Annotated in this window: 112 protein-coding genes, 1 tRNA gene and 1 pseudogene (1 of these 114 running past the window's edge); 49 read left to right on the plus strand and 65 right to left on the minus strand. The window is 45.4% G+C overall.

The window, feature by feature from the left end; genetic code table 11:
* Positions 1-114 precede the first annotated feature (114 nt).
* From BC343_RS04285 to BC343_RS04305, 5 genes and pseudogenes are all read right to left on the minus strand, one after another.
* Complete coding sequence (locus BC343_RS04285) at positions 115-1,149, minus strand: IS110 family RNA-guided transposase (protein ID WP_078346504.1); 1,035 nt, start codon at positions 1,147-1,149, stop codon at positions 115-117.
* A 603-nt stretch (positions 1,150-1,752) separates the two neighbouring features.
* A pseudogene (locus BC343_RS04290) lies at positions 1,753-2,406 on the minus strand (phosphatidylserine decarboxylase family protein); the annotation flags it as partial.
* Positions 2,407-2,442: 36 nt separating this feature from the next.
* Complete coding sequence (locus BC343_RS04295) at positions 2,443-3,300, minus strand: phosphatidate cytidylyltransferase (protein WP_078346505.1); 858 nt, start codon at positions 3,298-3,300, stop codon at positions 2,443-2,445.
* On the minus strand, positions 3,297-3,509 hold the full coding sequence (locus BC343_RS04300; protein ID WP_078346506.1) for a putative signal transducing protein: 213 nt from the start codon (positions 3,507-3,509) through the stop codon (positions 3,297-3,299). Before BC343_RS04300 ends, BC343_RS04295 begins: the two co-directional genes overlap by 4 nt.
* Positions 3,490-4,434: a CPBP family intramembrane glutamic endopeptidase gene (locus BC343_RS04305; protein WP_078346507.1), complete on the minus strand. Its 945-nt coding sequence runs from the start codon at positions 4,432-4,434 to the stop codon at positions 3,490-3,492. Before BC343_RS04305 ends, BC343_RS04300 begins: the two co-directional genes overlap by 20 nt.
* 38 nt (positions 4,435-4,472) lie before the next feature.
* Between BC343_RS04305 and dusB the strand changes: the two genes are divergently transcribed.
* Together dusB and apaG are read left to right on the plus strand one after the other, a co-directional pair.
* Complete coding sequence (gene dusB / locus BC343_RS04310) at positions 4,473-5,465, plus strand: tRNA dihydrouridine synthase DusB (RefSeq protein WP_078346508.1); 993 nt, start codon at positions 4,473-4,475, stop codon at positions 5,463-5,465.
* Between the two features lie 46 nt (positions 5,466-5,511).
* A complete protein-coding gene (gene apaG / locus BC343_RS04315; RefSeq protein ID WP_078346509.1) occupies positions 5,512-5,898 on the plus strand; it encodes a Co2+/Mg2+ efflux protein ApaG in 387 nt (128 codons plus the stop codon).
* A 236-nt stretch (positions 5,899-6,134) separates the two neighbouring features.
* On the opposite strand, the gene BC343_RS04320 is transcribed toward apaG, so the two are convergent.
* The 12 genes from BC343_RS04320 to pdxA form a co-directional block, all read right to left on the minus strand.
* Positions 6,135-6,725: a hypothetical protein gene (locus tag BC343_RS04320; RefSeq protein WP_078346510.1), complete on the minus strand. Its 591-nt coding sequence runs from the start codon at positions 6,723-6,725 to the stop codon at positions 6,135-6,137.
* Between the two features lie 169 nt (positions 6,726-6,894).
* On the minus strand, positions 6,895-8,466 hold the full coding sequence (locus BC343_RS04325) for a M28 family peptidase (RefSeq protein ID WP_078346511.1): 1,572 nt from the start codon (positions 8,464-8,466) through the stop codon (positions 6,895-6,897).
* A gap of 31 nt (positions 8,467-8,497) precedes the next feature.
* A complete protein-coding gene (locus BC343_RS04330; protein ID WP_078346512.1) occupies positions 8,498-8,932 on the minus strand; it encodes an RpiB/LacA/LacB family sugar-phosphate isomerase in 435 nt (144 codons plus the stop codon).
* 256 nt (positions 8,933-9,188) lie between these two features.
* On the minus strand, positions 9,189-10,046 hold the full coding sequence (gene tatC / locus BC343_RS04335) for a twin-arginine translocase subunit TatC (protein WP_078346513.1): 858 nt from the start codon (positions 10,044-10,046) through the stop codon (positions 9,189-9,191).
* A gap of 77 nt (positions 10,047-10,123) precedes the next feature.
* Positions 10,124-11,458: an acetyl-CoA carboxylase biotin carboxylase subunit gene (accC, locus tag BC343_RS04340; RefSeq protein WP_078346514.1), complete on the minus strand. Its 1,335-nt coding sequence runs from the start codon at positions 11,456-11,458 to the stop codon at positions 10,124-10,126.
* Positions 11,459-11,549: 91 nt separating this feature from the next.
* The gene (accB, locus tag BC343_RS04345; RefSeq protein WP_078346515.1) at positions 11,550-12,029 is read right to left on the minus strand and encodes an acetyl-CoA carboxylase biotin carboxyl carrier protein; all 480 of its coding nucleotides are present in this window, start codon (positions 12,027-12,029) and stop codon (positions 11,550-11,552) included.
* 194 nt (positions 12,030-12,223) lie between these two features.
* Entirely contained in the window at positions 12,224-13,219 is a 996-nt protein-coding gene (locus BC343_RS04350) for a beta-ketoacyl-ACP synthase III (RefSeq protein ID WP_078346516.1), read from the minus strand.
* Between the two features lie 6 nt (positions 13,220-13,225).
* Entirely contained in the window at positions 13,226-14,164 is a 939-nt protein-coding gene (plsX, locus tag BC343_RS04355) for a phosphate acyltransferase PlsX (RefSeq protein ID WP_078346517.1), read from the minus strand.
* 14 nt (positions 14,165-14,178) lie between these two features.
* The gene (gene rpmF / locus BC343_RS04360) at positions 14,179-14,370 is read right to left on the minus strand and encodes a 50S ribosomal protein L32 (protein WP_078346518.1); all 192 of its coding nucleotides are present in this window, start codon (positions 14,368-14,370) and stop codon (positions 14,179-14,181) included.
* Between the two features lie 16 nt (positions 14,371-14,386).
* Positions 14,387-14,911, minus strand: coding sequence for a YceD family protein (locus BC343_RS04365; RefSeq protein WP_078346519.1), 525 nt, complete (start codon positions 14,909-14,911; stop codon positions 14,387-14,389).
* A gap of 243 nt (positions 14,912-15,154) precedes the next feature.
* The gene (locus BC343_RS04370; protein WP_078346520.1) at positions 15,155-16,339 is read right to left on the minus strand and encodes a DUF5009 domain-containing protein; all 1,185 of its coding nucleotides are present in this window, start codon (positions 16,337-16,339) and stop codon (positions 15,155-15,157) included.
* A gap of 80 nt (positions 16,340-16,419) precedes the next feature.
* The gene (gene pdxA / locus BC343_RS04375; RefSeq protein WP_078346521.1) at positions 16,420-17,475 is read right to left on the minus strand and encodes a 4-hydroxythreonine-4-phosphate dehydrogenase PdxA; all 1,056 of its coding nucleotides are present in this window, start codon (positions 17,473-17,475) and stop codon (positions 16,420-16,422) included.
* 270 nt (positions 17,476-17,745) lie between these two features.
* Here pdxA and rsmA point away from each other — a divergent pair, with 270 nt between their 5' ends.
* Both rsmA and BC343_RS04385 read left to right on the plus strand, forming a co-directional pair.
* Positions 17,746-18,525, plus strand: coding sequence for a 16S rRNA (adenine(1518)-N(6)/adenine(1519)-N(6))-dimethyltransferase RsmA (gene rsmA, locus BC343_RS04380; protein ID WP_078346522.1), 780 nt, complete (start codon positions 17,746-17,748; stop codon positions 18,523-18,525).
* Positions 18,526-18,570: 45 nt separating this feature from the next.
* Positions 18,571-20,991 carry an ABC transporter permease gene (locus BC343_RS04385; RefSeq protein ID WP_078346523.1) on the plus strand — a complete coding sequence of 807 codons (2,421 nt, stop codon included), beginning with the start codon at positions 18,571-18,573 and terminating at the stop codon, positions 20,989-20,991.
* Between the two features lie 3 nt (positions 20,992-20,994).
* Here the strand turns inward: BC343_RS04385 and BC343_RS04390 are convergent, their stop codons facing one another.
* Positions 20,995-21,558, minus strand: a complete 564-nt coding sequence (locus BC343_RS04390; protein ID WP_078346524.1) for a hypothetical protein — start codon at positions 21,556-21,558, stop codon at positions 20,995-20,997.
* Positions 21,559-21,778: 220 nt separating this feature from the next.
* Between BC343_RS04390 and BC343_RS04395 the strand changes: the two genes are divergently transcribed.
* The 3 genes from BC343_RS04395 (at position 21,779) to BC343_RS04405 (ending at position 23,954) form a co-directional block, all read left to right on the plus strand.
* On the plus strand, positions 21,779-22,717 hold the full coding sequence (locus tag BC343_RS04395) for a 2-hydroxyacid dehydrogenase (RefSeq protein WP_078346525.1): 939 nt from the start codon (positions 21,779-21,781) through the stop codon (positions 22,715-22,717).
* Between the two features lie 269 nt (positions 22,718-22,986).
* A complete protein-coding gene (gene greA / locus BC343_RS04400; RefSeq protein WP_078346526.1) occupies positions 22,987-23,460 on the plus strand; it encodes a transcription elongation factor GreA in 474 nt (157 codons plus the stop codon).
* Between the two features lie 86 nt (positions 23,461-23,546).
* Positions 23,547-23,954 carry an HIT family protein gene (locus tag BC343_RS04405; protein WP_078346527.1) on the plus strand — a complete coding sequence of 136 codons (408 nt, stop codon included), beginning with the start codon at positions 23,547-23,549 and terminating at the stop codon, positions 23,952-23,954.
* A 122-nt stretch (positions 23,955-24,076) separates the two neighbouring features.
* Here the strand turns inward: BC343_RS04405 and BC343_RS04410 are convergent, their stop codons facing one another.
* From BC343_RS04410 to BC343_RS04425, 4 genes are all read right to left on the minus strand, one after another.
* Positions 24,077-25,012 (minus strand): hydrogen peroxide-inducible genes activator, encoded by a 936-nt coding sequence (locus BC343_RS04410; RefSeq protein ID WP_078346528.1) that lies wholly within the window; start codon positions 25,010-25,012, stop codon positions 24,077-24,079.
* Between the two features lie 200 nt (positions 25,013-25,212).
* On the minus strand, positions 25,213-27,048 hold the full coding sequence (gene glmS, locus BC343_RS04415; protein ID WP_078346529.1) for a glutamine--fructose-6-phosphate transaminase (isomerizing): 1,836 nt from the start codon (positions 27,046-27,048) through the stop codon (positions 25,213-25,215).
* 102 nt (positions 27,049-27,150) lie between these two features.
* Positions 27,151-28,527 carry a DUF4270 domain-containing protein gene (locus BC343_RS04420; protein ID WP_162276814.1) on the minus strand — a complete coding sequence of 459 codons (1,377 nt, stop codon included), beginning with the start codon at positions 28,525-28,527 and terminating at the stop codon, positions 27,151-27,153.
* A gap of 13 nt (positions 28,528-28,540) precedes the next feature.
* Entirely contained in the window at positions 28,541-29,365 is an 825-nt protein-coding gene (locus BC343_RS04425) for a glycogen/starch synthase (protein WP_078346531.1), read from the minus strand.
* Between the two features lie 154 nt (positions 29,366-29,519).
* Between BC343_RS04425 and panC the strand changes: the two genes are divergently transcribed.
* From panC to BC343_RS04440, 3 genes are all read left to right on the plus strand, one after another.
* Positions 29,520-30,350 (plus strand): pantoate--beta-alanine ligase, encoded by an 831-nt coding sequence (panC, locus tag BC343_RS04430; RefSeq protein WP_078346532.1) that lies wholly within the window; start codon positions 29,520-29,522, stop codon positions 30,348-30,350.
* A gap of 193 nt (positions 30,351-30,543) precedes the next feature.
* On the plus strand, positions 30,544-30,894 hold the full coding sequence (gene panD / locus BC343_RS04435; RefSeq protein WP_078346533.1) for an aspartate 1-decarboxylase: 351 nt from the start codon (positions 30,544-30,546) through the stop codon (positions 30,892-30,894).
* A 32-nt stretch (positions 30,895-30,926) separates the two neighbouring features.
* Positions 30,927-31,895, plus strand: coding sequence for an energy transducer TonB (locus BC343_RS04440; protein WP_078346534.1), 969 nt, complete (start codon positions 30,927-30,929; stop codon positions 31,893-31,895).
* A gap of 3 nt (positions 31,896-31,898) precedes the next feature.
* On the opposite strand, the gene BC343_RS04445 is transcribed toward BC343_RS04440, so the two are convergent.
* On the minus strand, positions 31,899-32,420 hold the full coding sequence (locus BC343_RS04445) for a hypothetical protein (RefSeq protein WP_078346535.1): 522 nt from the start codon (positions 32,418-32,420) through the stop codon (positions 31,899-31,901).
* Positions 32,421-32,791: 371 nt separating this feature from the next.
* On the opposite strand from BC343_RS04445, the gene carB reads away from it, so the two are divergent.
* Entirely contained in the window at positions 32,792-35,608 is a 2,817-nt protein-coding gene (carB, locus tag BC343_RS04450; protein ID WP_078346536.1) for a carbamoyl-phosphate synthase large subunit, read from the plus strand.
* Between the two features lie 89 nt (positions 35,609-35,697).
* Positions 35,698-36,396, plus strand: a complete 699-nt coding sequence (locus tag BC343_RS04455) for a hypothetical protein (RefSeq protein ID WP_078346537.1) — start codon at positions 35,698-35,700, stop codon at positions 36,394-36,396.
* Between the two features lie 105 nt (positions 36,397-36,501).
* Here the strand turns inward: BC343_RS04455 and BC343_RS04460 are convergent, their stop codons facing one another.
* A complete protein-coding gene (locus BC343_RS04460; protein WP_078346538.1) occupies positions 36,502-36,975 on the minus strand; it encodes a DUF4920 domain-containing protein in 474 nt (157 codons plus the stop codon).
* 67 nt (positions 36,976-37,042) lie between these two features.
* Here BC343_RS04460 and BC343_RS04465 point away from each other — a divergent pair, with 67 nt between their 5' ends.
* Genes BC343_RS04465 through BC343_RS04480 form a run of 4 tightly spaced genes read left to right on the plus strand, consistent with a single transcriptional unit; the run spans position 37,043 to position 40,873 of the window.
* Positions 37,043-37,666, plus strand: a complete 624-nt coding sequence (locus BC343_RS04465; protein WP_238381698.1) for a ribonuclease HII — start codon at positions 37,043-37,045, stop codon at positions 37,664-37,666.
* A 36-nt stretch (positions 37,667-37,702) separates the two neighbouring features.
* Entirely contained in the window at positions 37,703-38,923 is a 1,221-nt protein-coding gene (locus BC343_RS04470) for a glycosyltransferase family 4 protein (protein ID WP_162276815.1), read from the plus strand.
* Between the two features lie 53 nt (positions 38,924-38,976).
* A complete protein-coding gene (gene gcvT / locus BC343_RS04475; protein ID WP_078346540.1) occupies positions 38,977-40,056 on the plus strand; it encodes a glycine cleavage system aminomethyltransferase GcvT in 1,080 nt (359 codons plus the stop codon).
* Between the two features lie 52 nt (positions 40,057-40,108).
* On the plus strand, positions 40,109-40,873 hold the full coding sequence (locus BC343_RS04480) for a 2-phosphosulfolactate phosphatase (RefSeq protein WP_078346541.1): 765 nt from the start codon (positions 40,109-40,111) through the stop codon (positions 40,871-40,873).
* On the opposite strand, the gene BC343_RS04485 is transcribed toward BC343_RS04480, so the two are convergent.
* The 5 genes from BC343_RS04485 to rsgA form a co-directional block, all read right to left on the minus strand.
* Entirely contained in the window at positions 40,870-41,823 is a 954-nt protein-coding gene (locus BC343_RS04485) for a DUF4349 domain-containing protein (RefSeq protein WP_078346542.1), read from the minus strand. The genes BC343_RS04480 and BC343_RS04485 overlap by 4 nt on opposite strands.
* Positions 41,824-41,937: 114 nt before the next feature.
* Positions 41,938-42,264, minus strand: a complete 327-nt coding sequence (locus BC343_RS04490) for a nucleotide pyrophosphohydrolase (RefSeq protein ID WP_078346543.1) — start codon at positions 42,262-42,264, stop codon at positions 41,938-41,940.
* Between the two features lie 111 nt (positions 42,265-42,375).
* On the minus strand, positions 42,376-42,750 hold the full coding sequence (locus tag BC343_RS04495) for a GxxExxY protein (protein WP_078346544.1): 375 nt from the start codon (positions 42,748-42,750) through the stop codon (positions 42,376-42,378).
* A gap of 114 nt (positions 42,751-42,864) precedes the next feature.
* Positions 42,865-43,323, minus strand: coding sequence for a D-aminoacyl-tRNA deacylase (gene dtd, locus BC343_RS04500; protein WP_078346545.1), 459 nt, complete (start codon positions 43,321-43,323; stop codon positions 42,865-42,867).
* A gap of 102 nt (positions 43,324-43,425) precedes the next feature.
* Positions 43,426-44,343 (minus strand): ribosome small subunit-dependent GTPase A, encoded by a 918-nt coding sequence (rsgA, locus tag BC343_RS04505; RefSeq protein WP_078346546.1) that lies wholly within the window; start codon positions 44,341-44,343, stop codon positions 43,426-43,428.
* Between the two features lie 247 nt (positions 44,344-44,590).
* Here rsgA and thrA point away from each other — a divergent pair, with 247 nt between their 5' ends.
* The 4 genes from thrA to BC343_RS04525 all read left to right on the plus strand — a co-directional run bounded on the left by thrA (position 44,591) and on the right by BC343_RS04525 (position 49,918).
* Positions 44,591-47,041, plus strand: a complete 2,451-nt coding sequence (thrA, locus tag BC343_RS04510) for a bifunctional aspartate kinase/homoserine dehydrogenase I (protein ID WP_078346547.1) — start codon at positions 44,591-44,593, stop codon at positions 47,039-47,041.
* Positions 47,042-47,128: 87 nt separating this feature from the next.
* On the plus strand, positions 47,129-48,136 hold the full coding sequence (locus BC343_RS04515) for a homoserine kinase (protein WP_078346548.1): 1,008 nt from the start codon (positions 47,129-47,131) through the stop codon (positions 48,134-48,136).
* A 91-nt stretch (positions 48,137-48,227) separates the two neighbouring features.
* Positions 48,228-49,538, plus strand: a complete 1,311-nt coding sequence (gene thrC / locus BC343_RS04520) for a threonine synthase (RefSeq protein WP_078346549.1) — start codon at positions 48,228-48,230, stop codon at positions 49,536-49,538.
* A 2-nt stretch (positions 49,539-49,540) separates the two neighbouring features.
* Positions 49,541-49,918 (plus strand): hypothetical protein, encoded by a 378-nt coding sequence (locus tag BC343_RS04525; protein WP_078346550.1) that lies wholly within the window; start codon positions 49,541-49,543, stop codon positions 49,916-49,918.
* A 7-nt stretch (positions 49,919-49,925) separates the two neighbouring features.
* On the opposite strand, the gene BC343_RS04530 is transcribed toward BC343_RS04525, so the two are convergent.
* Positions 49,926-50,228, minus strand: a complete 303-nt coding sequence (locus tag BC343_RS04530) for a type II toxin-antitoxin system RelE/ParE family toxin (RefSeq protein WP_078346551.1) — start codon at positions 50,226-50,228, stop codon at positions 49,926-49,928.
* Positions 50,216-50,398: a hypothetical protein gene (locus BC343_RS04535; RefSeq protein WP_078346552.1), complete on the minus strand. Its 183-nt coding sequence runs from the start codon at positions 50,396-50,398 to the stop codon at positions 50,216-50,218. The genes BC343_RS04530 and BC343_RS04535 overlap by 13 nt, the downstream gene beginning before the upstream one ends.
* Before the next feature lie 73 nt (positions 50,399-50,471).
* On the opposite strand from BC343_RS04535, the gene BC343_RS04540 reads away from it, so the two are divergent.
* Complete coding sequence (locus BC343_RS04540; protein ID WP_078346553.1) at positions 50,472-51,077, plus strand: HAD family hydrolase; 606 nt, start codon at positions 50,472-50,474, stop codon at positions 51,075-51,077.
* Positions 51,078-51,340: 263 nt separating this feature from the next.
* Here BC343_RS04540 and BC343_RS04545 read toward each other — a convergent pair whose 3' ends face one another.
* Together BC343_RS04545 and BC343_RS04550 are read right to left on the minus strand one after the other, a co-directional pair.
* Positions 51,341-53,644: a TonB-dependent receptor gene (locus BC343_RS04545; RefSeq protein ID WP_078346554.1), complete on the minus strand. Its 2,304-nt coding sequence runs from the start codon at positions 53,642-53,644 to the stop codon at positions 51,341-51,343.
* 64 nt (positions 53,645-53,708) lie between these two features.
* Positions 53,709-54,044, minus strand: coding sequence for a hypothetical protein (locus BC343_RS04550; RefSeq protein WP_078346555.1), 336 nt, complete (start codon positions 54,042-54,044; stop codon positions 53,709-53,711).
* 139 nt (positions 54,045-54,183) lie between these two features.
* Between BC343_RS04550 and BC343_RS04555 the strand changes: the two genes are divergently transcribed.
* The 4 genes from BC343_RS04555 (at position 54,184) to BC343_RS04570 (ending at position 57,915) form a co-directional block, all read left to right on the plus strand.
* Positions 54,184-54,528: a hypothetical protein gene (locus BC343_RS04555; RefSeq protein WP_078346556.1), complete on the plus strand. Its 345-nt coding sequence runs from the start codon at positions 54,184-54,186 to the stop codon at positions 54,526-54,528.
* 120 nt (positions 54,529-54,648) lie between these two features.
* Positions 54,649-55,350 carry a peptidylprolyl isomerase gene (locus BC343_RS04560; RefSeq protein ID WP_078346557.1) on the plus strand — a complete coding sequence of 234 codons (702 nt, stop codon included), beginning with the start codon at positions 54,649-54,651 and terminating at the stop codon, positions 55,348-55,350.
* A 129-nt stretch (positions 55,351-55,479) separates the two neighbouring features.
* The gene (locus BC343_RS04565) at positions 55,480-56,247 is read left to right on the plus strand and encodes an exodeoxyribonuclease III (protein ID WP_078346558.1); all 768 of its coding nucleotides are present in this window, start codon (positions 55,480-55,482) and stop codon (positions 56,245-56,247) included.
* Positions 56,248-56,292: 45 nt separating this feature from the next.
* Positions 56,293-57,915, plus strand: coding sequence for a M1 family metallopeptidase (locus BC343_RS04570; RefSeq protein WP_078346559.1), 1,623 nt, complete (start codon positions 56,293-56,295; stop codon positions 57,913-57,915).
* Between the two features lie 58 nt (positions 57,916-57,973).
* Here BC343_RS04570 and efp read toward each other — a convergent pair whose 3' ends face one another.
* The 6 genes from efp to BC343_RS04600 all read right to left on the minus strand — a co-directional run bounded on the left by efp (position 57,974) and on the right by BC343_RS04600 (position 64,097).
* The gene (efp, locus tag BC343_RS04575) at positions 57,974-58,537 is read right to left on the minus strand and encodes an elongation factor P (RefSeq protein ID WP_078346560.1); all 564 of its coding nucleotides are present in this window, start codon (positions 58,535-58,537) and stop codon (positions 57,974-57,976) included.
* Positions 58,538-58,685: 148 nt separating this feature from the next.
* Positions 58,686-59,306, minus strand: a complete 621-nt coding sequence (locus BC343_RS04580; protein WP_078346561.1) for an ABC transporter ATP-binding protein — start codon at positions 59,304-59,306, stop codon at positions 58,686-58,688.
* Positions 59,307-59,391: 85 nt separating this feature from the next.
* A complete protein-coding gene (gene lpxA, locus BC343_RS04585; RefSeq protein ID WP_078346562.1) occupies positions 59,392-60,177 on the minus strand; it encodes an acyl-ACP--UDP-N-acetylglucosamine O-acyltransferase in 786 nt (261 codons plus the stop codon).
* A gap of 2 nt (positions 60,178-60,179) precedes the next feature.
* On the minus strand, positions 60,180-61,577 hold the full coding sequence (locus BC343_RS04590; protein ID WP_078346563.1) for a bifunctional UDP-3-O-[3-hydroxymyristoyl] N-acetylglucosamine deacetylase/3-hydroxyacyl-ACP dehydratase: 1,398 nt from the start codon (positions 61,575-61,577) through the stop codon (positions 60,180-60,182).
* Between the two features lie 88 nt (positions 61,578-61,665).
* Entirely contained in the window at positions 61,666-62,706 is a 1,041-nt protein-coding gene (gene lpxD, locus BC343_RS04595; protein ID WP_078346564.1) for a UDP-3-O-(3-hydroxymyristoyl)glucosamine N-acyltransferase, read from the minus strand.
* A 164-nt stretch (positions 62,707-62,870) separates the two neighbouring features.
* Positions 62,871-64,097, minus strand: coding sequence for an HD domain-containing protein (locus tag BC343_RS04600; RefSeq protein WP_078346565.1), 1,227 nt, complete (start codon positions 64,095-64,097; stop codon positions 62,871-62,873).
* A gap of 138 nt (positions 64,098-64,235) precedes the next feature.
* Here BC343_RS04600 and porX point away from each other — a divergent pair, with 138 nt between their 5' ends.
* The 4 genes from porX to BC343_RS04615 all read left to right on the plus strand — a co-directional run bounded on the left by porX (position 64,236) and on the right by BC343_RS04615 (position 67,683).
* Entirely contained in the window at positions 64,236-65,789 is a 1,554-nt protein-coding gene (porX, locus tag BC343_RS04605; RefSeq protein WP_078346566.1) for a T9SS response regulator signal transducer PorX, read from the plus strand.
* 68 nt (positions 65,790-65,857) lie between these two features.
* On the plus strand, positions 65,858-66,022 hold the full coding sequence (locus tag BC343_RS31195) for a hypothetical protein (RefSeq protein ID WP_162276816.1): 165 nt from the start codon (positions 65,858-65,860) through the stop codon (positions 66,020-66,022).
* On the plus strand, positions 65,989-66,405 hold the full coding sequence (gene tsaE / locus BC343_RS04610; RefSeq protein WP_078346567.1) for a tRNA (adenosine(37)-N6)-threonylcarbamoyltransferase complex ATPase subunit type 1 TsaE: 417 nt from the start codon (positions 65,989-65,991) through the stop codon (positions 66,403-66,405). The genes BC343_RS31195 and tsaE overlap by 34 nt, the downstream gene beginning before the upstream one ends.
* A 51-nt stretch (positions 66,406-66,456) precedes the next feature.
* Positions 66,457-67,683: an alanine dehydrogenase gene (locus BC343_RS04615; protein ID WP_078346568.1), complete on the plus strand. Its 1,227-nt coding sequence runs from the start codon at positions 66,457-66,459 to the stop codon at positions 67,681-67,683.
* On the opposite strand, the gene BC343_RS04620 is transcribed toward BC343_RS04615, so the two are convergent.
* On the minus strand, positions 67,680-68,291 hold the full coding sequence (locus tag BC343_RS04620) for a SixA phosphatase family protein (protein WP_078346569.1): 612 nt from the start codon (positions 68,289-68,291) through the stop codon (positions 67,680-67,682). The two genes, BC343_RS04615 and BC343_RS04620, sit on opposite strands and share 4 nt — an antisense overlap.
* A 47-nt stretch (positions 68,292-68,338) precedes the next feature.
* Between BC343_RS04620 and BC343_RS04625 the strand changes: the two genes are divergently transcribed.
* The 3 genes from BC343_RS04625 to BC343_RS04635 all read left to right on the plus strand — a co-directional run bounded on the left by BC343_RS04625 (position 68,339) and on the right by BC343_RS04635 (position 73,369).
* On the plus strand, positions 68,339-69,328 hold the full coding sequence (locus BC343_RS04625) for a YihY/virulence factor BrkB family protein (RefSeq protein WP_078346570.1): 990 nt from the start codon (positions 68,339-68,341) through the stop codon (positions 69,326-69,328).
* Between the two features lie 99 nt (positions 69,329-69,427).
* Positions 69,428-70,666 (plus strand): aspartyl protease family protein, encoded by a 1,239-nt coding sequence (locus BC343_RS04630; protein WP_078346571.1) that lies wholly within the window; start codon positions 69,428-69,430, stop codon positions 70,664-70,666.
* Between the two features lie 102 nt (positions 70,667-70,768).
* Positions 70,769-73,369: a zinc-dependent metalloprotease gene (locus tag BC343_RS04635; RefSeq protein ID WP_078346572.1), complete on the plus strand. Its 2,601-nt coding sequence runs from the start codon at positions 70,769-70,771 to the stop codon at positions 73,367-73,369.
* A 79-nt stretch (positions 73,370-73,448) separates the two neighbouring features.
* Here BC343_RS04635 and BC343_RS04640 read toward each other — a convergent pair whose 3' ends face one another.
* Positions 73,449-73,721 carry a hypothetical protein gene (locus tag BC343_RS04640; RefSeq protein WP_143822059.1) on the minus strand — a complete coding sequence of 91 codons (273 nt, stop codon included), beginning with the start codon at positions 73,719-73,721 and terminating at the stop codon, positions 73,449-73,451.
* A gap of 208 nt (positions 73,722-73,929) precedes the next feature.
* Here BC343_RS04640 and BC343_RS31310 point away from each other — a divergent pair, with 208 nt between their 5' ends.
* Complete coding sequence (locus BC343_RS31310) at positions 73,930-74,763, plus strand: hypothetical protein (protein WP_202909730.1); 834 nt, start codon at positions 73,930-73,932, stop codon at positions 74,761-74,763.
* A 213-nt stretch (positions 74,764-74,976) separates the two neighbouring features.
* Positions 74,977-77,943 carry an outer membrane beta-barrel protein gene (locus BC343_RS04650; protein WP_162276817.1) on the plus strand — a complete coding sequence of 989 codons (2,967 nt, stop codon included), beginning with the start codon at positions 74,977-74,979 and terminating at the stop codon, positions 77,941-77,943.
* A gap of 66 nt (positions 77,944-78,009) precedes the next feature.
* Here the strand turns inward: BC343_RS04650 and BC343_RS04655 are convergent, their stop codons facing one another.
* The 3 genes from BC343_RS04655 to BC343_RS04665 all read right to left on the minus strand — a co-directional run bounded on the left by BC343_RS04655 (position 78,010) and on the right by BC343_RS04665 (position 81,064).
* Positions 78,010-78,384 carry a response regulator gene (locus BC343_RS04655; protein ID WP_078346575.1) on the minus strand — a complete coding sequence of 125 codons (375 nt, stop codon included), beginning with the start codon at positions 78,382-78,384 and terminating at the stop codon, positions 78,010-78,012.
* Between the two features lie 107 nt (positions 78,385-78,491).
* A complete protein-coding gene (locus BC343_RS04660) occupies positions 78,492-79,526 on the minus strand; it encodes an acyltransferase family protein (protein WP_078346576.1) in 1,035 nt (344 codons plus the stop codon).
* Entirely contained in the window at positions 79,526-81,064 is a 1,539-nt protein-coding gene (locus BC343_RS04665; RefSeq protein ID WP_078346577.1) for a YifB family Mg chelatase-like AAA ATPase, read from the minus strand. Before BC343_RS04665 ends, BC343_RS04660 begins: the two co-directional genes overlap by 1 nt.
* Before the next feature lie 147 nt (positions 81,065-81,211).
* On the opposite strand from BC343_RS04665, the gene BC343_RS04670 reads away from it, so the two are divergent.
* On the plus strand, positions 81,212-81,811 hold the full coding sequence (locus tag BC343_RS04670; protein WP_078346578.1) for an HPP family protein: 600 nt from the start codon (positions 81,212-81,214) through the stop codon (positions 81,809-81,811).
* An 81-nt stretch (positions 81,812-81,892) separates the two neighbouring features.
* The gene (locus BC343_RS04675) at positions 81,893-82,651 is read left to right on the plus strand and encodes a class I SAM-dependent methyltransferase (protein WP_078346579.1); all 759 of its coding nucleotides are present in this window, start codon (positions 81,893-81,895) and stop codon (positions 82,649-82,651) included.
* 1 nt (position 82,652) lies between these two features.
* Here the strand turns inward: BC343_RS04675 and BC343_RS04680 are convergent, their stop codons facing one another.
* Positions 82,653-83,681, minus strand: coding sequence for an acyltransferase family protein (locus BC343_RS04680; RefSeq protein WP_078346580.1), 1,029 nt, complete (start codon positions 83,679-83,681; stop codon positions 82,653-82,655).
* Between the two features lie 189 nt (positions 83,682-83,870).
* On the opposite strand from BC343_RS04680, the gene BC343_RS04685 reads away from it, so the two are divergent.
* Positions 83,871-84,305 (plus strand): cupin domain-containing protein, encoded by a 435-nt coding sequence (locus BC343_RS04685; RefSeq protein WP_162276818.1) that lies wholly within the window; start codon positions 83,871-83,873, stop codon positions 84,303-84,305.
* 25 nt (positions 84,306-84,330) lie between these two features.
* On the opposite strand, the gene BC343_RS04690 is transcribed toward BC343_RS04685, so the two are convergent.
* The 4 genes from BC343_RS04690 to BC343_RS04705 all read right to left on the minus strand — a co-directional run bounded on the left by BC343_RS04690 (position 84,331) and on the right by BC343_RS04705 (position 88,294).
* A complete protein-coding gene (locus BC343_RS04690) occupies positions 84,331-84,711 on the minus strand; it encodes a hypothetical protein (protein WP_078346582.1) in 381 nt (126 codons plus the stop codon).
* Positions 84,712-85,003: 292 nt separating this feature from the next.
* On the minus strand, positions 85,004-87,160 hold the full coding sequence (locus BC343_RS04695; protein WP_143822060.1) for a S9 family peptidase: 2,157 nt from the start codon (positions 87,158-87,160) through the stop codon (positions 85,004-85,006).
* A 71-nt stretch (positions 87,161-87,231) separates the two neighbouring features.
* The gene (locus tag BC343_RS04700) at positions 87,232-87,654 is read right to left on the minus strand and encodes a DoxX family protein (RefSeq protein WP_078346583.1); all 423 of its coding nucleotides are present in this window, start codon (positions 87,652-87,654) and stop codon (positions 87,232-87,234) included.
* A gap of 1 nt (position 87,655) precedes the next feature.
* Positions 87,656-88,294 carry a dioxygenase family protein gene (locus tag BC343_RS04705; protein WP_078346584.1) on the minus strand — a complete coding sequence of 213 codons (639 nt, stop codon included), beginning with the start codon at positions 88,292-88,294 and terminating at the stop codon, positions 87,656-87,658.
* Positions 88,295-88,437: 143 nt separating this feature from the next.
* Here BC343_RS04705 and BC343_RS04710 point away from each other — a divergent pair, with 143 nt between their 5' ends.
* Positions 88,438-89,223, plus strand: coding sequence for a LytR/AlgR family response regulator transcription factor (locus tag BC343_RS04710; RefSeq protein ID WP_078346585.1), 786 nt, complete (start codon positions 88,438-88,440; stop codon positions 89,221-89,223).
* Here BC343_RS04710 and BC343_RS04715 read toward each other — a convergent pair whose 3' ends face one another.
* From BC343_RS04715 to BC343_RS04730, 4 genes are all read right to left on the minus strand, one after another.
* Positions 89,224-89,967, minus strand: a complete 744-nt coding sequence (locus BC343_RS04715) for an energy transducer TonB (RefSeq protein ID WP_078346586.1) — start codon at positions 89,965-89,967, stop codon at positions 89,224-89,226. It lies immediately after the preceding gene.
* A 96-nt stretch (positions 89,968-90,063) separates the two neighbouring features.
* Positions 90,064-90,855, minus strand: coding sequence for an energy transducer TonB (locus tag BC343_RS04720; protein WP_162276819.1), 792 nt, complete (start codon positions 90,853-90,855; stop codon positions 90,064-90,066).
* A gap of 96 nt (positions 90,856-90,951) precedes the next feature.
* Positions 90,952-92,280, minus strand: coding sequence for a signal recognition particle protein (ffh, locus tag BC343_RS04725; protein WP_078346588.1), 1,329 nt, complete (start codon positions 92,278-92,280; stop codon positions 90,952-90,954).
* A 69-nt stretch (positions 92,281-92,349) separates the two neighbouring features.
* On the minus strand, positions 92,350-93,519 hold the full coding sequence (locus BC343_RS04730) for a hypothetical protein (protein WP_078346589.1): 1,170 nt from the start codon (positions 93,517-93,519) through the stop codon (positions 92,350-92,352).
* Positions 93,520-93,714: 195 nt separating this feature from the next.
* Here BC343_RS04730 and BC343_RS04735 point away from each other — a divergent pair, with 195 nt between their 5' ends.
* On the plus strand, positions 93,715-96,165 hold the full coding sequence (locus BC343_RS04735) for a DUF5916 domain-containing protein (protein ID WP_078346590.1): 2,451 nt from the start codon (positions 93,715-93,717) through the stop codon (positions 96,163-96,165).
* An 86-nt stretch (positions 96,166-96,251) separates the two neighbouring features.
* On the opposite strand, the gene BC343_RS04740 is transcribed toward BC343_RS04735, so the two are convergent.
* The 7 genes from BC343_RS04740 to ruvX all read right to left on the minus strand — a co-directional run bounded on the left by BC343_RS04740 (position 96,252) and on the right by ruvX (position 101,020).
* Complete coding sequence (locus BC343_RS04740) at positions 96,252-97,280, minus strand: DUF3078 domain-containing protein (RefSeq protein ID WP_078346591.1); 1,029 nt, start codon at positions 97,278-97,280, stop codon at positions 96,252-96,254.
* A 63-nt stretch (positions 97,281-97,343) separates the two neighbouring features.
* Positions 97,344-97,643, minus strand: coding sequence for a hypothetical protein (locus BC343_RS04745; RefSeq protein ID WP_238381699.1), 300 nt, complete (start codon positions 97,641-97,643; stop codon positions 97,344-97,346).
* Between the two features lie 26 nt (positions 97,644-97,669).
* Complete coding sequence (locus tag BC343_RS04750; RefSeq protein ID WP_143822061.1) at positions 97,670-98,419, minus strand: peptidase associated/transthyretin-like domain-containing protein; 750 nt, start codon at positions 98,417-98,419, stop codon at positions 97,670-97,672.
* 62 nt (positions 98,420-98,481) lie between these two features.
* Positions 98,482-99,312: a glucosaminidase domain-containing protein gene (locus BC343_RS04755; protein WP_078346767.1), complete on the minus strand. Its 831-nt coding sequence runs from the start codon at positions 99,310-99,312 to the stop codon at positions 98,482-98,484.
* 53 nt (positions 99,313-99,365) lie between these two features.
* Positions 99,366-99,923, minus strand: coding sequence for a glucosaminidase domain-containing protein (locus tag BC343_RS04760; protein ID WP_078346594.1), 558 nt, complete (start codon positions 99,921-99,923; stop codon positions 99,366-99,368).
* Between the two features lie 2 nt (positions 99,924-99,925).
* The gene (locus BC343_RS04765) at positions 99,926-100,564 is read right to left on the minus strand and encodes an O-methyltransferase (RefSeq protein WP_078346595.1); all 639 of its coding nucleotides are present in this window, start codon (positions 100,562-100,564) and stop codon (positions 99,926-99,928) included.
* Between the two features lie 45 nt (positions 100,565-100,609).
* Positions 100,610-101,020, minus strand: a complete 411-nt coding sequence (gene ruvX / locus BC343_RS04770) for a Holliday junction resolvase RuvX (RefSeq protein WP_078346596.1) — start codon at positions 101,018-101,020, stop codon at positions 100,610-100,612.
* 151 nt (positions 101,021-101,171) lie between these two features.
* Between ruvX and BC343_RS04775 the strand changes: the two genes are divergently transcribed.
* From BC343_RS04775 to BC343_RS04785, 3 genes are read left to right on the plus strand one after another with little or no spacing between them, the layout of a single operon-like run.
* On the plus strand, positions 101,172-102,314 hold the full coding sequence (locus BC343_RS04775; RefSeq protein ID WP_078346597.1) for a DNA polymerase III subunit: 1,143 nt from the start codon (positions 101,172-101,174) through the stop codon (positions 102,312-102,314).
* Between the two features lie 2 nt (positions 102,315-102,316).
* Positions 102,317-103,768: a PSP1 domain-containing protein gene (ricT, locus tag BC343_RS04780; RefSeq protein WP_078346598.1), complete on the plus strand. Its 1,452-nt coding sequence runs from the start codon at positions 102,317-102,319 to the stop codon at positions 103,766-103,768.
* Entirely contained in the window at positions 103,768-104,244 is a 477-nt protein-coding gene (locus tag BC343_RS04785) for a gliding motility lipoprotein GldH (RefSeq protein WP_078346599.1), read from the plus strand. The genes ricT and BC343_RS04785 overlap by 1 nt, the downstream gene beginning before the upstream one ends.
* On the opposite strand, the gene BC343_RS04790 is transcribed toward BC343_RS04785, so the two are convergent.
* Entirely contained in the window at positions 104,245-104,625 is a 381-nt protein-coding gene (locus BC343_RS04790; RefSeq protein ID WP_143822062.1) for a hypothetical protein, read from the minus strand. It abuts the gene before it with no gap.
* A gap of 76 nt (positions 104,626-104,701) precedes the next feature.
* Here BC343_RS04790 and BC343_RS04795 point away from each other — a divergent pair, with 76 nt between their 5' ends.
* Positions 104,702-104,944 (plus strand): hypothetical protein, encoded by a 243-nt coding sequence (locus BC343_RS04795; protein ID WP_078346601.1) that lies wholly within the window; start codon positions 104,702-104,704, stop codon positions 104,942-104,944.
* 127 nt (positions 104,945-105,071) lie between these two features.
* Positions 105,072-106,379 carry a DNA recombination protein RmuC gene (locus BC343_RS04800; protein WP_317043636.1) on the plus strand — a complete coding sequence of 436 codons (1,308 nt, stop codon included), beginning with the start codon at positions 105,072-105,074 and terminating at the stop codon, positions 106,377-106,379.
* A 97-nt stretch (positions 106,380-106,476) separates the two neighbouring features.
* Here BC343_RS04800 and thiL read toward each other — a convergent pair whose 3' ends face one another.
* The gene (thiL, locus tag BC343_RS04805) at positions 106,477-107,526 is read right to left on the minus strand and encodes a thiamine-phosphate kinase (RefSeq protein ID WP_078346603.1); all 1,050 of its coding nucleotides are present in this window, start codon (positions 107,524-107,526) and stop codon (positions 106,477-106,479) included.
* Positions 107,527-107,736: 210 nt separating this feature from the next.
* Between thiL and BC343_RS04810 the strand changes: the two genes are divergently transcribed.
* Entirely contained in the window at positions 107,737-109,176 is a 1,440-nt protein-coding gene (locus BC343_RS04810; protein WP_078346604.1) for a DNA/RNA non-specific endonuclease, read from the plus strand.
* An 89-nt stretch (positions 109,177-109,265) separates the two neighbouring features.
* Here the strand turns inward: BC343_RS04810 and nadA are convergent, their stop codons facing one another.
* Positions 109,266-110,258, minus strand: coding sequence for a quinolinate synthase NadA (nadA, locus tag BC343_RS04815; RefSeq protein WP_078346605.1), 993 nt, complete (start codon positions 110,256-110,258; stop codon positions 109,266-109,268).
* A 408-nt stretch (positions 110,259-110,666) separates the two neighbouring features.
* Between nadA and nadB the strand changes: the two genes are divergently transcribed.
* Together nadB and BC343_RS04825 are read left to right on the plus strand one after the other, a co-directional pair.
* Entirely contained in the window at positions 110,667-112,259 is a 1,593-nt protein-coding gene (nadB, locus tag BC343_RS04820) for an L-aspartate oxidase (protein WP_078346606.1), read from the plus strand.
* 11 nt (positions 112,260-112,270) lie between these two features.
* On the plus strand, positions 112,271-112,657 hold the full coding sequence (locus tag BC343_RS04825) for a hypothetical protein (RefSeq protein WP_078346607.1): 387 nt from the start codon (positions 112,271-112,273) through the stop codon (positions 112,655-112,657).
* Position 112,658: 1 nt separating this feature from the next.
* On the opposite strand, the gene BC343_RS04830 is transcribed toward BC343_RS04825, so the two are convergent.
* A tRNA-Gly gene (locus BC343_RS04830) sits at positions 112,659-112,731 on the minus strand.
* A gap of 32 nt (positions 112,732-112,763) precedes the next feature.
* Here BC343_RS04830 and BC343_RS04835 point away from each other — a divergent pair.
* Both BC343_RS04835 and BC343_RS04840 read left to right on the plus strand, forming a co-directional pair.
* Complete coding sequence (locus tag BC343_RS04835; protein ID WP_078346608.1) at positions 112,764-113,300, plus strand: hypothetical protein; 537 nt, start codon at positions 112,764-112,766, stop codon at positions 113,298-113,300.
* Between the two features lie 4 nt (positions 113,301-113,304).
* Positions 113,305-113,817 carry a gamma carbonic anhydrase family protein gene (locus tag BC343_RS04840; protein WP_078346609.1) on the plus strand — a complete coding sequence of 171 codons (513 nt, stop codon included), beginning with the start codon at positions 113,305-113,307 and terminating at the stop codon, positions 113,815-113,817.
* Here the strand turns inward: BC343_RS04840 and BC343_RS04845 are convergent.
* A protein-coding gene (locus BC343_RS04845; protein WP_162276820.1) for an Ig-like domain-containing protein crosses the window boundary here: on the minus strand, positions 113,807-115,343 show its 3' portion. 26 nt of this gene lie beyond the right edge of the window; the window shows 1,537 of its 1,563 coding nt (coding positions 27-1,563); its start codon lies off the right edge, out of view; it ends in the stop codon at positions 113,807-113,809. The two genes, BC343_RS04840 and BC343_RS04845, sit on opposite strands and share 11 nt — an antisense overlap.

A 115,343-nucleotide genomic window follows, 5' to 3' on the forward strand; every position in this document is an offset into this window, starting at 1 on the left:
AACCGCAAAGATTCTGTGTTGATTACCAAATGATTTTTTACTTTTGTTGTCTAAGGCGGCTTTATGCCAGCCTGTTTAGGGTGGTTGGCTTTAGCTTTAACCACCCTAACTATTTTATGAGGTTGCTTCCTCGCTTTGTACTTGCAGGTAGCGGCTGTCGTACCTCTCGCCTGTTTTCCAAAGGGTGTAAACCAGTTCTAATAACTTCCTCTGCACCGCTACCGCCGCTTTCATTTTAATTCCATGTTTAGATACTAACCTCACAAACACTGCTTTGAAATGCTTGTCGCTACGTATAGCGGCTAATGCAGGCATATACATTGCCTTCCGTAAATAACGGTTCCCTCGTTTGGATATACGAGGCTTACTTTTTACCGAAGTGCCCGAGTCTTTAACTTTTACATCCAACCCGCTATACCCTACCAGTTGCCTTTTATTGCGGATCAGGTTGAAGCCATTCGTTTCTGCAAGGATGGTAACTGCCGTAAGCCACCCTACGCCGGGGATAGATGTAATAGTACGTACTCTTTTAGTCAATTCGGCATCTTGCTTTATCAGGGCATCGATCTCTTCTTTAACTTCTTTTTCCTGGCTGTTGAACAGCCCGATACGATCTTTGAGCCTGGCTACGCTCCTTTCGTTAGGGTATGCTTCTGCCTGCTCGGCGTGCAGCTGGTTCTTAGCCACCGTACGTTCTGCTATCAATTGCCCCCTTTCCCGGGTTAACTGCCTTAATGTTTTGAACCCCTTCTCCGGTTGCTGCCAGTCCTCCAGTTTTGTACCAAGCCCGAAATCGCAAATGCCTCTTGAAGCAGTTTTATCAGTAATGGTTTTGATATCCAGCGACCTTATATGGTTGCTGATCTTATTGGGTAGTACTATGCTAACCTCGTAACCGTTGTCGGACAGGTAGTACGCCAGCTTCTCATGGTAAACGCCGGTGGCTTCCATCACATACCTTACGCTGGTAGTGTTTACGCTATGCTTGCTTACCCAAACCAGCATAGCCTTAAAGCCCGATTCTTTATTGGCGAACGATTTACAAGCGTAAATATCCTTCTCAAGGGAGCTGCCTATCCTGCCTAACGATACTACTAATTCCTTTTGTGCCACATCAATGCCGGCAACTTGCTTTAAAACACTTGTCATCACCTGTTAATATCTATTTTAATAAGTGAATAACCCATCTTCGTTTTGTCTCCTGGTTGGATATCCAAGCTATACCGCTATGCAGTATGCCTTACATTCTGTTCAAACTCCAATGGGCAAAAGAGCATGAGGCCGTATCTTTGCGAGAACATACTTCATGAGTTGTTTGAGCACAAATCGGCTCTCATACTCCTTCACTCAATACAAAATTATTAGCTATATTAATTGGTAACAAACATAGGAGAGCGCAAAGTTTTCGCAAAGAGCACAAAGGCTTAGCGTACTGTACCCATAAAAACGCAGAGGGCGCAAAATAAAAACTTTGCGCCCTCTGCGTTCTTTCTCTGTGTCATTTGCGGTTAAATAGCAACCTCGCTATGCAAACTGCAAACTGAATAACTAAGCTTTAGGCTTCCCAAATTTCTCTTTAGGGGCTGTTTTAGCCTGGCGGTTGGCGCGACGTTTTGGTTTCTCTTCATGTTCTACCACCATAGTTGGCTCGCCATGCTCGTCAGATAGTTTTGCTTCAGATGGTTTGGTAAAATCGGGGATCTCCATTTCATCCGGCACTTCGTCAATATCAACAAAGGTACCTACGCTTGGCAGTTCGGCCAATACAGTGCGCCCGCCTTTTACCACTTCGCCTATCTCCACATTTATTTTGGTGTTCAACGGCAAAAATATATCCACCCTCGAGCCAAACTTAATAAAGCCGAACTGATGGCCTTGCAATACCTGGTCGCCCTCTTTAACGTACCATACTATACGGCGGGCCAATGCACCGGCTATCTGGCGGAACAATATGGCAACGCCTTCGCTGTTCTCGGTAACTACGGTGGTACGCTCGTTCTCGGTGGATGATTTCGGGTGCCATGCCACCAAATATTTGCCCGGGTGGTATTTAAAATACTTCACTATACCGCTAATAGGGTTACGGTTAATGTGTACGTTAATGGGCGACATAAACACCGATAACTGGATGCGTTTGTCTTTAAAAAACTCGGTTTCTACGGTTTCTTCAATTACCACAACTTTACCATCTGCAGGGCAAAGCACCTGGGTTTCTTCGGCATTAAGGGTTAGAACCGGGCTGCGGAAGAATTGCAGGATAATGAAAAACAGCAATGCCGACAGGATGTATACTATCCATTTCAGCGTGTTTGCCTCGGGCATGTAAAATTGTATCAGCGCGTTCACTACAAATATGAACAGGATGCACAAGGCAATAGAGGTATATCCTTCTTTATGGATAGTCATATATATTATATATTGGTTAACAAACTCATTACAAAATTAAACATTTGCCACAAAGTAAAGGTAAGTATACACTAAAGGTGCGGCAACTAAAAAACCATCGAACCTATCAAGCAAGCCACCATGTCCGGGCAATATGCCGCCCGAATCTTTAATATTGATGCTTCGCTTGAACATCGATTCTACCAGATCGCCCAGGGTGCCAAAGCAACCGATGATAATGGCTATAGATACCCATTGGTTCCAGGGAAGTTCGGTAAAGTAAAGGCTGATGATAAAGCCAACCAATGCGGCTATTAAAACACCGCCAATGAAGCCTTCCCAAGTTTTCTTTGGCGAATGGCGTTCGAATAGCTTTGTACGGCCCAAAAAGCGACCTACCAGGTAAGCACCGGTATCGTTACTCCACAGCATCAGCAAAAAGCCAAGCGGAATGTGCAGGTTATGCCCCGTCTCAGCATTTGCAGGCAGCACATAAGCCAAAGCCACAAAAAAGCTAAAAGGTATACACACCATCACTACACCTAAAATAGTGTAAGCGATATTGGTAAACGGTTCCGATTCTATCTTAAAAAGTTCCTGTATTAAAATGGCGCTTGCCGATACCGGCAACAAGAACAACAGGCGATGGCCCCAAACCGAGGCTTGTTCCGCAGCAGGTGTAGCCGACATGCTTGCATAGTTAATAAGTGCAAAACCCGTAAAAGCCAATGCTGCGGTAATAAAACCGGCAGCACGGTTTGGTTTTATACCACTTTTAATGTTCAGCCCGTAAAACTCGTGCAGGCAAAGTAAGCATAGCAGCAGGTAAAAAGCCCCGAAAACGTAGTCGCCCGCATTAACCGAGCCCAGCATTACGATGATAAAAAAGAAGCCTGTTATGGCGCGTGTTTTCATGTGTTCAATTGGTTCAATATCATAATTTCGAGCGCGGTGCTGAAGTCCTCCTGGTGGATGTAAACCTCTATATCGCCAAAATCGTGATGGGATGATGCCTGCTTATTCAGCAAAACGGCGTCGATATGATGCCCGGTAAGCATTTGCTTAACAATTTCTGATCGGTAAAAATTGGTTGAAGTATAAATTTTAACCCAGTTCTTCTCCATTAATGTTTGCCGCCTGCTTTTTGCCCGAAGCAATGTTTTTATAAACTAACAGCAAAATTATAATAATTATCGTGCTAAATACATAGCCGCCGGCAGTAAAAGTGTGGCTATCGTCGGGGTTTATCTTAATTTTCTTCTGCTGAAACAAATATGTTACCAAAACAGCGGTACCGTTGTTCAAAAAATGCCCCCATATTGCCGGCCATATGCTGCCGCTCCAAGCTGCAAAATAGCCAAACAAAGCGCCCAGCAGTAGCCTTGGCAAAAAGCCGTAAAACTCCATATGGAAAGCACTGAACAGGGCTGCAGTTATCCACACCGCGGCATGTGTGTTTTTGGTAAGCTTTTGCATAATGGTTTGCAATACGCCGCGGAACATCAGTTCCTCTACAATTGCGGTAAGCAGGCCCACCAGGAACAGGTTTTTCAACATATCCCAAACGGTATCCATTTTCAGTATAGCTTTGGTTATCAGTTGGGCTTGCTCCTCGCTACGTTTCATCCAGTTTTCCAAACCGCTAAGCCAATGGGGCAATACCATCTTTTGGTTGATATTGGCCAGTAACTCTATCAACGCTGTGGACGACATCATTATAAAAAAAGCAATTACCAGCAACAACGGGTTAAAACGAAACGTTGGTTTTAAGTACTCGGCCGGTTGTTTTAGTATAAAACGTGCATATATAAAAGGGGCAAGAAATATAGGGAGTGTTGTGCTAATAAGCTGCAGCGTATACAAGGCCTGCGGCATTTGCGGGTTGGAGAGATCCATTCGCGAGAGCTGCTCCACAAAGCCAAGCCCGTAAACCGCAATGCAAACGCCGAGCCCGATAAGGTTGAACAGGACGATAATACCTACCGAGAGGATGCTAAAAATGAAAAATTGATACCCCGGTGACGGCTGATTTACAGGCTGTTTTACCATGTAGCTTAATTTTTGTAAATTTGCAACTAATATAAACTATGGCGGTACAAATAGGAAATATAGATCTGGGAGAGTTCCCGCTTTTGCTGGCACCAATGGAAGACGTGAGCGATCCGCCTTTCCGTTATGTGTGTAAGCAAAACGGCGCGGACATGATGTATACGGAGTTTATTTCTTCGGAGGGATTGATACGCGATGCGGCCAAAAGCATCCAGAAGCTGGATATCTTTGAATACGAGCGCCCCATAGGTATACAAATATTCGGTAGCGATATTGAACATATGCGTGAAGCTACCGAGATAGCCACCAAAGCAGGCCCCGACCTGATGGATATTAACTACGGCTGCCCCGTAAAACAGGTGGCATGCCGCGGTGCAGGTGCGAGTTTGCTGCAGGATATAGACAAAATGGTAGCCATGACCAAAGCCGTTGTGGAAGCCACGCATTTGCCCGTTACCGTAAAAACCCGCCTCGGCTGGGACGATAATACCAAAAACGTTTACGAAGTGGCCGAGCGACTGCAGGATGTGGGTATCAAAGCCCTCACCATACACGGCCGTACCCGCTCACAAATGTACAAAGGCGTTGCCGATTGGACGCTGATACACCAGATAAAGAAGAACCCACGCATCCAGATACCCATCTTTGGTAACGGAGATATCGATTCGCCGGAGAAAGCTGCCGAATGGCGCTTACAATACGAGGTGGATGGAATGATGATAGGCCGCGCTGCTATTGGTTACCCCTGGATATTCCGCGAGATAAAACACTACTTTGCCACCGGCGAGCATTTGGAGAAACCAACCATAGCCGAACGTATTGATGTTTGCAAAACCCACCTGCAAAAAAGTATGGAATGGAAAGGCACACGCACCGGTATTTTTGAGATGCGCCGCCACTACAGCAACTACTTTAAAGGCGTGCCCGATTTTAAAGAGTTCAGGATGAAACTTGTTACGGCAGCTACCGTAGAAGAGATCATGGATATTTTGGAGCAGGTTGACAAAAAATATGCCCTTGAGATGGCGTAATATTTGTTGCTAAGCCATATATTTGAAATAAGGAGATTTACTGATCATGGCTACTACTATAACAGAAGGCGTAAAAGTTTCGGTTGAAACGTTTTACCAGCCCGAGTATTCGAACCCGGCGAACGACCATTTTATGTTTGCTTACCGCGTTGTTATAGAGAATTTGGGCAATTACGCCGTGCGTTTGCTTAGCCGCCACTGGTACATCTTCGATAGCAATGGTGCCAAGCGCGAAGTTGAAGGCGAAGGCGTAGTAGGCCAGCAACCCGTAATAGAACCCGGAAACTCTCACGAATACATATCAGGCTGCAACCTAAAAACCGATATGGGTAGCATGAAAGGCGAATACCAAATGGAACGCCTGGCAGATAATTCCCTGTTTAACGTACAGATTCCTGAATTTTACTTAGTTGCTCCGTATAGGTATAATTAATACTATTTCTTTTACGGCTTTGCAGATCCGCCTATCGCTCGTCTAAGTTTTCTCCTCACGCCCCACACGTGCAAGCCCTCTGTTCGTCGAAATGACATATTTTTTTGTCATATCGAGGAAAGCGAAGCGAGGAGATATCTTGTTAAGTTAGTATTGCCGCTTTGTATCGCTTCGAAGATTTCTCCTCACGCCTTTCACTAACCCGCCCGTTGTTTGTTCGAAATGACATGGACGCATTACATCTGCCCCGCAGCAGCGCCGCCTCTCGCAAAACTCACGCTCACGTTAGCCGTTTTTCCTTTTACAGCTTTCACCCTGCCCATTCTTCTTTCGCCATCGAAAGTGTCGTAATAGGCTATGTTGATGCTGCCGATAGATTTTAGCTTGCCTCGCAACTCATCCCTGTCGAACACATCATAGTATTTAAGCGCTATGCCGCCTACCGATTTAAGCTTACCACGCAGTTCATCTCTATCGAAAATATCATAGTAGGTGAATGTAATATCGCCTATAGATTTTACTTTGCCGCGCAGCTCGTCGCGGTCAAAAACATCGTAATATTTAACCGGGATGCCATTGATGGATTTTATTTTCCCCTGCAGCTCATCCCTGTCAAACCGGCCGTAATACTCATAGTCTGGGCCATTATAATCATCGGGAAGGATATTGCCCCGACGGTCGAGGAATACCAGTTCATCATTTATAGTAACAGCATCAACAGTAGCAGAGCGTTCGCCAATGCGGAGGCTCACATTAAAATCCTGCGCGCAGCAGGTAAAGGATAGTGAAAAAAATAAAGCCGCAAGTAGTATTTGTTTGATTTTCATGTGTAAAGCAGGGTTGATGTTAAAACAGCCCGCGCACTATTTTGCCGGGTTATTGGTATGACGCGAAAACAGGGCAAAAGGTTAAACCGGGATCAATAATATTTCACACAGTAGTAAAACAAAAAAGCGCCCTTTTGAGGCGCTTTCTGTAATATGTTCATTAAAACCCTTAGCGAGTACCGCCTGCTGGTTTTTTATCTACCACAGGGCGGGCATCGCGGTTAGCCAACTCCCAGCCGGTGTAGAATGCTAATTGCGCGCGTTTAGCCAACAGCGGGAAGTTTATTTTGCTTACCTCATCACCCGGTTGGTGGTAATCGGCGTGTACACCGTTGAAGTAGAAAATAATTGGCACGTTGTAACGGGCAAAGTTGTAATGGTCGCTACGGTAGTAGAAACGGTTAGGGTCGTTAGGATCATCGTATTTGTAATCCAATTTCATTTTGGTGTAGGTCTCGTTAGCAGCCTCGCCAATTTTGTGCAAATCGGTGCTTAGCATGTTCGAACCTATCGAATACACATAGTTAGCTGAATCTGGTTTGCCAATGTATTCTTCCCCAACGCGGCCAATCATATCAATGTTCAAATCGGCAATAGTATTAGCCAACGGGAACACCGGATGATCGGTATAGTACTCAGAACCCAATAAGCCTTTTTCTTCGCCTACGTTACCTAAGAATAGCACACTACGGCGCGGGCCTTTACCGTCTTTTTTGGCTTTAGCAAATGCTTGTGCAATTTCCAATATACCTGTAGTACCGCTGCCATCGTCATCGGCACCGTTGTTTACTTTATCAGTTGCGCCGGGGCGGGTATTTAAACCAATATGATCGTAGTGTGCCGAAAATACCAGCACTTCGTCTTTCAGCTTAGGGTCTGAACCGGGCATAAAGCCTAAAACATCAACCGCTTTAACATCGGTAGAAGTAGTAGCATAAGCTACCGACATATCTGCCTTTATAGTTTGTGTTTGTTTAGCAGTAGCGGCAGCAGTTTTAAGTTGCTCGTAAGTTTTACCTGTCGATTTTACAATGGCTTCAGCAACGGCAGTAGATACGTTAAATACCGGTGCAGCGGCGTTAGCATCAGCAGCTTTTTTTATTGCCAAAGCGCCACCGCTTGGGTTTCTGCCACCAAAGCGTTTTAGCAAAGTACCTATTTCGCCGTTAGCGCCCAATATAACAGCCGGGTTTTGCGCACGGATAGCGCTCAAAATTGCCTGGCGTGCAGAGGTTGCGCGGTAGCTGGTGTTTGTTTTTTGGCCTTCAACCGGTTTATCTTCGTTTATCAGCAATACTATTTTACCGCTCAGGTCGGTGCCTGCAATTTCGTCTGCTGTACCGTAGCCTACAAATACCACATCAGCATTGTTCAGGGTTTTATCTGCAAAGGTACCGCGTACAAAAAAGTCGGTCCAGTCGGCAAATGCCTGCCCGCCTACCGAAAATTTGCTGATGGTAAGCTTGGTTTCTGCCAATGGCACATCTAAAAAGTACGAGCCGTTTACCGGGGCTTGCAAGCCTAATTTTTTAAAATGGTCGGCTATGTAATTGGCGGCTTTTTCGGCACCTGGTTTACCGGTTTCGCGGCCTTCAAACTCGTCTGATGCTATAATGCTCAAGTGCTTTTTGGCATCTTCGGCGGTAATTAACTTACCGTACTTTAGTGCAGTGGCGTTTTGCTGTGCGCAAGCGGTTGCGCTTATGGCCAGTGCAGCTACCATGATGGATACTTTTTTCATCTATTCTCTTTTTCGTTGGTTGGTTTATATATCAGCAGCTTATTTTGCCTACGCGCCTGGCGTGGCGGCCGCCTTCAAATTCTTCGGTTAAAAAGCGCACTATAATAGCCTTTGCATCTTCAATACTTACATGACGGGCGGGTATGCACAATACGTTTGCATCGTTATGTGTACGTGCAGGTATAGCAACCTCTTCCTTCCAGCAAAGCGCTGCGCGGATGCCCTGGTGCTTATTGGCCGTCATGGCTACACCGTTTGCGCTGCCGCAAAGCAAAATACCGAAGTCAACCTTGCCGGCTTCAACATCAGATGCTACGGCGTGGGCAAAATCGGGGTAGTCGGCAGATTCGGGCGAATCGGTACCATGGTCGGTAAAAGTAATATCATCAAACATGCCTAAAATGGCTTGTTTATACTCGTAGCCGGCATGGTCGGCACCTATGGCTATTTTAAGGCCTACTTTCATTGTTCAAATTTAAATGTTTTATAAATGGGGTAACGTAAATTTTTTGATAGAGAGTATTGGGTTTGTGGCTATTTAACCGCAGAGGACGCAGAGGTAACGCGGAGGTTCACAGAGCATTGCATGCTTGCTAATGAGTTTTTAGAAATATCCATTTAATCAGATTTGCAGAAACCTATTAAAAGAGGCTACACAGAAATTCTCTGCGAACCTCTGTGTAAAACTCCGTGCTCTCTGTGGTTAATCGACACTAAAAACTCTATAAAGCCGCTTCCCTCGCTAATTTGCGCCTTTCTACTACGCCGGCCACTACTATACCTACTTCGTAAAGTACAAATAGCGGGATGCTCACAATAGTCATGGTCATCATATCGGGTGTTGGAGTAATTACTGCCGATATAATTAATATCACAATAACCGCATAGCGCCTGCCCGAACGCATAAACTTAGGTGTAAGTATACCCAGGCTTGATAGTATGTAAACCAAGATAGGAAGTTCGAACACGATACCGGTAGCCAGGGTTAAGGTGGCTACGGATGATAAATAAGAATCGATATCGAACAGGTTTTGTATCTGGTTACTTACCGTAAAGCCCGACAAGAAATTGATAGATTCGGGAGTAATTACATAGTACCCGAACATAATGCCGAGGATGAACAGGAAAGTTGCATAAAACACAAAACCTGTTGCAGCTTTGCGCTCGTTATCGTGCAGCGCGGGTTTAACGAACAACCATATCTCGTACAATAAGTAAGGAAAACCAAGCATCACCCCAATTAGCAAACAAGAATTTATTTGCAGGGTAAATTGCCCGGCCATTTCGGTATTGATCAGATTGATGTTGATCTTGGTGATGCAAAAACCATCAGAGTGAAGCAGGTCGCCCAGCTTGCACAGCATGCGGTAAGTCCAAAAATCGGGCTTGCTGGGCCCCATTATAATGGTGTTGAATATAAAATCGTAAAAATAAAAAGCGCCTATCGTGAAAATAACAATTGCTATAGCCGCCCTGATAAGGTGCCAGCGCAGAGCTTCCAAATGGTCGAAGAACGACATCTCGGCTTCCATGGTCTGGCCTTTTTCTTTAATGGCCTTTATCAGTTTATTATCGCTCATTATCTTTAATTAAAATAGCATTCCTTTAACGGGGAATGCTATTTACGTTATATCTTATACTGAAAGTTTTTTGTCAATTAATATTCGAAGGTTTCCATAAACTTCGTGGTGAAGTTACCCGCTCTAAAGTTAGGGTCTTTCAGCAATTTCAGGTGGAAAGGTATGGTAGTTTTTATACCTTCTATCACAAACTCGCTCAGGGCGCGCTCCATGGTGGCTAACGCTTCTTCACGGGTTTGAGCCATGCAAATTACCTTGGCTATCATCGAGTCGTAATTTGGCGGGATGCTGTAGCCGCTGTAAACATGCGTATCAACCCTTACCCCATGGCCACCCGGCGAGTGGAAGTTGGTAATTTTACCCGGCGAAGGGCGGAAGTTGTTAGCAGGGTCTTCGGCGTTTATGCGGCACTCAATGGCGCACATAGTTGGCTCGTAGTTTTTACCCGAAATAGGTATACCCGCAGCAACTTTTATCTGCTCTTTTATCAGGTCGAAGTTAATTACCTCTTCGGTAACCGGGTGCTCTACCTGTATACGGGTATTCATCTCCATAAAGTAGAAGTTGCGGTCTTTATCAACCAAAAACTCTACCGTACCGGCACCTTCGTATTTAACAGCTTTGGCGCCTTTAATAGCGGCCTCGCCCATTTTTTTACGCAGTTTCTCGGTCATGAAAGGCGATGGTGCCTCTTCAACCAGTTTTTGGTGACGGCGTTGGATAGAGCAATCGCGTTCAGATAAATGGCAAACTTTACCGTATTGGTCGCCTACCACCTGTATCTCAATGTGGCGTGGGTCCTGTACATATTTTTCCATATACAAACCATCGTTACCGAAGGCCGCACCAGATTCAGCTTTAGCCGAATCCCAGGCGTGTTCAAAATCTTCGTCTTTCCAAACGATGCGCATACCGCGGCCACCACCACCGGCCGTAGCTTTAAGTATAACAGGGTAGCCAATTTTGTTGGCAATGGTAATACCTTGTTTTACATCGGTAAGCAAACCTTCCGAACCGGGAACGATTGGTACGCCGGCTTTCTTCATGGTATCTTTAGCCGAAGCTTTATCGCCCATGGAGTTGATTTGCTCGGCAGTAGCGCCGATGAATTTGATACCGTATTCGGCGCAAATGGCCGAGAATTTTGCATTCTCCGAAAGGAAACCGTAGCCTGGGTGTATAGCGTCGGCATTGGTTAACTCGGCTGCAGAAATTATATTGGGGATATTTAAGTACGAATCGCGGCTGGCAGGGGGGCCAATACATACGGCCTCGTCGGCAAAGCGTACGTGCAGGCTGTCCCTATCGGCGGTAGAGTATACCGCTACGGTTTTAATGCCCATTTCCTTACAGGTGCGTATTACACGCAAGGCAATTTCGCCACGGTTGGCTATCAGGATCTTTTTAAACATGACAGTGTTGGTTAGTAGTTGATTGAGTTAAGTGGTTGATTGAGTTAAAAAACCACTCACCAATAACCATTCAACTTAATCAACTAAACAATTATTTAGGTTCAACCAAAAACAGTGGCTGGTCGTATTCTACCGGCGATGCGTTATCAACCAATATTTTTACGATACGGCCTGATACTTCCGATTCTATCTCGTTGAACAGCTTCATAGCCTCGATGATGCAAAGCACCGAACCGCTGTTTATCTCGTCGCCAACGTTCACGAACATTGGTTTCTCCGGAGATGCCGAACGGTAGAAAGTACCGATCATTGGCGATTTTATGGTTATGTAGTTGCTGGTATCGGCAATTGGCGCTGCTGCCTCAGCGGCTGGTGCAGCTGCAACAGGGGCTGCTGCGGGTAAAGCTGCAGGTGCTACAGGCGCAGGTGCCGGTATAGTAGCATGATAAACCGCGGGGGCAGCTTCGTTGGTCTTAATGGTGATCTTGAAATTTTCTTGTTCGATAGAAACTTCGTTTACACCCGATTTGGAAACAAAGCGTATAAGATCCTGAATTTGTTTAATATCCATGTTGGAGCTAATTGGTTTCGGATAAAAGTATGCGTTAATGTGCAGAAGTGCAAATATGCAGATGTACACATTAACGCGGTTAATTTTTTAACAATATTTTTAAAACAATGTTCGAATATGCTTAAAAATCTACAGTTGACGGGTGCAGCACTTTTTCATCTGCACAACCGCACATCTGCATACGTGTGCATCTATTACGAGTTATAGGCCCATTTAAGGTAAATAGAACCCCAGGTAAACCCGCCGCCGAAGGCAGCTAAAATCAGGTTATCGCCTTTTTTAAATTTGCTTTCCCACTCCCACAGGCACAATGGTATAGTGCCATTGGTAGTGTTGCCGTAGCGTTGAATATTCACAATTACCTTATCGGCACTTACACCCGTACGGTTAGCAGTAGCATCAATAATACGCTTGTTTGCCTGGTGTGGTACCAGCCATGCAATATCATCAGCAGTAAGGCTGTTGCGTTCCATTACTTCGGCAGCAACATCGGCCATATTGGTAACGGCAAATTTAAATACCGCCTGGCCCTCCTGGTAAGCGTAGTGCTCTTTATTGGCAACGGTTTCGTGCGATGCAGGGCGAACCGAACCACCGGCTTTTTGGTATAAGAGCTGTGCGCCCGAGCCATCGCTCTTCAGCACCGAATCCATAATACCGTAGCCATCTTCGTTTGGTTCGAGCAGGGCGCAGCCGCAGCCATCGCCAAAAATAATGCAGGTAGCGCGGTCTTCGTAGTTGATGATTGACGACATTTTATCGCCACCAACTACCAATACTTTTTTATGCTTACCGCTCTCTATGAACTGCGCGCCGGTAGCTAAACCGAATACAAAGCCCGAGCAAGCGGCCTGCAGATCGTACCCCCAGGCATTTTTGGCACCAATTTTATGAGCAAGGATGTTAGCAGTAGCGGGGAAAGTTAAGTCGGGCGTAACGGTGCAAAAAATAATCAGGTCGATCTCTTCTGCACTGATGCCTCTTTTTTTCAGCAAGCCCTCTACGGCCGGTACGGCCATATCAGAGGTGCCCAAGCCTTCGCCTTTTAACAACCGGCGTTCTTTGATACCGGTGCGGGTGGTTATCCACTCGTCGTTGGTTTCCACCATTGTTTCCAGTTCCTGGTTGGTGAGGATATAATCGGGCACGTAACCATTTACAGCGGTAATAGCCGCATGGATCTTACTCATATATTATTACTGAAAAGCCTTTTTAATTTTATCGATGAGGTTGGTCTCGATCATGTTCTTTGATAAAAGCACCATGTTTTTTATCGCTTCGGGGCTGGATATACCGTGGCCTACCACAACAGGCGCATTTACGCCCAAAACCGGGCTGCCACCATATTGCTCGTAATTAAAGCGGTCGAAAAACTCGTCTTTCAATCTTTTTTTCAGGGTAATTACATAAAACGATTCGGCAAGCTTCAGTATTACGTTACCCGTAAAACCGTCGCATACTATCACATCGTTATTGTCCTCAAACAGGTCGCGCCCCTCTACGTTGCCCACAAAGTTAAACAACTTGGTGTCGCGCATTAAAGGGTAGGTGGCCTGGCTGAGTAAATTACCTTTTTCTTCCTCCTCCCCAATGTTCATCAGAGCGATGCGGGGGTTAGGGATACCATAAACCGATTCGGCAAGCAGGCTGCCCAATACGCCAAACTGCAAAAGCACGTCGGGCTTGCAATCGGCATTGGCACCTACATCCAAAATAATACCCAAACCGCCTTTCAGTTTGGGTACAATGGTTGTCATGGCCGGGCGTATAACACCCGGTATGGTTTTAACACTAAACATTGAACCTACCAGCATAGCGCCTGTATTGCCTGCCGACGAAAAAGCTTGTATGCTATTTTCTTTCAGCATTTTAAAGCCCACAGCAATGCTGGAGTCGGGCTTTTGCATAATGGCCTTGGTAGGGTGTTCGCCCATAGTAATAACCTCGGTAGTGTGAACAAACTCGAAGTTATCCGGGCTAAAATTATTTTCCTGAAGAATACTAACAGCGGCGTCTTTATCGCCTATCAGCACCAGTTTTTGGCCTTCGGAGAGTGTTTTACACGCTTCTATGGCTCCCAAAACAGCTGCCTTGGGGGCGTAATCGCCACCCATTATATCTAAGCCAATCTTCATTTCAGAAAATTAACTTAAACTGCTACTGCTTTCTCGATAAGGATCTTTCCGTTGAAGTATACGTTACCATCAACAGTGTAAGCACGGTGAGGCAAGTGTACTGCGCCGGTAGTTGGGCAAGTAGTTAAGGTTGGAGCAGTAGCTTTATCGTGCGTACGACGTTTATCTCTTCTCGATTTTGAAATTTTTCTTTTTGGATGTGGCATGATCCTGTTATTTAATTTACTTTAATTTTTTCAGAGCCTCCCAACGCGGGTCGGTTTTCTCTGTTTCTTCGTCATCATTTACCGATAACTTATTTAAGTTATCAAGCATTTCTTCGTCGCATTGTTTACCGCCTTCCTGGTTATCGCAATAAGCAACAAAGGGCAGGGCAACATTCACGTATTCGTATATCAACCCGGTAATATTGATCTCGTGATCGTTTTTACCGAGGGTTATTATTTCATCATCCTCGCCCATATCCTCTTCGGTAAAGCGATAGATCTGCTGCTCTTTTACATCAACCGGCTGCTGGTACTCTGCCAGGCAGGTATCGCAAGTAGCGGTAACAGCACCTGTAATATCAAAGTTCAGGATAAGCATTGTTTCTTGTTTATCCAGTTCAACCTTGCATTGCAGGCTTGCTTTTTTAACCAGCGAATACTCAAATTCGCTGAAGAACTCGTCACCTATTTCGTATTCAAACAGGTGTTTACCCAGTTTTAAGCCGGTAAATGGTATTGAATATGTTTTTAACGATTTCAATGAGCAACAATTAGCCCGCAAATGTAGGTAAAATTCTGAAAACAGGAAACTGTTTTTTTTAATTAGAAACGAGGTTGTTAACAACGGCACATTATACTGCCATTTACAGCAATAATGGCGCCGCGGGATTTAAGTTTAATGGTGAGTAGAGCATGGTGAATAGTTAAAAAGCAGATAGTATAGCGCGTGTGTGTGTGTTCCCGAAAAACACAACTACTCACCAATAAACTATTTACCACTCACCTATATCTTCAGCTTAATATTTATCGTTTTTAACAATCCCGCCAGCCAAACTATCACCAACGCGAACAACAACGAGCGTATCAGCCCGCCCGTACCCTGGTCGAAGTATTCGGGGTAGTTAAAATCGCTCATTTGGTATAGCGGGTAAAACAAAAATGGCAGCAAATAACAGGTAAAGGTGTTGGTGCCCGCGGGTTCTACTATCTTAAACCAATGGTATTTTTGCCACCTATCAACCACCAAAACAAACACCGAATACACAATCAGGCTTATCCCGGTGCATATTAACACCCACGAGGGGGTATCACGCGCTTTTGATATACCGCCGCTAAAGTAGCGCACGATGAAGCCCAGGTTAAACAATATCACCGCGATAAGGAACATGGCCACCCATAGCATTTTCAGTTCGCCGTTCTGAACAAGGCGCATGTAAAGTACCGACACAAATATACCTGCCATGGTAAAAGCCTGCATAGCCCCATTGCCCGATAGCCAAACGTAGCGCTGCACCGGTGCCAAAAAGTTGAGCAGCCCGAAGTGGTAATCGATATTGAAGAACATGAAGAATAGCCATGCCGCGGCCTGCACCCACAACACTCCGTTGGAATAGTGGTATATCAGAGCGCAGATAAGGTACGACCAGCCGATGAGCCCCAATATGCCCCACCACGTGAGGTGCAGCCATGGGTGCGCAGGGTCGGTACTTTTGTACACGGCGCATACGGCAACCAGCAGCGCCACGCCAAAGCCCTGGCACAGGTAGCGTTTGTAGGGCGCTGCGTTTTTACTATAATCGAGAAATATAAAAAAGAAGCTGAAGGTTGATAGGCTATCCCAAACGGGGCGGGGCAATATGGCGTTCACCTCGTCGTAGGTTTCCATATTGGCGTGGAAAAAACCCATAAATATCAGCGCGAACGAACGCGTAATAATGCGCATGGGTATGCGGGCATCCTCGCGTTTCGAGCGGTGCGCAAAAGCGTAGGGGATGGCCAGCCCAACAATAAATAAAAATGCGGGAAAAATTGTATCGGCAAGCCCTAATCCGTCGTCCATTACGGCCGTGTGTTTGAGCCATTCGGGTGTGTTGGGTACACCATCCAGGTCGTTCACAAAGATCATCAGGAACATAGTAACCGCACGAAACGCATCGATAGACCGAATGCGGTTAATTAAATTACTCATTAAACACCCAAATGAAATTTAGAGATAAATGTTTTAGATAAACGGTAATTTATTAAAAACAGTATCGCTTTAGCCGCAATTTAGTCCCTGTCGCGGCTCAATTTGGTAAACAATAGCGGGTTTTCGTTAAGCTTGGCAGTCTCGCGGCGGTGCTTAATAATGTGTATAGCGGTAAACAATGCCTCGCGGAACGACACTTCCGAAGCCTGGTTTTTACCGGCAATGTCGTAAGCGGTACCATGGTCGGGCGAGGTACGCACAAAGCTTAATCCAGCGGTATAATTCACGCCCGATTCGAAAGCTATTTGTTTAAAAGGAATAAGCCCCTGGTCGTGGTACATGGCCAACACGGCATCAAACTGAAGGTACGTGCCATTGGCAAAAAAGCCGTCGGCAGAGTACGGGCCAAAGGCCAGCACGCCGTTATTGCGCGCCTCTTCTATAGCGGGTATAATCACTTCCTTTTCTTCTGAACCTATCAGCCCGTTATCGCCGGCATGCGGGTTAAGGCCCAGTACGGCGATCTTGGGTTTGCGGATCCAAAAATCGTTCTTCAGGCTGCTGTGCATCAGTTTCAGTTTGCCGATTATCTTTTCTGTTGTAATGCTTTGTGCAATTTTTGATACCGGGATATGGCCCGTAACTACGCCAACGCGCAGGGTATCGCTCACCAAAAACATCAGCGATTCGCCCGCATTATCGCGTGCCTGCAAATACTCGGTATGCCCGGGAAAGTTAAACTCCTCGTTTTGGATGTTATCTTTATTGATAGGCGCGGTAACCAAGCCATCTATCATACCACTCAGCAGATCGTCGGTAGCGCGTTGCAGCGACAGGTAGGCATATTTCCCGCCATCGGCAGTGGTATTGCCCAACTCTATACGCACATCCTCGTCCCAGCAATTGATCATATTGGCGCGTTTTTGCACCGGCTGCGAAGCGTCAGTTATTACATTAAAGTTCAGCTCGTTTACGTGCGTAGCCCTACGGTGGAACGATGCCACTTTGGTATGCCCGTACACTATTGGTGTGCAGTAGTCGTATATTTTACTATCGGCAAGGGTTTTAATAATTATCTCCAGCCCGATGCCGTTAACGTCGCCAATACTTATGCCTATTTTAGGTTTATCACTCATGATTTACACAGATTTCACCGATGGGTTTCGATTCCACCGATTCTATTATTTTTTATTTCACCGATTATGACATGATTCCACCGATTTGGTTCGATTCCACTGATTTTTTGTAAAGTTTCTACTGGGCTGAAATCTTCATTCGGTTATATATAACTGCTTTATGCTTTGCGCTTTAAGCCTTCCGCTCGTTACGCAAATAAAAAGATTTTAAGTTTATAATTCCTTAATAAAGCGCAAATATGCCGTAATTTGTCTAAATATAAATGCACAATGACATTAGTAAGAGCAAAAAAACATTTAGGGCAGCACTTTCTTACTGATAAAAATATAGCCCAAAAAACGGTAGACAGCCTGCGCCAGGGCGATAAATACAAGCAGGTGTTGGAGGTTGGCCCGGGTATGGGTATCCTATCCGACTTCCTACTACAGAAGCCCGAGTACGAGGCTTTTTTGATTGATATCGATACCGAATCGTACGCATTCCTGCAAAAGAAATACCCGGCATTGGGTACCCGCCTCATCAATGCCGATTTCCTGGAATTGGATTTTGCCGCCACCTTTGAGCCTAAAATGGCCGTGATAGGTAACTTCCCGTACAACATATCCTCGCAAATACTTTTTAAGATATTGGATAACCGCCAACAAGTGGTTGAGGTAGTGGGTATGTTCCAGAAAGAAGTGGGCGAACGCTGCGCCGCCAAACCGGGCAGTAAAGAGTACGGCATCCTGAGCGTTTTCCTGCAGGCCTATTACAAAGTAGAATACCTATTCACCGTGAAGGCCGGCGTATTTAACCCGCCGCCCAAAGTGCTTTCGGCAGTTATCCGCCTTACCCGCAACGAAACGGAAACGCTGGATTGCGATGAAAAACTGTTTTGGCAGGTAGTGAAAGCAGGTTTCAACCAACGCCGCAAAACATTGCGCAACGCACTGTCATCGCTCATCAATAAAGAAAAAATGGCCGATAACGCTACGCTTGATCTGAGGGCCGAGCGATTGAGTGTGGCTGATTTTGTGAAGCTGACGAATGAGATAACGGCAGCGAGGTAATCCGGCTTTTTTTGTTAAATTGGCTTTCCTTCAATTTAACACACCATGTTTAAAAGCATCCTGCTCATTACCCGCCGTACGCTGTTCAAAAACAAAACTTACACCTTTGTAAATATTGGCGGGCTAACGCTGGGCATAGCCGCGTATATACTGATAAGCGCCTACGTTAACTTCGAAAAAAGTTTCGACAGGCAGTTTGATGGTGCTGATGGCATTTACCGCGTAGAGAGTAGTTTTTATAACGGCGATAATCTCACCAGCAGCTGGCCGACCAGCACCAATGGTTATGCCACCGCCATGAAGGATAACTTCCCCGAGATAAGTTCCATCGTTCGTATCAATTTCAATGGTTCGGAGCGGGTAGTGCGTTACAACAATATCAAATACCGTGAAGAGCATGTTTGCTTTGCCGACACCAACTTCTTTTCTTTCTTTTCGTATCCACTGATAAAAGGCGACAAAACCCATATTTTAAACGAGGCAAATACCATTGCCATCTCCGAATCGGCAGCTAATAAATATTTTGGCAATGCCGACCCGATAGGCAAGTTTTTAGAGGTAAGCGTATCGGGCGGTAAGATCAATTGCATGGTGACCGGCGTTTTTAAAGATGTGCCGAAGAACTCTACCATGCAGTTCAATTTTCTTATTTCATGGCTCAGCACGCCTGAGTATTTCAGAGATTTTTGGTACATCCACGAAAGTTACACCTTCCTGAAACTGAAACCCGGTGCAGGCACCAAAAGTGTAGAGGCAAAGTTCCCGGCATTGGCAGAACGGTATAAAACAGCCGAATCTATGCGGAACCTTCGCTGGGCCATTACGCTTGTACCGTTTACCACTATCCATTTAAACCCTGCAAAGCAATACGAGATAGAAGCCAAAGGCAACCGTGTGGCGGTAACCTTCCTGAATATTATTGCTTACGTTATTTTACTCATCGCCTGCGTTAACTATATAAACCTGGCTACTTCTAAAGCTATCGACCGTGCGCGGGAGGTGGGCATACGCAAAGTTAACGGCGCAAACTCGTTGCAGCTTTTGCTGCAATTTTTGTTCGAATCGGTTATTATTATTTCCTGTTCGTTGGTGCTGGCACTATTGATAGTTTGGGTAGCGCAGGCATACTTGCCGCAATTATTGGGTAATAGCGTTTCATTCGGTTTGCTGTTTAACGCGCCGCTTTTTGTGCAGGTTGGGTTAGTGTTTATAGGCAGCATTCTACTCTCGGGGCTGTATCCGGCTATCTTACTTTCGGGTTTGCAGCCCGCAAGTGTTTTAAAAGGCAAGTACAGTTTTTCGGCAACCGGGGCATGGCTGCGCAAAGCCATGGTGGGGCTGCAATTTGCTGCATCAATTATATTAATTGCGGGTACGGTAGCTGTTTACCGCCAGATCAGCTTTATGAGCCAACAGCAATTGGGCGTTTCTATCAGCGAAACGTTCGTGGTGAAAGCCCCGGTTAGCACGCCCGATTATAATGCAAAGGTGGCCAGCTTTAAACAGGTGCTCAAAAATATCCCGGGGGTAAAAAGCGTATCGGTGTCGGGGGCGGTACCCGGTAAAGCAGTAGGCGAATTTTTAGCTAACCGTAAATTTGGCGCCCCCAAAACCGATGAGCATTTATATGAAATGCTGAAAGCCGACCATGATTTTATTACAAGCTACGATCTGCAAATAGTTGCCGGTAGGGCTTTCGATAAAGCCCGACCCTCAGATTCTACCGGTGTTATTTTGAACGAAGCCGCAGTAAAGCAATTCGGTTTTGCATCGAATGCCGATGCAATAGGAGGAAAGGTTTGGCTGGAAACTAACGAGAAAAGCCCCAACCCGGTTATTGGTGTTGTAAAAAATTACCATCAGCAATCGCTTCAGCAAGATTATACGCCGGTTGTACTTTTTATGGACCCGGCATTGGGCTGGCTCCCCACCAAATACTTTTCTATTAAATTCAATGGCAATAACCCTGAGCGCATAGTATCATCGCTTAAACAAAACTGGAACAATTACTTCCCCGAATCGTCTTTAGACTGGTTTTTCCTGGATGATTTTTATAACCGCCAGTATCAACAAGATCAGCAATTCGGCAAGCTGTTTTTCGCTTTCTCGGCAGTCGCGATTTTCATCGCTTGCATGGGCTTGTTCGGTTTAACGGCTTACTCAACCGCAAGGCGCATCAAAGAGATAGGCGTACGTAAAGTTTTGGGAGCATCGGCAAGTAATATCGTATCTATACTCACACTTGATGCTGCAAAACTGGTTACACTATCCGGTTTGTTAGCTTTGCCGGCCGCCTATATATTTATTAAACAATGGCTAAATGGCTATGCTTTTAGGTCGGCTCTTACCTGGTGGCAATTTATTGTGCCGATAATGATCTTACTATTAATATCCATGGGTACCATAGCCTTCATCACTTTGCGCGCAGCCATGGTGCCACCGGTCAAAGCCCTGCGCGATGAGTAGGTTTTAATACACCCTTTCTTCTACCGGTCCTTTTAACCCTTGCGACAGCTTTACCGATTGTGCCATGCGTTTTACAAAAAGGTAGTTGGCCGTACCGCCGATAACGGCACCTACAACGGGTATCAACCGTTCAGCGGTACGTACGCCAAAGGCAAGCAGTAGTTTTTCGGCAACGGTTTCCATTACAGATTTGGTCATGGCCACGCCTGCTTCAACTTTAAACGATGTTGCAACCAGGCTCATAAATTCCTCAAAGGTTATTTTGTAGCTGCCACGGCTGTAATACATAATGGCCATGGTAACCCTAAACTGTTGGGTAATGAGGTTCACAAAATCTACCGGCATACCTACCAGCATGGTAATAGCACCGCCACTACCCGCCACGGCTCCCGAGCCTGCAGCCAGGTAAGCGCACTGGTTAATGAATTTTTCCAGGCCCAATTTATCAACCCCGCGTTTAATGTTCAACTGGTCTATATGGTCGAATATTTGTTTAAAGCCATCGTGCGATAGCTTTTCGGCGTATTGTTTTATATTTGCGCGCGTACGCTTAAATGGCAGTTTCATGGTTAATGCGCGGGTTAATTGCCCGCTAATAAGGTTATTGCTATTTACGTGCCAGTTTTATCTGAATCAGAATTTACGGAATTAGAGGATTTCCAGAATGCCTTGGCACGATGAGGTTTATTGTTTATTCACAGTACAGTAATAAATTCTGTTCATTCTAAAATCCTGAAAATTCTGATTCAGACATTTTTGTAATTTTGCCTTCCACAATTTTAATACCTTGAAAAACAACATCCTCATAGTAGACGATATACACCCTATATTCATAGAACGCGCCGAAGCTGCGGGTTACACCTGCGACTATCAGCCAACCATAAAAACAGACGAAGCCCTCGCCATACTCAACAATTACGATGGTATGGTCATCCGCTCGAAATTCCAGGTGAGCCGCGAGGTTATAGACGGTGCACCGAACCTCCGCTTTATTTGCCGTGCGGGAGCGGGTATGGACAATATTGATGAGGAATATGCCATATCCCGCGGTATCACCCTTATTAACGCGCCCGAAGGAAACAGCGATGCTGTAGGCGAGCATGCCATTGGTTTGCTGTTGTCACTCATGAACCACATTAACATTGGCGATGCGCAAATACGCGCGGGCAGCTGGCAGCGCGAGGCAAACCGCGGGCACGAACTCAAAGGCAAAACGGTAGGCATTATAGGCTACGGGCACATGGGGCAAAGCTTCGCCCGCAAACTCTCGGGCTTTGGTGTGCAGGTAATTGCATACGATAAATACAAAACCGGCTTCAGCGACGCCTATGCCCGCGAAGTAAGCATGGAAGAAATTGTAAAACACAGCGAAATACTCAGCTTCCACATACCGCTAACCCGCGAAACCAACGGACTGGTCGACGACGAGTACCTGTTCCATTTCCGCAAGCCTATATTCCTGCTCAATACATCGCGCGGCAAGGTGGTAAAAACCAGCGCGGTGCTCAACGCTATCAAACAAAATAAAATTATAGGCGCCGGGCTGGATGTGCTGGAGGTTGAAAAATTCCCCGCCCTTGGCGAACAGCCCTGGTTCGACGAATTGCGCCAAAGCAACAAAGTACTCCTAAGCCCCCACGTGGCCGGCTGGACATTTGACAGCTACCGTAAAATAAGCGAGGTAATGGTGGAGAAGTTGGTGAGTAGTGAGTTGTTGAGTAAGTGAGTGGCTCAAATCGGTGCAATCAATACTAAATCGGTGAAATCCCGATCAAAAGAAATCGGTGGAATCGCCCTAAATCGGTGAAATCGGTGCTAATAAATTTGGATATTAAAACTTTATTACCTTATCTTCGTTTTACACTAAACAAGACTATGCAGGCCCGGCCGACGTAGTCTTGTTTGTTTTTAAGGCCAGCACGCTCTTCTATTTATACAAAATAGTGGGGCGGTTTTTTTTGGCCTGTTTTGTAAATAATTTTATTAAAAAGTACTATGGCAGAGGTATCATACTATACCAAAGAAGGTTTAGAAAAACTAAAAGAAGAATTACAGCAGCTTAAAACTACCGGCCGCGCCAACATTGCCAGGGCCATTGCCGAAGCCCGCGATAAAGGCGACCTTTCTGAGAACGCCGAATACGACGCAGCTAAAGAAGCGCAAGGCTTGCACGAAGGCAAAATTGCCCAAATGCAGGAAACGCTTGCAAACGCCCGTTTGCTTGATGAGAGCAAGTTAGATACATCTAAAGTGCTGGCGCTTTCTATTGTAAAAATTAAGAATGTGAAAAACGGCGCTACCATGACCTACCAATTGGTATCGGAAAGCGAAGCTGACATGAAATCGGGCAAGATATCGGTAACATCACCTATTGCTAAAGGCCTATTAGGCGGCAAGGTTGGCGAAACCGTTGATATACAAGTACCGGCCGGTAAAATGCAATTCGAGATATTGGATATTAGCAGATAGTGAATGGTTGATTGGGTGAGTAGTTAAATGATTACTCATCCAACACCGTTAACCACTCACCAATAAACTCAATCAACTATTCACCTATGACTATCTTCTCAAAAATAATAGCAGGCGAAATACCCGCCCATAAAGTTGCCGAAACGGATGATTTTCTGGCGTTCTTAGACATCAGCCCGCTTGCCGAGGGGCATGTGCTGGTTATCCCTAAAAAAGAGGTAGATTACATTTTCGACCTGGACGATACGACCTATAATGAGTTACAGATATTCACCAAGATCGTAGCTATTGGTGTAAAGAAAGCCATCCCCTGCAAAAAGGTGGGCGTAGCCGTTATTGGCCTGGAAGTTCCGCATGCACACATTCATCTCATCCCGATGAACAGGGTAGATGATATGAATTTTTCTCGCCCTAAACTGTCGCCGTCGCAGGAAGAACTGGCGGCAACTGCTGAAAAAATTCGCGAGGCATTGAAAGTGGTTACGAACGAATAGTTTTACGTTTCATCTTACACCTTTGTCATCCTGAGCGAGAGCGAAGGATTTAATAGCCACATTGCATTTCGACATTGCAATGTTGCGAATAGATGCTTCGTTCCTCAGCATGACAAATGACATTATATATCCATTATCTCTTTCTTCTTTTTGGTCTTCAGCCTTTTCGGCACAAAAGCCAATATCTCGTTTTTCAAAGCCTCTATCATTCGGCGCTTCAGCAAATTGCGGTGCATCACAATACTTACTTCGCGTGCGGGTTCGGGGCTTTTAAAGTAGCGCACTTTATCTAATTGCTTTTCGTTAAGGTCTGCAAGGGCTAATTCGGGTAAAATGGTAGCGCCATTATTCATATCCACCATGCGTTTCAGGGTTTCTACGCTGCCGGTATTGTACTCGAAATGCTGGTAGCCTTTGGTAGCTTTGCGGCGGTTGCAAATGTTTAATACCTGCTCCCGCATACAGTGGCCTTCGTTAAGTACCCACATTTCTTCCATATCAATATCATCGGGCGCTATGTTCTTCTTTTTAGAGAGTGCACTATTTTTTGATACGTAAGCCACAAAATTTTCGTAAAAAACCGGCACCTCCACCAGTGTACTTTCGTGTAGGGGGGTGGAGAGTATGCCGCAATCCAACGTACCCATTTTTAATTGCTGGATGATCTGTTCTGTGGTTTGCTCCCAAACAATCAGCTTCACAGCCGGGTATTTATCTACAAAACCCTGTATTATCTTTGGCAGGATGTAGGGCGCAACCGTGGGGATAATGCCTACACGCAGTTCGCCTGCAAGGTCTTTCTGCCTGTCGCTTATTATCTCTTTTATCTTCTCGCTTTCGGCCAGCAGCACGCGTGCCTGTGCAATAATTTCGGCGCCAATCTCGGTAGGTACAACGGGCTGCTTGGTACGGTCGAATAATTTTACGCCGAGCGTATCTTCCAGCTTTTGCACCTGCATGCTCAGCGTGGGCTGGGTAACAAAACACTTCTCGGCGGCACCCACAAAACTGCGGTAGGTATCAACAGCTATTATGTATTCTAATTGCGTAATGGTCATGCTTTATACAGGTGGATAGATTTTAACTATGCAAAGTTAATTAAAATATCGATGGCGACTATTGTTTTAGATTTGAGATAAACATTCAACATAAAAAAGCGGAACGATATAATTTATCGCTCCGCTTTGATCAAGTTGTAACGTTGCATGAGTGGAGATTTCCCGTCTCAAATCTCATATCTCACGTCTCCTATCTAAATTTACTCCACCGTTACCGATTTTGCCAGATTCCGCGGCTGATCCACGTTGCAGCCGCGCATTACGGCGATGTGATAAGCCAAAAGTTGCAATGGTATCGTCGCTAACAATGGCACAAAGGTTTCGTCGGTGTGCGGTATCTCAATTACGTATTCCGCCATTTCGCGTACGTCGGTATCCCCTTCAGATACTATGGCTATTACGTGCCCGCCGCGTGCTTTTACTTCCTGTATGTTGCTCACCACTTTTTCGTATGATGAGTTTTTGGTGGCTATGAATACCACCGGCATATCGGCGTCTATCAATGCAATCGGGCCGTGCTTCATTTCGGCAGCAGGGTAGCCCTCGGCGTGGATGTATGAAATCTCCTTAAGCTTTAAGGCACCTTCCAGCGCCACCGGGAACGAGCTGCCCCTGCCCAGGAACAAGCAGTTAGGCGAATCTTTAAAGCGCTCGGCTATAGCTTTCACCTGGTCGTTGGTTTGCAGGGCAAGCTTCACCAGGTCGGGTATCTCATTCAATTCGGTAAGGTACTCTACCAGTTTGCCTTGAGTAATGGTGCCGCGTTGCTGGGCTATGTAAAAAGCCATTAGCGTTAATACCGTCACCTGCGCCGTAAAGGCCTTTGTGGATGCCACGCCAATTTCGGGGCCGGCATGGGTATAAACGCCGGCGTGGGTAAGCCTTGGTATAGATGCCCCCACTACGTTGCAAATACCAAATATAGTGGCGCCACGCTCCTTAGCCAGCTCAATGGCCGCCATGGTATCGGCCGTTTCGCCCGACTGTGATATGGCTATTACCAAATCTTTTGAGGTGATGATAGGGTTACGGTACCTAAATTCAGACGCATACTCAACCTCTACCGGCACACGGGCAAACTCTTCTATCAGGTATTCGCCCACCAGCCCGGCATGCCACGATGTACCGCATGCCACAATAATAATGCGGTCGAGGTTTCTGATTTTGTCTGCATACTCTTTTATACCACCCAACTGCACCAAGCCCTTATTTGGGTAAATGCGCCCGCGCAGGCAATCGCGGATAGAGCGGGGCTGCTCGTATATCTCCTTCATCATAAAGTGGTCGTAGCCGCCTTTTTCCAGCATCTCCAACTTTAATGATAGCTCCTGTATATAGGGGGTTTGTATGGTGTTATCAATATTTTTGATCAGCAGCCCGTCACGCTTAATAAAAGCAATCTCGTTATCATTTAAATAAATAACGTTTTTGGTGTACTCAACAATAGGCGTAGCATCTGACGCGATAAAGTATTCGCCTTTCCCCACACCAATTACCATTGGGCTGCCTTTTCGGGCGGCTATTAGCTCATCAGGGCTATCGGCGCTCATAATTACAATAGCATAAGCACCAACTACGCGGTTAAGCGCCAATCTAACCGACTCCTGCAAATCAAGCCCGGTAGTTTTTTGTATATCTTCCACCAGGTGTATCAACACCTCGGTATCGGTATCGCTTTTAAAGGTGTGCCCCTTTGCTTCCAGTGCGTTTTTCAGCGTGGCGTAGTTTTCGATAATACCGTTGTGGATGATGGTGAGCTTGCGGTCGCCCGAGGAGTGGGGGTGCGAGTTGCGGTCGCTTGGCGGGCCGTGGGTGGCCCAGCGTGTGTGGCCCATGCCTGCAGTGGCATTAAAGGCAAGCCCTTTAACAAAGTTTTCCAGGTCGGCCACTTTACCGGCCTTCTTATAAACCTTCAGCCCTTTGTCGGCCAGTGCAATACCGGCGCTATCGTAACCGCGGTACTCTAAGCGGTGTAACCCTTTTATAATGATGGGATATGCATCCCGGAAGCCTATATAGCCAACAATGCCGCACATAATTTAAAGTTTAGATGTATGGCTGCAAAAATAGCCTTAATGCAGCAAAACCAATGTTCATTAAATAATAAACATTGGTTTTGCAGATAAGTTGTATAAAAACTATTGATTTATCTTGGTGTAGATAATATTAAGCTTAACACGCGAAGGGGAGTTTTTACCCGAAATTACGGTGCGCTCGGCATAGGTTAATACCGGGTTTATATTTACCGTAGTGCTCGATGCCGGGTCTACAGGAGCTAAATACGTACCATAATCAACCGTTTTGCCCCTCAGAAGGTCTTGTATGTAACCGGTAACTAAAAAGTGATACTCGCCGTTGGCCTTATTGTAATAACCACCAAAGTAGGTTGGGCCATTGCCGCCCCTTGGGTCGTTTAAGTCGGCATCTTGTATGCGTATGCGCTGCTTGGCAAGGTCCAGCTGGTATAAAGTTAGCTTATCAAGCGGTCGGTACGGAATAGTAGTACCCGTACGTGCCGTAACAACTATTTCGGCGCGGTTAATGATCACATTGCTGCCTAATGCCGCGAATTTATTTTTCAGGTCCGGAAACTCAAGTTTTGCCCTTAAGCCGGCAAGCCCCTGCAGGTAAATAAGCCCATCGGTAGATGTTTTATTTAATGCCGCCTGCACATTTGCGCTATAGGTATGTTTTACCGATGCCATGTGCTGCGATACGGGCACGGTAATCATAGTTGTATCAATAGTGTTAGTGCCCACCCGCATGTAAATATCAATACGGGTCGAATCCATCTGGAACATCAGGTTACCACCCGGCCCTGTAGTGCCTGCCTTATCCAAAGTAAAATAAAGCCCTTTTACCGAGTTTTGAAAGGCAAGGGTTGATGCCCTGTTGGCAGCGGGAGCGCCCCTAAGTAACTGGCTGTTGATAAAGGCTGTACTGAAAGGTATCCGCAACTGCGGCCTAACTTTTATAAGTGTATCGGCAGCACCATCAACAATACTGGTTATTTTTAAAGTATCGTGCGGGCGTGCTATAAATGTTTTAGTAGCAAGCAGCGCAGAATTGTAATCCCAGGTTTTAGTATTGTAGTAGGTAGTGGCTTCGTATTTCTCGTTGAGCTGATGAACATCCAATTTAAATTTAGAAGTCAGCGAATCTCCGTAAAAACCTTCGGCGTAGGGCATCACCAATACAACCGAATCCACTACATAAGCACTATCGGTAAGCGTGTAAGCGGCCCTGCCAGGCAAAGTTAGCTGAGCAGCAATGTTAGATTCGGTTACGCCAAACTCCGGGTCTTTAAAATAGGCCAGCGGCGTACGCACAAGCCCGTTAGTAGAGCTCGAATCTTCTAAAACATTGGTAACAACTACGTTTGTATCTGCAATTAAGCTGCCGTCTAATTGATTGCCGGGCTCAACACCCAAACCAATACCATCCTGATTTTTACAGCTGCTCAAAATAAAAAGACTTATTAACAGGGTTAATAAGCCTAATTTAAAAAATTTCATATATCCGTTTAGCTTATGCAACATGCACCAATTCGTCGTTGGTGATTTCGTCGTAAAAATTGTAATAATTTTCGAAATCTGCAGTGGAAACGTAATCCATAACCGATTTATTGCTGTTTTTAACATTATTTAACACATCGGCGTCAATGTTTTCGCTGGCAAGCACAATGCCGTCGCTATACTGGATAGCGCCTGCATAAAGGGCCGAATTGGTTCCCTCTTTGTAAGCTTCGGTGTGCTCTTCGGTCATGTCGCCCATTACAGCTTTGCGTGCAAAATCGGCATCCATTTTTTCGGTAAACTCGTTCTCGTATATCGAGTAAACTACTTTAGAGTGTTTGAAAGTTGGGTCGTCTTTGTAAGTAGTTTTCAGGTAGGCAGGTACCAATGCACTCATCCAGCCGTGGCAGTGGATAACATCCGGGGCCCAGCCCAGTTTCTTAACGGTTTCTAAAGCACCTTTGCAGAAGAAGATAGTGCGCTCGTCGTTATCGGCGTAAAACTTACCGTCTTTGTCGTTAAAAACGTGTTTACGCTGAAAGTACTCCTCGTTATCTAAAAAGTAAACCTGCATGCGTGCAGCAGGTATCGAAGCTACTTTTATGATCAGGGGGTTATCGTTATCGTTGATGATGATGTTCATGCCTGATAGGCGTATCACCTCATGCAGGCGGTTCCTGCGCTCATTAATATTACCAAAACGCGGCATCAGGATACGAATTTCGTAGCCTTTATCCTGCATAGCTTGCGGGAGTTGGCGGGTTATTTCGGCAATTTTTGTGAGTTCGAGGAAAGGCGACATTTCATGAGTTATGAACAAAAGCTTAGATTTACCCATCACTAAATCAGAATTTTAAAATGTAAAGAAGTCAAAAAATTTGAGTCTGCAAATATAAGCATTATTATATCAAGTGGCAACCAATTATGCAAGCCTATTTGGTAATTTTTAATGAATTAGCCACCTTTGGCAAGTTTTTTCAGCCCTGAATACATTGAAAATATTCGACACCCGAGACGCGCTTCAGCAATACCTGGGCACATTATCTACCAAAACCGTAGGCTTTGTACCCACTATGGGCGCATTGCACCGCGGCCATATTTCGCTTATAGAGCAGGCCAAGGCCGGCAATGATGTGGTAGTTTGCAGCATTTTTGTAAACCCCACTCAATTTAACGACCCCGCCGACCTAGATAAATACCCTCGCCCCATAGAAGCAGATATTGCCAAACTTGAGGCAGCAGGCTGCGATATTTTGTTTAACCCGCCCGTTACCGAAATATATGGCAGCAACGAAAACTGGCACCTCAACATAGGCCAGCTGGAGTTTCTGCTGGAGGGCGAGTTTCGTCCCGGGCATTACCAGGGCGTAACGCAGGTAGTGTATAAACTGCTTGATATTGTGAAGCCAACCAACCTGTATATGGGGCAGAAGGATTACCAGCAGTTTTTGGTAGTGAGCCGCATGGTACAATTACTGGGTATACCCGTAAAAATGGTGATGTGCCCTATAGAGCGCGAAGCAGATGGCCTGGCCATGAGCTCGCGCAATATCCACCTAACGGCTGATGACCGCAAGCACTCGTTGGTATTATCGCAAACACTAAACTGGCTTAAAGACAATTTCGACATCCATAACGTTTTCGAGCTTGAGCAACAGGCGATGGCTATGCTACAGGCCGAACCCGGCGTACAACCCGAGTACATTGAGGTTGCCGACGGCACTACACTATTGCCTGCCGACGAACACAGCACCAGCATAGTAGCCTTAACTGCTGCCAAAGTTGGCAAAACCAGGCTGATAGATAATGTGTTGATAAAATAGGTTGATGGTTTTGACAGTGCACAATTGTGTTTTAGCCGTCTATGTCAAAATTACCGAGGCATCAAATTTTAGTTATCAAACTATTTAACATTCCTGCTAATAAAAAATACTCTTATCTTTGCACCGTCATTTTTAACCCCCTGGGCAGCAATTTGCCTTTAAGATGGACGAATTATTGATATAGTAGTTAATTATGATAATTGAGATCTTAAAATCTAAAATTCACCGCGTAAAGGTGACTCAGGCAGAGCTGAACTACGTAGGTAGCATCACTATCGACGAAGACCTGATAGAAACCGCCAACATTATCCCCAACGAGAAAGTACAAATTGTTAACAACAACAATGGCGCACGCTTTGAAACCTATGTTATAAAAGGCGAACGTGGTAGCGGCACCATATGCCTTAATGGCGCAGCCGCAAGGCTGGCGCAAGTGGGTGATGTTGTGATCATTATGAGCTACGCCTACATGGAAGCCGAAGAGGCCCGCAATTACGAACCCATCCTGGTATTTCCCGACTCGAATAACAAATTAATTAAATAAATTAGAGGCCTTAAACCCTCTGCTTTATTTCAATGAAACTTGTATTAGTAGCCCTGTTGCTTGGGGCAACATTTGTTTGCTGTGCCCAACAGGTGAGCGTTTTTTACCTGAAGAATAGCGGCAGATACATAGCCAACCGCGATAGTGCCGATTATGTACGAATAGTAAGCGCGCCCGATTCGGGCTCGCTGCTTTACAATGTTGCTGAATATTACAAAAACGGCAATAAGAAAACAGTAGGGAAGTCTACCCATATAAACCCGCCGCGTTATAGGGGGCAAACGGTTAACTACTTTGAAAACGGCAACCCCAAAAGCAGGTACCAGTATGGTGACAAGGGCGCAGTGGGCAGTGCCTATGAATTTTACCCCAACGGTAAGCTATACCGCCAACTGAAATACCCTGACAGTATTACCACAACCAACGAAAACCATTTCGCCGTTAATTACCTGATTGTGGCTAACCTTGATTCGCTAGGAAAACCACAGATTACCGACGGGCAAGGGTATTATAAGGGGTTTGATGACAAATTTGCCTACATTAACGAAGAGGGCCCCATCAAAGATGGCAAACGCGACGGCAACTGGAAAGGCACAGAAAAGAACCTGAAGCTTACTTTTACCGAAACCTATAAAGACGGGGCATTGCTATCGGGCAACACCGTTGACAGCGCAGGCGCAACATTCACCTACAACAGGGAGCGCGCTACCGCACCAAAGTTCGACGGAGGGCTTCCCGCCTTTGGGCGTTTCCTTGGCAAAAACATGGTTTACCCCAAAGATGAGCGCCGAAACGAAATAGAGGGGATAGTGATACTGCAATTTATTGTAGAAAAAGATGGCAGTATAAGCGATATCCGGATACAACGCTCGGTTAGCCCCGGGCTGGATGCCGAAGCCGTACGGGTACTTAAAAAATCGCCCGCCTGGATACCGGGTACGCGCTTTGGTAAACCGGTAAAAGTAACCTATGCCGTGCCGATAAACTTTAAACTACAATAAGGTTTACTGTACCGGATCGGCGGCAATACCCAAAACCACCCTCAGGCTGGCATCCAGGGTTATTTTGTTACCCAGTTGATAAACCATTTTTATCCGCACATTTTTCTCGCGCACCAGTTCGTCTAAAAAGTGGCTGTTATCAATATCCATAGTGATACTGTTTCCGCTGTTTGCGCCAATGTCGGTGCGTGATGCTACCAACACTTCGCCATCGCCGTTGGCTTTAGCCATATAAATTTTGGCTGATGTAAGGTTGCCAATGTTAAAGTCGGAGGGTACCATGGCCGTCATTTTTGCTGATACGATACGCACATTGTTTACACGCGTGCTGTTGCCGTTTTTTGTAAAATTCTGGTCGAAACTACTGCCCTGGCTTACAGCCGTAAGGGTAGTGCCCGTTCCCGACGATGCCGGTATTACCAGCGTGGTGGTGTAGGGGAAGGTTGATTTGATGATAGATTGCACAGTACCGCAGCTTGCAAAAACCAATGCAAACGCAACAAAAACGAATACATACTTTTTCATGATGGCGGGGAAGGGTTTACAAAGTAATATTACGTTATAAATGCGAATTAGTTTTGATGCTCCATGCATAGTTATCAAGAACTACCAGTAATTTATAACACGAGCCCTCGTTGATTCGCTAAACCTGTACAGAATTATATTTTGAACTGCGGTTAGCTACCTATCTAAAATACCGCGTTTTAAGTAAATTTTAAGCCAATGTAAAGTCGTTTTATTAATTGTAAAAAAAAGCTTTAAATATATCAACAAAGCGTATCTTTGCACCCCGACACAGGAGTCGGGAATTCCGCCTTCTGTGCATAGGAAAAAACGTTATCGTACTGATACATTTTGACTTCTTAACTTAGAACTTTTTAATTAAAAAAAGCCCTATGCCCAAAGATACCTCCATCAAATCCATCCTGATCATCGGCTCCGGCCCTATTATTATTGGCCAGGCATGCGAATTTGACTACGCAGGCTCGCAAGCCTCCCTTTCGCTTAAAGACGAAGGCATCACCGTAACCATTATTAACAGCAACCCCGCCACTATTATGACGGATAAGGTTATTGCCGATAATGTTTACCTGCTGCCCCTTACCTGCGAAAGCATCGAGAAGATCCTTAACGAGCAGCAAATAGATGCTGTGTTGCCTACCATGGGCGGCCAAACGGCCCTCAACCTGTGTATAGAGGCAGACGAGCGAGGCATCTGGAAAAAATACGGTGTTAAAATAGTAGGCGTTGATATTGCCGCTATAGAAAAAACCGAAAACCGCGAGGCCTTCCGCCAGCTGATGGTTGATATAGGCGTAGGTGTTGCTACTTCAAAAATTGCCAACTCTTTCCTTGAGGGTAAAGAGGCCGCACAGGATATCGGCTTCCCGCTGGTTATTCGCCCAAGCTACACGCTGGGTGGTAAAGGCGCAGGCTTTGTACACAAAAAAGAAGATTTCGACGCTGCTTTGAGCCGCGGCTTACAAGCATCGCCAACCCACGAGGTATTGGTAGAGCAAGCTGTTTTGGGCTGGAAAGAGTACGAGCTGGAGTTGCTGCGCGATAATAACGACAACGTAATTATCATTTGCTCTATCGAGAACTTCGACCCGATGGGTATACACACCGGCGACTCGATAACCGTGGCCCCGGCCATGACGCTGAGCGACCGTTGCTACCAGGAAATGCGCAACCAGGCCATCAAAATGATGCGCGCCATTGGTAACTTCGCTGGTGGCTGTAACGTACAGTTCTCGGTAAACCCGGCTAACGAAGAGATTATCGCTATCGAGATCAACCCTCGTGTATCGCGTTCATCGGCACTGGCATCAAAAGCTACCGGTTACCCAATTGCAAAAATTGCTGCCAAGCTGGCCATTGGTTACAATCTGGACGAGATAGAGAACCAGATCACTAAAACTACTTCGGCATACTTCGAGCCTACGCTTGATTATGTTATTGTAAAGATCCCTCGCTGGAACTTTGATAAATTTAAAGGCGCTAACCGCGAGCTTGGCCTAACGATGAAATCGGTAGGCGAAGTAATGGGTATAGGCCGCAGCTTCATCGAAGCTTTACAGAAAGCCTGCCAAAGCTTAGAGATTGGCCGCGCCGGCCTTGGTGCCGATGGCCGCCAAAGCCGCAACCTGGAAGAAATTATGCACAGCCTGGAAAAACCAAGCTGGGACAGGTTATTCCACATTTACGATGCCATGAGCCTGGGTGTGCCTGTTGAATCTATCCGCAAGGCCACCAAGATCGATCGCTGGTTCCTTAACCAGATACAGGATGTGGTAAACATGGAGAACGAACTTCGCCGTTATTCACTGAATAATATTCCCGAAGATTTCTTCTTCACCCTTAAGCAAAAAGGCTTCTCGGATACCCAGATATCATACATACTGGGCAACGTAACCGAAGAAGAGGTTTATCAGCGCCGCAAGGCATTGGGCATACGCCGGGTATACAAAATGGTGGATACCTGCGCTGCCGAGTTTGCTGCAAAAACACCATACTACTACTCAACTTACGAAGGCGAGAACGAATCTATCGTATCCGATCGTAAAAAGATCATCGTATTAGGTTCGGGCCCTAACCGTATTGGCCAGGGTATCGAGTTCGATTACAGCTGCGTGCATGGCTTGCTGGCCGCTAAAGAAAGCGGTTTTGAGGCCATCATGGTTAACTGTAACCCCGAAACGGTTTCTACCGACTTTAACATGGCGGATAAACTGTACTTCGAGCCGGTTTATTGGGAGCACGTGCGCGAGATAATCGACCTGGAGCAGCCGGAGGGCGTTATCGTTCAGTTGGGCGGCCAAACCGCGCTGAAAATGGCCGAAAAACTGAGCCAGCACGGCATCAAAATTATCGGTACCGATTTCAACGATATGGATATTGCCGAAGACCGCGGCCGTTTCTCTGACCTGTTGAAAGACCTTGATATCCCATATCCTAAATATGGTGTTGCCGAAAGTGCTGAAGAAGCATTGAAAGTGGCCCACGAAGTTGGTTACCCTGTGCTGGTACGCCCAAGCTACGTATTAGGCGGCCAGGGCATGAGCATTGTGATAAACGATGAAGACCTGGAGAAAGCGGTAGTTAACCTGCTGAAAAACCTGCCAGGCAACCGCGTGCTGATCGACCACTTCCTGGATCGTGCTGCCGAAACCGAATCTGACTCTATCCACGATGGCGACGATGTACACATTATTGGTATGATGGAGCACATTGAACCTGCCGGTATACACTCTGGCGACTCGTTCTCGGTACTGCCTCCGTTCGACCTGAGCGATACCGTTATTGAACAAATGGAACAATACACCGAAAAGATCGCACGTGCGTTGAACGTACGCGGTTTGCTGAACATCCAGTTCGCGGTGAAAAATGATAAAGTTTATGTGATTGAAGCCAACCCGCGTGCATCGCGTACGGTACCTTTCATTGCAAAAGCTTACGATGTACCATACATTAACATTGCTGCCAAAGTAATGCTGGGTGTAGCCAAACTGAAAGATTTCACCATTGAGCGCAAGCTGTGGGGTTATGCCATTAAAGAGCCAATCTTCTCTTTTGATAAGTTCCCGGAAGTGAACAAAGAGCTGGGCCCTGAAATGAAATCGACCGGTGAGGCTATCAGGTTTATACCTAACCTGCAGGACCCGTATTTCAGGCATTTGTACAAAGAAAAATCAATGTACCTGAGCAAATAATTTGGCATTCGTTTTGCGAATTTCAAAGATATGTTGTTTATTGCATGCCATTAATGCAATAAACGAAGGTTTAATTTAGTTATATCGTATTGAAACTGAACGTTAAGAACGCCACCCCTTCGGCGTATAATTTAAACAATGTTGATGCTGACGAGATCAGCGATGTGTTAGTTAAGATAGAAAAGTCGTTCGATATTGCTTTTTGCGACGACGACCTGAAAGAGGCAAAAACCTTCGGCGCCCTGTGCGACGTAGTGGTTGCCAAAGTAAAACAAACACATGCCGACAGCTGCACTACGCAGCAGGCCTTCTACAAATTGCGCAGCGCTATAAACGCCCGTAATCCGGATGAAAAATACCTGGTAAAGCCACAAACTAAGCTTTGCGACCTTTTCCCGCGCGATAACCGTATAGAGGTTGTAGCTGATATAGAAGCAGAGATGGGTTTTCATATGAACCTGTTGCAACCAAAACCCTGGATAGTGTGGACATTCGGTTTACTATTGGTGGCATCTATCGCCCTGTTTTGGGTAAATAGTACCATAGCTACATTGGCCTTAATTGTTTCTATTGCAGGCTTAAGGCTTGCCGGCCGCTTTGGTAAAGAACTAAAAGTTAAAACAGTTGGCGATCTGGCCGAAAAAATTGCCCGCGAGCACTATCTTAAATGCCGTCGCGACGCATCGAGCGTTAACCGCGCCGAAGTAGTGCAAAAGGTAAAAGACCTTTTTGCCCGCGATCTGGCCCTCGAGCCATCTGCTTTAACTAAAGAAGCAAGGTTTGCGTAAGTAAACAAAGAATTAAATAAATATTCTATAGCGATGGGTTTCAAACCCATCGCTTTTTTTTGAATCGACTTTTCTGCAAACTGACAACTGCCTACTGCAAACCGGTTACTTATCCACCATTAATCCTCTCACCTCAAAGGCCAGCCGCTGTTTTGGGTTCGCATTTACCATATGTTGTTTCTTGCCAACAACCGTATCGCCGGCAAAATGCTGCATATCATCGGCAATAAATTGCTTTTGAGCCACGCCTTCTATAATAACCACCCGGCCGCGAAGAGCTTTGGGTAAACTGATATTGTAATTCTTAAAATGGGCGGCAATAACTTTCCCTTTGCCGCCGTCTATTTCGAACCAGCCGCCTTTGCTTTTGGTTACGCGTATAATTTTGCCACGTATGGCTGTGGTGACACGTGTTTTTTTGGCCATAGACGGCTCGAGCTGTTCTGCAGCTATGGGGCCGATATCATTTGGTTTGATACCGAACACCGTACCATGCGGCAGCGGAGGCGGCGTTTGGGCAAAGCCTGCAAATATGAACAAGCTCATCCATAAAATAATTATACCCTTTAGTATACGCATAGTAAATTAACATCCGTTGTAAGCCTTAGTTTGTACAATTAAGGCGGATCAATGATATTTGTAACCATTGAAAAAGAAACAGGATATAAAACGGGTATTGCTATCCCGTTACCAACACGAATTTATTGAGGCAGGTTGCGATGAAGCCGGCCGTGGCTGCCTTGCGGGCCCGGTATTTGCCGCGGCGGTAATATTGCCCAATGATTTCGAACATAAACTACTCAACGATTCTAAGCAGCTATCGGAAGAGGTACGGTATGAGCTAAGGGCCGAGATAGAACAACGTGCCATTGCCCATGCGGTAGCCTGGTGCGATAACCACGAGATAGACCAGATCAATATCCTCAATGCTTCTTTCCTGGCCATGCACCGTGCTATTGCCAAACTGCATCTGGAGCCGCAGTTTCTCATCATCGATGGTAACCGATTTAACAAATACGGCACTACGCCACACGCCTGTATCATTGAGGGCGACGGTAAATACTTCAGCATTGCGGCGGCATCTATATTGGCCAAAACCTACCGCGACGATTACATGAAGCAAATTGCCGCCGAGCACCCCGAATACAACTGGCACAGCAATAAAGGTTACCCCACAACTGGCCACCGTAAAACCGTGCTTGAGCTGGGGCATACGCCATACCATCGTAAAACTTTCCGCATTACCGATCCGCAGTTGAGTATTTTTTAGCGTGCCAATTGCTAAACCGTAGGGCGTTTGATAACTTTGAGCGAACCAATTACCGTAGCTTTGAGGATACTGATATTAACCCACCGCGTGCCATTCCCGCAGAATGGCGGGTACCCAATTGTGGTAGGCAATACCATAAAGGGGCTAATTGCGCAGGGGCATCAGGTATCGCTCATCAGCATCAACGTAAAAAACCAATCCGACAAAGTACACGAGCCCGATGCCCTGCTTAGCAAAATAAGCTATACCGAATATGCTATTGATACCCGCCTAACGGCTGTGGAATTTGTAAGCAACTTGTTCACCAAAAACCCTTATAATATTGATAAGTATTACAATGCCGGATTCGAGAAGCTGTTAGTGCAAAATCTGAAAGATAACGCCTACGACATCATTCAACTGGAGGGTTTATTTGTGGCGCCTTACCTTGACGCTATCCGCAAAAGCACCCGAGCCAAAGTAATTTACCGTGCACACAATATTGAGCATTTAGTTTGGAAGCGGCTTGCCCGCCAAAAAGGCGACCCTGTTAAAAAATGGTACCTTAACCAATTGGCCCGCCGTGTAAAACGTTACGAGTTGGAAATGCTGGCGCAATTTGATGGCATAGTTGCTTTTACCCCGCAAGATGAGGATGCTATCCGCTCGTATGGCATCAGCCTGCCTGTGCAGGTACTACCCATCGGGATTGACCTGGCGATGTACCGCCCCGTAACGGAAAAGACAGAACCCACCAGCCTTTTCTTTTTAGGATCGTTAGATTGGCTGCCCAACCGCGAGGGGATAGAATGGTTTTTAGACAACTTCCATAAAGAGATCGTCGACGGCGAGCTAAAAGTGAAGTTCTACTTAGCCGGAAACGCCATCCCTGAAGATTTTGACGAGTATGAAGTGCCCGGCAAAGTATTTATACAGGGCGAGGTGGATGATGCGCTGGAATTTGTGAACAGCAAATCGGTAATGATTGTTCCTATGCTTACCGGCGGCGGTATGCGCGTGAAAATAGTAGAGGGCATGGCGATGCAGAAGTGCATTATATCTACCGCCTTAGGGGCAGAGGGCATCAACTTTGCCGATGGTAAAAATATTATGATCGCTAATGACGCCGACGAGTTTTACCATGCCATAACCCGTTGCATGGCCGATGAAGAACATTGCCGCACTATTGGCCGTAATGCCCGGCTGCTGGTTGAGCAGCAGCACGATGTACAGGCCGTAACGCAAGGGTTGCTAAGCTTTTACGCCACCATCATCTAAACAGCGGCTTTTACAGCTATTTTAGTACTTTTGCTGCGCGACAAACAACGATCATGAAAAACACCGCACTAACACAAGTACACACCCAATTGGGTGCTAAAATGGTTCCTTTTGCCGGCTACAACATGCCGGTACAATATACAGGCGTAAATGCCGAACACGAAACCGTACGCAAAGGCGTGGGCGTGTTCGATGTAAGCCACATGGGCGAATTTATTTTGAAAGGCGAGAACGCCCTGGCCCTGATACAAAAAGTTACCAGCAACGATGCTTCTAAACTATACGATGGCAAAGTGCAATACTCTTGCCTGCCAAACCAGGATGGCGGCATTGTTGATGACCTGCTGGTTTACCGTATTGACGAGAAAACCTACATGCTGGTAGTAAATGCCTCTAACATTGAGAAAGACTGGAACTGGATATCAAAATTCAATACCGACGGTGTAGAGATGAAAGATATCAGCGACCGTACTTCGCTGCTGGCCATCCAAGGCCCTAAAGCTGCGGATGCCCTGCAAAGCCTAACCGATATCGACCTGGCTTCGATGGAATACTATACTTTCAAAAAAGGCACTTTCGCGGGCATCAATAACGTGGTAGTATCAGCAACCGGTTATACCGGTGCAGGTGGTTTTGAGATATACTTTGATAACGAGCACGCCGAATTTATTTGGGATGAAGTATTTAAAGCCGGCGAGCCCTTCGGCATAAAGCCTATTGGCCTGGCAGCGCGCGATACCCTGCGTTTAGAGATGGGTTTCTGCCTGTACGGTAACGATATAGACGATACCACGTCGCCATTGGAAGCCGGACTGGGCTGGGTAACCAAATTCAGCAAGGAGTTTACTAACTCAGAGGCATTACAGGCACAAAAAGCAGCCGGCGTTAGCCAAAAACTGGTAGGTTTTGAAATGATAGACCGCGGTATCCCCCGCCACGATTACGCCATTGTAGATGCCGATGGCAACAACATAGGCCGCGTAACATCGGGCACACAATCGCCATCGCTGCAAAAAGCAATAGGCTTGGGTTACGTGAAGAATGAATTCGCTAAAGAAGGCTCGGAAATTTTCATCCTCATCCGCGATAACAAGATAAAAGCCAAGGTGGTAAAACCGCCGTTTTATAAATAGCCTGCATAGCTCAGGCCCCTAACCCCCTGAAGGGGGAACAGAATTTGAAATAATGACTGACCAAAATAAAACTTCTGCTCCCCCTTCAGGGGGTCGGGGGGCCGGGTTTGCACTCGACGTTTGCCTCTCCCCCGCGCTTATCCCGCTATATAAAGTATCCGGCTACATCGTAGTGGTGATCGATATTTTCCGCGCAACATCTTCTATCTGCTACGGTATCGAAAATGGCGCGGAAGCCATTATCCCGGTATCGGAAGTAGAAGAATGTGCCGCTTACCGCGAAAAGGGCTTAGACTACCTTTTAGCGGCCGAACGTAACGGCGAAGTGGTTGAAGGCTTTGATTTTGGTAACTCTCCATTCTCTTACACCGCCGAAAAAGTAGCGGGGAAAACCGTTGTGCTTACTACTACCAATGGCACGCACGCCCTGCATCTATCTCGAAGCGCAAAGCGTATTGTTATTGGCTCGTTCCTTAACCTTACATCGCTTTGCAACTGGCTAAAAACGCAGAACGAAAACATACTGCTGGTATGTGCAGGCTGGAAAAACAACTTCAACCTGGAAGATACCTTATTCGCGGGTGCGGTTATCGAACAGCTAAAAGGCGAAGGTTACATACTGGACGACCCGTCTATCGCCGCTAATGATCTCTTTCAGTTAGGCAAAAGCGATATCCCCCAATACCTCAGCAAAACATCGCACGGCGAACGCTTGAAAAAACTGGGTATTGAAAAAGATATCGCTTTTTGTTTACAGGTGGATCTGACTACCGCCATACCGGTTCTTGATGGCGAGAAGCTGGTGAAGTTGGCTTAGGCGGCTTTAGCCAATTTGCGGCGTTTGCGCCAGCGTTTTATAAACAGGTACAGCGCAAATATCACGATCAAATACGGCCATAACGATAGGATACCGAAGAACAGCTCTTGCAGCAGACTTAACCCGCTTTCCAGTGCCTTCATTATTTTATAGCCGAAACCTACGCTCGTTTCTACCTGCGAGGGGCGCTCGGTGTAAAACTTAATGGTCAACGAGCTGTAGGCAACCTGTTTGTTCAGGTAATTTAGCTGCCCTTGATTTGATTCTATATCGGCCCTTATGCCGGCAAGCTTGTTCTCAATCTCCAGCATTTCTGATATTTTGGAAGCTCGCTTTAAGAGTTCGAGGTAGCGTTTCTCCAATACAAGCTTATTGTCTAACCGGGTTTTGGTATCGATATACTCGGTGGTTACATCACGTATGCTGATATTTTTGCTATCTATCTTTGTTGCGGTAGAGGATACCGAGCCCAGGAAAGTATCGAAATTAGCAGCCGGAATTTTAATATCCAGTTGGTATTCCTTTCTACCATAAGAGCCATCGTCGGTCTCCTGGTCCGACTGGATGTAGCCTTTTAATTTTTTCAAAGAGGCGATGATCTGCTGCCGGGTGGCTTTCACATCGGCTGTCTCGAAGCTGATATCACCTTCTTTAATTATTTTTTGAGCAACGTCCCCTTTCTGAGTCTTCCGGGTGTTTATTTCACTCTCATCTACTTTAACGTCGGCATCTGCCTCGCTGTCTCCCACAAACTCGGGTTGAGTTTCAACGCTCGTGTAAATTTCGTCGTCATTTTTTTCGGCTGGTGGTGCCATTGACACGTCCATGACCTTGGGTTTTTCAGCTGTAACATCGCCTATGGTTACCGAGTGTATCTTGTCGTCGCCCTTGTTTTTGCAGCTGGCGGAAACCAACAGTACTGTAGTAAAAAACAAAAAATAAGCTTTCATAATAATGTGGTTTAGTTTATCAATAAACGTTAAAACCCATTATTATATTGCGCCGATTTTTAATTTAACCAAATTATATTTTGATAATTTATTTTAAAGAGTATAAAATACCTCCTATTTCAATTTTTCATTATTTTTATGCCGTTCGGCATCGCGGATGTTCTTCTTCTCCATGTTCTTCTCCAAGGCATCAGTAAGGTCTATTCCGGTTTGGTTAGCCAGGCATATCAGCACAAAAAGCACATCGGCCATTTCGTCGGCCAGGTTAACTTCTTTATCCAATTTTTTAAAGGATTGTTCGCCGTATTGCCTCGCCATTATACGGGCCACTTCGCCCACTTCTTCCATCAGCATGGCAGTATTGGTAAGTTCATTAAAATAACGAACACCGGTGGTTTTTATCCAGTTATCAACGAGGGTTTGGGCTTCTTTAATAGTCATGCTTTTTTTGAGTGAACACGAATGAACTCGAACGACGCGAATTTCACGAATTAATTTGCAAACTCATTAAATTAAATAAGAGGAAATTATGCCAATTACATGCTTGGCTGATCAGATAATTACACGCTGATATTCAACAGAAGGCGCTCCAAAATTAATAACAATACCAAGGCGTAGTCCGGAAGCCTTCAAGTAGTTCAAAGTCTGCTTTAAATATGGCTCACCAATATAATCAGCTGCTTTTATTTCGAGAACAATACTATCGAATACGACGAAATCGGCTACAAAACAGTGTTTTAACTTCTGCTCTTTATAGTAAATATCATATGATTTCTCCCTTTGGAATGGAATACCTATGCGACTAAATTCGACTTCCAAAGCATCTTTATAAACCACTTCTTTAAAACCATGGCCCAAAGCTTTGTGAACTTCGAAACAAGCCCCGATGATTTTGTAAGACTCAGACTTAAATAAGATATCGGCCATTAAATTCGTGCCTGTTAATAATTCGTAAGTTAATCCTAATTAAAATACCTCCTAAAAATAATTCGTGAAATTCGTTCTATTCGAGCTCATTCGTGTTCACTCAAAAACGATGCGCTAATGATTATCCTTATCCTTCGTATCCATCACAATAGTCACCGGCCCATCATTCAATAGGTTTATTTTCATATCTGCACCGAAAATACCGGTGGCAATTTTTTTACCCAATAGGGCCTCCAACGCCAATATCATTTCTTCATACAAGGGGATAGCCTTATCCGGCCGGGCGGCGCGGATGAACGACGGGCGATTACCCTTTTTGGTTTGCGCGAACAGGGTGAACTGTGAGATAAGCAGGATGTTGCCATCCACATCGCCAAGGGCTTTGTTCATCAACCCATTCTCGTCGCCAAATACACGCATGTTGGCAATTTTGGGGGCAAGCCAATTAACGTCTTCAGAGGTATCGGCATCTTCCACACCTAATAAAACCAAAAAGCCAAGCCCAATTTCGCCGGTAATGTTGCCATCAACCGTGCAGCTTGCCTGTGTAACGCGTTGTAATACCGCTCGCATAATTTTAGAATCAAGAGTCAAGATCCGAGAATCAAGACCCGGTTTGTAACTAATATTTATTTTTTGTCTTGGTTCTTGACTCTTATATCTTGAGTCTGCAGCCTACGCCCTCGTATCGTTGCCGTTATAAATACTCAGGTAGCTATCATAACGCGACAAGGCTATTCCCTCGTTCTCAACAGCCTCTAATACTGCACAACCGGGCTCGTTTATGTGGCGGCAATTGTTAAAGCGGCACTGGTTCATGCGCTCGCGCATTTCGGGGAAAAAGTGGCCCAGCTCCTGTTTTTCTATGTCGATAACGCCAAGTTCGCGTATGCCGGGAGTATCGATAAGGTAGCCCCCCTGCGGCAATTCGAACATTTCGGCAAAGGTTGTTGTGTGCATGCCTTTATCGCTCCAGTCGGATATTTGGTGGGTGCGCAATTCCAGGTCGGGCAGCAGGCGGTTTATCAAACTTGATTTACCCACGCCCGAGTGCCCCGAGAACAAGGTCACTTTATCTTTTATCAGCTCCTGGATGCTATCGATATGCGTACCCTCTTTTGCCGATACCGAATAACAAGGGTAACCTATATTTTGGTAAATAGCCTGGTATTCGGCCAGTATCTCCAGCCCTTCATCGCTAAACAGGTCGAGTTTATTGAATATTAAAACTGCCGGTACATCGTAGGCTTCGGCGGTAACCAAAAAGCGGTCGATAAAGCCAAGAGAGGTGCGTGGCGAGGCAAGCGTAACTACCAAAACCGCAAGATCCAGGTTGGCGGCTATGATCTGCGCCTGTTTGCTCAGGTTAACGGCCTTGCGGATGATGTAGTTTTTGCGGGGCCTAAGGGTGGTAATTACGCCGGTTCCTTGCTCGGGCTCCATTTCAAAGTCAACCACATCGCCAACAGCTAAGGGGTTGGTTGTAGTGATTCCCTTGATACGGAATTTCCCTTTTATACGGCAATCCACAACACTGTCCGCGGTTTTCACCTGGTACCAACTCCCCGTCGATTTTATTACAAGTCCCTGCATTAGGGGCGAAGTTAGGAAAGATATACAGGCAATTAAAAATAATTCGCCCTTCCATTTGTTTATTCAAAAATAATCTACTTACTTTACCGACATTATATATGACAGTTACTAACACCATCATTACCACCATTATTACCACCGGGATACAACTTGGAGGAAGATAATCGTATGGTGTAAAACATAAAGACAAACCAAATGAAAGCCTTCCTCCGCAAAGAGGAAGGCTTTTTTATTTTTTAATGCAATAATGAAAGTACTAAAATTCGGAGGCACATCGGTAGGGTCGGTAAACAGTATCAAAACCCTGCTTGACATTTTAAAGCAAGAGAACCAAAACGGCAGCAAGCCCGTAGTCGTATTATCGGCCATGAGCGGTATTACCAACCTGCTTATTGCCATGGCAGAAGGTGCCGCGGCAGGCAAAGAGTTTACGGCGGAACTGGCCGAACTGGAACGCCGCCACTTTGAAGTGGTGAAAGCATTGCTGGAGATTCAAAACCAAAACCCTGCCTACACCCGCCTTAAGATCCACTTTAACCAACTGGAAGAATTGCTGCAAGGTGTGCTTACCTTAAAGGAGCTTACCGCCAAAACCCGCGATACCATTGTGAGCTACGGCGAACGCTGCTCGGCATTAATGGTGAGCAAAATTGCGGCGCAGCACTTCCCGGAAGCGATGTTTGTGGATGCCTCCGAACTGATAAAAACCGACAGCACTTTCGGCAACGCCCGTGTAAACATGGAGCTTACCGATATGCTGATCCAAAATTTCTATCGCGAGCATAGCGATAAACTGCTTATTGTAACCGGCTTTATAGCGGGCAACGATGCAGGCCAAATAACCACCCTTGGCCGTGGCGGAAGCGATTATACGGCAGCCATCTTCGGCGCGGCGCTGAATGCTGAAGAGATACAAATATGGACCGACGTGAACGGCATGATGACCGCCGACCCGCGTATGGTTAAAAAAGCTTTCTCGCTGGAGGAGCTTACCTACACCGAAGCCATGGAGCTTTCGTACTTCGGTGCCAAGGTAATTTATCCGCCAACCATGATACCGGCATTTTTGAAAAAGATACCTATCGTAATCAAAAACACTTTCGAGCCGGAGTTTGCGGGTACCGTTATCCGTCACGATTGCGGACCATCTAACCTGCCTATCAAAGGTATATCATCCATCAACAATATCAGTATCCTGAGCTTAGAGGGTAGCGGTATGGTTGGTAAATCGGGCTTTAGCGGCCGTTTGTTCTCGTTGTTGGCGCGCGAGCAGATCAATATTATCCTCATCACTCAGTCATCATCAGAACACAGCATAACCTTCGCGGTGCAACCCACCGATGTAGGCAAGGCACAAATGCTGATAGAGCAAGAATTTGAACTGGAGCTTTTGGCCAACAAACTGGAGCCATTAGTGGTAGAAAAAGGCCAGGCCATATTAGCCATAGTGGGCGAAAACATGAAACAAACGCCTGGCGTGAGCGGTAAATTGTTCCACGCGCTGGGCCGTAACGGTATCAACGTAAGGGCTATTGCACAAGGTTCGTCGGAGTACAATATCTCGGTGATCATCTCGGCTAACGATTTGGCCAAAGCCTTGAATGCTGTGCACGACGCCTTCTTCATCGAGCTTACCAAAACGCTGCATGCCTTCTGTTTGGGTACCGGTAATATCGGCAAAACACTGTTTAAGCAATTGGCCGCCAATGCCGATTTTCTGCAGAACAACAACGGCATACAGGTTAAGGTTGCTGGCATAAGCAACACCCGCAAAATGGTTTTCAATAGCGATGGTTTATCGCTTGATACATGGGAAGACGACCTGCAACAGTCGATGACGGAAGCCGACCTGCAGGGCTTTATAGACAAAATGAAAGAAATGAACCTGCCCAACTGCGTGTTTATTGATAATACTGCCAGCCCTAAACCTATCGGCTTTTACGAGCAGGTTTTCAAGGCGAACGTATCGGTAGTTACCTGCAACAAAATTGGCAATTCGGCAGATTACGCGCAGTACAAAACCTTCCGCGATACGGCACGCACACACGGGGTAGATTTCTTTTACGAAACCAACGTTGGTGCCGGCCTGCCTATCATCCGCACGCTAAAGGATCTGATGAGCAGCGGCGACAGGGTGCAACGCATAGAGGCTATACTATCAGGCACTATCTCTTACATCTTTAATTACTTTAAGGGCGATGTAAGCTTCCACGATGTAGTGAAAGACGCCCAGGATAAAGGCTATACCGAACCCGACCCGCGCGATGACCTGAGTGGTAAAGACTTTATGCGCAAGATGTTGATACTCGCCCGCGATGCCGGTTACCAAATGGAGGCCAGCGACGTGCAGATAGATGCCATACTGCCGCAAAGCTGCCTTGAAGCACAAACCGTTGAGGATTTTTATGCTGCATTAAAGGCGGAAGATGCTTTCTTTGCAAACCTGAAAGCAACGGCAGAAAAAGACAAAAAAGTATTGCGCTACATTGGCAAACTGGAAGATGGAAAAGCATCTATCACCCTGCAAATGGTTGATGAGAACCACCCCTTCTACATGCTTAGCGGCAGCGATAACATTATCTCTTTCACTACCGACAGGTACAAGGAGCGCCCACTGGTAGTAAAAGGTCCCGGTGCCGGTGCCGAAGTGACCGCGGCCGGTGTTTATGCCGATTTGATAAATGTGGGGGCCAATTAAGAGCTCAGGCCCCCTAACCCCCTGAAGGGGGAATAGGAGTTTAGCCCCCCAGCCCCCTTAAGGGGGAGTAAAATTTGAATAATTATTATGGAAATTAATATAGAAGAAGCAAAAAAAAAACCAAGCCTTTCAGAAGCTCCCCCTTTAGGGGGCGGGGGGGGCCTGGAGTCAATTTCGGTTTTTGCGCCGGCGACGGTTGCCAATGTGGTATGCGGTTTTGATGTACTGGGCTTTGCCGTAAACGAACCGGGCGATGAAGTAATTATGCGCCGCACTAATAAGCCGGGCATCACCATCAGCAAAATTACCGGCGACGATGGCCGACTGCCGCTTAACCCGACCAAAAACACTGTGAGTGTAAGCGTGCAGCATTACCTGCAAAGCGTTGGCCGTACCGATATTGGTTTAGATATCGAACTGCACAAAAAAATGCCTATCGGTAGTGGCTTGGGTTCAAGCTCGGCCAGTACCGTAGCTGGACTGTTCGCCATAAAAACTTTATTGGGCGATACTACAGATGCTGCCAACCTGTTACCCTTTGCCATGAAGGGTGAAGAAATGGCCTGCGGCCATGGCCACGCTGATAACGTTGCTCCGGCATTGCTTGGTGGCTTTGTGCTGATACGCAGCTACGAGCCGTTGGATGTTGTGCGTTTGCCGCACCCGGCAGGTTTATGGTGCGCCATTGTTTTCCCCGATGTTGATGTGCCCACCCGCGAGGCCAGGCAGATCATCCGCACCAAAATACAAATGAAGGATGCGGTTACCCAGTGGGGTAATATTGCCGGACTGGTAAGCGGCCTGTTCATGCAGGACATTGACCTGATAGGCCGCAGTATGCAGGATGTGTTGGTAGAACCTGTTCGTAGCATGCTGATCCCCGATTTTTATGTAATGCGCCAAATGGCCATGGATATGGGAGCCGTAAGTTTCGGTATTTCAGGCTCGGGGCCATCGGTTTTTGCCTTTACAAAAGATGAAGAGACCGCACGCCGCATTACGCAGAAACTACAGCAACACTTAACTAATATAAAAATAGGCTCTAACGGCTACGTATCAACTATAAACGATGCAGGGCCGAGAGTGATAGGGTAGATTATATTGGGGATCCCGGATTTGTGAATTCGGATTCCAAAATATCGCGCCCAATAATTCCGAAATCGAAAATCCGAACTCCGAGATCAAAATGAAATTCTACAGTACTAATAACCCCGAATTAAGGGTTGGCTTTAAAGAAGCGGTTTTTAACAGCATGCCGCAGGATAAAGGGCTTTACATGCCCGTTGAGATACCGCACCTGGGCGATAAATTCATCCATAACCTGGATCAGTACACTCTGCCCGAAATTGCCTTCCATGTAGCGAAGAATTTATTGGGCGATGATATCCCGGCCGAAGACCTGAAAGCGCTGATAAAAGATGCTATCAATTTTTACGCCCCGGTTGTAAAACTGGAAGAGAACGTGAATGTACTGGAGCTTTTCCACGGCCCCTCGTTAGCCTTTAAAGATTTTGGGGCACGCTTCATGAGCCGTGTAATGAGCTACTTTTTAGAGGATGGCGAAAAACAACTGGATGTATTGGTAGCAACATCGGGCGATACCGGCGGTGCCGTTGCGCTTGGCTTTTTAGGCGTACCGAATACCCGCGTTACCATCCTTTACCCTAAAGGCAAAGTAAGCGATATACAGGAATTACAGTTGACCACCAACGGCCAAAACATCCGCGCGTTGGAAATTGACGGTACTTTTGATGATTGCCAGGCTTTGGTGAAACAAGCCTTTACCGATGCTGAACTGAATGCCAAATTCCGTTTAACCTCGGCGAACTCTATCAATATCGCCCGTCTCATCCCGCAAACCTTCTACTATTTTAACGCTTATGCGCAGTTGCTGAAACGCGGTACAAGCAAAGTAATTTTTGCGGTGCCAAGCGGCAACTTCGGTAACATTGGCGCAGGCTTGCTTGCCTGGAAAATGGGCTTGCCCGTGGAGCATTTCATTGCCGCTACCAACGCAAACGATACCGTTCCGGAGTATTTGAAAACCGGCATTTATCAACCAAAACCATCGGTGGCAACTTTATCGAATGCTATGGACGTAGGCAACCCAAGCAACTGGGTACGTATTGCCGACCTGTTCAAAGAAGATCCTGCAGAGCTGAACGCGCTTATTGAAGGCTACACCTACAACGACGAGGATACCCTTGCAGCCATACAAGAGATATTCGACAGCTATAAATATGTGGCCTGCCCGCATACTGCCATTGCCTGGAAAGCCTTGAAAGCCTACCAGCAGGAACACCCTGCCGCAGATACCGCCGGTGTATTTTTATCAACCGCGCACCCATGCAAATTCCCGGATGTGTTTACCGAGCCGATAGCACAGGAAATAGCCGTACCCGAGCAGGTGAAAGAATTAGAAGAAAAAGAGAGCCAGGCAGTAAGTTTAGGCACCGGTTTTGACGAATTTAAAAGATATTTGCTGGAAAATAGTTAAGCATGAGCAATAGCCGTTTCAAGTGGTTCTTTATAGTCATAGCGTTTATCGCCCTGGGCGTAAGCGGTTGTAAAAACAAACAGCCCTTTACACCCAAGGGCTGGAACGACGGCGACGGCATGGATTACCCCAAACGCTACATGATGGTTGACGACCTGCTGGCGACGCACAAGCTAAAAGGCATGACCTATAAGCAGGTAGTGCAATTGCTTAAATACCCTCAACGTAACAGCTTTACCGACCGCAGCTTTTATTACGACATCACCCGCAAAATGAATGGCGGCGATACGGCGTATTTCAAAGGTTTGTTGTTTAAACTGAATGCCGATTCGATAGTGACGGAGGTCAAGGTTTTTGAGAAAGAAGGGAAGAAGAAATAACGGTGGGCTATTTTAAGTTTGGATTGTTCCTCAGCAGCATTTTGCTGTGATGAACGGAGATTATGTCAATTTTTGACTCGGAAACAATGCGATAAATGATTCGGTAGCTTCCTTGCTGTATTTCCCTTAGCAAAGGGTTCTGCTTCTCTGGTACTATTTTCCCTCGTAACGGGTGTTTATCCAGGACTTTTACAGCCTCAAAAAATCTTGATGCTTGAATTTTTGCATAGTACTCCGAGTCACGAGCGATATATTCAGCAATGCTGTTAACATCTTTGATAGCTCGCCTTGTCCAATTTATTTTAACCATTTAGCTAATTGCTCTTTAGCTTCTTCTGTAGAAAAGGTCTCTCCATTTTCAGACTCAGCCAGCCCGGCATCTATTTTCTCTAAAAATAACAGCCTGTCAATTATTTCGTCCAAGCTAAATTCTTCAGGTAGATCGTAAATTGTTTTTAATGCATCCTCTCTTGTTAACATAGCTTATAAATTTATTTAAATATAGTAAACGGCTATCTTAATTAAAAGTGTTTATTTAGCTTCAAATATTACCATGATTAACACCATCATATTCGACCTCGGGGCAGTACTTATCGACTGGAACCCCGATTATATGTACCGCAGCCTTTTTGCTGATGAACAGGAAATGCGCCACTTCCTGACAAATGTTGCTACAAGCGACTGGAACGAAGAGCAGGATGCCGGGCGCTCGCTGCAGGAAGGTACTGACTGGCTTATTGCCAAACACCCCGAGCACGAGGCGAACATTCGTGCATTTTACGGGCGATGGATAGAGATGCTGGGCGATGCTTTTGAGGGAACCGTGGAGGTTTTTAAAGAACTTAAAGAAAGCGGCAAATACAAAATATACGCGCTCACCAATTGGTCGGCAGAAACGTTCCCTATGGCGCAACAAAAATTTGAGTTTTTGAGCTGGTTCGATGGCACTGTGGTATCGGGTACCGAAAAAATGCGCAAGCCCACACCGGCGTTCTATCAGATATTGTTAGACAGGTATAATGTAGTACCCGAAGAATCGCTGTTTATCGACGACAATTACCGCAATATCCTCGCGGCAGAAAAAATGGGCATAAATTGTATACATTTTACTTCTCCGGAGAAATTGAGAGGGGAGTTAACAACGCTTGGTTTATTATAGTCACTCTTTAACCACAGAGAACACAGAGAAGAACCACAGAGATTCACAGAGCTTTGCAAAATCATTATCAAGTATTCATAAAAGAGTGTCGGCTTTCTTCTTTGCGGCTTGGCGTCTTTGCGCGATAGATATAACGACTAAAACAACTCTGTGAACCTCTGCGTAAAACTCCGCGTCCTCTGCGGTTAAAAATAACGTCAATAATAGCAAAGCCCCATGGATATTACTCCACGGGGCTTTTGCTTATCTAATTGTTGTTTTGGCTATTTATTAGTACCGAACGGCAGGTAAAAACCGAAGGTGATATTACGTCCCGGATTCCAAACACCGAAGGTTGGGTCTTCCTGGCTGTAGCGGCCGGGCCTTAAGCGGCTAAGGGCATCGTAGTAGCGTTTGTTGGTTAAGTTATTGCCCGATACATAAACTTTAAGCGGCTGCGCACCCAGTTTAAATGTTGCACCTATACCGGCGTTCACTAACGTATAGGCAGCAGTTGGTGTTTCGAAGGTGGCATCTACGCGGCTTTGTTTAAAGTAATTGTCGATGCCTGCTGAGATATAAAAATCGTGCACGCCTTTTACTTTTGGCTCAAAACGCAGGGAGTTATGCAATACACCCGCAGGTATCAGCGGCAGCGGCCTGTCGAACGAGCGGTTTTGTGCGCGGGTGTAGCTAAAGGTATTCTCGAAGTGCAGGAACGATACCGGGTGCAGGGTTAAGTTACCTTCAAAACCATACAGGTTAGCATTTACCTGCCCGTAGCGGTACACATCAAAGCTTCGCGGCAGGCCGGTACTTTCTTCGGTTACAGTTATCTGTTCGTTATTGTTGTTTGATGCGTAGATGTAGTTGTGTATATAGTTCTCGTAAATGCCGAAGCTACCGGTAACAAATCCCGAACCGTACTCTAAAGTTGCATCCGCCTGGTAGCTGCGCTCGGGTGATAGGTTTCCGCTGCCTACTTCGTAACGGTTGGTTCCCTCGTGTACACCGTTAGAACCTAACTCGGCAGGGTTTGGTGCGCGGAAGGCGGAACCCGCATTAGCTTTAAAGCTCAACACATCGTTAAAAATATGGGTATAACCCAAAGCACCGCTCACGTTCGAGAATTTGTTATCGAAGCCTGTGAATACTTCCTCGCCATCTAAGGTGAGTTGTTTGCCTTTGTTTTGAATGTAATCGAACCTTAAGCCTGCGCTAAAAGTATTTTGGTCCCAGGTCTTTTTCACATAACCGAATGCACCGGTGCTGTATTCATCATAAGCAGGCACTAATACTTCTTCGCCTTTGTTTACGCTATGCCCCAGGCTTGCGCTGATACCGAATACCGGGCGCCAGCCATTAAAATCGTGCAGGTAATATTTAGCATCCAACGAGTAGGTGTTCAGGTCGAAGAACAACGATGGGTCGGGGCTGTTCTCCAATTCGCGGCGCTGGTTCTTTTGAAAACCAAGGTCGAGTTTCAATGAATTGCTGCCCATAATAAAGTTGTTATTCAGCGCCAGTTTATAATGGCGTATATCCTGCCTTGGGTAATCTAATGTACGGCTGGTAGAGTTGCTGTACAGCTCGTCGCCCGGCTCTGCATCAAAAAAGCCGATGTTGTTTTTGTAGTAAGAGAAGTTTAAGTGCGAATAACCCCAGGCTTTATTTACGCCCAGCATACCGTTAAAGTCGGTTTGGTTAAAGCCACTATTGATAAGATAGCCGTCCGGTGTTTTAAAGCCATGTGCATTTTGGTAAGTACCGCGCCCGCGCCATACAAAGCCATTTTCGTTACCGGCAAGCATCAACGATGTATTGGTAAGCCCGCTGTTGGTAGAGTAGCTGCTCAGCACTTCGCCTTTTATATTGCCTTCGGCGGGAGATGCCGGGTCTATAATGTTAATAACACCACCCAAGGCATCCGAGCCATACATTAACGATGCCGCGCCGCGCAATACTTCTACGCGTTCGGCCTGGTTTTGGTCTATCTCTATACCGTGCTCGTCGCCAAATTGCTGGCCTTGTTGTTTCACGCCATCGCTCAGCGTAACCACACGGTTGTAGCTTAAACCGCGGATAACCGGTTTAGAAATGGCTTGGCTGGTGGTTATCTGGCTAACACCGGGTGCCACGCGTGTTAGTGCGTCGATAAGGTTGGTAGCGCCGCTTTGCAGCTGGTCTTTTGTAACTACTGTTGCCGATGTACTATTGTTGCGGCTGCTGGCGGTAATAGGAGTACCGGTTATTACCACCTCATGCTGCTCAACCACACTGGCTTGCATTGCAAAAACCAAAGGGGTAGTAGAAGCAAAATCAATAGTTTGGGTAATGGTTTTGTAGCTAAGGTATTGCACCTGCACCACATAGCGCCCTTTAGTAGGCACCGAGCGGAAGGTAAATTCGCCATTGGCGTTAGTAGCAACAGATACATGCAGTTCGGGGATGCTTACCACGGCACCAATTAGGGTCTCGTTAGTTTTGGCATCAATAACTTTACCTTTAATGGTATTAAAATCGGCAGCGCTGGCCGTAAATTGTATAAACAGGAGTAAAAAGCAGCTGATAATGAGCTTTAGTTTCATAATAAAAATCTTAAAAAAATACGGTAAAATGCCACGTAAAGCGGCGTTGGATAAGAATAGCTTATTATGAAGCCAAAGGAGGTGCGCGCCCTGCTGCCAGGATGAGGGCAATGCTGGTAAAGTTATATACCGGCGATATAAAGTGGGCTTCGGTAGTAACCAAAGTATGCATATAAGCCACCTCGCCGGTTACGTCCATTGCTGCATGGTGCATGCTGTCGCACACCTCGCACTTTTCTTTTACAATAGTGTGGGCCGCTTTTTGGCAATCGTGGTTTTTTACCGAGGCGTGGATGTTTTTTACCTGGTTATGCTGGTGGGCATATACCATATACTGGCCGGTAACAAAGCTTAGCAGCAATGCCCAGGCGCAAACGATATGGTAAATATTTTTTTTCACAGCAATACAGTATGCTATTAGCAATTTTGTGCAAAGCTAAATAATAATATGTTAACGCAGCGTTCGGCACGTAACAATATTGTTAATTGGACACAATGATGGCAATTTTAAACACGGCATACTGCTTATATTTGCCGTTATGAAACCCGCCGAAATAAACCAAAAGTTCGCCGAATTACAGGATAAAATAGCCACCGACTTTGATAACGAAAAGCCCGACCTTAAAGTACTGCTATTTTTAATTGGCGTGCAGGAGCTGGGTAAAGGCCCCCGCAAATTCAGCAAACGGCAAAAGGAAGAACTGATGCACATAGCAAATTGCAAGCTGTTTAGCCAAATGGGCTTTTACGAATTGGAAGGGCAGGACCAGGACGGCTGGCCGCACTGGAAACTGGTGAAACCCATCCCAAATTACACTTTGCTGGAGCAGGAGATGCTCATCAAATCGTTAATAGTTACCTACTTTGAGGAGAACGGGTATTAGTTTTTTAAAGTTGAAAAAGTTGGAGCGGTTGGAAGACAACCGGCAACATCTTATCTTTAACGTACGGTACAATTAAACAGCTTCGCAACTTTTATAACATCTCCAACCTTTACAACCTACATGAAGAAACTCTATATTTTAACATTCCTGCTTTTTGTGGCTTGCATTGGCTTCGCCAAACCGCCTAAAAACCAATACGTTCGCATCCGTACCAGCTATGGCGATTGTATTATCAGGCTGTATAACGAGACACCTATGCATCGCGATAACTTTGTAAAACTCACCAAACAAGGCTTTTATAACGGCACGCTGTTCCATCGGGTAATACAGAACTTTATGATACAGGGCGGCGACCCCGATTCTCGCGATACCACTAAAGCCAAACCCGGTGCCGAACTGGGCAATGGCGATGTGAAGTACACCATACCCGCAGAGTTTAGGGATAGCCTGTTCCACAAGCGGGGGGTATTGGCGGCAGCGCGGGACGATAACCCCAAAAAGGCTTCGAGCGGTTGCCAATTCTACATTGTAGAGGGCAAGCGCTTTACACCCGGCAGGTTAGATACGTTGGAAAACACACGCCTTAAGGGCCGCAAAATACCCGCTTGGCAACGCGATATTTACACCACCGTTGGCGGCGCACCGCACCTCGACCAAAACTATACCGTATATGGCGAAGTGGTTACAGGCATTGACATGGTAGACCGCATAGCCGCCGTTAAAAAAGACGAACGCGACCGCCCAACTACCAATGTACCCATGACGGTGGAAGTGCTCAGCAAAAGCGAGTGTAAACAGTTAGATAAAATACTGGGTATATAGGCTAAGCCCCCCAGCCTCCGCTGGTGAGCGGAGGAGCTTTTGATTAGCAATAAGGATTTGAATATTTAATAACACGCCTTCGGCTTCTGTTCCCCCTTCAGGGGGGTAGGGGGCTTGAGCTACAGGACTATGAAAATCATCACCTATAACGTAAACGGCATTCGTTCTGCCATTAATAAAAACTGGCTGGCCTGGCTGCAGGCTACCGATGCCGATGTGGTGTGCCTGCAGGAAATAAAGGCAACACCCGATGTGCTTACCGACCTTGGCCTTGTTGATGCCATGGGTTACCAGCACTACTGGTTCCCGGCAGAAAAAAAGGGTTATAGCGGCACTGCAATTTTTACCAAGATGTTGCCCAAACACGTAGAATACGGCTGCGGCATTGCTGATTTTGACAAGGAAGGCCGCTGCATTCGTGTAGATTTTGAAGAGGTATCGGTAATGAGCGTTTACTTCCCGTCTGGCTCCAGTGGCGACGAGCGTCAGGTATTCAAATACCGTTTCCTGGATGAGTTCGGTAAATACCTAACCCTGCTAAAAGTAGAGCACCCGAACCTGGTAGTGTGTGGTGATTATAACATTTGCCACAAAGCCATTGATATCCACAACCCAAAATCAAACGCCAACTCATCAGGCTTTTTGCCCGAAGAACGCGAATGGATGGAGAACTTTATCGAATCGGGCTTTATAGATACTTTCCGCCATGTAAACAAAGAGCCGCACAATTACACCTGGTGGAGTTTCCGCGCCGGGGCACGCGGCAAGAATTTGGGCTGGCGTATAGATTATGCAATGGCAAGTAAAGAGCTGGAGGGCAACATTAAACGCGCTGCCATATTGCCCGAAGCAAAACACTCGGACCATTGCCCGGTATTGTTGGAGTTGGAGTTTTAAGCCCCCTAACCCCCTGAAGGGGGAACAAAATATTAAATTTAGCTTATGCAATTATCAAAGTATTACGTTTCGGCCCTATTGCTCATCGCGGGTTTATCCGCCAATGCCCAACAGCTTGGTTCAACTATCGATGTTCAGCATTACAGGTTCGCCCTGCAACTGAATGATGCCGATAACAATATTAAAGGCAACGCCACGGTGACGGCCAAATTTCTGCAGGCTGCCAATACTTTCAGCCTCGATCTGAAAAAAAAGAATGCCGATGGAAAAGGAATGGTGGTGTCATCTGTAACGGAATTAGGAAAAGCCCTGAAATTTACACAGGATAGCAACCGCCTTATCATCACCGCAAAAGCCAAAGCGGGTAGCCTGCACAGCTATGTCATCAAATACAGTGGCGTACCCACCGATGGGCTTATCATATCTACCAATAACTATGGGCACCGAACTTTTTTTGGCGATAACTGGCCAAACCGCGCCCACAACTGGCTGCCTTGTGCAGACCATCCGTCGGATAAAGCTACCGTTGATTTTATTGTTACAGCTCCCGCCCATTACGGCGTTATTGCCAATGGGGCTAAGGTGAAAGAGCAAACACTTCCCGGCAAACTGAAGTTGACACACTGGAGCGAAAAAGCCCCAATATCCACCAAAGTAATGGTAATAGGCGCTGCCGATTTTGCTATAGACCATACCGGCGACGTTAACGGCATCCCGGTTTATGCTTATGTGTTTCCGGAGGATAAGGATACCGGCTTTAAAAGCTATACCTATGCCAAAGAGATATTGCCTTACTTCATTAAAAACGTTGGGGCTTTTGCCTACGAGAAATTGGCCAATGTGCAATCGAAAACCATATTCGGCGGTATGGAGAATGCCAGCTGTATTTTTTATTTCGAAGAATCGGTAAAGAGCAAAACCGTTGAAGAGCTGATGGCACACGAGATAGCCCACCAATGGTTCGGCGATGCCGCCAGCGAAAAAAGCTGGCCAAACCTCTGGCTAAGTGAAGGTTTTGCTACCTACATGACCAACCTGTACATCGAAAGTAAATACGGAGCTGAGAAACTAAAAGAACGACTGGACATAGACCGCAGACAAATAATCGATTTTGAGAAAAAGCGGTTTACTCCGGTTGTAGACACTGCTGTGAAAGATAATTATATGCAATTACTCAATACCAATAGTTATCAAAAAGGTGGTTGGGTACTGCATATGCTTCGCCGCAAACTGGGGGATGAATTGTTTTGGAAAGGTATCCGCAGCTATTACGCGCTATATAAAAACAAAAATGCCGATACCGACGACTTACGACGTGCCATGGAGCAAGCAAGCGGTGTAGATCTGAAACAGTTTTTTAAGCAATGGCTATACACAGCTGGCATACCGACTCTAATTATAAAGCAAACGCTTTTTAAAGACAGCAATAAGCTAACTATACAGGTAATTCAAACACAGAAGAGCCTGTTCCAATTTCCGTTAGAATTTAAGGTAGGGGACAAAGTATTGCGAAAGGATATTAAAGACTATAGCACCGTTATAGAGCTCGAATCATCAGATGCTGCGGCCATGGAACCCAATAGCAACCTGTTAGCAGATTTCGTTGATATGTCGATAGGAACAGTTGGGCAAGCTAATGGCGGCAGCTCTCAAAAATCTGGTCGTTAGATAAACAAAAAAGCCTCCAAATCCGGAGGCTTTCGTATATACTGTCCTAATTTAACGCTTAACTTTTCACACGCTCTACATAAGCGCCGGTAGCGGTATCAACCTTTACTTTATCGCCAATGTTGATGAACAACGGCACTTTTATTTCGGCACCGGTTTCAACAGTGGCATTTTTCATAGCACCTGTTGAGGTATCGCCTTTTACCGCAGGCTCGGTGTAAGTAATTTCTAACTCGGCCGAACCGGGAATAGAACCCATGATAGCCTCATCACTTTCGAAAGCTACGACAACGTTAGTGCCTTCTTTCAGGAATTTTATAGCGCTGCCAAATAATGTTTTCGGCACATTATGCTGATCGTAAGTATCATTATCCATTACTACTAACGATTCGCCGTCTTCGTATAAATATTGGTAGTTGCTGGTTTCTACCCTTCTGATGTCAACCTCTTCATCCGTACGGAAACGGTATTCAACCAGTTTACCGCTCCTTACGTTGCGCATACGTGCCTGGTAAAACGCACGCAAGTTACCGGGGGTGCGGTGTAAAAATTCTTCTACCTGTACCAACTCCCCGTTGAAACGCAGGATGCTGCCATTCTTTATATCAGATGCTTTTGCCATAAGTAATTACAATTGAGGGGCAAAAATAAAAATTTGATGTGAGATTTGGAAGAGGGGGGTGTAGGTGAGTAGGGAGTGGTTGGTTGGGTGAATGGTTTTTGCTTGGGCGGCACCTACAACCACGCACCGCTTAACTATTCACCACGCACTAACTTTTATAATCTGCAATACTTAACCTGTGCTTACAAAAACTGTACTCGTGCTCCTGGTTGCTGCAGATAATGGTGAGGCGGTTAGCGCTATATTGCTCTATCAAGCTCAGGTACCAGTCGATGCCTTGGGTATCAAGGTTAGAGGTTGGTTCGTCCAGCATCAGCATTGGAGTATCTGATGCGAAGGCCAACGCCAGCTTAAGGCGTTGTTTCATCCCTGAGGAGAAATACTTCACCAATTTATTGGGGCTGCCGGGAAGGCTCAATATATCTACAATGGCTTTTCTGTCCAGCCCGGCTTTGTATTCCTTAAACTTAAAATGAAAATCTATTATCTCGTTCAGGCTAAACTCTTCTATCAATTCCAGGTAAGGAGCAGCAAGGCTGAGGTGGCTGAACACCTCTTCAACGGGCACCGGCTTATCCTCAAATGTGTAACTCAATACCCCGGCAGAAGGAGCGAGGCTACCGTTTAAAACCTGTAGTAGCGTAGATTTACCCGACCCGTTAGAGCCCAATATGGCATAACTCTCGCGGTTGCCAAAAACATGGCTTATCCCTCGGAATATCCATTCGCGGTTAAACCGGCGGCCTATGTTTTGGAGGGTGATCTGCATTGAGTTGATAGGTGATGGTTCATAGTTGATAGCCAAAAACAACGTGGGGTTGCCATGCACCGTCAGCTATGAACCATGAACGAATTTATACCGCGCCGAAGCCCTTCATAATACCGCGCTGCGAGTTCTGCACAAAGTTTACGATCTCATCGCGCTCTACGGTTGGGTTAAACTGGGCCTCGATGATATCGAGCGCTTTGGTAACGTTGTATTTTTTGAGGAAGATAATGCGGTATATCTCCTGTATCTCGTTAATAGTTTCGGCAGAAAAACCACGGCGGCGCAAACCAACCGAGTTGATACCGATGTACGAAAGCGGCTCGCGGCCGGCCTTGGTATATGGCGGCACATCCTTACGCACCAGCGAACCACCCGATATCATGCTGTGTGCACCAATTTCAACAAACTGATGCACGGCAGAAGTTCCGCCGATAAAGGCATAGTCGTATACATTAATGTGGCCAGCCAGTTGCACGCCGTTGGCTATAATTACATTGTCGCCAATTACGCAATCGTGTGCTACGTGTGTATAAGCCATCAACAGGCAATTGCTGCCTATTGTAGTCGTATTTTTATCAAGCGCGGTACCGCGGTTAAGTGTTACGCATTCGCGGATAACGGTGTTATCGCCAATGGTTACGGTGCTGGCCTCGCCTTTGTACTTCAGATCCTGTGGCGGAGCAGATACGACCGCGCCGGGGAATATGCGGCAGTTTTTGCCAATACGGGCCCCATCCATAATTACCGAATTGGAGCCCACCCAGGTGCCTTCGCCAATTTCCACATCTTTGTGGATGGTTACAAATGGTTCTATAACCACGTTATCGGCAATTTTTGCCTGGGGGTGTATATACGCTAAAGGCTGTATCATGCTTACTTATATTTTACAATTTGCGCCATCAGTTCGGCCTCTACCACAATTTTTTCGCCAACCATACCAATGCCTTTCATTTGGGCAATGCCGCGGCGTATAGGCGCGATCAGATCGCAACGGAATATTAACGTATCGCCGGGCAAAACCTTATCTTTAAACCTGGCGTTTTCTATTTTCAGGAACAAGGTCAACCAATTTTCAGGGTCGGGCACGGTGTTCAGTACCAAAATCCCACCGGTTTGTGCCATGGCCTCTATCTGCAAAACACCCGGCATTACCGGCGCACCCGGGAAGTGGCCCACAAAGAACGGCTCGTTCATAGTAACGGCCTTTAAGCCTACCACATGCGTTTTTGATAGTTCTAATATTTTATCTATCAGCAACAATGGCGGGCGGTGCGGCAGAATGTTCATTATCTGCACCGTATCGTAAACCGGTTTCATGTTAGGGTCGTACACTTTTACATGTTTGCGGCTGCGCTCTTTTTTGATGAGTGTTTTTATCTTCTTAGCAAAGGCAACGTTAGCGGCGTGGCCCGGCCTTGCTGCCATAATGTGCCCTTTCAGCGGAACTCCAACCAGCGCCAAGTCGCCTATCATATCCAGCAGTTTATGGCGGGCGGGTTCGTTTTGGTGGCGAAGCTCAATGTTATTTAATATACCCTGTGGGGCTACACTAATATCCTTGCGGTTGAATAGTTTGGCAAGGTGTGCAAGTTCGTCTTCATCAACATCCTTATCAACAACCACAATAGCGTTGTTCAGGTCGCCGCCTTTTATCAGGTCGTGCTTCAGCAGCATTTCCAGTTCGTGCAAAAAGCAGAAGGTACGGCTCGATGCAATTTCTTTTTTAAACTCGCTGATAGCCGATATAGTAGCATGCTGGCTACCCAAAACGGCCGAGTTATAATCAACCATACAGGTAAAGCGGTAGTCGCCATCTAAAGGCATAGCCACCATTTCTACCTTGCGGTCGGGTTCGGTGTAATGAATGTTATAGGGGATGTGGTAGTATTCGCGGTCGGCATCCTGCTCGGTATAGCCAACAGCTTCAATAGCATCAATGAATTTGATAGAACTGCCATCCATTATTGGCATTTCGGGGCCGCTCACATCTATCAGCACGTTATCTATCTCTAAACCAACCATAGCGGCCAATACGTGTTCAACCGTGCTTACGCTCGCGCCGTTTTGAGTAAGCGTAGTACCGCGCGAGGTATCGGTTACGTTATCGCAATCCGCCTCAATAATAGGCTGGCCCGGCAGATCCACACGGCGGAATTTGTAGCCATGTTTTTCGGGAGCGGGGTTAAAAGTAAGGGTGACAAATTCGCCGGTGTGCAGGCCCGTGCCCGATACCGAAACGGCTTCCTTAATGGTTCTTTGTTTTACGTTCATCCTTTTAGTTCATTGGTTCACTCGTTCATTGGTCATTGGTGGGTTATTCAATAGCCGTTTTGCAACTAATGAACCAATGACTAACGAACTATTGAACATTCTTCATTTCTTTTATAATGTTTTCTAATTCTTTAACTCGTTTTTCAAGGTCGGGTAGTTTGCGGGTGTTTACGGCGGCGCGTAAAAAATCCTGAAAGGGTTGGTATGGCGTACCGCTCCATTTTTTATTAGGCTCTTTTATGCTGCTGTTCACCCCGGCCTGTGCGCCAAATTGCGTGCCATCGGCAATGGTTAGGTGCCCGGCAATACCAACCTGCCCGCCCATCATCACACGCTCACCAATTTTCGAGCTGCCCGATATGCCGCTCTGCGCCGCAATAACCGTGTTGGAGCCAACCTCCACGTTATGTGCTATCTGCACCAAATTATCAATTTTTGCCCCGGCGCGTATCACGGTGCTACCCATGGTTGCCCTATCAATAGTGGTATTAGAGCCAACCTCCACATTTTCTTCAATAATAACGTTGCCTATTTGCGGTATCTTGTCGTAACTGCCATCGGGCTTTGGGGCAAAGCCAAAACCGTCGCTGCCTATAATGGCACCAGAATGTATGGTTACGTTATTCCCCAAAACACAATCGAAATATACAATCACCCCCGGGAATAACGTAACATTATTACCCAGGGTAACATTATCTGCAATGTAGCAGTTGGGATATATTTTGCAATTGTTGCCCAGCTTAACACCTTGCCCAATATAGGCAAAAGCACCAACGTAGGCATCCTCGCCAACCTGTGCCGATGGGTGTATAAACGATGGTTGCTCAATACCTTTTTTATTCAACTTCAGCGTATTGTATTGCTCCAGCAGCAGGGTAAAAGCGCTGTAGGCATTCTCTACCCTTATCAGCGTAGTATTTACCGGCGCTGTTAATTGCTGGCTGTTGTTTACAATAACAATAGATGCATTGGTGGTATACAAATACTGCTCGTACTTGGGGTTGGCCAAAAACGACAGGGAACCCGGCTGTGCTTCTTCTATCTTAGCAAGCGTACTAACCGCAGCAAGGGCATCGCCCTCCACGGTTCCGTTCAGCATTAAGGCTATATCTTTTGCGGCAAATTGCATCCTGCAAATTTATGTTTATTTTATATTTTGTTTATACGATATTAATATCGAAGCCATCTGAACTCGAATTGAACGAATTTAATGAATGGGCAGAATTTGGTTTTTCTTCTATTCCATTCTGTTAAATTCGGTAATTCCCCCAAATTCGAGTTCAGAAAAAAACTTTACACCAACCCCTTACTGTAACACAGTATATATTTCTTCACCGTTTTGGTTAGCGCCTCCAGGTTGCTGTTATCGCTCGCTAAGGCTATATCGTGTATCTGTCCGTTCTTTCGCAATATCTGTATGTTACCGTCGCCTTTGTTGTAAGCGTTGTTGCGTATAGCATCGGTAAATACAAAATAAGCAGCTTCCTCTGTAGAAATGTTGTATTTCTTAGCGGCTCGCTGCCTCAGTTCGGCCACAAACTCATCGTCGGGCTGTTCAGATGTTACATCCACATGGAAGAGCTTGCGTTGTATCAAATTGTTACAAAGCTTAGCTAAAACAAAGTCTTTACTATCCGCCCATATCTTCACGGCTGCCATCACATCGGTATCGTCAAGCTTCGCAAAAATATCCAGGTGATACGGGTTGGCCCTAAACTCTTCCTCGGTAATTACTGTTTCTAAAAAGTGGTTCAGCGCTGGTGTAACATTAAATTTTTCGCCCTGCAAAGCCAGTTCGCGGCTACGGTCGAATATCTTGCAAAGCAATTGCTCGCCTGCTATTACGGTTTTGTGCAGGTACACCTGCCAGTACATCAGCCTGCGGGCTATCAAAAACTTCTCTATCGAGTAAATGCCTTTTTCTTCCACCGCCACATTATCATCCTTCACGGTAAGCATTTTAATGATACGGTCGGAACTGATAACCCCTTCGGATACGCCGGTGAAAAAACTATCGCGGTTAAGATAGTCCATCCGGTCCATATCCAACTGGCTCGATACCAACTGATGCAGGAACTTTTTAGGGTATGTGCCTTTAAAAATAGATATGGCTAAGCTTAGCTGCCCGTTGAATTGTTCGTTCAGGCGGTCCATCAATAAAATAGAAATATCCTCGTGGTCTATCCCCTCTATTATGGTATGCTCCAGCGCGTGCGAAAAAGGGCCGTGCCCAATATCGTGCAGCAATATGGCTATCAGTAGCCCTTCTTTTTCTTCTGCGGTAATAACGCAACCTTTGTTGCAAAGCGTTTCTATAGCGGTACCCATTAAATGCATGGCACCAATAGCATGGTGAAAACGGGTGTGCAAAGCGCCGGGATATACCAAATGCGTCATCCCCACCTGTTTAATATACCGTAAGCGCTGAAAGTAAGGGTGCTCAATGAGGTCGAACACCAGGTCGGATGGGATGCTGATAAACCCGTATACCGGGTCGTTTATTATTTTCTTTTTATTCAAAGCAGCAATATTGGATGCAAAAGTGCCGAATTATGACAAAACAAGCACCATGCTATTGTTAATATATGTTAAACCTTTGTATAATTTTACAACAAATTATACCACAAAGGGGTTATACGGTTGTAAAAATATATTATTATGCAGGATACTTCCATATTATGGGCCGACGACGAGATAGACTTGTTGAAACCGCACATAATGTTCTTAACAGAAAAGGGCTATAAAGTTACTACCGTAACCAATGGCCACGATGCTTTAGACGAATTTAAAAAGCAATATTACGACCTGGTTTTCCTTGACGAAAATATGCCGGGCCTTACCGGTTTAGAAACCCTGCAGCAAATAAAAAGCATTCGCAGCGATGTGCCCATTGTACTCATCACCAAAAACGAAGAAGAGTACCTGATGGAAGATGCCATAGGTTCTAAAATAGACGACTACCTGATAAAACCTGTTCACCCCAAGCAGATACAGCTTACCATAAAAAAGCTTACCGAAAACAAACGTTTGGTTACCGAGAAAACCACCATGGCCTACCAGATGGATTTCCGTACGCTGGGTATGACACTGAACGATAACCTGAGCTTTCAGGAGTGGGTGGATGTTTACAAAAAATTGATCTACTGGGAGTTGGAGTTGGAAACTTTGGAAGACGCCGGTATGCACGAGATACTTACGCTGCAAAAAGCCGAGGCCAACGTACAGTTCTGCAAGTTTGTGGAGCGTAACTACATCAACTGGCTAAAAACGCCCGATACTTCGCCAACCTTTTCGCCGCAACTGTTTAAAAAGAAAGTGTTCCCCAAGCTGGATGGCAACGGCCCGGTGTTCTTTATACTGATAGATAACCTGCGGTACGATCAGTTCAAGATCATCAACCCTATTATATCCGAATATTTCCGTTTGGAGGAAGAGGATACTTATTACAGTATTTTGCCAACGGCTACGCAGTATGCCCGTAACGCCATATTCTCGGGACTGATGCCTTTGGATATGGAAAAACGTTACCCCGGCATGTGGCAAAACGATGAGGACGAGGGCGGTAAAAACTTGTACGAAGCGGAGTTTTTGGCCGATCAGCTTAAACGCACCCTTCGGAGAGAAATTAAGCATTCGTACCACAAAATACTGAACATTGATGAGGGGCGTGCGCTAAACGAATCGGTAAACAACCTAATGCAGAACGACCTGAACGTTGTTGTTTACAACTTTGTGGATATGCTTAGCCATGCCCGTACCGATATGCAAATGATACGCGAACTGGCCAGCGACGATGCAGCTTATCGTTCATTAACCTTATCGTGGTTCGAGCATTCGCCGCTATTGGAGCTATTGAAGTTTTTGGCCAACAAGCAGGCGCGTGTAATCATCACTACCGACCACGGTACCATCAAGGTAAAAAATCCGAGCAAGATCATCGGCGACCGTAACACCAATACAAACCTGCGTTACAAGCAAGGCAAAAACCTCAACTTTACAGCCAAAGAGGTTTTCCACATTCGCAACCCGCACGATGCTATGTTGCCAAAGCTACATGTAAGCAGCAGTTTTGTATTTGCCAAAAGCGATGCCTACTTTGTGTACCCGAACAATTACAACCATTTTGTGAATTTTTATAACGAAACCTTCCAGCACGGCGGCATCTCGTTAGAAGAAATGATCATCCCGATAGTAACTTACGGGCCCAAATAGAAATTAGCAACAATCCTAACCACCATGTCATTTCGAACCCTTACGCGAAGGGCGAAAGCGGGGCAAGGGTGAGAAATCTTATACGCAAAAGCATTGCCGCGAAGCACGATGTACAAGATTTCTTTTCGCCCGCCGACACCGCCACCCCGCTGCTCATCGAAATGACATGGTCAGTAAAGGTTCAAATATTCAATACCCCATGGATATCCACATCAATACCCTTCAGGAATTAGCCGACAGCGCGCCCGAAATACTAAAATACGCGGGCAGTAATAAAATATTTTTGTTTTATGGCGATATGGGCGCCGGCAAAACCACGCTCATTAAATCGCTTTGCGCGGCGCTTGGCGTTACCGACGAAGCTACCAGCCCAACATTCTCCATCGTAAACGAGTACGCGGGTAGCAACGGCCCGGTATACCATTTCGATTTTTACCGCTTGAAGGAACAGGCGGAGGCGCTGGATATGGGTTACGAAGAGTATTTTTTCTCAGAGAATTACTGCTTTATTGAGTGGCCCGAAAAAATTGCAGGGCTTATTCCGGATACTTATACCGGTATTCGCATAGAAGTGTCAGAAGATGGTGCGCGCCAAATAACTGTGGAAAACATTTGATGCACATGCCCGTTGTTTTTCTTATCTTCAACATCCGGAAAGTAAGAAAACATGAGTTCAGGAAAATATAGCGGATTTTCTGACGTCGCACGCCAGGCGCTGATGCTACCCCAGGAATCGATGCTGGAGGTTAAAAGCAAAAAAAACAAACTGTACATCGGCATCCCTAAGGAAGTTTCCTTCCAGGAAAACCGCATTCCGCTTACGCCGCTTTCGGTAGCGTTATTGGTAAACAACGGGCACGATGTTTACCTGGAGAGCAATGCCGGCCAGGCGGCCAATTTTTCCGACACCAATTACAGCGAGCAGGGCGCACAAATAGTATACGATACCAAACGCGTTTACGAAGCCGACATCATCATCAAAGTAGCGCCGCCCACGCTGGAAGAAATTGCCATGATGAAGCCGGGGCAATTGCTTATATCGGCCCTGCAAGTAGCAACCTTAAAGCCCGAATGCCTGCAAGCTATGCTGGCAAAAAAAATAACAGCCATTTGTTTCGAAAACATTGAGGACGAAGGCGGTACGCTAACCGTAGTACGCGCCATGAGCGAAATAGTAGGTGCTACATCTATCCTCATAGCAGCAGAATACCTCAGCAATATTTTCGGTGGAAAAGGCCTGATGCTTGGTGGCATTACCGGCGTTCCGCCTACCGAAATTGTAATACTTGGCGCAGGTACTGTTGGCGAATACGCCGCGCGCACCGCCATTTCGCTGGGGGCCGAAGTAAAAGTATTCGACCCATCTATTTACAAACTACGCCGCCTGCAAAACAATATTGGCAGCCGCATATTCACCTCGGTGGTGCAGCCCATTGTTTTAGAGAAGGCAGTTACTACCTGCGATGTGGCCATTGGCGCTATGCGTGCCGATGATGGCCGTAGCCCCTGCTTGGTATCAGAAGCCACTGTTGCCAAAATGAAACCCAACTCGGTTATTATCGATGTGAGTATAGACCAGGGGGGCTGCTTCGAAACATCCGAGGTTACTAACCACACCCACCCGGTGTTCAGGAAATACGACGTTATACACTATTGTGTACCAAACATAGCCTCGCGCGTGGCGCGCACTGCTACCTATGCACTAACAAATATTTTTGCGCCTATATTATTAGATATTGGCGAGCAAGGCGGGCTAAAAAACGTCATCTGGAAAAAAACAGGAATACGCAATGCCGTGTACATATACCAGGGCCACCTCACCAACAAACATATGGGCGAGCGCTTTAATATACCCTGTAAAGACTTAGACCTGCTGGTGGCCGCCAACCACTAATAGTGCGAGGCGGGCGTTACAAATTGCTGGGCGGGCCGGTTATCCTCTTTGTACTTTTGCGGCAGGTCTGATTTGTGGTGCAGCGTACCATAGTATGATATTTCGAGTTCGCGCTCCCCGTTATCTTTAACAGTTACTTTAAATATCATATCGTAATCGTCCTCATCCAGCGTGTCAAAGGGCATTTCGGCACCAAAAGCATCCAGCAAAGGCATCAGGGTGTTTGAGTGGCCTATCACCAACACATTGCTTCCATTGAAGTTTTTCAGTATAGTTTTGGCAAATGTTTTTAAGCTATCATCATAAACACGCGGAAGTATTTTGGCCTGTGCTGCGAGTGGGCGGCCCGTTTCGCCGGTGCGTTTATACTTGGTTACATAAATTGCTTTTATCTTTTCACGCTTAAGGTATTTGGCAAGGGCTTCGGCTCGCTTCAGCCCATCTGCAGACAAGCTTGGGTCATCGGCGCTTTTTACTGTTGCGGGTTCTTTTTCGGCATGGCGAACCAGCCAAACGGTAGTTTTTTGTGCAAAGGCACTATAATTGCTAAGGAAAAAACAAACAAAGAGTACTTTAAAGGCTTTAGATTTTAGCAATACGTTTTTCATAGCGTGCTTAATGGGTTATAAGTAAAGGTATCTACAAATATATTGATATGAAGTTTTTCAGTAAAGAATATTTAAAACAGCTTTATAAGGTTTTAGTGGCAACATTTAGCGGCTTTGGTGCCGATAATGGTTTAAAACTAAGCGCCTCCCTGGCATACTACACCGTATTTTCCATAGCGCCGCTGCTTATACTCGTTATATCATTGGCTGGTTTGGTTTTCGGGCACGATGCCGCCACCAACCGCCTCTACCCCGAAATAAAACAGTATGTGGGCGAAGCTGCTGCCTTACAAATACAGGAAATGCTAACCAAGCTGGAGCTTAGCGGTAAAACCGGGATAGCGGTAGTTGTAGGCGTGGGCACATTGTTGCTGGGTGCAAGCAGTATTTTTTTAGAGATACAAGATTCGTTAAATATTATATGGCGCGTAAAGGCAAAACCCAAAAAGGGCTGGCTAAAAATGCTGCAAAACCGCTTTTTATCATTCTCGCTAATTGTAAGCCTTGGGTTTTTATTAATGGCATCGTTGGTTATCAACTTTTTGTTAGATGCGCTTAAAACACAAATAACCCGGTTTGTGCCCAGCGTAACCAGCCTGCTTATTGGCGGCATAAACCTGGGCGTTACGCTTATTGTTATATCGGTATTATTCGCCATTATATTTAAGGTTTTGCCCGATGTGAAGATAAAATGGAAGGATGTGCGCTCGGGTGCCATTTTCACCGCTATTTTGTTTATGCTGGGGCAATACGCCATCAGTTTATATATCCAATACACCGCAACCGGTTCAACTTACGGCGCAGCGGGTTCACTAATTGTTATTTTAGTATGGATATATTATACTGCGGCTATACTATACATCGGTGCCGAGTTTACGCAGGTATACGCTGAAGCAAGCGGCAGCCATATAGAACCTGCAGATTATGCCGTACATGTACAGCAAACCGAAGTAGAGCGTAGCGTGGGCCAGCTGCCGGCCCAAAACCCCGAATTGAAAGGCAACCTGAAAAAAGAAGAAAAGGCAGTTAAAAGTTAGCCTATACCAAGCGCTCAATACCTTTAATAAACAACGCAGCGTTTAGCATTGCCATTTTAATGAATTAATGGTGTACATTTAGCTACCAATTTTACCCGGTTGTTAGCAGCACTAAACATATTCACCAAAAAAAGCATCGGGCTAACCGCTTTATTGTGCTTCTTAAAACTGTTCGCATGGGCCCAGTTTTTTACGGTTGATAGCCTGCACCGTAATGTTAGCATTCCGTTTAAGGTGGTGCGCAACATGGTAATTATTAAAATGAAGGTTAATGATCGTGGCCCTTTCAATTTTGTTTTAGACACCGGGGTTGGGCTGCTGATCATGACAGAGCCTAAAATGGTAGACTCTATTGGGCTTACCGTAAAACGCACTATCAAAATAACCGGCTTAGGTAACGATGGCGATTATGAAGCTACAGTTACCCCCCCGCTTGATCTTGGTATACCCGGCCTTACAAGCCATGGCATACCCGCGGCCATACTTAAGAGCGATTATTTTAATATATCAAACTACGCCGGCATGCCCATACACGGGCTTATTGGCTGGGATTTTTTTAATAACCTGGCTGTTAAGGTAACTTTCTCCGACAGCACGCTAACGGTTTGCCGCCCCAAAGACCTCAGAGGCGTTAAACGAAGCCAATACATCCCTATTACTATTGAAGGCCAAAAGCCTTACCTTGAAGCAATGGTAACATTAAACGATGGCCGCCAGATCAAAAGAAAATTGGTAGTTGACCTTGGTGCCGGGCACCCGCTTTCGTTAGAAAACATAACGGCTGTAAACGGGCTGCCCAAAACGGTTATAAAAGCCAATTTGGGGGTAGCGCTTAATGGGCCAATTGATGGCGTTGTTGGCCGGGTAAGCGCCTTATCGCTTGGCAAATACAAACTAAAAAATGTGATCACTTCTTTTCCGGATACCGATACCGCATCAATAAACTATACCGTTAAGCGCGACGGTAATTTAGGCATAGGCATACTTAAAAAGTTTAATGTGGTTTTCGATTACAGCAACAACGCTTTATACCTGAAACAAAACGAGACATTTGCCCAGCCATTTGAACACGATATGAGCGGCATCGAATATTTTTCGGCAGGCAAAAACCTCAACCACCTGGTAATAAGCCGCGTTGAACCGGGCTCCCCGGCAGAGGAAGTGGGGCTACAACGGGCCGACGAGATAGTATCTATTAATTTTCGCCCCGTTTCGCGGATGACGATAGAGGAGATTGATAGTTTGCTAAAATCGCGTACGGACCGAAGCCTTTTATTAGAAATATACCACGAAAAGCGTTACGACAAAATAATACTCACCCTAAAAAGGCGTATTTAACCCGCTCTTTGTAACAAAAACATAGGCATTGGCAATTTTCTTCAATATTCCATATTTTTAGCTTTTGCTTTTTTTACTGACTTACTAATTTAAATTATAGAAATGATCACACCTCTTCGCGCGGGCAATAGCCTGCGCCTGGCCGTTGTAGCGCTTGCCGTTGCCGCAAGTTCGTGCGCTACCAAAAAACAAACAGCCTCTACCGTAACACTTAAAACAACCACCACCCCGGGCGGAACCACAGCAGCAACAGCTACTGTTGGCCCTGCCGGGAAAAAAGAAGGCATCAAAAAATTTGCCGATTTGGTGGGCAAAGTAAAAGCCGATACCGGTTTATTCTCAACGTACAAGGTTGATGGTAAATACTATTTTGAAATTCCGGATAGCCTGCTTAACCGAGAAATGCTGGTAGTTACCCGTTTTGTTAAAACCCCGGTTGGCCTAAAATCGTTCGGCCAGCAATACGGCGGCGAAGAAGTTAACGACCAGGTGTGGAAATGGGAGCGCCACGATAAACAAGTGTTCATCCGCGTGCCCAGCTACTCGGTACGTGCCGATAGCACCAGCGATATGTACCAATCGGTAAAAAACTCAAACCTTGATGCAGTATTGGCCGCTTTTGATATAAAAGCCTATAATAAAGATACTACCGGCGTTTTGGTTGATGTTACCGATATGTATAACGGCGATGTAGCAGCTATCAGCCTGCCTGATAATATCAAGAAAGCGTACAAAGTTAGTGCAATAGATGCAAGCCGCTCTTACATCGATACCATTAAAAGCTTCCCTATAAATGTGGAAGTGCGTACGTTGAAAACCTTCCGCGCGGGCGAATCGCCAACGGATAACACCAACGCAGCGCTTACTTTCGAGCTGAATACCTCGATGCTTTTATTGCCGAAAACGCCAATGAAGGCCCGTTTGATGGATGCACGTGTTGGTTTCTTTGGCCAGGCGCAAACAGATTACGGCACCGGTGCGCAAAAATCAGAAGTTACAGCCTACATCCACCGCTGGAAACTGGAGCCTAAAGATGAGGCAGCCTATAGCCGCGGCGAACTGGTTGAACCTAAAAAACAAATTGTTTATTACATTGACCCGGCTACGCCAAAAAAATGGGTACCATACCTTATTGCGGGTGTTAACGACTGGAATAAGGCCTTCGAAGCTGCCGGCTTTAAAAACGCCATTGTAGGCAAAGTTGCCCCTACCGCTAAAGAAGACCCTGAATTTAGCACCGAAGATGCCCGTTACAGCGTATTACGTTACTTTGCTTCGGATGTACAAAATGCTTACGGCCCGCACATTTCAGACCCTCGCACCGGCGAGATACTGGAAAGCCACGTTGGCTGGTACCACAACGTAATGAGCCTCCTGCGCAACTGGTACTTTATACAAACCGCAGCGGTAAACCCTAACGTACGTAATGCGCAATTTACCGACGAGCAAATGGGCGAGTTGATCCGTTTTGTATCATCGCACGAAATTGGCCACACCCTTGGCTTGCCACACAACTTTGGCAGCAGCTATGCTTATAAAGTAGATTCTCTTCGTTCTAAAACATTTACATCTACCCACGGCACGGCGCCATCAATTATGGACTATGCCCGTTTTAACTACATAGCTCAACCAGGTGATGGCGTTACCCGCTTTTACCCGCAAATTGGCGAATACGACCTTTGGGCCGTAAAATGGGGCTACACCTACTTCCCCGGCAACAAAACCGCCAAACAAGAAAAAGAAATGCTTGATGTTTGGACAAAAGCAAAAGCCGGCAACCCGCTTTATTACTTTGGCCGCCAGGGAACCTCTATCGATCCGCGCCTGCAAAACGAAGACTTGGGCGACAATGCCATGAAGGCCAGCACTTACGGTATTGCCAACCTGAAAAGGATATTACCGAACATTGAGAAATGGACTTTCCAAAAGGGCGAAGATTTTGATGATGTGCAGTCGCTTTACAACGAAGTGATTGGCCAATACAACCGCTACATAGGCCACGTTACCATGAATGTGGGCGGCATGAACGAGAACTTCAAAACATATGACCAAACCGGTCCGGTGTATGGCTTCGTTGCTAAAAACCTGCAGCACGATGCGGTAACCTTCCTGAACCAGCAGGTATTTAAAACCCCTACCTGGTTAATTAACAATGCCGAGCTAAGCAAATTTGATAACGGCGTAGTAATAGGCCGCATTAAAGCAGTACAGGTAAACGCATTGGGCAATTTGCTCAACCCATCGCGCCTGGCCCGTATGTTTGATAACGAAGCCAAAAGCGGTGCACTTGCTTATAAAGTAAGCGATTTGTTTACCGACCTGCGCCCCGGCATTTTCCCGGCAGGCAAGCCCGATCAGTTTCAGCGTAACCTGCAACGCGGCTACATCGAGAACCTAAGGTTGTTCCTGAATGTTGATGCCAGCGCCAGTTTCCCTGGTGCAACCAGCGTGCAACTGGCCAACTATGGGTTAACACCTATCAACATTGCTTTCTCAGATATTAGGCCAATGGTACGCGCCGAACTTACCCGCATCAGCAACAGCTTGCCTTCGGGTGGCGATGCGTTAACCAGCGCACATTATGCCGATTTGAAACTGCGTATAAAAGAAGCGCTTTATCCAACCAAACCGGTTGTAAACGTAGTTAACGGTGCCGTTGGCCGCTTTGCCGAGCCTGAGCAGGAAACAGAAGTTGATTTTTAATACTATACGATAGTAAATATTTAGCCCCTTGCCATAACGGCGAGGGGCTTTTTTATGCCCGGGGGCCCAAGGGCTCTGATTATTTTAACTGGCTGATATTTTCGAAAAAAGCCGCCTGCAGATCCAGCAGCGATTTCACACTCACCTTTTCGCCATACATATCAAAACACAAGAATTTTGTGGTTGATGTATCGTCTCCCTTCGAGCGTTCGAAGAAATTAAACGTTTCGAAAAAATAATGGTTGGTGGTTACCTTGTTTTTGAAATTGGTTTGTGAGGCATTTAGCCGAAAGCCAATAGCATCCATCCACGTGTGCACCCTCGCGTGCAGCGACTTTCTAATATTATCCATAGGTTAAAGATTTATATTGTTTAACGAAACAGATTAAACAAAAGTTGTGTTTGCTTGCAAACTATTTTAAACAAGCGTTAACAACTTTAATCTGAGGGCCCTTTTTGAAATTATTTCACATAACGGGAAATTTATTTTCTTTTTTCCACATCAGTTGAAACTTATTAACAAAAGCCCCGTAGAAATGAGACACAGCAAAAAACTAATTATGAAACTAAGATCTACTCTTTTTGCAATTTCGATTATTTGCCTTTCCCTCGGGGCTTGCAAAAAAACTATAACACCAGGCCCCGCCGGTGCTGATGGCGAAACAGGTGCTACAGGGGCAACTGGCGCTACGGGTGCTACAGGCCCTGCCGGGCCACAGGGCCCGCAAGGCGCAACGGGCGCTACCGGAGCTAATGGGGCCACCGGCGCTACTGGCCCTGCGGGTGCAACAGGCGCTACTGGCGCAACGGGTGCGGCAGGCCCAACAGGTGCTACGGGCGCCACCGGCGCCACCGGCGCCACCGGCGCTCAAGGCCCACAAGGCCAAACAGGTGCTACGGGCGCAACTGGTGCACAGGGTCCGCAAGGGCAAACGGGAGCAACCGGTGCTACAGGTGCAACCGGTCCGCAAGGAGCTACCGGCGCTACAGGTGCAACCGGCGCAGCAGGTGCTGATGGCAAGGATGGCAATGCCAATGTTGCGAGCGTAATCTTGTCTATCAAGAGCGTGTTCCTTACCGGCTTCACCCAGTTTGATGTTCCTCAAATTACACAGGATGTTGTGGACAAAGGCCTTGTCTTGATGTTCTTCAGAGTTACCGGCAGCAACAGCGGTTACTTTGCAATGCCTTACGCTGAAGCCGGGCAAACTTTGTCCCTATCATCATATGGGGTTGGATATGTTAGCGTAAAATCAAACTTCACCGCCAGCGGGCTCGATTTCCGCGTGGTAATTATCCAGGGCACCTCGCTAACTACTTTTAGCGCTGCACATCCAAATGTTAACATCAACAATTACAACCAGGTAGCAAGCGCACTGCACCTTACCAACTAAATACAACGCTGTATAAATTTATATACATCATTAATACCCCCACAGGCCCCGCAATGCGGGGCTTTTTTATTGCATCTGTAACAATCATATTAATCAGCCGCCATAATATGTAACAATGCTATGATTAATAAATATTTAAAAACTATTAAGTGAACATTTGCACAATATATGTGTACAAGTACCATATTAACACCATGTACGCCTTTAATAGTTATGAAATACATATTTTTACTTTTTGCCTTCCTAAGCTTTACTGCGCTGTCATCAAAGGCGCAGGCTCCCCGCCCCGTAAGCGGGACGATCATCGATTCTACCAAACTAACACTGCCCGGCAGTAATGTTAAAATATCGTCGGAACTGGGCGATAGCCTGGCATCTACTACCGATGCCAATGGTAAGTTTACCTTCCCTGCGGTTAAGGGTACCAAAATTAATTTAACCATTACCTCAATAGGTTACCAGGGCGTTATTAAACACTATACTATCCCTAACGATGGGAAGGCGGTTGTGATAGACCCCATCATCCTGAAATCGGAAACGCGCCAATTGGGAGTAGTTACCATTGTTGGCGTAAATCCCGTGGTTTTGAAAGAAGATACTGTGCAATACAGTGTATCGGCCTATAAAGTACGCGAGAATGCCCCGATAGAGGATGTGCTGAAAAAAATACCAAGCCTCGACGTTGCTAAAGACGGTACCGTAACGGCGCAGGGTAAACAGGTAACCAAGGTGCGTGTAAACGGTAAAGACTTCTTTGGTGGCGATGTATTAAGCGCCACCCGTAACTTGCCGGCAGATGTGATAGAGAGCGTACAGATAGTAGATGATTACGGCGACCAGGCCAACCTGAGCGGTGTGCGTACGGGTGAGCCAACCAAGGTGCTTAACTTCACCATCCGTAAAGACAAAAACTACGGCTACTTTGGCCAGGCAACAGCCGGCGAAGGCACGGATGCGCTGCCTAAAAACCCCGGGGTAACAAATGATAACCGTTACCTTGGCCTGTTAAACTTTTTCAAGTTTAAAGGTGATCAGCAAATATCCGTTTTGGGTAGCATCAACAACACTAACGTTAATACATTTAGCTTCGGCACACCAACCGGCGGCGCAGCAGGTGGTGGTGGTTTTGGCGGCGGCGGTGGTGGCGGCGGCCGTGGGAATGCGCTTAGGGGTGGTAGTTCCGGTTCTACTACCAATGCCGAAGGTATTACAAATGCCCGTTCTATTGGTTTAAACTTCAGGGACCAATGGGGTAAAACGCTATCGGTTTATGGTAGCTATAGTTTTAATGATAATACCGTTTATAAAAACTCCAACATTATACAAAACAACTTTTTTGCGCCCCCAAGTACAAGTACGCAACAAAGCCAGGAAACCAGCAACCCGGTAAACCATCGCTTTACTTTTAACGCCGAATGGAAACCCGATACCATCAATTATTTAAAGATCACGCCAACCTTCTCGTACTCCGGTAGTGATGTAATCAGCGTTGATGATGTAACCTCTACCCGTAATGGTGTTACAAATTTAGCTTACACCTCAAATTCTATCAGCCGTTCGTCGGCTCCAAATTATGGCATCACAGGTTTGTACAACCACCGTTTCAACGCAAGAGGCCGTAACTTGAGCATCCAGTTCAACGGCTCATCAAACAAAAGCAACTCGTACGATAATCCCGTTTACAACTACACTACCGGCGTAGGTAACGCTCCGGCAAACCAGGTAATTTATACTGATAGCCGCGTAAACACTATAGGAGGGAACATATCGTACCAGGAGCCTGTTAGTAAACATGGTTTTTTAGAGGCTAATTATGCTTATAGCCATTCGTCAACCACCAGCGACAAAGAGACTGATACGCTTTATACACAAGCCCCTGATCCGGATAGATACCACAGGTACGACCTATTGAGCAACAACTATCGTTACACCTTTACAACTAACCGCTTTGGTTTTAATTACCGCTTTGTGCAAACCAAATACAACTATGTGATTGGTATTGGCGCACAACCGGCTACTTTAGAGGGTTTTTCGGACAGGACAAATGCCGGCACCAAGGTAACTACGTTTAACATTATCCCTGCAGCAAGGTTCGTGTACAATTTCTCGAGGGGGCAATCTTTAAACTTTAACTATAACGGTAACAGCAACCAGCCTGCATTTAACCAACTGCAGCCTGTTATAGATTTCTCGAACGCATTATACCCGGTGCAGGGTAATGCCGACCTGAAACCGGAGTTTGCTCACAATATTCAGTTCCGTTACAATAAATTCAGCTTCCAAAGCGGCGACCTGTTCTTTACCAACATCGGCTTCACTAAAACCGAAAATAAGATCGTATCAAAAACAACTACCTACCCAAGCAGTTTTTCGGCAGCGGCATTGGCAGCAAACCCAACATTGCAAAAATTGGTTAACACAAACCTAACACAATACCTAAACACCGATGGCTACTACCAGGTGAACGGCGGCTTTGTATTCTCTAAACCATGGAAAGAACGTAAATACACGCTAACTTTTGATAGCCAGATTGCTTATACCAACAATATTGGTTTCTCAGATTCGGTAGACGTAAACAACGTGGAATCGCCTTTGCAGAAAAACATCGCTAAAACCTTTACGCTTGCACCACGTACGCGTTTCAGGGTAAACATAACCGACGTAATAGATGCAGAAACATCTGCCCGTTACAGCATCAACAAAACCAGCAACTCCTTAACCGGTCCGCTATACAGCGCCAATACGAACATCCGCACCTGGGACCTTGCGGTTAGCGGTAAAAACTATTTCTGGAAAGACTGGACCCTCAGCTACGATTATACCAAAACATTAAACTACGGTTACGCCAGCGCACTTAATGTTAAAAACCCTAATATTTTTAACGCTTATGTAGAGCGCCGCTTCTTGAAAGACCACCGCGGTACCCTTCGTTTAGCGGCATATGATATTTTCAACGAGAACACCGGCTTTTCTACAACAACTGTTGGTAGTATACAAACACAAACAAACGTAAATAAACTTGGCCGTTACTTCTTGCTATCGTTCACCTTAAGGCTGCAAAAATTCTCGGGCAAAGCCCCAGCACAGGAACGCGGTTTCCGTGGCGGTGATGGCCCGGGCGGCGGCGGCAGGCCGGGTGGCGGCCCTGGCCCCGGTGGACCAGGCGGAGGCCCAATGTAATAAGGCATATAAACAACAAAGCCACTCGTTTATGCGGGTGGCTTTGTTGTTTATAGAATAATTTTTTTAGTGGCTTACCAATACGTTGTTGATCACACGCTCCAACTCATCCAAATCGAAAGGTTTAGCTAAGTACGTTTCGGCACCGGCATGCCCGGCAAGTAGCTGGATATCACTATTGGCAGAAAAATATACCACCGGTATATCTTTTAAGCCGTCGGTTTTCTTAAGGGTTTGGGTGGCCACAATGCCGCCGGCATCGGGTATCCAGTTGTCCATAAGTATCACATCGGGCATAATACCCGATACCTTTTCGGCAATATTATTACAATCGGTATAGGTGCTAACCTCCCAGCCTTGCTCTTCTAAAATATAGCTGCAAATAGACAAGATATCCTCGTCGTCATCGAAAATGATAATCTTTTTAGACTGTTTGTTCATCGGGGGTAGTAGGAGTGTGAAGCTATTAATATCTTTTAATAAAAGCAAATATTTTAATTACAACCAAAATGGCCGTAATTCAAAGTCAACGCCTTAACTACACCCATTTACCCGAATTGTTTGTGCAGTATCAACTTAAATTTTTTTCCAAGCGGGGCTTCTATATAAGTGGTTATTAACCATGCTAAAAAGATGGCTCCGGGCACGCCGGCACCTAACACCGCTAACCAAAAAGGAGTGTTATGCTTAGTAAGTACGCCAATAATCCCCACAAAAATATAGGAGTGGATGAGATACAATGCAAAGGATATCCGCCCGAGGAAGAGCAGTGGTTTAATTGCTATAGGCTGCAGCCAATTATTGATAAATAGCACAAATACCCCGAAATATAAACACAGCATACGGGTGTACTGCATCCACATAATATGCTCGTGCGCCGGCCCCGCAAACGGGAAAATAAACAGCTTTACAACTAAGCAAAACAGCAGCGCAGTATAGCCGCTGATTGTGTTTATGGTTTTATTAGCAAGCTTGTAGAAAATGATGCCCGCAAAAAACAATGGAAAGTGGTTTAGAAGCGGAAAATACTTTGGCGATGTTTGCCACGTCCAATGTTGTATTATGAAGCTGCCATTTATTAAAATGAACAGGTTGGCTAAAATGCCGATGGTAACAATGTGTTTTAATAATTTAGTGGAGTAAAGAATGAGGATAACGATGTAAAAAAGCATCTCCACAATCATGGTCCAATAGGGGATATCCAAGTCTTTTACCCCTAAATAATATTGAAACATAGTCATGTTGGCGAGGTATTCCCAAATGCCTGCATGGCTATCGTGCGCGGCACCAAAATTTACCAGCCGCAGCAAAACCATTACACCGAAGGTGATAGATACACAGGCCCAGTAAGTGGGATAAAGCCGGGCAACACGATTGATCACAAAATCTGTACCGTTAGATACTTTGTTGATGCTCATGAATATCACAAAGCCGCTGATGATAAAAAACAGGTCGACACCTGTTACACCGAGGTTAAAACCCCACCACTGGTTTTGGCCCAAAGTGAAGTGATAGAGCATCACAAATGTGGCGGCAAGCCCGCGCAGGGCGTCCAATTCGTGGTAGCGCTTGTGCTTTTGCATCAGCCGGCCCACCCTTCCCTGTCGAGGCTGCGGAAGTGGATGGCTTCGGCCAGGTGCTCCAGTAATATTTCTTCACTACCGGCAAGGTCGGCAATAGTGCGCGACACTTTTAGGATGCGGTCGTAAGCACGTGCCGAAAGCCCTAATTTCTCCATGGCTTTTTTGAGCAGCGTTTGACCTGCCTGGTTTATCTTGCAAATATCGCGCACCATTTGCGGGCTCATTTGTGCATTGGCGTGCAAGTCGGGTTTGTTGCCGAAGCGCTCTATTTGCCGCTCTCGGGCTTTTATTACGCGTTCGCGGATGGGTTCGCTTTTTTCGGCAAGCCGGTCTGATGATAGTTCGGTAAAATTCACCGGGGTAACCTCCACATGCAGGTCTATCCTGTCGAGCAGCGGGCCCGATATTTTGCTCAAATATTTTTGTACCGTACCCGGCGGGCAAATACATTCTTTCTCCGGGTGATTGTAGTAACCGCAGGGGCAGGGGTTCATGCTGGCTATCAACATAAAACTGCTGGGGTAATCAACCGTAAACTTGGCGCGCGATATGGTAACACGGCGTTCTTCCAGCGGCTGCCGCATTACTTCGAGCGCGGTTCGTTTAAACTCGGGCAGCTCATCTAAAAACAAAACCCCGTTGTGTGCCAGCGATATTTCGCCGGGTTGCGGATTGCTTCCGCCTCCGACCAAGGCCACGTCCGAAATAGTATGATGGGGCGAGCGGAAGGGCCGGGTAGTAACCAATGCATCTGCGGTGGATAGCTTGCCGGCTACCGAATGTATCTTGGTTGTCTCTAACGATTCGTGTAGGGTTAGTGGCGGTAATATAGATGGCAGCCTGCGTGCCAGCATGGTTTTGCCGGCACCGGGAGGACCTATCAGTATTACATTATGTCCGCCTGCTGCGGCTATTTCCAGTGCACGTTTGATATTTTCCTGCCCGCGCACATCGCTAAAATCATTGTCGTAATTGGTAAGGCTGTCGAAGAACTCCTCGCGCGTGTTTACAATTTCGCGCTCGAGTGCTGCGGTTTTATTAAAAAAGTCAGCTACCTGTTTGATGTTCTCTACGCCATAAACCTCCAAATCATTAACAATAGCAGCTTCGCGGGCGTTCTGTTTAGGAAGAATAAAGCCTTTATATTTTTCTTTTCGCGCCTGTATGGCAATGGGAAGAGCGCCTTTAATGGGCTGCAGGCTACCGTCGAGCGAAAGCTCGCCCATAATAAGGTATTTATCCAGTTCGGCGGCATCGATTTGACTTGATGCTGCTAAAACGCCAACGGCTATGGTAAGGTCGTAGGCCGAGCCCTCCTTTTTGATATCGGCAGGAGCCATATTCACCACAACTTGTTGGCGGGGCATGCGGTAACCGCAATTTCGGAGGGCAGAATCTATACGGAAATAGGCTTCTTTAATAGCCACATCGGGCAGGCCAACAACAAAAAATTTTGTGCCTGCTGCAATATTCACTTCAACCGTTATGGTAATGGCCTGTATGCCGTAAACCGCGCTCCCAAAAGTTTTAACTAACACTATCAGATAAGGTATTTATAGCGAAAGATAGAGAAAAGTTTTGGAACAAGAACGCAAACGTGTGCACCGGAGATAATCGGCAATATTTTACGTATCGAAAACAAACATTCAACTATTGCGAACTGCCATTAGTTTACTTTTACACCCGTGATAAAAAAGCATCTCACTCGTGGCTACCGCATAAGTAAGTATGTGGTTTATAAAGAAACCCTTGTAAATACAACAGAAAAATTCTGGTCATTTTTAGGCTCAGTTATCGGCATTGGGCTTATCGCTTTCATACAAGATAAGTTACTGACAACGAACGATAATGTTTTTCTTATCGGATCATTCGGTGCCAGTTGTGTACTCGTCTACGGGATAATTGAAAGCCCGTTGGCGCAACCGCGTAATTTGGTAGGAGGGCACGTTGTCAGCGCGATAATTGGCGTAACGGTATTTAAACTATGCCCCGATGTGATCTGGCTAACGGCGCCGTTAGCCGTTTCGCTTTCCATTATAGGCATGCAATACACCAAAACGCTGCACCCGCCCGGCGGCGCAACCGCGCTAATTGCAGTTAGCGGCTCGGCAAAAATAAAAGCCCTCGGGTATTTTTATGTTCTGTACCCAGTGTTGGCAGGTGTAACTATTTTATTGATTGTGGCGCTGGTGTTTAATAATCTTACCTCAAAAAGAAGTTATCCGGCAGGGGGGAGGCTGCTACGGTTATTGAAGCGGCGTGCAGGCTTTAAAAGAGCACGGTAGAGGCGGTCGATCAATGGCGAATCGACATAGCTATTCCTGCTTTCCCCTAAATTGCCTATCTTTCCGCTAAAAAACTGATAGATGCTTGAGCAGGTAAAACAGCAGCAGAACGCTTACGAAGAAATTTACGCGCCCGAACAGCGTTCGGAGTTCGATTTTCATATCACAACCGATCCGCTTACCCGTTACCTGCGCGACCGCCGATTGCTTAAAGCTCTTGAAGTATTGGAACAAAGCAACCCCAACATACGCGAGTGGAGCGTACTGCTTACTTGCGGCGGCGTTGGCGGCGAGGGTTTATTCTTCAAAAAGAATGGTTTTAATAACGTTACGGTAAGCGATATTTCTGAAAATTCGCTGAAGATATGTAACGAATTTGACCCGGCCATTAAAACCATTATGCTGAATGGCGAAAGCCTTGATGTACCCGATGCATCGTACGATCTGGTGGTGGTTCAGGATGGGCTGCACCATTTGCCCCGCCCGGTTTCAGGTTTTACTGAGATGCTGCGCGTGGCCAAAAAAGCGGTTATTGTGATAGAACCATACGATAGCCTTATTGGCAACCTGATGGGTACCGAATGGGAAGTACAGGGCGATGCCACCAATTACGTTTTCCGTTGGGACAAAAACAGTTTTACCCAGGCCGTTAAAAGCTACCTGCTAAAAAACTACAAACAAATAAAAGTGCTTCGCTTTTGGGACCATGGGCTCATGGTATCTAAACTGGCGGGCAAGCTGCCTCAGGGCATGCAACGCTCTGCCGCTAAAGTTATCTACGGCTTATTTTCTCCCTTTAACTGGGTAGGTAATATGTTTGTGGGGATACTGGTAAAATAAATTATCCTACCGCGTGGATGGTTTTCTGTTTGCGCTTGATGAAAGGCTTCTCAATAAACAACCACGAAAGCGTTGCCATAACAACCGTGCCGCCAATAAGGTACATCAAATTAAAGTAGGGTACCAGCTTCAATTCCACGACTACGGTGATGATCATGCCGTGGTAAATATACATTCCGTACGATATATCGTTTTTCTTCAACAGCTTATCTGCAAATGTGGGTAGGGTATACGCCATAGATAATAGCGTAAAAGCCAGGAACAGGTATTGTATCACTGTAAAATACGCGGCATCTATCCTGTCGAAAAAGAACATACTGAATGCCACGTAGGGTACTATCCAGTACAACGCCTTCCCGTAAATAAATTTGGAGGAATAGATGCGGCGCCGCTGAAATATTACGCCTGTAAGAAACAGGTAAAAATGCGGAATGAAGGTATAGCGTAGCAGCTTGGTTATCTTCTCGTTAAAGTGGCTTAGGTTATACACCAAAGCCAACCCCACAAAAATCACAAACAAGGCCATGAACCAACCGTTCAACTTACCCTTAGGCGCCAGCAAAAAGCAGATGGGCAGCATAATATAGAACTGCAGTTCGATGGGGATGGTCCATAAACTGCCGTTGTAGGAGCCGAAGCCATAATCGGCCAGAAAGCCAGGCGTATAAATAAAGCCAAGCAGTTGCGTGGGCAGCCAGGCCAAAGTTTGTTTATTGATGAAGTTTACACCCGTTATAGTAAAAACAATAAGCGTTAAAATAATACAGGCCCAAAGCCCCGGATAAATACGCAGAGCGCGGTTGCGGATGTAGTTTTTGAGGTTACTATTCCGCTCGTACGATGCCGAAATAAGGTAGCCGCTTATCACAAAAAACACCGGAACACCCGGGAACAGGTAAAGTATTTTAGTAGCGGTGTGGCTGATGGGTATTTGGAGGTGCTGATAAAAATGGTCGAATATTACTTCGGTTGCTGCCAACAGCCGCAGCAGGTCGAAATTGTTTATCTTAAATTCTTTAGGCCGCTCCATATTACAACCGCAAGATATGGATTATTAAACAAGGGCAATTATTGGTATTAACGAATTTCTGCAATTAGCTTTTGGTTAAGTGTTGGGTTTACAATTAACCACCCCGAAATTTATTTCTGAAAACCGGGGTGTAGTTGTAACACTATGTTGTGTTGGCCCGTCATATCCCTACCCAAACACACAATTACCATGAAAACGAACATTTGGCCGGGCAATAGCTGCGAAGCCGAAAACATAGCTTTATTGGGTATAAACAACAACATTATACTCTCCACCGAACGTAACGGCGGCAAACTCACCATATTGGAGCAGGTAGTAAACATTGGCTCAGCATCGCCCTTGCTTACCTGCGCACGCGAAGAAAAAGTTATTTACATAGCCGAAGGAAATTTTGTGCTATCGGCAGATGGGCAGCAGTACCATGCCGGCAAAGGCGCAAGTATGTTGGTACCCAAAGGCGTGGTACATCACTTTAAAAATATAGGTACCAGTATTGGGAAGCTGCTGATCACCCTAACGCCCGGCCGCCGCGACGCCTTGTTGAAAGGCATAGATAGCTCCGTAAAGGTTTACGGCGAAAATATAGAGGCAATAAAAAACGCCGCAATTACTTGCAGCGTTTAAGTATTAAATTTATAACTGATCTTGCTTATATAAAGCTAAGCCCGCAAGCAATAAGCACGTTGCCCAATAAAGCAGCCGAGCAAATATTAACATTGCGGCGGGTAGCAACACGCGCCATCTGCATATTAACTTTATTGAACCATTTGTTGTTGAGCAATATAAAGTGGTTTGCTATTAAAAACATAATAGCGCCGGCCACAATTGCTACGCAGGCACCCAAGCCAAGGGTTACCAAATGCCCTTTAATAAGCAGCTTGGTTATCAGCATGGCATTGGTAAGCAACACTACCAGCAAGAAGCTTACGTTAAACATCGATTTAAACTCGGGTAAACTCTTACCCTGGCCGAAGTTTTTGAAGTTCCACCTGTAAAACGATACATAAATGGATTGATAGGCTTTTTGCATGGCGTATAGTGTTTATAGTTAACAAATTGGTATGCCTGTTAGACTATACCGTTCTTAATTAGTTTAACGTACTACTGTTTGTTTTGTTACGCAATGTAAAATTTAATTTTGAAAATGCAAAATATTGCGAATTATATTTTATCGACTGTTAGCGTGGCATTTTATTTAAGCGCAAAGGTCGCAAAGAAAAAACGCAAAGAGCACAAAGCCTTTTAATGGTGTTACAGGCTTTGTGCTCTTTGCGCTAATCATTTTGCAAATTCTCTGCGTCCTTTGCGGTTAATTGGTCGCGCTACTTACTTGCCAACTCCGACGGTACCGGTTTCTCCAACAAATACTGATAGATGAACCGGTTCGTTTCCATTTGTTGATGCTCCGCTTTTGCTTTATCGCGGAAGCCGTGGCGTTGGCCGGGGTACAGCATAAACTCGAAATGCTTGCCTTCGTCCATCAGTTTACTTATTAGCTGAATGCTGTTTTGTGCGTGAACGTTATCATCCATAGTACCGTGTACTATGCGGAGTACGCCCTTAAGTTTGTTAGTATGTGTTAGTACCGAACTGCTTTTGTAGCCTTCCGGGTTGTTTTTTGGCGTACCCATGTACCGCTCGGTGTAATGGCTATCGTAAAGGCTCCAGTCCATTACGCCAAAGTTGGCAATACCGTGGGTGAAGTAATCAGCACCATAAGTTAAGGCATAAGCAGTTACGTAACCGCCGTAGCTACCGCCGGTGATGCATATTTTGCTGCCATCTACATAGCTTTGTTGTTTCAGGTATTTTACCATTTCAATGTAGTCGTTCATTTCCCACTTGCCCAGGTCTTTATACATATAATTCTGGCCGACCTTTCCGAAGTGGCCCGATGCACGGTGATCCATGGCAACTTGTATCATGCCTTCTTTTGCCCACCACTGCGCCATGCCGCTAAAGCGCCAGGTATCCATTACGGTGCCCGCGTTAGGCCCGCCGTAAATGCTGATCATTACAGGGTATTTTTTGTTGGGGTCGTAATTTAATGGCAGCATAACGGTCATCGGCAGATCAAAACCGTCGGCCGTTTTCACGCGGATAAGTTTTGTAGTTGCCAACTCGTAATCGGCATACTCGGCACCTTTACTATCGGCTACCTCTTTTACCAGTTTGCCTTTGTTATTAAATACCGCAATTTTTGTTGGGGTTGATACATTGGAATAAGTATCTGTAAAATAAGTTCCCTTCGGCGACATTGACACCGAGTGGTTATACTCGCCTGCCGTTAACCGGGTTAAACCCTTGCCGTTAAAGTTGGTTTTGTAAAGGTCAACACGTGCGCTGTTCTCTTTGCGGGCGGTAAAGTATACCTGTTTGTTCTTCTCGTCGATGTACTGGATGCCGGTTACCGTGAAGTTGCCGTTAGTCAACTGCGATTTTAGCTTGCCATCCATTCCGTACCAGTAAATATGCATCCAGCCGCTTTTATCGCTCATCACAATAAAGCCCTGGTTGCCTTTCAGGAAATCAACATCCTTAAACCAGCTTATCCAGGTTTTTTGCTTTTCGTCGTAAATCTCTTTTTTTGAACCGGTTGCCGGTGTAACCGCATAAAGCTTCAGGTTATTCTGATCGCGGTTCATCCATTGCATCCAAAGCTCGGTACCATCCGGCGACCATATAGGCGTGCCTAAGTAAGTATCGTCGTTCTCGTTAAAATCGGCCCATGTAATTTTATTGCCCGGCACATTGTAAAATGCAAGCTTTACTTTCGGGTTGGCATCGCCGGGCTGCGGGTAGCGGGTTAACTCGGTAAAACCGTGTTGCCCTTCGGAGTTATATAGCGGGAACATAGGAACCTTGGTATCGTCGAAGTGCATCCAGGCTAACGTTTTGCTATCCGGCGACCACCAAAAGGCTTTATAGCGCGACCCGCGGCCTAATATCTCCTCGTAATAAACCCACGACGCATAACCGTTGTAAATAACATCGGTACCATCGTTTGTTATTTGTGAAGTTTTACCGCTGGCAATATCCAATATGTACAGGTTACCCCCAAAGGTGAAAGCTACTTTGCTGTTATCGGGCGACAGGGTGGGATTTTGCTCCTCGTCGGATGTTTTGGTGAGACGGGTTTCGGTACCGTCGGCTTTTTTCAGGTAAATATCTTTATCCTTAACGCTCACGCTCCAGTCTTTGGCGGGTGGGGTGTAAGGTGTTTCGTTACCGGTGAGCACATCTACCTGTTTGCTTCCGCCTTCGTTGCTGCCGCCGCCTCGCCTGCCGCCCGTGGCTGCTTTTATGTAATGGCTATCGTCGGCCCAGCCTGATATAGTGGGCAATGGGGTAATAATTTTGTTAGGCTCGTTCTTGAGCATTTGCCCAGTAGTGAGCTGCTTTTTTTGCGCCTGGGCAGAAAATGCCGAAACGGCCAGCGCAACCATAAGCGCGCGGCTAAAGGGGGTAGGTACGGTCATAAGATCAGTAAAAAGTTTAACCGCTAATTTTGTAAAATTCGGACACAATATGGTAATGTGTAGTAGGAATTTTACAAGCGCGGCCCTTTAATATGCTGATTTACAACATCAGCCGGCGTATACCGCCCGCCCCCGGCTATAAGCAAAGCCAGCAAAGCGCTGCCAAGTTCTGTTATCTCTACAATACCCTCCAAACCATAACCTTTGCCCAGGTTACTTAAAGCAGCAACCAACATTGTTATAAACATTAATGCAGCCGCTGGCCGCACGGCAATTCCTGCTATCAACAACATTCCACCAAAAAACTCGGCAACCATGGCCATAAACCCCCAAAATGTTGGTAGAAAGTTTATCCCAAGGTATTGCATGTTCTGCCCAAGGCGGTGCCACCCATCCGGGCCGCCTTGTAATTTAGGCCAGCCATGTAAAATAAACATACTTCCAATGCCTATGCGAAGTATCAGCAATGCTATATTACCATTCCGTTCGTTCATGCTATCTGTAATATGGGACGTTTAAACCGAGGATGATATCGCGCTTGCAAACCAATATGCCCGATGCATTTTTGCTTAACTTTATAATTCCCGAACCTCCTCGGTTCTCAGTTTTACTTCTAAGGCTATCAGTAAGTAATGGGTCGTTATCGAACTGGAACTCGTCTATATAATATTCATTTATTCCGGGCTCTTTTATCACCGGGTGAATGTGAGCCGGGTTATTACGTTCGGGGTAGGGTGCGGGCATGGTGGTGTAAAAAGTATACTTGCCATCGCAACCGGTTTTCAGCCAACCGCGCAAGTGCCCGTGGCGTTTACCGTTTACCTGCCCGGGCGATGCACTGTAATATCCTTTGCTATCGGTATGGTAGATATACAAAATAACGTTGGCCGCAACGGTATGCCCGTCCTTGCGGTACACGGTGCCTTCTACTATCAGCTTTTTCCCACCTGCGGTCCAGCCTGGTAGGTAAGCTTTGTTGGATAAGTTTGAGGGCATGCCCTCGTAAATTAAATTGCAGCCATCGCAGCCGCCGCCAACCTCGGGCGAAGGTGCCAGCGATGATACTTTTTTTGCCGACGCGGCCAGCCCCGCCAGGCCAAGCATCAACGAGGTAATAAATTTTTGCCTGTTCATGGTTTTTAAATTTGATGCTGCAAGGTGGGCGGTTTATGCGTCAATTTTTTGTTTTGTAGACCAACGCTAACAATAGTAGGCCAATAACAATACACCCCGATAGTGGTTACCCGGCAATAGTTATACTTTTACATCAACAACTTATGGCTACAGAAAACAACAAGGCTACCAGCAGGCAACTCATACCGCAATTACTGTTTTGGGTAGTGATAACCCTGCTGTTTTTGTACGAGCGCCGCTACCTGATAGACAAAGCCGGGCTACCTAATTTTTTGGGATGTGTAACGGTTAGAGTAGGTTTATTAATGGCATTGGCTTATCTTAATATGGCTTTTTTTGTGCCGAGATTTTTTGCAAAAGGCAAGTATTTGCTATTTGCTTTATTGCTGATAAGTTCCATTGTGGTGTACGTTGCGCTGCAGGGGGCTTATGATATGTATCTTTTCGGCTTTGTGATAGGGGATATGCGGCACCGCGGTTTTTGGTATAACATTCCTTATAACATGATCAGCTCGGGATGGTACGTGGTGGTAACGGTTTGCTTTAAAATAGCGCTCGACCGATTTAACCGAAAGGATGAGCCTCTACCGTCGGCAGAAGAAGCCCCAAACATAGCGCCGGAAGCCCCGGAGTTTATCTATTTTAAAACCGGGACCAAAACCGTTAAGCTTAGGATAGCCGATATTACTTATGTGCAGGCGTTAAAAGATTATTCGATTGTATATACACCAACAGATAAGGTAATAACTAAAGGCACGCTGAAATACATTGAAAGCATATTGCCTGCGGGTGAATTTCTGCGCATACACAAATCGTACATCATCGCCAAAAATAAGATTGTAGCCGTTGAGCGCACCCGCGTTTTATTAAGCGCACAAATAGCTGTGCCCGTTGGCAGGAATTACCAGGATAGGTTGGAGGGGTTTTAATCAATACCCACCTAAAGCGAATGTTACCGGCACATCATATTCTATGGCTACGGGTTTACCATGGGCTATGGCCGGCAGCCATTGTCCGTTTGCTGCTTTTACAGCAACCATCGCTGCTTCGTCCAAACCAAAGCCAAGGCCCTTTGTTACCTTATATTTAGAAACGCTTCCATCAGCACCAATATTGAATGTAATAATTACGGTGCCTGTTTTATAAGCCTCTCGGGCTTGTTGCGGATAGGTTACAGTTCTTGAGGTTATTGCTTTAAATAACACCTCTCCATCAAGGTAGATCGGTGGCCGGTCCAATCGAGAAAATGCTGTTCCTTCTTTTCCTACAACCCGGTATAAAAGTGTACTATCAGTAGCCAATGGTGCCAATGTCCGTAGTTCCTGTTTATCGTAGTCGTATTTTATCAAAAGCCGCCCGTCATTGTCGAAGGCACACCATTCACCTGTTCTTGCGCCGGCTTTATAATTTCCTTCCAGTAATACTTTACCTGCATAACTGTATTCATGCCACACACTGTCTTTCAGGTTGTTTTTGTAAAACCCGTCGGATTGTAAAAGGGAGGAATATTTGCCAAAGGCCTTATACTCGCCTTGCCTAATTTCATTGTTGCTATTTAAAACGTAATATTTTTCTTTAAGTCTTCTGGCATTATCTTCAACTACATGTTCGCTGGTTTGTGCAGCGGCGAAAAAAGGCAGTAAGCACAACAATATAAATAGGTTAGGTTTCATAGCTTAAATATAAAAATTATAGAACAAATAGCTGTGCCCGTTGGTTGGAATTACCAGGTTAGGCTTGACGGGTTTTGAAGATCTCCCGGCTTAGTGTTATCTGCGGTATCTTTCGGAAACGCCCCCGATAACAATCACCTGGTCGGGCCTATATTTCTTACCACGCGGTTCGTCCAATGCAAAAACCACCGGTATTTCCACCATGGTGGCTGCAGGCTTGCCATTTACCATTCCGGGGATCCACATGTCGGATAAATTTCCGAAAACACGGAGCGTCTCTTTTTCCGTCATTGCATCTAATGTTTTTGCGACTACGTAATCTGTGACATTCCCCTTTTCGTCGATCATCACATTTATAATTATCTCGCCCTGTTTATTATTTTCTCTTGAAGTGGCGGGATAACGGATCTGCTTTTTTAAAAAATTAACCAACGCTTGCATCCCATTCACATAAATAGGTTTGCGTTCAACAATCAGCGTAGGGTCGGTAGTTGCCGTAACCTTAAATAGGGTATCAGTAACCGTTGGGAAAAACACCAGCAGTTTATTGTTTGCGAAATCATACTTAAGCCGTTCCATCCCCCTGGCAAAACCCGTCCATGTGCCAACTTTTTCGTCATCTTTATAAAAAGCCTCAAGCGTAACAGCCGATCCTGAATAATACCGCCAAACACTGTCTTTTTTATTCTTACGAAAATATCCCTCTATCTCGGGAGTTGGATTGAGGTCGCGTGAAAACCTTGTATACTTTCCTTGCAGCGTAGCGCTGTCCGATTTTAAAACATGATATACTTCGTTTGTCGCGGTCCGGTCGTCTATAGCAATCGTTTCTTGCGCATAGGCTTTCCCTATTAAAAGTAAGCCGATTATGAATAGTTTAGGTTTCATCCTGTGAATATACCAAATCAAACAAAAAAGCCCCAACATTTCTGCTGAGGCTTATAATTTTATATTCCCCCTTCAGGGGGTTAGGGGGCTTCCTTTCTACATTTTCGGCATCCTGCGCATCATGCTGGCCATGGCGGCAGGGTTACTCATTTGTTTCATCACCTTTTTCATATCGTCGAACTGCTTCATCAGGCGGTTCACTTCTTCTATCTTCGAGCCCGAACCTTTGGCTATACGGTTGCGGCGGCTTTGGTTAATAATTTCAGGGTTTTCTTTTTCTTTCGGCGTCATGGATTGTATGATGGCTTCGATGCCTTTAAAAGCATCATCGCTCACTTCCACGTCCTTCATCATTTTACCAACGCCGGGTATCATGCCCATCAGATCTTTCATGTTACCCATTTTTTTGATCTGCTGTATCTGGCTGTAAAAGTCGTTAAAGTCGAACTTGTTCTTCCTTATCTTCTTCTGTAACTCGGCAGCTTCTTTCTCATCGAATTGTTGTTGCGCACGCTCTACTAACGATACCACGTCGCCCATGCCCAAAATACGCGAGGCCATACGATCGGGGTGGAAAACGTCCAACGCTTCCATCTTCTCGCCGGTACCAATGAATTTGATAGGCTTATTAACAACCGATTTGATAGACAACGCTGCGCCACCTCGTGTATCACCATCCAATTTAGTTAATACCACACCGGTAAAGTCAAGGCGTTCATTAAACACCTTAGCAGTATTCACCGCATCCTGACCGGTCATCGAATCGACAACGAACAATATCTCGTGTGGCTTGGTGGCGGCTTTTACCTTCTCTATCTCCACCATCATCGCTTCGTCGATAGCTAAGCGGCCGGCGGTATCAATAATTACTACATTGTTGCCATTAGCTTTAGCCTGGGCAATACCTTCCAATGCAATAGCCACCGGGTCTTTCGATTCGAGGTTAGCATAAACCGGTACACCAATCTGCTGGCCTAATACCTGCAACTGGTCTATCGCCGCAGGGCGGTAAATATCATCGGCAACCAAAAGAGGCTTTTTGTTGCGCTGTGTTTTAAGGTAGTTGGCCAGCTTACCGGTAAATGTGGTTTTACCCGCACCGTTCAAACCGGCTATCAGGATGATGGTAGGCTGTGCTTTTAACTCGATGTCGGCAGTGGTGCCGCCCATCAGCTCGGTCAGCTCATCGTTCATGAGCTTGGTAAGCAACTGACCCGGCGAAATTGATGTTAATACATTGGCACCAATAGCTTTTTGCCTAACATCGTCAGTAAATGCTTTTGCAGTTTTATAGTTAACGTCGGCATCCAACAGGGCCTTACGTATCTCTTTCATGGTTTCGGCCACGTTTATCTCCGTGATCGAGCCCTGTCCCTTCAGTACTTTGAACGCCCTGTCGAGCTTATCCGATAAATTTTCAAACATTACGTATTCCTAATTTTTGAGGATACAAAGGTATGATTTTGAAGCAGAAACCTGTGCAGGTAAAATAAATCAATTGCCATGCACCAATTTGCCAACCTCGGTATTAAAATTGCCTTTGCTTATACCGGTGAGTTTTTCCAGCGCTTTAAAGTAATTGGCATCGCCGGGTTCTCTTTTGCCACAGGCTAATAACTCCATCACCGCGCCAAAGCCCTTTTCTTTTTCCAGCTTTTGCACAATAAGCGCGTTTATCATGTATGATATTTTCAGGATCTTCCCACCATCGTTCTGATAGTTTTTGCCATCAAGGTAAAGCTGCAGCCAATCGGCATTTGGGTTCTCATTTACATAGGCATTAAACAAAGCCGATACCTCCGCCCAGTTTTTACCCCAGCTGCCGCCGTATAAGTATGCGCAGCCCTCATCAACTGGTCGATTGATCACCTCGCTGCTCATTACAGTGCGCAACCTGTCGTGAAACAGGTCATGTGGGTCGAACCTGTGCTGCCCGGAGCTCCATCCATTTACTATGAGGCTTTGCTCGTCGCTGTTAGCCGTGAGGTTATTATTCACAACCCCGGCGTAATCAGCCTTATAATCTACACCCAGCAAATGTTGTGCTTCTAAAAAGCTATCGCAGTAATATTGTAAAATAGGCTTATTTGCGTTTAGCCTCCCGTCTATCAGCGCCACATTTTGTTGAAATGCTTTTGCATCGGCAACATCCAACTCATCTTTAAATTTAAAGGTGATATTTCCCTGCTTCTTCGTTCGCCAACCTTTAGTGTTTTGTTTCAACGGCGAGTAAAAGTAGAATACCCCATCCACTTTCTTTGCCAACAGGCTAAAGGTCGCTTTCAGCAGGGGCGAGCCATCTGCTACGCCTATATAGCTTAGTTGCACCGCATAAACACCCGCATCCTGCTTAACCAGGTTTATCAAATAAGGCTTGTAAAATGCCGCATCCTTGGTGGCGTCATTTTGTTCAATGCCCATCATCTCATCCAGCAGGGCACTCGTCTCTAAAAACTCGTCTTTCAATATCGCTGTATTACTCTTAATTGGCTTGTCCTTCTGAGCCAAAAAGCCGTTCAGCGCAGTGATCAAATTATTGATAACCGAGTCTTGCGGTAGTTTAATATTCCCCGGGATAATAACGGAGCGGTTTTGTGCCCGGGTTACCGAAATAAAAAAGAATAAACACAGGAACGCGATAATGGCAGGTTGTTTAAGTTTCATGGTTATGAAAATAGGCTGCGGCAAAATACTCCATTTTCTGCAAACGCCGCCGGCTTTTATCTGATAGCCGGAGATATTTTATCCCCCGATAGTATGCATGCTACCAAACATTTAACACTCGTTAACCAACATTTAACAACTCAAGGTGTAACGTTTTGCAAACTTCGCACATCTTATAGCTAATCACAGCCCTAAATGAAGCCCTTTTTACTTGCAATTTTACTTGCCGCAACAAGCCTTACTGCCTTTGCACAAAAGGAGAAAAAGAAACTTGTTGCTGTAAAAACCCAAACGCCACCCAAAATGGACGGCTTGCTCGACGATGCCGCCTGGCAAAACGTACCCTTCGCTACTGATTTTGTGGAACTGCAGCCCAACGCGGGCGTGCACGAAAAACCCGAAGAGCGTACCGAAGTAAAAATAGTTTACGATAACAATGCTATTTACATTGGCGCCCGCATGTACGAAACCAGCGGCGACAAAGTAGCCAAAGAAATTGCCACACGCGATAACGTGGGCAATGCCGATTTTATAGGAGTAATATTTGATACCTACCAGGATGGCATAAACGGTACCGGCTTTTTTGTAACATCGGCCAATAGCCAGTTCGATGCTAAATATACCCCGCCCGATGCCAACGGCAATACCGAAGACCCTAACTGGAATTCGGTTTGGACCAGCAAGGTAGTTGTTGACGGCCATGGCTGGAGCGCCGAGATGCGTATCCCGTATTCGGCTTTGCGTTTTGCCAAAAAAGATGTGCAAACCTGGGGCATGAACCTCATACGCAAACGCCAGCGCATACAGCAACAATTATTTTGGAACGAGATAGACCCCAAAATGAGCGGCTTTATAAACCAGGAAGGTATTTTAACCGGGTTAGAGAAGCTCGACCCGCCGGTGCGCTTATCCTTTTACCCTTACTTTTCTACCTATGTTAACCACTACCCTTACAATACTGCGGGGGTACCAAACACAAAAGCATCGGTAAATGGCGGTATGGATGTAAAATACGGCATAAACGACGCTTTTACATTAGACCTAACGCTGATACCCGATTTTGGGCAGGTACAGTCGGATAACAAGGTGCTTAACCTAACGCCCTTTGAAGTAAAGTATAACGAGAACCGTCCATTTTTTACGGAAGGCACCGAGTTGTTCAATAAGGGCAACCTGTTTTACTCCCGCAGGGTGGGTGGAGCTCCTTTACGTTATGATGCAGCTTACGCCAATCTCGCCCCGGGCGAAGAGGTGATTAGCAACCCCACCGAAACAAAACTGCTCAACGCTATTAAAGTATCGGGTCGTACATCTAAAGGGCTCGGGATCGGTGTTTTTAATGCCATCACCAACACTGCGTATGCTACTATAGAGGACCAACAGGGCAACCGCAGGCAGGTACAAACGAGCCCGCTTACCAACTACAACATTTTGGTGTTCGACCAAAATCTGAAAAACAACTCCGCCATTACGATTATTAACACCAACGTAAACCGCTTTGATAAAGACTATTCTGCTGATGTAGGCGGTTTTGTTTATAACCTGAATAATAAAAAGAATACTTATAAGCTGCGCGGCTTCGCCATGATGAGCAATATTTATGGCGGCGGCATGAAAACAAACACAGGCTACAGCTACGAAGTTATTGGCGGTAAATCCTCCGGTAATTTTACCTGGGATATTGGGCAGGATATGGTCGACAGCCATTACGAAGGTAAAGACCTTGGTTTTTACAATAACAACAACTACCTGGAGCATAATCTTAATATGCAATACACCAACTATAAGCCTAAAAAGTTGTTCACGCAATACGGTGTATGGACCAATACTTATTATTCCCGCCGGGTTAACGAATCAAACTATCAAAACTTCAATCAAAACTTCGGAGGATTCGGCACATTCAAAAATTTGTGGCAGGCTAATATCAACGGCCATTACAGGTTTGAAGGAAACGACTTTTACGAGGCCCGTAATGGCGAACGGTACCGTTCGCCACGCAACTTTATGCTCAACTGGAATTTGAGCACCAACCGCTCTAAAATGGTATCGGGTGGTTTTTGGTACTCCGATACCTGGGTATGGAATGGGTATAGCGGCCATGGTAACGACCTGGAAACCTACCTCAACCTGCGCCTGAGCAATAAGTTTTCTATTAACGAGGATATCACTTTCAGCCCCCGCATCAACTACCTGGGCTTCTCTACTTTTGATGATGCTAATAAACCCGTTTTTGCCTTAAGAAATGTGCATACTGTTGAAAACATCTTCAACCTCAAATACACCTTTAGCGGCATAATGGGGCTGAACTTGCGGTTGAGGCATTATTGGAGCAAAGTAAATAATAAGGAGTTTTTTAGCCTTGGTAAAGACGGATACGTGGCGCCCCTTACTTCCAACAACTTTGACCACAACGACCGCAACGTAAATATCTGGAATGTAGACATGGTTTACGTTTGGCAATTTACACCGGGCAGCGAGCTAAGTATTGCCTGGAAAAACTCCGCTGTAAATACCGACTTGCCTACAGACAGGGGTTACCTAAACAATCTGCATGAAACTTTCAATTTGCCGCAGAACAATAACTTCTCGTTGAAAGTGCTATACTATATCGATTTTCAATCGTTAAGGAAACATAGCAAAAGCTAAACATCTTACACTCTATATCTACCAAAAACAGAAAACCCGGCCAAGCAGCCGGGTTTTCTGTTTTAATATCTATGCAATTCTTAACATCACGGAAATTTGTAAAGTACACCTAATGATAGACCTTCGGTGCCTTGTATACCGTTTTGCCCGGTGTTTTTATCGAACAATAAGGTTCCGTTCACAGATACATTCACCAGGCGGTTAACTTTGGCCGCCAATAGTGCATCTACCCTATGCCGTACTTTATCAAGTGGCTGCCCATAAGGAACGAACATATCATAACGTGCATTTAAGTGCATATTTTTGGCAATATCTTTATCAAATATGGCCACCATCTGGAATGCGATATCGGTACGTATTGTTCTGCCATTTTTTACACCATAAGCCTCGTCGTCCACGCCTTTGCCGGCAAATATTTCCTGATCCAATACAAATGTTTGTCGGGCGGTACCTGTACCCAATCGCAGATCGAAGAATTTATTGGGCTTGTACTCAAAACCGAGCGATTCGGTTACGTAACCCGGTGCCATAAAGTTAGATATCAGCACCGGGGGATTTACACCGGCAGCATCGTACTGGAAACCTTTATCAAACTGCGATTCGAAACTAAGCGAGCCGAAGAAGAACCAACTTTTAGACAATTGGGTAGCTACCTTATTATCAAAGAAGATACGGTCGTTGGTTTTACGCGCGCCTTGCCCTTTGTTTTTTGATTTACCGTAAAGCAAGTTCAACTCTGATGTATAGCTGAACGGTGCTTTATTATACTCGTTGCGGAAAATAAGATTACCACCCAACGCAACCGCAGTTACACCCCCTGCTGCATAGTTACTACTAAAGGCCGATTGGCTAAAGTTTAGCCCAAGGGTAATAAACTTGCGCCAGTAGCTTACCTTATAATCCAACATGGTTACGGGTATGTACTCAGGCTGTATCTGCAGCGGTTTTAATGTCACCGTTATGGAGTTCTTTTTTGGCGATAGCCGGTACCTGTTGAGCAGGTTGGTATCAATTTTAACGGTATCCCGTTTTACCGTATCGGCTATTTGGGCATTGGCTGACAGAACGGCCGAGCAGCAAAGTGTGAGAACTAATCTTAAACCGGTTTTCAACATAACGCAAAGAAAATGCAAAAATCTGTTATTTCAAGGCACAAAATGTAACTAATGTGCGTGGTTTTATAAATAAGCCAGCCAGTTATACCATCTCCGCCGGCCTAAATAGTGCAAATCCGCCTCTTTATCATAAGCCTCCCGCTCGAAAGAAATGTTGCGGTACGCCGGGTAATGCCTGCGGTAGCGGGCGAGGCTTAGCAAATAATTCAGCAGGTATAAAATGTAAAATGGCAATACCAATAGCTCGGCTTGCTGGCGTAAATGTATACGCTCGTGGTTTAGTAAAACTTTATCGTTTCGCATAGCATCTTCCCTAATCAAAATAAAAGGGAATAGCGCCATGGCATTTATGTTGGGTTTCAAAAACCGCGCTGTTACCAACCATCCCGTCATTTCACATCAAGGTATTGCGGAGGCAACGGCTCCAGCTCAAATGCCCTTGGGTTGCGCTTATAACGCTTAAAGCTGGTGCGCACGTATTTTACAAACTCGTATTCGCTGGCGGTGGTTACCAAATTATAGCTTGGGCGGTATTTAAACATAAAGTCCGTCAGCTCCGGGTCTTTCAAAAACGTTATCCCGGCCACAAACGATTTATTGAAACGGTAATCTATCTGCGCCTGCATATAATCCCTATCAATGATCTGTTTCAGGTGCTCGGCATTCCTGCCGCTTCGGCTAAACATGTTATACAAAGCATCTATACTAAAGCCCACGCTACCCTGCCCAACAGAAAGCAGGTCGCGGTTACCTATGGAGCCGTATATCCGGTTAAAATCGGTTTTTGTTGCCAGGTATTTCCGCTTCGGTCCCAGTACGCTATCACGCACGGTTACTTCCTTTAATTGAATAGCCTTGGGTTTAAGGTAAACAGCAAGTGCCGCAAGGTCTTTCACTTTCAGCGTATCGCTGTGAAACTCTTGTTTACTGAAAATCAGTACATCGCCAATATTTGCTGCAATAATAAATTCGCCTTTAAATGTATTGTAAACCGATTTGCCCGTGGTGCTGTTGAGTACGTTTACTTTGGCAATGCGCGTATTATTGTCTTTATCAAACACAATACCCGTAACCTCCTTTTGCTGCGCAAAGGCTGTTAATTGCGTAGCGCAAAGCAATAAGAAAGTCCATAATTTCATTGAGGGGTCAAAGCTACTGGTTTTGGTGCCGCGTTTGGCGGCCGTTAACAAATTTTAACAAGCTATTTTACAACCACAAGCTTCTGGCCAATTTTTATGCCGTTATCGCTCATTTTGTTTAATGCCCTCAATTCGTCAACCGTGATACCAAAACGTTTAGAGATGCTGTATAGTGTATCGCCCTGTTTTACGGTGTAAATTTTATCATCCGGCGATTCCTTCACTATGGTATCGGCCTGTGGCTGGTTCATGTTATTATTTATTTGATCCAGCACGCGGTCCTCACGTTTAATTTTGGCTATCTCGCCTTCGGGGCGGTCGTATTGGTCGAGATTGTATTTGGTAATGATGTTCAGCAGCAATTGCGGATACTTGGGGTTAGTAGCATAACCAGCTGCTTTTAAGCCGTAGGCCCAACCCTTATAGTCGTTTTTATCCAGTTCGAACAGCCTGGCGTAATTCTTTTTCTTTAAAAACTCTGAGTGGTCTCGGTAGCTGTCTTCGGGGTTATCATACACGCGGAAACAATCGTTGGTATTATCATCGTCCTTATAATAGCTCTCGCCCGTCCAGGTACTGCCACATTTTATGCCGAAGTGGTTATTGGCGGCAACGGCCAGATCGCTATTACCCGCGCCCGATTCGAACAAGCCCTGCGCAAGCGTAATACTGGCGGGTATGCCGTAGGTATTCATTTCCTGTATGGCGATGGCTTTAAAGCGGTCGATATATTCCAACGACGACATATTGCGGTGCGATGCAATGGCCGCGCTGTTGCGTTTTTGAATGGCTTTATTGTTTTTGCGGGCCTTGCTACTGCTGATAGTGCCTTTGTGTGCCGAGCAGGAATTGAAAACAATAGCAAGAGCGAAGAGGATGCAGAATTTACGCATAGCGGAAAATAACCAAAAAGCCATTCACATGGAACGGCAAAAATGGGAGAAAATTATTTTTGGTTACTATCGGCTAACTGGGCGGTCGCTCCGTTTTCTTCAGGTTTTTCGTCCAGGTCGTGCAGTTTGTATTTTTTGATGATGGCTACTACCTGCGATGCCCAGGTGCGGCTGCTGCAATAACCGCTGCGTTGAATGCCTTTTGCCCAGCCGGTATAATCGTATTGGGTAAGTTTATCGGCCAAATGGCTGAATTGTTTACGCTCGGTCATGATGCGGGCGAAATCCTGGAAAGATTCCATTACAGATTCGTAGCGCTTGTACGATGTCTTAACTTTTTTGTTGTGTTTATAATAAACTACAGTGCCTCCACCTTTTACACCAAACTGGTTGTTGAGGTTTTGAGCTATAGCACTCTTGCCGCTGGCAGATTCGTGCATGGCAACGCCTAAAATGATACTTGCAGGTACGCCTGTTTCGTGCATGATACGAATGGCATTATCTTTGAATTTATCAACATATGATTGTGGAGCGCTTTGTGCCGAAACAGTTGCTGTGGTTGCAACCAGCGCAGATACCAACAGTAGAGTAGCAGTAAAGAGTTTCTTCATAATTATTTTTTTCTGATGATCAATAGTCCATCACGAACGGGAAGAATTAATTTTTCAACCTTCGTGTTAACAGCTATGTGCTCATTTAGTTTGCGGATGTTTACGGTATCGGTATCATTTTCGTTACCAAACACTTTGCCTTTCCACAAAACATTATCAATTATTATTAACCCACCGGGCCTTACTTTGTCAAATACTAACTCAAAATAAGTCAAATTATTTCGTTTATCCGCATCTATAAATACTAAATCGAAGTTATTTTCCTCAAAATCAGCTATTATGCCCTCTGCGGCCCCAATATGAAGCTTTATTTTTTTATCCACATTTGTCAGTTTAAAATGTGAATTGAGCATTTCCTCGTACTCCGCGTTAACTTCTATGGTGTGCAGTATACCCCCGTCAGCTAAACCTTCCGCCAGGCAAATAGCCGAATAACCGGTAAAAGTGCCTATCTCCAGTATCAGCTTGGGTTGCACCATTTTACTCAGCATGCTCAACACCCGGCCCTGGTAGTGGCCGCTTAGCATGTGCGGTTTTAATACTTTTAAATATGTTTCGCGGTTAATGGCTTGCAGTTCGGGGGCCTCTGGGTCGAGGTGGGCATCGAGGTATGATTGCAAAGATGGATCTAATATTTCCATGCAGCAAAGGTACGGAAAATATATCCTTTGCTATTTTATTCATTATCAGAAGCTTTTACTTAGCCAGCTTTGCAGTAAAATTGTAGCCGATACCGTATCCACCAACTCTTTATTCTGCCTTGCTTTTTTACCCATACCGCTTTGTGCAATAGCGGCTGATGCCATTTTAGAAGTGAAGCGCTCATCAAGCATTTCGATGGGGATATCCGGGAAGTTTTTCTTAAGCAGCGTAACAAAACCTTTTACGTGCTGTGCCGATTGGGATGGGGTATTATCCATTTGCTTGGGTTCGCCAACCACAAAACGTTCAACCTGCTCGGTTTGCATGTAGTTTTTCAGGTAATCTATTATTTTGAGCGGATGGATAGTATCCAACCCGGTGGCTATTATCTGCATGGGGTCGGTAACCGCAATGCCTATGCGTTTGGTACCGTAGTCGAAAGCCATTACGCGCATAGTTTTGCGGATATGAGGTGAAAGAAATAAAGCCTGAGATGTGGCATCCTTTTGTAATTAAAAAAACAAAAGTACTTAAAAGATAGCCTAAACGCCTTTCCGTCTCAAATCTCATATCTCAAATCTCGCATCTAATTTTTACCTTGCACCAATGCAGTTTAGAGAAATTACCGGGCAGCACGCTGTAAAGCAACGATTGGTCTCCTCTGTCACCGAGAACAGGGTGAGCCATGCCCAGTTGTTTTTAGGCCCCGAAGGTAGTGGCAGCCTGGCCTTAGCGGTTGCTTACGCCCAGTTTTTAAGCTGCGAGGATAAACAGCCTGACGATTCCTGTGGTGTTTGTGCCTCATGCCGCAAGTACCAAAAGTTGATGCACCCCGATCTGCATTTTTCGTACCCAACGTTCGGCACGCCGAAAGAGTCGGCTATTGATTTTATTGAGCAATGGCGCACCGCACTTTCCGAAAACCCGTATCTTAATTTAGATACCTGGCGCGGCTATCTGGATTCGGGAAACAAACAGGCCAACATCAACATACTCGAGTGCCACCAGATCATCAAGAAACTTAGCTTTAAACCCTTCGAATCGGTTTATAAGGTTTTGATACTTTGGCTACCCGAATATTTGGATAAGCAGGGGAACGCACTACTTAAAATTATTGAAGAACCACAGCCCAATACACTTTTCCTGCTGGTAGCTCAAAACCAGGATCAGATATTGAATACCATCCTATCGCGTACGCAGTTGGTTAAGATACCTCCGCTGGGGTTTGATGAGATACAGGAATACCTTGTTGCTAACCACAATCAAACCGAAACCGCAGCTGCCGAAATTGCTTACCTGAGTAATGGCAGTATGGCCGAAGCGCTGAGTATGCTGCAGCAGGACAGCAAAGGTTACCATAACCTTTTTGTACAATGGCTACGCCTATGCTTTGGCAATAAAGGGCTGGAGGTGCTGAGTTTTGTGGATAGCTCATCAAAAATGGGCCGCGAAAACCAAAAGAATTTTTTGCGTTACGGCATCAACTTTATCCGTGAGTGCTGTTTAATATCTGCAGGGGCAGAAGCCATGGTGCACTTACCGGCGCAGGAGTTAGATACTGCTCGCAAGATGGCCGCTGTAATGAATATTGCCCAATCTGAAACTATTATTGACGAGCTGGAAAAGGCTCATTACCATATAGAACGCAATGCTAACCCTAAGATCTTGTTTTTAGATGTATCTTTGCAAATTATAAAAGTACTAAATTTGAAAATCGTCCCTCCGGGGAATCATTATATACCGAATTAATTATGGGATGCGGAAGTTGCTCAACAGGGGGCGGTTGCTCACCTGCGGGCTGCAAAAGTAATGGCAGCTGCCTTACTAACGGTTGCAGTAAATTAGACGTACACGATTGGCTTTCCCACATGGATATGCCAAACAATTATAAGCCTTTCAACATCGTAGAAGTAAAATTCAAAGGATCGAGGAAGGAGTTTTATCATAACCCGGATAATATTTACCTGGAAGCAGGCGAACTGGTTGCTGTGGAAACCACTACCGGCGGTTATGATATTGGCCATGTATCTATCACCGGCGAACTGGTGCGCATGCAAATGACCAAGCGCCACGTTAAAGAGGCCGATGTTGCCAAAAAAATATACCGCCGCGCTACTCCCGCCGACGTTGATAAATGGAAAATGGCCAAGGATCTTGAATGGGAAACCATGCACCGCTCGCGCACGCTGGCTTTAGATCTGAAGCTGAGCATGAAAATTAGCGACGTAGATTACCAGGGCGATAAAACCAAAGCTACCTTTTATTACACCGCCGAAGGCCGCGTAGATTTTCGCGAGCTCATCAAAAAAATGGCCGAGAGTTTCCGTATCCGTATAGAAATGCGGCAGATAGGCATGCGCCAGGAGGCAAGCCGTTTGGGCGGCATAGGCAGCTGTGGCCGCGAGCTGTGCTGCAGCACCTGGCTTACCGATTTTAAAACAGTATCTACGGCAGCGGCACGCTACCAAAACCTGAGCTTAAATACGCTGAAACTTGCCGGGCAGTGCGGTAAGTTAAAATGCTGCCTCAACTACGAGTTGGATACTTATATGGATGCGCTGAAGCATATCCCCGATAATGTAAACTTCCTGAAGACCGAAAAAGGCGATGCCCGTTTGCAGAAGACCGATATTTTTAAACGCATTATGTGGTTTTCTTACCCGCGCGAAGAATCGTGGGTGCCACTGCCCATTTCGCGCGTAAAAGAAATACAGCAAATGAACCGCGACGGCGTTTTACCGGAAGACCTTGCGGAGGTTGTTGCAGTAGAAGTGAAACCGGTAAAAGTGCTCGATTACGAGAACGTAGTAGGCCAGGATAGCCTTACCCGCCTCGACGAGCGCCGCAATAAAAACAACAAGAAGAACAAAAACAAAAATAAAGGCGGCAACCGTCCCGAAGGCCAGCAAGCGCAAAACAAAGGCGAGAATAATCGCCCGCAACAGCAAAACGCGCATAAAAAAGGCGGAGAGCAACAACCTCGCCCCGAAGGGCAAGCAGCCGGCCAACCTAATCAAAACCGCAACGAAGGCAGACGTCCTCAACAACAAAACGCGCCTAAAAAAGAAGGTACACCACAAAATGCCCAACAGGCCGATGGTGGCAAACGCGAGGGAGGCAACAATAATAACAGGCGTAACAGGCACAGGCCAAACCGCGGTAACAATAATAACAACAACCAAAGCCAGGCAAGCCCCGAGTAATGAAACACTTGTATAAATTATTGTTTTCTGTTTTTGTCCCTGTAATATTTGCGTTGCAGGGCTGTACCGATCCCAACGCGATTATCGATCAGAATACCGAGATTGGCAACCACAATTGGTCGTACATAAACAGGGTGAAGTTCGATGTAAATATTACCGACGAGAAGGTGCCTTATAACCTCTATTTCAACCTGCGGGTAGGGGGAGGGTATCGCTACTCGAACATCTATGTGCTTTTATCGCAAAAGCACGGCAGCAAAACAGCTACTACCCGTTACCAGTTTGTATTGGCCAACCCTGATGGCGAATGGCTGGGCAGCGGCAGCGGTAATTTATACAGCTACCAGTTACCTTTCCGCAAAGGGTACAAATTTCCTGAAAAGGGTACTTATCATTTCGAAATAGAGCAGAACATGCGCGATAACCCCCTTCATGAAGTAAGCGATATTGGATTGAGAGTAGAAAAAGCCCAGTAATTACCTTACCGTATATTCCGCCACAATTTTACTGAATGAGCCCAGTTCGCGGCCCGAATCGGTAGTGCCGGTTGCATCATTATCAGTTATAGCATAAGCCACAGTATTCTCCCCATTAGAGTTTTGCACTTCCAGATGTACAACGCTTCCGGCTGTTAAAGTTGTAGTAAACTCATAGGTGCCACTTGCAATCGTTTTGGTGTCAAGTGCTGTACTTACCGTTTCTTCTGCTTTTATTGCAGATAAGCTTACGCTGTAACTTGCCGTGCCGGCAACCGTAACTTTTATGGTATGTGGCGTGGGTGTTGCATCTCCTTTTTTACCACAACCAAACAGCACAATACACCCAACAAAGGCAAATACAATAACAGTAAGTTTCATAACCGGTTTATTTTGAGAAATTTTAAACATGTAAATATCACGATTGTAGTTTAACTATACCAACAAAAATTACCTCATGAAACAATTGATATCTTTTTTGATGATCATATTAGCGGCGGTGCTATTGTTTTTTACAGCTTGCAAAGGCAATACCGGCCAAACCGGTGGTGCGCAAGCCGACTCGGGGCAGGTGCATGTTGGCAACTCGGGGCCTGCTGATAGTAACGGCTATAAAGTAAGCCCAACCGAAACAGGCGGGAAAGATACCAGTGGCAACGGGGTAGGTAAGCCAACCGATACCACTAAAATAATTCCTTAATAGCTATACGCTTTTTTAGTAAAATATAAATAGCTACATTCGTTTTGCTAAATTTTTTATCAGGATGGATGTTGTCATATTAGGTATTGCTGCTTTCCTTTTTATTGGGTCTATCGTCTTATTTTTCGTGAGAAAAAAGCCGGCCGGCATAATCTCTGCCGAGGAAATGGTATCCTTACAAGCGGAGAACCAATCCCTTAAAATATCGATAGCAGTAGCCGAACAGAAATTTTTGGGCTCGGTAACCGAAAACGAAAATACCGTTCGCCGCCTTGATGCAGATAAAGCTAAACTCGCCGATCAACTTTTCGATTCGCACGCTCAACTGGCAGAAGCCGGCGAAAATTTAGCTTCGCTACGTGCCTCATTAAAAGCAGAGCAGGAAAAGCTTGCCGAGCAAAAAGCAGATATAGAAAATACCCGTAGCCATTTCCAAAAAGAGTTTGAGAATATTGCCGAAAAACTACTCAAAGAAAAATCGCGGGAGTTTACTGATGTTAACAAGCAAAGCATTGATATCATTCTATCTCCGCTTAAAGAGAACATTAAAGCATTCGAGCAAAAGGTAGAGAAAGTTTACAGCACCGAAGCGGCGGAGCGCAACATATTACGCGGCGAAATTGGCAAACTGATGGAACTTAACCAACTCATTAGTGCCGAAGCGCAAAACCTTACCAAAGCCCTAAAAGGCGATAACAAAAAGCAGGGTAACTGGGGCGAGGTAATACTGGAGAAAGTTTTGGAGCGCAGCGGTTTGGTGCGCGACCGCGAGTATCGCACACAAGCCAGCCTAAATCACTCAGAAGGAGGAAGGTTGCAGCCCGATGTAATAATAGACCTGCCCGATGATAAACACCTTATTGTAGATTCTAAAGTATCGCTAATTGCCTATGAAAAGCTTGTGAACAGCGAAACGGAAGAAGAGCGCCGGCTTTATTCTAAACAACACGTAGATTCTATCCGTGCCCACGTTTATGGCTTGTCTTCTAAAAACTATCACGACCTCTACCAAGTAAACTCGCCGGATTTTGTATTGCTCTTTGTACCTATAGAATCCTCGTTCAGCTTCGCAGTTCAACTGGATGCCGAGTTATTTAGCGATGCCTGGGAAAAGCGTGTGGTTATAGTCAGCCCTTCTACCTTGTTGGCAACACTGCGAACCATTGCCAGCATTTGGAAACAAGAACGGCAAAACCGCAACGTATTGGAGATAGCACGCCTAAGCGGGGAAATGTATGATAAATTCGTAGGCTTTGTTGGGGATATGGAAGGCATCGGTAAAAACATCAAACAAAGCCAGGACAGTTACGAACGTGCGCTAAACAAACTCACCGACGGCCGGGGCAACCTCACCATAACCGCCGAAAAGATCAAAAAGCTGGGTGCAAAAGCCAACAAGCAAATAGATAATAAATATATCGACGAAGCCCCCTAAACCCCTGAAGGGGGAACAGAATTGCATCCGCGAAGCGGGAAATTTTTTTAGAAAACCCTCTGCAAATCAAAAAGTAGTCTTGCAAACTGCTATCCGCCTACTGCGCACTGGCTCCAAACGCATTCCAACCCTGCGCCTTCAATGGATGCACATTATTGCTTTTGGTAATTAAATTACAACCTGCATTAGGCTCGGTGATATAACCGATGATGGTGAAATCCATCTTGAATTTTATCTTATCATAATCCGCTTGTTTCACGGTGAAAAGTAATTCGTAATCTTCTCCGCCGCTCAATGCACATACGGTTGGATCCAGGCCGAACTCGCGGGCGGTTTCGTAGGTCATTGGATCGATCGGTATTTTTTCCTCGTACAGGTTGCAGCCTTTATTGCTTTGCTTACAAATGTGTAATATCTCTGAAGCCAATCCGTCAGATACATCGATCATGGATGTTGGTTTCACATCCATATCCTTCAGCAGGTCCACAATGTCTTTACGCGCTTCGGGTTTCAATTGGCGTTCAACTATGTAGTCCTTACCTTCAAGGTCGGGCTGAATGTTCGGGTTTTCCAGGTAAACCAGTTTCTCGCGCTCCAACAATTGCAAGCCGGTATACGCCCCACCTAAATCGCCCGATACGCAAATGAGGTCGCCTTCTTCGGCACCATTACGGTATACAATTTCGCTTTCATCAGCATATCCTAAAACGGTCACGCTTATAACCAGGCCCTGTTTAGATGCGGTAGTATCACCACCAATTAGATCAACATTGTAATTTCCGCAAGCCAGGTAAATACCTTCATATAATTCTTCAATAGCTTCCAGCGGGAATTTGCTGCTCATCCCTATCGATACCGTAACCTGCGTGGCAGTTGCGTTCATGGCATAAATATCACTCAGGTTTACCTGTATGGCTTTATAACCCAAATGCTTCAAGGGAGTATAGGCCAAATCGAAATGAATACCCTCCAAGAGCATATCGGTAGATACCAATACTTTTTTTCCGGCATGGTCGAGCACAGCAGCATCATCGCCAATACCTTTTACCGTACTTTTTTGAGTAAGCGTTATATTTTTTGTGAGATGGCTTATTAAGCCAAACTCGCCTAATTCTTCTAAATGCGTTTTATCCTGGTTCTCAAACATATTGTTTTCTTGATTACACCGATGTTTTGTGATTACACCGATTTTATCTGTGGAATCTTTACCAATCGGTGGAATCCCAAACCACAAAATTACCAATAAAAATACTAATCTGCTTGCGGGCGCTGCTCTTTGTAATATTTATCATACATAAAATCAATTAACAGGGAGTTAATGTTTAAGGGATAGTTTTGCGTTCTTAAAAATATCTATATGAAAAACAGAAAATTACTTATCTATTTAAGCTTCGGGCTTTTGCTTATAGCAGGTTGCGCCAAAGACTATCGCGGCGGAATTACCATTGATCCTGCTCCCCCTGAAGAAGTAGTTACACCAAAACCATACAGCATTACCGAGGGTTTTGAGACCGGAAAGAAAGATCCTTACGCCATTGCCGACGTACAATTAAGTACAGGTGTTTGGAGTTTTAACGATGCCCTTATCGGCAACTTACCCGCAGACCTTAAGAATGGCAGCAAATCGGTGAGGCTACGTGCAGGCGATATCACCATGAAATTTGATATTGCCGGCGTTACCCAAATAAATATAACCCACGGTAAATATGGTACTGATGCCAACCAAAGCTGGCAGTTGTTAATGTCGGTTGATAGTGGTAAAACATTTACGCAGATCGGTACCGATATTATGGAAACCAACACCACTTTAGTTACTGATTCTTTTAAGATAGAAACCACCAAAAAAGTTCGTTTCCAGATCAAAAAGGTGGGTACTGCTACTACCCGAACTAATATTGATGATATTACCTTTAAAGGCATTGGCGATGCCGGTATTATAGTAGGCGGCAGTACCGATACAGGCGGCGCTGATACCACAACAACTACAACGCCGCCAGCAGCCGAACGCGGCGTAACCGCAGGGGCAGATGCACAGCCGGAGGTTGGTGACAACAGCAACTTGTTAATGGGTAATCCATCCGGCGCACAACCCAATGTGGTAATGGCGAACGATTACCTTATCGACCAGAAATATTACATCGAATCGTACAACAATTCGCGCGGAACACCAAACTGGGTAAGCTGGCATATTGATGCAACAACTATAAACAACGCTGCGCCAAGGGTTGACAATTTTGCGGGTTTCAGCGGTTTAGATTCAAATTTTTATCATGTGCAGAGCAATAGTTATTACAATTCAGGTTTTGATAGAGGCCACAACTGCCCATCCGCAGATCGCACCAGTTCTGCTAATGCCAATTCGGCTACCTTCCTGATGACCAACATGATCCCTCAGGCACCGCAAAATAACCAGCAAACCTGGGCCGAAATGGAAAACTATTTACGTGCACAAGTGGTAGCCGGTAACGAAGTTTATATAGTAATGGGTGCGTACGGACAGGGCGGTATTGGTAAAAACGGCAGTGCAAATACTATTAATGATGGCCATATTGTAGTCCCCAGTAACGTGTGGAAAATAGCAGTTATTGTACCGGTTGGCGATAATGATGTGAGCAGGGTTTCTGCAACCACGCGAGTGATAGCAGTAAACACGCCAAACGTTAACACTACAGTAAAAGATTGGAAGCAATACCGCACAACCGTAAGGGAAATAGAAAAAGCTACCGGTTATAATTTACTTAATATGTTACCGCAAGCCGTTCAGGATGCTGTAGAGACAAAGAAGGATAACCTATAGTTGTAGATTCAACAGATGAAAAATGATTTCACCGATAAAGTCAAATCGGTGAAATCATCTCTTAAAAATAGGTGAAATCCAGTAAAAAATTACAGACCAAGCCGCGCCGATATCTCCAGCATCCTTTCAATAGGAATAACAGCTTTCTCAATAATATCCATCGGCACATCTATTTCGGGTGTGCCGTTTTTCATACAGAGGTATAGTTTTTCCAGCGTGTTACGTTTCATGTGAGGGCAATCGTTGCAGGCACAGGTATTATTCGGCGGAGCCGGAAAAAATTTTTTAGACGGATTGTCTTTTTCCATCTGATGCAAAATACCGCTCTCGGTAGCTACTATAAACTCCTCCGCAGGGCTGTTAGTGGCGTATTTTAGTATCCCGGTGGTAGATCCTATGTAATCTGCCATTTGCAGTATGGTTTCTTCGCATTCCGGATGGGCTAATATCTTCGCATTCGGGTGGCGCTCTTTCAGCTTGGAAATTCTTTCGCGGCTGAATATCTCGTGCACCATACATGCACCGTTCCATAATACCAGGTCGCGGCCTGTTTTTTTAGCTACCCATGCACCCAGGTTTTTATCCGGCCCGAAGATGATCTTTTGGTCTTTAGGCAGGCTCTCCACAATTTGTACGGCATTGCTGCTGGTACAAACAATATCGCTCAAAGCCTTAAGTTCCGCGGTACAATTCACATAGGTTATTACCAGGTGGTCGGGGTATTTCTCCTTGAATTTTTTAAACAAGTGTGGCGGGCAGCTGTCTGCAAGCGAGCAACCGGCCTTCAGATCCGGCAGCAGTACCTTTTTGTTTGGAGATAATATTTTGGCTGTTTCGGCCATGAAGTGTACGCCGGCAAAAACAATAATGTCGGCATCGGTTTTTGCAGCTTGTTGAGAAAGCCCAAGGCTGTCGCCAATATAATCGGCAATATCCTGTATATCTCCTTCCTGGTAATAGTGGGCCAGCACAACCGCATTTTTCTCTTTTTTTAGTTTGTTAATTTCCTCGAATAAGTCCAGCGACGGGTCAATGTATTCGTCGGCAAAACCATTCGTTTTTATTTCTTCGAAGATATCCATTCCACAAATCAATTAATAATAACTTCTTTTTATATATAAAATAAACCTATTGTTATTAAGGTGTTAATAGTGTTTAAAAGTTGTGTTACTTTTTAGTAGAAAAGTTAGTTCTACATTTTTATTAACAATTTTAAACACGTTTGTATTTTTTATTTTGCTGATTTTTAGCTTGGTGTGACAATCAAATATTGATATCAAAACTTTAATGTTAATATTTACCTGATCAATAAAATGTTAGCATCGTTGTGAAAGCCGCTTACAAATCGCGCAAAAGTATTGTAAAAAACGGACAAAAACGGAGGTTATAAACACCATGTGCTATTTGCTATTTTTTACTTACACAAAATTAACACGTTTTACCCCGCTTATTAACATTAGTACTAATTTTACACCATATACATACAAAACATGACCAGAACTGTGGATTTCCTGGTGGTAGGTTCGGGCATAGCCGGATTAAGTTTTGCACTTAAAGCTGCAAAGCACGGTAAGGTTCTGATAGTTACAAAAGCCAACGAAGATGAGAGCAACACTAAGTACGCCCAGGGTGGTGTAGCGGTAGTTGTGGATAAAAAAGAGGATTCTTTTGAAAAGCATATAAATGATACCCTAATTGCCGGCGACGGGCTCTGCGACAAAGAAGTTGTTGAAGCCGTTGTTAAGGAAGGGCCGGAGCGCATTAACGAGATTATTGATTACGGAACCAACTTTGACCGTACTAACGAAGGTGAATACGACCTGGCAAAAGAAGGTGGGCATTCCGAATTCCGCGTGTTACATTATAAAGATATCACGGGGTTTGAGATAGAGCGTGCTTTGTTGGAAGAGATACACCGCGAACCGAACATCGAAATATTGACGCATTACTTTGCTGTTGATATCATCACCCAACACCATTTGGGTGAGCTGGTAAAGAAATCATCAGATAATATTACCTGTTACGGTATTTATGCCTTTAACACCGAAACCAATCATGTTGAAAAGATACTGTCGAAAGTTACTGTAATGGCTTCGGGTGGTGCCGGGCATATTTACTCAGTAACTACTAATCCAACTATAGCAACAGGCGATGGTGTTGCCATGGTTTACCGTGCTAAAGGAAAAGTTCGGAACATGGAGTTTATCCAGTTTCATCCCACTGCTTTATATAACCCGGGCGAATATCCCTCGTTTTTGATATCAGAAGCAGTGCGTGGTTTCGGTGGCGTGCTCAAACGTACTAACGGCGAGGAATTTATGTACGAGTACGATGAGCGTGGCTCGTTGGCTCCCCGCGATATTGTTGCACGAGCCATTGATGCCGAGATAAAGAAATCCGGGGAGGATTTTGTGTACCTGGATGTAAGGCATCGAAAGAAGAAAGATATACTGCAGCACTTCCCTAATATTTATGCCAAGTGCTTAGAAATGGGTATAGATATGACGCGCGATATGATACCCGTAGCGCCGGCATGCCATTATATGTGTGGGGGTATTTTGGTAGATCATAGCGGCCGTTCCTCTATACATCAATTATATGCCTGCGGCGAATGCTCATCAACAGGGCTGCATGGCGCTAACCGGTTAGCTTCTAATTCGTTATTAGAAGCATTGGTTTTTGCACATCGTATTTATAAAGATGCCATAGTGGCTTTCTCAGAATTTCAATTGCCTGCTAATATTCCCGATTGGGATGAACATGGGGTTAAACTTTCTAACGAAGATATTTTAGTTACCCACAACATCCGCGAAATGCAAAAGCTGATGAACGACTATGTAGGTATAGTTCGGTCCGACTTTAGGTTAGACCGGGCAATGCGCAGGCTGCGTTTGCTTTATGAAGAAACTGAGGATTTTTATAAGCAAACCAAAGTATCAGTAAAGTTATGTGAGTTGCGTAACCTGATACAGGTAAGTTACCTGGTAGTAAAATCGGCTATGGCCAGGCACGAGAGTAGGGGATTACATTATACCACAGATTATCCCGAGCATGCGGATATATTGGCAGACACGGTATTTTAAAGTTTTATTAAGTGGGAATCTCAAGTTTTTTTAAAAGGATAATTCAAAACGCTCGGGAAAGTAGAACCGATGGAGATAAGCCAGTGCTTTATAATAGGGACGGAAAGCTTTTCCTTATTAAGGAAAAGGAGCTGTTTGCAATGACAAACGATTCTACTCCAAAAGAACGGCGTATTATAAGTGATGAGGTTTTTGAAAGTGATTCTTTCGTTAAAGAAATATTAGCATTTGCACTTTGGAAATATAATGAGAATAAGTGTGATTATTCCATCGCGAAGCAATGCCTTTTAGAAATGGCTGATATACGGTCAACAGAAATGCAGGCCGATAAAGTTATTGAGAATTTAAAATTGTGGAATAGGCTTATAAAAGAAAAGTATAATGAGGAAGGAGAATAAGAGCGGAAAACGGGATTCGAACCCGCGGCCTTCAGTTTGGGAAACTGACGCTCTACCGACTGAGCTATTTCCGCTTTTTTAATAGCACGCTAAAGTATAGTTTTTAATGGACAAAAAAGAAAAGTATGTTGATATAGGTATTCTGGTTTTGCTGGGATTATTTATTGCTATTGCATTGAATAACTTTTTCAGGGCCGATCTTATTATAAGCGTGAATACATATGCAGGAATTGGTTTTTGGACCGCCGTGTTGTTTCTTAATATAATTGGCAATAAAAAATCAAAATATCTGCTCTTTATCGCGCTGTTCTTATACATGCTTAATATTATTGATTTTAGTGCAACCCGCTTATCAGTTAGTTTGAATTATAACACCGGTAAGGTAATTTATCATCCTATTAGTTTTAATCCGGTTGGCGCTATTTTGTTCATCGTTTATTGGATATACAACAAAAACGTTATCAGAAAAATATACACGCCTACAGTGGAAGAGGATGAAGCTAAACTTTCTAAAAATCTGGAATTTTATAAGAATAAGTTTAGCCAATGTTCTAAAGAAGAGCTAACAGAGTTATATAAAAATTACCGCAGTTATCCTGTGGAAGCGCAGGTTGTGTTAGATAAATTGATAAAAGAGGATTGAAATTATGCCTTTAATACTTCCCGTAAAAGATAAAGTCCCGGTATGGGGTGAAGATTGTTTTATTGCCGAGAATGCTACTATAGTTGGTGATGTGGTAATGGGCGATAATTGCTCAGTATGGTTTAATGCGGTTATCCGCGGCGATGTGCATTATATCAAAATAGGCAATAATACTAATATACAGGACGGCGCTTGTATACACGCTACTTATTTAAAGGCACCAACTAACATAGGCGACAATGTTTCTATTGGCCATAACGCTATTGTGCATGGCTGTACGCTGCAGAATAACGTTTTGGTAGGCATGGGTGCCATTGTAATGGATGATGCCGTGGTAGAGGAGTATGTAATAATAGGGGCAGGGTCGGTAGTGTTAGAACGTACCGTTTGCGAATCGGGCTATTTATATGCCGGCTCTCCGGCAAAAAAAATAAAGCCTCTTACCGATGAGCAAAAGGCTTTATTAAATAAACTGCCGCAAAACTATATTATGTATTCCGGGTGGTTTAAGGATTAGTTTGTTCCTTAGGTATTTCCAATGGTTCTTCTGCTTCCCAATTGGCTCGTAATACTAATTCTTTTGGGCTAACCCAAATGGTTTCCGGCTGCTCGCGCCTGCGTACGTTACCACTATCCCAGCGGCCGTTTTTATTGGCATCGTAAACTACTCTTAAAGTGTATTTGGTTGTGAGGTAGTTTTTATAAACTAAGGTAGTATTCTTGGTTACGATATCACTTCTTAATACATTTTTTCCTTCTTCCAGTATTTCTACTATGTAAGCTTTACCGGTATCTGCAGGTACGCTTACTTTAAGTGTGAGCTGGCTATAGTTCTCAGGTTTATCTACAGTAAAATTTTTTCCGCCCTTTTTATTCTTATCGCCATAAATGTCCGTGAAAGCACCGTCATTCAGTACGAGCTGGTATTTAGAATTTACCCGCCAGCGGTATTTCATATTATACCTTCTTAACAAAGTATCTTTCTGCAAAGTGTATGTGGTAACCGGTATCGAATCTTCCAATAGTTGAATTTGCGATTGATCGAAGCTTTCTAATGGGAAGTTTGCTATAATACCAAGGTCGGTACCCGGTTTTAGTTTATCGTTCTTGTTGATACCAAAACTGAAGAATAGCGTGCGCTGGAAGGTTTCGTTTTTACCCTTATTCTGATAAATAGTATCGATGGGTTTATTGTTATCTAAAATAGCAACACTTAACGAATCGAAAGCCATGCTGCGCATGTACACCACTGCCGTGTCTTTTGTCTTGGTAAACTCTACTATTTTTTGGTTATCCAGTTCAGCGGGATATAATACTTTTAACGATGGCTTTTGTACAGGTCTGTTAAACACCAGTGATAGTTTGCCATCCTGCGTGAATTTCTTTTCTGCAACACGGAAATTTTCGGGTACCTGCTTAAATAGTTTTAATAATATGTTGGAGCTGTCCTTATCAACTTTTACCGGATTTTTTGCAAAAGCGATAAGGTCGTTATCATTGTTGAATATCTTATCCGGGCTGCTCTCCTTAAGTGCATAAATGCGGTAGGTATTTTCAGCAAGGTTATTCAATGAGAAATTACCCGCAGTATCTGTAGTGGTAAAAATAGCAGGCTTCTTTTTTCCGAACAATAAAGAGTCTTCTTTTAAAGGAAATAAAAAGACCGTTGCTTCTTTTTCTTTTAAGCCGGTTATAGAATTAATAACATTTCCCGAAAGGCTCAACGAGTCGATGTGCGGGCCGGTAGAAAAAACGTAGGTGAAATTTTTAAGCACATTGCTTTCGTTCACGTCGGCAATGGCTTTACCAAAGTTTATCACGTAAGTAGTATTCTTTAGCAGCGTATCTTTAAAATCAATGATCAGGCTTTTCTTGCTGATCTTGTACTCGGGTTGTTTTTCCTGAGCCGGGCTAATGCTTATTTCCTGGTATTGGTTGCTCAGTTTGAAATACTCGTCAAAGTCCAGTTGAATTTGTTTCGCTTTAAAATTTCGGGTCTGGTCTTCGGGAGTTGCCTTCAATAATTTAGGTGGAGTGAGGTCG

The sequence above is a fragment of the Mucilaginibacter pedocola genome (genome assembly GCF_002013915.1).
In the GTDB taxonomy this organism is placed as follows: domain Bacteria; phylum Bacteroidota; class Bacteroidia; order Sphingobacteriales; family Sphingobacteriaceae; genus Mucilaginibacter; species Mucilaginibacter pedocola.

Bases quoted from the DNA above. Each gene is read 5' to 3' on its own strand.
- BC343_RS04285 (WP_078346504.1), bottom strand. From the start codon at position 1,149: ATGACAAGTGTTTTAAAGCAAGTTGCCGGCATTGATGTGGCACAAAAG.
- BC343_RS04295 (WP_078346505.1), bottom strand. From the start codon at position 3,300: ATGAAAACACGCGCCATAACAGGCTTCTTTTTTATCATCGTAATGCTG.
- BC343_RS04300 (WP_078346506.1), bottom strand. From the start codon at position 3,509: ATGGAGAAGAACTGGGTTAAAATTTATACTTCAACCAATTTTTACCGA.
- BC343_RS04305 (WP_078346507.1), bottom strand. From the start codon at position 4,434: ATGGTAAAACAGCCTGTAAATCAGCCGTCACCGGGGTATCAATTTTTC.
- dusB (WP_078346508.1), top strand. From the start codon at position 4,473: ATGGCGGTACAAATAGGAAATATAGATCTGGGAGAGTTCCCGCTTTTG.
- apaG (WP_078346509.1), top strand. From the start codon at position 5,512: ATGGCTACTACTATAACAGAAGGCGTAAAAGTTTCGGTTGAAACGTTT.
- BC343_RS04320 (WP_078346510.1), bottom strand. From the start codon at position 6,725: ATGAAAATCAAACAAATACTACTTGCGGCTTTATTTTTTTCACTATCC.
- BC343_RS04325 (WP_078346511.1), bottom strand. From the start codon at position 8,466: ATGAAAAAAGTATCCATCATGGTAGCTGCACTGGCCATAAGCGCAACC.
- BC343_RS04330 (WP_078346512.1), bottom strand. From the start codon at position 8,932: ATGAAAGTAGGCCTTAAAATAGCCATAGGTGCCGACCATGCCGGCTAC.
- tatC (WP_078346513.1), bottom strand. From the start codon at position 10,046: ATGAGCGATAATAAACTGATAAAGGCCATTAAAGAAAAAGGCCAGACC.
- accC (WP_078346514.1), bottom strand. From the start codon at position 11,458: ATGTTTAAAAAGATCCTGATAGCCAACCGTGGCGAAATTGCCTTGCGT.
- accB (WP_078346515.1), bottom strand. From the start codon at position 12,029: ATGGATATTAAACAAATTCAGGATCTTATACGCTTTGTTTCCAAATCG.
- BC343_RS04350 (WP_078346516.1), bottom strand. From the start codon at position 13,219: ATGAGTAAGATCCATGCGGCTATTACCGCTGTAAATGGTTACGTGCCC.
- plsX (WP_078346517.1), bottom strand. From the start codon at position 14,164: ATGAAGATTGGCTTAGATATAATGGGTGGCGATTACGCCCCCAAGGCA.
- rpmF (WP_078346518.1), bottom strand. From the start codon at position 14,370: ATGCCACATCCAAAAAGAAAAATTTCAAAATCGAGAAGAGATAAACGT.
- BC343_RS04370 (WP_078346520.1), bottom strand. From the start codon at position 16,339: ATGAGTAATTTAATTAACCGCATTCGGTCTATCGATGCGTTTCGTGCG.
- pdxA (WP_078346521.1), bottom strand. From the start codon at position 17,475: ATGAGTGATAAACCTAAAATAGGCATAAGTATTGGCGACGTTAACGGC.
- rsmA (WP_078346522.1), top strand. From the start codon at position 17,746: ATGACATTAGTAAGAGCAAAAAAACATTTAGGGCAGCACTTTCTTACT.
- BC343_RS04385 (WP_078346523.1), top strand. From the start codon at position 18,571: ATGTTTAAAAGCATCCTGCTCATTACCCGCCGTACGCTGTTCAAAAAC.
- BC343_RS04390 (WP_078346524.1), bottom strand. From the start codon at position 21,558: ATGAAACTGCCATTTAAGCGTACGCGCGCAAATATAAAACAATACGCC.
- greA (WP_078346526.1), top strand. From the start codon at position 22,987: ATGGCAGAGGTATCATACTATACCAAAGAAGGTTTAGAAAAACTAAAA.
- BC343_RS04405 (WP_078346527.1), top strand. From the start codon at position 23,547: ATGACTATCTTCTCAAAAATAATAGCAGGCGAAATACCCGCCCATAAA.
- BC343_RS04410 (WP_078346528.1), bottom strand. From the start codon at position 25,012: ATGACCATTACGCAATTAGAATACATAATAGCTGTTGATACCTACCGC.
- glmS (WP_078346529.1), bottom strand. From the start codon at position 27,048: ATGTGCGGCATTGTTGGCTATATAGGCTTCCGGGATGCATATCCCATC.
- BC343_RS04420 (WP_162276814.1), bottom strand. From the start codon at position 28,527: ATGAAATTTTTTAAATTAGGCTTATTAACCCTGTTAATAAGTCTTTTT.
- BC343_RS04425 (WP_078346531.1), bottom strand. From the start codon at position 29,365: ATGGGTAAATCTAAGCTTTTGTTCATAACTCATGAAATGTCGCCTTTC.
- panD (WP_078346533.1), top strand. From the start codon at position 30,544: ATGATAATTGAGATCTTAAAATCTAAAATTCACCGCGTAAAGGTGACT.
- BC343_RS04440 (WP_078346534.1), top strand. From the start codon at position 30,927: ATGAAACTTGTATTAGTAGCCCTGTTGCTTGGGGCAACATTTGTTTGC.
- BC343_RS04445 (WP_078346535.1), bottom strand. From the start codon at position 32,420: ATGAAAAAGTATGTATTCGTTTTTGTTGCGTTTGCATTGGTTTTTGCA.
- carB (WP_078346536.1), top strand. From the start codon at position 32,792: ATGCCCAAAGATACCTCCATCAAATCCATCCTGATCATCGGCTCCGGC.
- BC343_RS04460 (WP_078346538.1), bottom strand. From the start codon at position 36,975: ATGCGTATACTAAAGGGTATAATTATTTTATGGATGAGCTTGTTCATA.
- gcvT (WP_078346540.1), top strand. From the start codon at position 38,977: ATGAAAAACACCGCACTAACACAAGTACACACCCAATTGGGTGCTAAA.
- BC343_RS04480 (WP_078346541.1), top strand. From the start codon at position 40,109: ATGACTGACCAAAATAAAACTTCTGCTCCCCCTTCAGGGGGTCGGGGG.
- BC343_RS04485 (WP_078346542.1), bottom strand. From the start codon at position 41,823: ATGAAAGCTTATTTTTTGTTTTTTACTACAGTACTGTTGGTTTCCGCC.
- BC343_RS04490 (WP_078346543.1), bottom strand. From the start codon at position 42,264: ATGACTATTAAAGAAGCCCAAACCCTCGTTGATAACTGGATAAAAACC.
- BC343_RS04495 (WP_078346544.1), bottom strand. From the start codon at position 42,750: ATGGCCGATATCTTATTTAAGTCTGAGTCTTACAAAATCATCGGGGCT.
- dtd (WP_078346545.1), bottom strand. From the start codon at position 43,323: ATGCGAGCGGTATTACAACGCGTTACACAGGCAAGCTGCACGGTTGAT.
- rsgA (WP_078346546.1), bottom strand. From the start codon at position 44,343: ATGCAGGGACTTGTAATAAAATCGACGGGGAGTTGGTACCAGGTGAAA.
- thrA (WP_078346547.1), top strand. From the start codon at position 44,591: ATGAAAGTACTAAAATTCGGAGGCACATCGGTAGGGTCGGTAAACAGT.
- BC343_RS04515 (WP_078346548.1), top strand. From the start codon at position 47,129: ATGGAAATTAATATAGAAGAAGCAAAAAAAAAACCAAGCCTTTCAGAA.
- thrC (WP_078346549.1), top strand. From the start codon at position 48,228: ATGAAATTCTACAGTACTAATAACCCCGAATTAAGGGTTGGCTTTAAA.
- BC343_RS04525 (WP_078346550.1), top strand. From the start codon at position 49,541: ATGAGCAATAGCCGTTTCAAGTGGTTCTTTATAGTCATAGCGTTTATC.
- BC343_RS04530 (WP_078346551.1), bottom strand. From the start codon at position 50,228: ATGGTTAAAATAAATTGGACAAGGCGAGCTATCAAAGATGTTAACAGC.
- BC343_RS04535 (WP_078346552.1), bottom strand. From the start codon at position 50,398: ATGTTAACAAGAGAGGATGCATTAAAAACAATTTACGATCTACCTGAA.
- BC343_RS04540 (WP_078346553.1), top strand. From the start codon at position 50,472: ATGATTAACACCATCATATTCGACCTCGGGGCAGTACTTATCGACTGG.
- BC343_RS04545 (WP_078346554.1), bottom strand. From the start codon at position 53,644: ATGAAACTAAAGCTCATTATCAGCTGCTTTTTACTCCTGTTTATACAA.
- BC343_RS04555 (WP_078346556.1), top strand. From the start codon at position 54,184: ATGAAACCCGCCGAAATAAACCAAAAGTTCGCCGAATTACAGGATAAA.
- BC343_RS04560 (WP_078346557.1), top strand. From the start codon at position 54,649: ATGAAGAAACTCTATATTTTAACATTCCTGCTTTTTGTGGCTTGCATT.
- BC343_RS04565 (WP_078346558.1), top strand. From the start codon at position 55,480: ATGAAAATCATCACCTATAACGTAAACGGCATTCGTTCTGCCATTAAT.
- BC343_RS04570 (WP_078346559.1), top strand. From the start codon at position 56,293: ATGCAATTATCAAAGTATTACGTTTCGGCCCTATTGCTCATCGCGGGT.
- efp (WP_078346560.1), bottom strand. From the start codon at position 58,537: ATGGCAAAAGCATCTGATATAAAGAATGGCAGCATCCTGCGTTTCAAC.
- BC343_RS04580 (WP_078346561.1), bottom strand. From the start codon at position 59,306: ATGCAGATCACCCTCCAAAACATAGGCCGCCGGTTTAACCGCGAATGG.
- lpxA (WP_078346562.1), bottom strand. From the start codon at position 60,177: ATGATACAGCCTTTAGCGTATATACACCCCCAGGCAAAAATTGCCGAT.
- BC343_RS04590 (WP_078346563.1), bottom strand. From the start codon at position 61,577: ATGAACGTAAAACAAAGAACCATTAAGGAAGCCGTTTCGGTATCGGGC.
- lpxD (WP_078346564.1), bottom strand. From the start codon at position 62,706: ATGCAATTTGCCGCAAAAGATATAGCCTTAATGCTGAACGGAACCGTG.
- porX (WP_078346566.1), top strand. From the start codon at position 64,236: ATGCAGGATACTTCCATATTATGGGCCGACGACGAGATAGACTTGTTG.
- tsaE (WP_078346567.1), top strand. From the start codon at position 65,989: ATGGATATCCACATCAATACCCTTCAGGAATTAGCCGACAGCGCGCCC.
- BC343_RS04615 (WP_078346568.1), top strand. From the start codon at position 66,457: ATGAGTTCAGGAAAATATAGCGGATTTTCTGACGTCGCACGCCAGGCG.
- BC343_RS04620 (WP_078346569.1), bottom strand. From the start codon at position 68,291: ATGAAAAACGTATTGCTAAAATCTAAAGCCTTTAAAGTACTCTTTGTT.
- BC343_RS04625 (WP_078346570.1), top strand. From the start codon at position 68,339: ATGAAGTTTTTCAGTAAAGAATATTTAAAACAGCTTTATAAGGTTTTA.
- BC343_RS04635 (WP_078346572.1), top strand. From the start codon at position 70,769: ATGATCACACCTCTTCGCGCGGGCAATAGCCTGCGCCTGGCCGTTGTA.
- BC343_RS04640 (WP_143822059.1), bottom strand. From the start codon at position 73,721: ATGGATAATATTAGAAAGTCGCTGCACGCGAGGGTGCACACGTGGATG.
- BC343_RS31310 (WP_202909730.1), top strand. From the start codon at position 73,930: ATGAAACTAAGATCTACTCTTTTTGCAATTTCGATTATTTGCCTTTCC.
- BC343_RS04650 (WP_162276817.1), top strand. From the start codon at position 74,977: ATGAAATACATATTTTTACTTTTTGCCTTCCTAAGCTTTACTGCGCTG.
- BC343_RS04655 (WP_078346575.1), bottom strand. From the start codon at position 78,384: ATGAACAAACAGTCTAAAAAGATTATCATTTTCGATGACGACGAGGAT.
- BC343_RS04660 (WP_078346576.1), bottom strand. From the start codon at position 79,526: ATGCAAAAGCACAAGCGCTACCACGAATTGGACGCCCTGCGCGGGCTT.
- BC343_RS04675 (WP_078346579.1), top strand. From the start codon at position 81,893: ATGCTTGAGCAGGTAAAACAGCAGCAGAACGCTTACGAAGAAATTTAC.
- BC343_RS04680 (WP_078346580.1), bottom strand. From the start codon at position 83,681: ATGGAGCGGCCTAAAGAATTTAAGATAAACAATTTCGACCTGCTGCGG.
- BC343_RS04685 (WP_162276818.1), top strand. From the start codon at position 83,871: ATGAAAACGAACATTTGGCCGGGCAATAGCTGCGAAGCCGAAAACATA.
- BC343_RS04690 (WP_078346582.1), bottom strand. From the start codon at position 84,711: ATGCAAAAAGCCTATCAATCCATTTATGTATCGTTTTACAGGTGGAAC.
- BC343_RS04695 (WP_143822060.1), bottom strand. From the start codon at position 87,160: ATGACCGTACCTACCCCCTTTAGCCGCGCGCTTATGGTTGCGCTGGCC.
- BC343_RS04700 (WP_078346583.1), bottom strand. From the start codon at position 87,654: ATGAACGAACGGAATGGTAATATAGCATTGCTGATACTTCGCATAGGC.
- BC343_RS04705 (WP_078346584.1), bottom strand. From the start codon at position 88,294: ATGAACAGGCAAAAATTTATTACCTCGTTGATGCTTGGCCTGGCGGGG.
- BC343_RS04710 (WP_078346585.1), top strand. From the start codon at position 88,438: ATGGCTACAGAAAACAACAAGGCTACCAGCAGGCAACTCATACCGCAA.
- BC343_RS04715 (WP_078346586.1), bottom strand. From the start codon at position 89,967: ATGAAACCTAACCTATTTATATTGTTGTGCTTACTGCCTTTTTTCGCC.
- BC343_RS04720 (WP_162276819.1), bottom strand. From the start codon at position 90,855: ATGAAACCTAAACTATTCATAATCGGCTTACTTTTAATAGGGAAAGCC.
- ffh (WP_078346588.1), bottom strand. From the start codon at position 92,280: ATGTTTGAAAATTTATCGGATAAGCTCGACAGGGCGTTCAAAGTACTG.
- BC343_RS04730 (WP_078346589.1), bottom strand. From the start codon at position 93,519: ATGAAACTTAAACAACCTGCCATTATCGCGTTCCTGTGTTTATTCTTT.
- BC343_RS04735 (WP_078346590.1), top strand. From the start codon at position 93,715: ATGAAGCCCTTTTTACTTGCAATTTTACTTGCCGCAACAAGCCTTACT.
- BC343_RS04740 (WP_078346591.1), bottom strand. From the start codon at position 97,280: ATGTTGAAAACCGGTTTAAGATTAGTTCTCACACTTTGCTGCTCGGCC.
- BC343_RS04750 (WP_143822061.1), bottom strand. From the start codon at position 98,419: ATGAAATTATGGACTTTCTTATTGCTTTGCGCTACGCAATTAACAGCC.
- BC343_RS04755 (WP_078346767.1), bottom strand. From the start codon at position 99,312: ATGCGTAAATTCTGCATCCTCTTCGCTCTTGCTATTGTTTTCAATTCC.
- BC343_RS04760 (WP_078346594.1), bottom strand. From the start codon at position 99,923: ATGAAGAAACTCTTTACTGCTACTCTACTGTTGGTATCTGCGCTGGTT.
- BC343_RS04765 (WP_078346595.1), bottom strand. From the start codon at position 100,564: ATGGAAATATTAGATCCATCTTTGCAATCATACCTCGATGCCCACCTC.
- ruvX (WP_078346596.1), bottom strand. From the start codon at position 101,020: ATGCGCGTAATGGCTTTCGACTACGGTACCAAACGCATAGGCATTGCG.
- BC343_RS04775 (WP_078346597.1), top strand. From the start codon at position 101,172: ATGCAGTTTAGAGAAATTACCGGGCAGCACGCTGTAAAGCAACGATTG.
- ricT (WP_078346598.1), top strand. From the start codon at position 102,317: ATGGGATGCGGAAGTTGCTCAACAGGGGGCGGTTGCTCACCTGCGGGC.
- BC343_RS04785 (WP_078346599.1), top strand. From the start codon at position 103,768: ATGAAACACTTGTATAAATTATTGTTTTCTGTTTTTGTCCCTGTAATA.
- BC343_RS04790 (WP_143822062.1), bottom strand. From the start codon at position 104,625: ATGAAACTTACTGTTATTGTATTTGCCTTTGTTGGGTGTATTGTGCTG.
- BC343_RS04795 (WP_078346601.1), top strand. From the start codon at position 104,702: ATGAAACAATTGATATCTTTTTTGATGATCATATTAGCGGCGGTGCTA.
- thiL (WP_078346603.1), bottom strand. From the start codon at position 107,526: ATGTTTGAGAACCAGGATAAAACGCATTTAGAAGAATTAGGCGAGTTT.
- BC343_RS04810 (WP_078346604.1), top strand. From the start codon at position 107,737: ATGAAAAACAGAAAATTACTTATCTATTTAAGCTTCGGGCTTTTGCTT.
- nadA (WP_078346605.1), bottom strand. From the start codon at position 110,258: ATGGATATCTTCGAAGAAATAAAAACGAATGGTTTTGCCGACGAATAC.
- nadB (WP_078346606.1), top strand. From the start codon at position 110,667: ATGACCAGAACTGTGGATTTCCTGGTGGTAGGTTCGGGCATAGCCGGA.
- BC343_RS04835 (WP_078346608.1), top strand. From the start codon at position 112,764: ATGGACAAAAAAGAAAAGTATGTTGATATAGGTATTCTGGTTTTGCTG.
- BC343_RS04840 (WP_078346609.1), top strand. From the start codon at position 113,305: ATGCCTTTAATACTTCCCGTAAAAGATAAAGTCCCGGTATGGGGTGAA.